The 111,706-nt window shown below is 70.9% G+C and carries 108 protein-coding genes and 1 riboswitch (1 of these 109 running past the window's edge); of the genes, 40 read left to right on the forward strand and 68 right to left on the reverse strand.

Annotated features, from left to right (window positions below; all coding sequences use genetic code 11):
• The 3 genes from ACZ5U5_RS06275 to ACZ5U5_RS06285 form a co-directional block, all read right to left on the reverse strand.
• Window positions 1-131, reverse strand: partial view of an HGxxPAAW family protein gene (locus ACZ5U5_RS06275; RefSeq protein WP_469017124.1) — the 5' portion only. It extends 106 nt beyond the left edge of the window; only the first 131 of its 237 coding nucleotides appear in the window; the start codon lies at window positions 129-131; its stop codon lies beyond the left edge, outside the window.
• 102 nt (window positions 132-233) lie between these two features.
• On the reverse strand, window positions 234-902 hold the full coding sequence (locus ACZ5U5_RS06280; protein ID WP_469017126.1) for a TIGR02234 family membrane protein: 669 nt from the start codon (window positions 900-902) through the stop codon (window positions 234-236).
• A 7-nt stretch (window positions 903-909) separates the two neighbouring features.
• Entirely contained in the window at window positions 910-2,412 is a 1,503-nt protein-coding gene (locus ACZ5U5_RS06285; RefSeq protein ID WP_469017129.1) for an anthranilate synthase component I, read from the reverse strand.
• Window positions 2,413-2,490: 78 nt separating this feature from the next.
• Here ACZ5U5_RS06285 and ACZ5U5_RS06290 point away from each other — a divergent pair, with 78 nt between their 5' ends.
• Complete coding sequence (locus ACZ5U5_RS06290) at window positions 2,491-2,961, forward strand: hypothetical protein (RefSeq protein WP_469017131.1); 471 nt, start codon at window positions 2,491-2,493, stop codon at window positions 2,959-2,961.
• On the opposite strand, the gene hisI is transcribed toward ACZ5U5_RS06290, so the two are convergent.
• Window positions 2,942-3,322: a phosphoribosyl-AMP cyclohydrolase gene (gene hisI / locus ACZ5U5_RS06295; RefSeq protein WP_469017133.1), complete on the reverse strand. Its 381-nt coding sequence runs from the start codon at window positions 3,320-3,322 to the stop codon at window positions 2,942-2,944. The two genes, ACZ5U5_RS06290 and hisI, sit on opposite strands and share 20 nt — an antisense overlap.
• 82 nt (window positions 3,323-3,404) lie before the next feature.
• Here hisI and ACZ5U5_RS06300 point away from each other — a divergent pair, with 82 nt between their 5' ends.
• A complete protein-coding gene (locus ACZ5U5_RS06300) occupies window positions 3,405-4,040 on the forward strand; it encodes a TIGR03085 family metal-binding protein (protein ID WP_469017136.1) in 636 nt (211 codons plus the stop codon).
• Complete coding sequence (locus ACZ5U5_RS06305; RefSeq protein WP_469017138.1) at window positions 4,040-4,435, forward strand: VOC family protein; 396 nt, start codon at window positions 4,040-4,042, stop codon at window positions 4,433-4,435. Before ACZ5U5_RS06300 ends, ACZ5U5_RS06305 begins: the two co-directional genes overlap by 1 nt.
• A gap of 358 nt (window positions 4,436-4,793) precedes the next feature.
• Here ACZ5U5_RS06305 and ACZ5U5_RS06310 read toward each other — a convergent pair whose 3' ends face one another.
• From ACZ5U5_RS06310 to hisD, 10 genes are all read right to left on the reverse strand, one after another.
• Window positions 4,794-6,038, reverse strand: a complete 1,245-nt coding sequence (locus tag ACZ5U5_RS06310; protein ID WP_469017141.1) for an MFS transporter — start codon at window positions 6,036-6,038, stop codon at window positions 4,794-4,796.
• Window positions 6,039-6,051: 13 nt separating this feature from the next.
• Window positions 6,052-6,657 (reverse strand): ArsR/SmtB family transcription factor, encoded by a 606-nt coding sequence (locus tag ACZ5U5_RS06315; protein ID WP_469017143.1) that lies wholly within the window; start codon window positions 6,655-6,657, stop codon window positions 6,052-6,054.
• A 122-nt stretch (window positions 6,658-6,779) separates the two neighbouring features.
• Window positions 6,780-7,535: an imidazole glycerol phosphate synthase subunit HisF gene (hisF, locus tag ACZ5U5_RS06320; RefSeq protein ID WP_469017146.1), complete on the reverse strand. Its 756-nt coding sequence runs from the start codon at window positions 7,533-7,535 to the stop codon at window positions 6,780-6,782.
• Window positions 7,532-7,936: a RidA family protein gene (locus tag ACZ5U5_RS06325; protein ID WP_469017148.1), complete on the reverse strand. Its 405-nt coding sequence runs from the start codon at window positions 7,934-7,936 to the stop codon at window positions 7,532-7,534. Before ACZ5U5_RS06325 ends, hisF begins: the two co-directional genes overlap by 4 nt.
• A complete protein-coding gene (gene priA / locus ACZ5U5_RS06330; protein ID WP_469019295.1) occupies window positions 7,933-8,661 on the reverse strand; it encodes a bifunctional 1-(5-phosphoribosyl)-5-((5-phosphoribosylamino)methylideneamino)imidazole-4-carboxamide isomerase/phosphoribosylanthranilate isomerase PriA in 729 nt (242 codons plus the stop codon). Before priA ends, ACZ5U5_RS06325 begins: the two co-directional genes overlap by 4 nt.
• 17 nt (window positions 8,662-8,678) lie before the next feature.
• Complete coding sequence (hisH, locus tag ACZ5U5_RS06335) at window positions 8,679-9,323, reverse strand: imidazole glycerol phosphate synthase subunit HisH (protein ID WP_469017151.1); 645 nt, start codon at window positions 9,321-9,323, stop codon at window positions 8,679-8,681.
• A 14-nt stretch (window positions 9,324-9,337) separates the two neighbouring features.
• A complete protein-coding gene (locus ACZ5U5_RS06340) occupies window positions 9,338-9,502 on the reverse strand; it encodes a hypothetical protein (RefSeq protein WP_469017153.1) in 165 nt (54 codons plus the stop codon).
• 4 nt (window positions 9,503-9,506) lie between these two features.
• A complete protein-coding gene (gene hisB / locus ACZ5U5_RS06345; protein ID WP_135330188.1) occupies window positions 9,507-10,100 on the reverse strand; it encodes an imidazoleglycerol-phosphate dehydratase HisB in 594 nt (197 codons plus the stop codon).
• Complete coding sequence (locus ACZ5U5_RS06350) at window positions 10,097-11,215, reverse strand: histidinol-phosphate transaminase (protein ID WP_469017156.1); 1,119 nt, start codon at window positions 11,213-11,215, stop codon at window positions 10,097-10,099. The genes hisB and ACZ5U5_RS06350 overlap by 4 nt, the downstream gene beginning before the upstream one ends.
• Entirely contained in the window at window positions 11,212-12,534 is a 1,323-nt protein-coding gene (hisD, locus tag ACZ5U5_RS06355) for a histidinol dehydrogenase (protein ID WP_469017158.1), read from the reverse strand. The genes ACZ5U5_RS06350 and hisD overlap by 4 nt, the downstream gene beginning before the upstream one ends.
• Before the next feature lie 270 nt (window positions 12,535-12,804).
• On the opposite strand from hisD, the gene ACZ5U5_RS06360 reads away from it, so the two are divergent.
• The 5 genes from ACZ5U5_RS06360 to ACZ5U5_RS06380 all read left to right on the forward strand — a co-directional run bounded on the left by ACZ5U5_RS06360 (window position 12,805) and on the right by ACZ5U5_RS06380 (window position 16,876).
• Complete coding sequence (locus ACZ5U5_RS06360; RefSeq protein ID WP_469019298.1) at window positions 12,805-14,319, forward strand: oxidoreductase; 1,515 nt, start codon at window positions 12,805-12,807, stop codon at window positions 14,317-14,319.
• Window positions 14,320-14,455: 136 nt separating this feature from the next.
• Window positions 14,456-15,463, forward strand: a complete 1,008-nt coding sequence (locus ACZ5U5_RS06365; protein WP_469017160.1) for a hypothetical protein — start codon at window positions 14,456-14,458, stop codon at window positions 15,461-15,463.
• Between the two features lie 11 nt (window positions 15,464-15,474).
• A complete protein-coding gene (locus ACZ5U5_RS06370) occupies window positions 15,475-16,215 on the forward strand; it encodes an LON peptidase substrate-binding domain-containing protein (protein WP_365822666.1) in 741 nt (246 codons plus the stop codon).
• A gap of 33 nt (window positions 16,216-16,248) precedes the next feature.
• Window positions 16,249-16,761, forward strand: coding sequence for a Cys-tRNA(Pro) deacylase (ybaK, locus tag ACZ5U5_RS06375; RefSeq protein WP_469017163.1), 513 nt, complete (start codon window positions 16,249-16,251; stop codon window positions 16,759-16,761).
• Window positions 16,762-16,801: 40 nt separating this feature from the next.
• Window positions 16,802-16,876 (forward strand): hypothetical protein, encoded by a 75-nt coding sequence (locus tag ACZ5U5_RS06380; protein WP_467690357.1) that lies wholly within the window; start codon window positions 16,802-16,804, stop codon window positions 16,874-16,876.
• A 6-nt stretch (window positions 16,877-16,882) separates the two neighbouring features.
• Here ACZ5U5_RS06380 and ACZ5U5_RS06385 read toward each other — a convergent pair whose 3' ends face one another.
• The 4 genes from ACZ5U5_RS06385 to ACZ5U5_RS06400 form a co-directional block, all read right to left on the reverse strand.
• A complete protein-coding gene (locus tag ACZ5U5_RS06385; RefSeq protein WP_469017166.1) occupies window positions 16,883-17,548 on the reverse strand; it encodes a DUF2567 domain-containing protein in 666 nt (221 codons plus the stop codon).
• Window positions 17,549-17,626: 78 nt separating this feature from the next.
• Window positions 17,627-18,445, reverse strand: a complete 819-nt coding sequence (locus tag ACZ5U5_RS06390) for an ABC transporter permease (RefSeq protein WP_469017169.1) — start codon at window positions 18,443-18,445, stop codon at window positions 17,627-17,629.
• 43 nt (window positions 18,446-18,488) lie between these two features.
• Complete coding sequence (locus ACZ5U5_RS06395; protein ID WP_469017172.1) at window positions 18,489-19,523, reverse strand: ABC transporter ATP-binding protein; 1,035 nt, start codon at window positions 19,521-19,523, stop codon at window positions 18,489-18,491.
• Window positions 19,524-19,634: 111 nt separating this feature from the next.
• On the reverse strand, window positions 19,635-20,897 hold the full coding sequence (locus ACZ5U5_RS06400; protein ID WP_469017175.1) for an NYN domain-containing protein: 1,263 nt from the start codon (window positions 20,895-20,897) through the stop codon (window positions 19,635-19,637).
• 248 nt (window positions 20,898-21,145) lie between these two features.
• Here ACZ5U5_RS06400 and ACZ5U5_RS06405 point away from each other — a divergent pair, with 248 nt between their 5' ends.
• Window positions 21,146-21,331, forward strand: coding sequence for a hypothetical protein (locus ACZ5U5_RS06405; protein WP_365822676.1), 186 nt, complete (start codon window positions 21,146-21,148; stop codon window positions 21,329-21,331).
• A gap of 85 nt (window positions 21,332-21,416) precedes the next feature.
• Here ACZ5U5_RS06405 and dnaE read toward each other — a convergent pair whose 3' ends face one another.
• Window positions 21,417-24,953 carry a DNA polymerase III subunit alpha gene (dnaE, locus tag ACZ5U5_RS06410; RefSeq protein ID WP_469017178.1) on the reverse strand — a complete coding sequence of 1,179 codons (3,537 nt, stop codon included), beginning with the start codon at window positions 24,951-24,953 and terminating at the stop codon, window positions 21,417-21,419.
• 203 nt (window positions 24,954-25,156) lie between these two features.
• Between dnaE and ACZ5U5_RS06415 the strand changes: the two genes are divergently transcribed.
• The 5 genes from ACZ5U5_RS06415 to ACZ5U5_RS06435 all read left to right on the forward strand — a co-directional run bounded on the left by ACZ5U5_RS06415 (window position 25,157) and on the right by ACZ5U5_RS06435 (window position 31,486).
• Window positions 25,157-26,485: a DUF2252 domain-containing protein gene (locus ACZ5U5_RS06415; protein WP_469017181.1), complete on the forward strand. Its 1,329-nt coding sequence runs from the start codon at window positions 25,157-25,159 to the stop codon at window positions 26,483-26,485.
• Between the two features lie 79 nt (window positions 26,486-26,564).
• Window positions 26,565-27,251 carry a hypothetical protein gene (locus tag ACZ5U5_RS06420; RefSeq protein WP_469017183.1) on the forward strand — a complete coding sequence of 229 codons (687 nt, stop codon included), beginning with the start codon at window positions 26,565-26,567 and terminating at the stop codon, window positions 27,249-27,251.
• Window positions 27,252-27,295: 44 nt separating this feature from the next.
• Complete coding sequence (locus ACZ5U5_RS06425) at window positions 27,296-28,114, forward strand: thioredoxin domain-containing protein (RefSeq protein ID WP_469017186.1); 819 nt, start codon at window positions 27,296-27,298, stop codon at window positions 28,112-28,114.
• A 104-nt stretch (window positions 28,115-28,218) separates the two neighbouring features.
• A complete protein-coding gene (locus tag ACZ5U5_RS06430; protein WP_469017189.1) occupies window positions 28,219-29,898 on the forward strand; it encodes an alkaline phosphatase D family protein in 1,680 nt (559 codons plus the stop codon).
• Between the two features lie 40 nt (window positions 29,899-29,938).
• Window positions 29,939-31,486, forward strand: a complete 1,548-nt coding sequence (locus ACZ5U5_RS06435; protein ID WP_469017191.1) for a serine/threonine-protein kinase — start codon at window positions 29,939-29,941, stop codon at window positions 31,484-31,486.
• A 35-nt stretch (window positions 31,487-31,521) separates the two neighbouring features.
• Here the strand turns inward: ACZ5U5_RS06435 and ACZ5U5_RS06440 are convergent, their stop codons facing one another.
• Window positions 31,522-32,091: a dienelactone hydrolase family protein gene (locus tag ACZ5U5_RS06440; protein WP_469017194.1), complete on the reverse strand. Its 570-nt coding sequence runs from the start codon at window positions 32,089-32,091 to the stop codon at window positions 31,522-31,524.
• A gap of 30 nt (window positions 32,092-32,121) precedes the next feature.
• On the opposite strand from ACZ5U5_RS06440, the gene ACZ5U5_RS06445 reads away from it, so the two are divergent.
• Window positions 32,122-33,213, forward strand: coding sequence for a mechanosensitive ion channel family protein (locus ACZ5U5_RS06445; RefSeq protein ID WP_469017196.1), 1,092 nt, complete (start codon window positions 32,122-32,124; stop codon window positions 33,211-33,213).
• A gap of 25 nt (window positions 33,214-33,238) precedes the next feature.
• On the opposite strand, the gene ACZ5U5_RS06450 is transcribed toward ACZ5U5_RS06445, so the two are convergent.
• From ACZ5U5_RS06450 to ACZ5U5_RS06470, 5 genes are all read right to left on the reverse strand, one after another.
• Complete coding sequence (locus tag ACZ5U5_RS06450) at window positions 33,239-34,828, reverse strand: Na+/H+ antiporter (RefSeq protein ID WP_469017199.1); 1,590 nt, start codon at window positions 34,826-34,828, stop codon at window positions 33,239-33,241.
• A 160-nt stretch (window positions 34,829-34,988) separates the two neighbouring features.
• Window positions 34,989-35,456: a GNAT family N-acetyltransferase gene (locus tag ACZ5U5_RS06455; protein WP_469017201.1), complete on the reverse strand. Its 468-nt coding sequence runs from the start codon at window positions 35,454-35,456 to the stop codon at window positions 34,989-34,991.
• Complete coding sequence (locus tag ACZ5U5_RS06460) at window positions 35,453-36,394, reverse strand: RluA family pseudouridine synthase (protein WP_469017204.1); 942 nt, start codon at window positions 36,392-36,394, stop codon at window positions 35,453-35,455. The genes ACZ5U5_RS06455 and ACZ5U5_RS06460 overlap by 4 nt, the downstream gene beginning before the upstream one ends.
• 60 nt (window positions 36,395-36,454) lie before the next feature.
• Window positions 36,455-37,075, reverse strand: coding sequence for a signal peptidase II (gene lspA, locus ACZ5U5_RS06465; protein WP_469017207.1), 621 nt, complete (start codon window positions 37,073-37,075; stop codon window positions 36,455-36,457).
• Window positions 37,076-37,153: 78 nt separating this feature from the next.
• Window positions 37,154-38,029 carry a TraR/DksA family transcriptional regulator gene (locus ACZ5U5_RS06470; protein WP_469017210.1) on the reverse strand — a complete coding sequence of 292 codons (876 nt, stop codon included), beginning with the start codon at window positions 38,027-38,029 and terminating at the stop codon, window positions 37,154-37,156.
• 305 nt (window positions 38,030-38,334) lie between these two features.
• Between ACZ5U5_RS06470 and ACZ5U5_RS06475 the strand changes: the two genes are divergently transcribed.
• Both ACZ5U5_RS06475 and ileS read left to right on the forward strand, forming a co-directional pair.
• On the forward strand, window positions 38,335-38,526 hold the full coding sequence (locus tag ACZ5U5_RS06475; protein WP_363208222.1) for a DUF1059 domain-containing protein: 192 nt from the start codon (window positions 38,335-38,337) through the stop codon (window positions 38,524-38,526).
• A 359-nt stretch (window positions 38,527-38,885) separates the two neighbouring features.
• Window positions 38,886-42,026 carry an isoleucine--tRNA ligase gene (gene ileS / locus ACZ5U5_RS06480; protein ID WP_469019301.1) on the forward strand — a complete coding sequence of 1,047 codons (3,141 nt, stop codon included), beginning with the start codon at window positions 38,886-38,888 and terminating at the stop codon, window positions 42,024-42,026.
• Between the two features lie 166 nt (window positions 42,027-42,192).
• On the opposite strand, the gene ACZ5U5_RS06485 is transcribed toward ileS, so the two are convergent.
• From ACZ5U5_RS06485 to rsmH, 16 genes are all read right to left on the reverse strand, one after another.
• Window positions 42,193-43,287, reverse strand: coding sequence for a DivIVA domain-containing protein (locus ACZ5U5_RS06485; RefSeq protein WP_451215946.1), 1,095 nt, complete (start codon window positions 43,285-43,287; stop codon window positions 42,193-42,195).
• Window positions 43,288-43,333: 46 nt separating this feature from the next.
• Window positions 43,334-43,624 carry a YggT family protein gene (locus tag ACZ5U5_RS06490; protein WP_160504525.1) on the reverse strand — a complete coding sequence of 97 codons (291 nt, stop codon included), beginning with the start codon at window positions 43,622-43,624 and terminating at the stop codon, window positions 43,334-43,336.
• Window positions 43,625-43,694: 70 nt separating this feature from the next.
• Window positions 43,695-44,339 carry a cell division protein SepF gene (locus ACZ5U5_RS06495; protein ID WP_469017214.1) on the reverse strand — a complete coding sequence of 215 codons (645 nt, stop codon included), beginning with the start codon at window positions 44,337-44,339 and terminating at the stop codon, window positions 43,695-43,697.
• Window positions 44,340-44,463: 124 nt separating this feature from the next.
• Window positions 44,464-45,183 carry a YggS family pyridoxal phosphate-dependent enzyme gene (locus ACZ5U5_RS06500; RefSeq protein WP_469017217.1) on the reverse strand — a complete coding sequence of 240 codons (720 nt, stop codon included), beginning with the start codon at window positions 45,181-45,183 and terminating at the stop codon, window positions 44,464-44,466.
• Between the two features lie 6 nt (window positions 45,184-45,189).
• Window positions 45,190-45,921 carry a peptidoglycan editing factor PgeF gene (pgeF, locus tag ACZ5U5_RS06505; RefSeq protein ID WP_469017219.1) on the reverse strand — a complete coding sequence of 244 codons (732 nt, stop codon included), beginning with the start codon at window positions 45,919-45,921 and terminating at the stop codon, window positions 45,190-45,192.
• Window positions 45,918-47,144, reverse strand: coding sequence for a cell division protein FtsZ (gene ftsZ / locus ACZ5U5_RS06510; protein WP_469017222.1), 1,227 nt, complete (start codon window positions 47,142-47,144; stop codon window positions 45,918-45,920). Before ftsZ ends, pgeF begins: the two co-directional genes overlap by 4 nt.
• Window positions 47,145-47,418: 274 nt before the next feature.
• On the reverse strand, window positions 47,419-48,225 hold the full coding sequence (locus tag ACZ5U5_RS06515) for a cell division protein FtsQ/DivIB (protein ID WP_469017224.1): 807 nt from the start codon (window positions 48,223-48,225) through the stop codon (window positions 47,419-47,421).
• Between the two features lie 33 nt (window positions 48,226-48,258).
• The gene (murG, locus tag ACZ5U5_RS06520) at window positions 48,259-49,353 is read right to left on the reverse strand and encodes an undecaprenyldiphospho-muramoylpentapeptide beta-N-acetylglucosaminyltransferase (RefSeq protein WP_160504531.1); all 1,095 of its coding nucleotides are present in this window, start codon (window positions 49,351-49,353) and stop codon (window positions 48,259-48,261) included.
• Between the two features lie 6 nt (window positions 49,354-49,359).
• Entirely contained in the window at window positions 49,360-50,682 is a 1,323-nt protein-coding gene (ftsW, locus tag ACZ5U5_RS06525; RefSeq protein WP_469017226.1) for a putative lipid II flippase FtsW, read from the reverse strand.
• A 79-nt stretch (window positions 50,683-50,761) separates the two neighbouring features.
• Entirely contained in the window at window positions 50,762-52,186 is a 1,425-nt protein-coding gene (gene murD / locus ACZ5U5_RS06530) for a UDP-N-acetylmuramoyl-L-alanine--D-glutamate ligase (RefSeq protein ID WP_469017229.1), read from the reverse strand.
• Entirely contained in the window at window positions 52,168-53,238 is a 1,071-nt protein-coding gene (gene mraY / locus ACZ5U5_RS06535; protein ID WP_160504534.1) for a phospho-N-acetylmuramoyl-pentapeptide-transferase, read from the reverse strand. Before mraY ends, murD begins: the two co-directional genes overlap by 19 nt.
• Complete coding sequence (locus ACZ5U5_RS06540) at window positions 53,235-54,647, reverse strand: UDP-N-acetylmuramoyl-tripeptide--D-alanyl-D-alanine ligase (RefSeq protein ID WP_469017232.1); 1,413 nt, start codon at window positions 54,645-54,647, stop codon at window positions 53,235-53,237. Before ACZ5U5_RS06540 ends, mraY begins: the two co-directional genes overlap by 4 nt.
• A gap of 4 nt (window positions 54,648-54,651) precedes the next feature.
• Complete coding sequence (locus ACZ5U5_RS06545; RefSeq protein ID WP_469017235.1) at window positions 54,652-56,304, reverse strand: UDP-N-acetylmuramoyl-L-alanyl-D-glutamate--2,6-diaminopimelate ligase; 1,653 nt, start codon at window positions 56,302-56,304, stop codon at window positions 54,652-54,654.
• Between the two features lie 21 nt (window positions 56,305-56,325).
• Window positions 56,326-58,293 carry a peptidoglycan D,D-transpeptidase FtsI family protein gene (locus ACZ5U5_RS06550; protein ID WP_469017237.1) on the reverse strand — a complete coding sequence of 656 codons (1,968 nt, stop codon included), beginning with the start codon at window positions 58,291-58,293 and terminating at the stop codon, window positions 56,326-56,328.
• Window positions 58,294-58,298: 5 nt separating this feature from the next.
• Window positions 58,299-58,850, reverse strand: a complete 552-nt coding sequence (ftsL, locus tag ACZ5U5_RS06555) for a cell division protein FtsL (protein WP_469017239.1) — start codon at window positions 58,848-58,850, stop codon at window positions 58,299-58,301.
• Between the two features lie 48 nt (window positions 58,851-58,898).
• Window positions 58,899-59,855: a 16S rRNA (cytosine(1402)-N(4))-methyltransferase RsmH gene (rsmH, locus tag ACZ5U5_RS06560; protein WP_469017241.1), complete on the reverse strand. Its 957-nt coding sequence runs from the start codon at window positions 59,853-59,855 to the stop codon at window positions 58,899-58,901.
• Between the two features lie 357 nt (window positions 59,856-60,212).
• Between rsmH and ACZ5U5_RS06565 the strand changes: the two genes are divergently transcribed.
• The 4 genes from ACZ5U5_RS06565 to ACZ5U5_RS06580 all read left to right on the forward strand — a co-directional run bounded on the left by ACZ5U5_RS06565 (window position 60,213) and on the right by ACZ5U5_RS06580 (window position 65,925).
• Entirely contained in the window at window positions 60,213-60,830 is a 618-nt protein-coding gene (locus ACZ5U5_RS06565) for a beta-class carbonic anhydrase (RefSeq protein ID WP_469017243.1), read from the forward strand.
• Window positions 60,831-61,056: 226 nt separating this feature from the next.
• Window positions 61,057-62,076 carry an AAA family ATPase gene (locus tag ACZ5U5_RS06570; RefSeq protein ID WP_469017246.1) on the forward strand — a complete coding sequence of 340 codons (1,020 nt, stop codon included), beginning with the start codon at window positions 61,057-61,059 and terminating at the stop codon, window positions 62,074-62,076.
• Window positions 62,076-63,443, forward strand: coding sequence for a DUF58 domain-containing protein (locus ACZ5U5_RS06575; protein WP_469017248.1), 1,368 nt, complete (start codon window positions 62,076-62,078; stop codon window positions 63,441-63,443). The genes ACZ5U5_RS06570 and ACZ5U5_RS06575 overlap by 1 nt, the downstream gene beginning before the upstream one ends.
• A gap of 67 nt (window positions 63,444-63,510) precedes the next feature.
• Window positions 63,511-65,925 (forward strand): transglutaminase TgpA family protein, encoded by a 2,415-nt coding sequence (locus ACZ5U5_RS06580; RefSeq protein WP_469017250.1) that lies wholly within the window; start codon window positions 63,511-63,513, stop codon window positions 65,923-65,925.
• A gap of 66 nt (window positions 65,926-65,991) precedes the next feature.
• Here ACZ5U5_RS06580 and ACZ5U5_RS06585 read toward each other — a convergent pair whose 3' ends face one another.
• The 3 genes from ACZ5U5_RS06585 to ACZ5U5_RS06595 form a co-directional block, all read right to left on the reverse strand.
• Entirely contained in the window at window positions 65,992-66,402 is a 411-nt protein-coding gene (locus ACZ5U5_RS06585; RefSeq protein ID WP_469017252.1) for a DUF3040 domain-containing protein, read from the reverse strand.
• Window positions 66,403-66,676: 274 nt separating this feature from the next.
• Window positions 66,677-67,453: a class I SAM-dependent methyltransferase gene (locus tag ACZ5U5_RS06590; protein ID WP_469017255.1), complete on the reverse strand. Its 777-nt coding sequence runs from the start codon at window positions 67,451-67,453 to the stop codon at window positions 66,677-66,679.
• A gap of 127 nt (window positions 67,454-67,580) precedes the next feature.
• Complete coding sequence (locus ACZ5U5_RS06595) at window positions 67,581-68,117, reverse strand: SAV_6107 family HEPN domain-containing protein (RefSeq protein ID WP_453683636.1); 537 nt, start codon at window positions 68,115-68,117, stop codon at window positions 67,581-67,583.
• Window positions 68,118-68,280: 163 nt separating this feature from the next.
• Between ACZ5U5_RS06595 and ACZ5U5_RS06600 the strand changes: the two genes are divergently transcribed.
• The 5 genes from ACZ5U5_RS06600 to ACZ5U5_RS06620 all read left to right on the forward strand — a co-directional run bounded on the left by ACZ5U5_RS06600 (window position 68,281) and on the right by ACZ5U5_RS06620 (window position 74,357).
• Entirely contained in the window at window positions 68,281-69,069 is a 789-nt protein-coding gene (locus tag ACZ5U5_RS06600) for an ATP-binding cassette domain-containing protein (RefSeq protein WP_469017259.1), read from the forward strand.
• Window positions 69,041-71,125 (forward strand): YhgE/Pip family protein, encoded by a 2,085-nt coding sequence (locus ACZ5U5_RS06605; RefSeq protein ID WP_469017262.1) that lies wholly within the window; start codon window positions 69,041-69,043, stop codon window positions 71,123-71,125. The genes ACZ5U5_RS06600 and ACZ5U5_RS06605 overlap by 29 nt, the downstream gene beginning before the upstream one ends.
• Before the next feature lie 50 nt (window positions 71,126-71,175).
• Window positions 71,176-71,793, forward strand: a complete 618-nt coding sequence (locus ACZ5U5_RS06610; RefSeq protein WP_469017264.1) for a TetR/AcrR family transcriptional regulator — start codon at window positions 71,176-71,178, stop codon at window positions 71,791-71,793.
• Between the two features lie 377 nt (window positions 71,794-72,170).
• Entirely contained in the window at window positions 72,171-72,785 is a 615-nt protein-coding gene (locus ACZ5U5_RS06615) for a DUF4126 domain-containing protein (protein ID WP_469017267.1), read from the forward strand.
• Between the two features lie 45 nt (window positions 72,786-72,830).
• Window positions 72,831-74,357 (forward strand): phytoene desaturase family protein, encoded by a 1,527-nt coding sequence (locus ACZ5U5_RS06620; RefSeq protein ID WP_469017269.1) that lies wholly within the window; start codon window positions 72,831-72,833, stop codon window positions 74,355-74,357.
• A 34-nt stretch (window positions 74,358-74,391) separates the two neighbouring features.
• On the opposite strand, the gene ACZ5U5_RS06625 is transcribed toward ACZ5U5_RS06620, so the two are convergent.
• The 5 genes from ACZ5U5_RS06625 to ACZ5U5_RS06645 form a co-directional block, all read right to left on the reverse strand.
• On the reverse strand, window positions 74,392-75,273 hold the full coding sequence (locus tag ACZ5U5_RS06625) for a hypothetical protein (RefSeq protein ID WP_469017272.1): 882 nt from the start codon (window positions 75,271-75,273) through the stop codon (window positions 74,392-74,394).
• A 44-nt stretch (window positions 75,274-75,317) separates the two neighbouring features.
• Window positions 75,318-76,238: a methylenetetrahydrofolate reductase [NAD(P)H] gene (metF, locus tag ACZ5U5_RS06630; protein ID WP_469017275.1), complete on the reverse strand. Its 921-nt coding sequence runs from the start codon at window positions 76,236-76,238 to the stop codon at window positions 75,318-75,320.
• A gap of 89 nt (window positions 76,239-76,327) precedes the next feature.
• Entirely contained in the window at window positions 76,328-76,978 is a 651-nt protein-coding gene (gene thiE / locus ACZ5U5_RS06635; RefSeq protein ID WP_469017278.1) for a thiamine phosphate synthase, read from the reverse strand.
• 86 nt (window positions 76,979-77,064) lie between these two features.
• Entirely contained in the window at window positions 77,065-77,430 is a 366-nt protein-coding gene (locus tag ACZ5U5_RS06640) for an Rv2175c family DNA-binding protein (protein WP_160504555.1), read from the reverse strand.
• Window positions 77,431-77,494: 64 nt separating this feature from the next.
• Window positions 77,495-78,715 carry an NAD(P)/FAD-dependent oxidoreductase gene (locus ACZ5U5_RS06645; RefSeq protein ID WP_469017280.1) on the reverse strand — a complete coding sequence of 407 codons (1,221 nt, stop codon included), beginning with the start codon at window positions 78,713-78,715 and terminating at the stop codon, window positions 77,495-77,497.
• A gap of 130 nt (window positions 78,716-78,845) precedes the next feature.
• Window positions 78,846-78,958: riboswitch (TPP riboswitch) on the forward strand.
• Between ACZ5U5_RS06645 and thiO the strand changes: the two genes are divergently transcribed.
• From thiO to ACZ5U5_RS06675, 6 genes are all read left to right on the forward strand, one after another.
• Complete coding sequence (thiO, locus tag ACZ5U5_RS06650; RefSeq protein ID WP_469017283.1) at window positions 78,956-80,158, forward strand: glycine oxidase ThiO; 1,203 nt, start codon at window positions 78,956-78,958, stop codon at window positions 80,156-80,158. It overlaps the preceding riboswitch by 3 nt.
• The gene (gene thiS / locus ACZ5U5_RS06655) at window positions 80,155-80,382 is read left to right on the forward strand and encodes a sulfur carrier protein ThiS (protein ID WP_469017285.1); all 228 of its coding nucleotides are present in this window, start codon (window positions 80,155-80,157) and stop codon (window positions 80,380-80,382) included. The genes thiO and thiS overlap by 4 nt, the downstream gene beginning before the upstream one ends.
• A 6-nt stretch (window positions 80,383-80,388) precedes the next feature.
• Entirely contained in the window at window positions 80,389-81,183 is a 795-nt protein-coding gene (locus ACZ5U5_RS06660) for a thiazole synthase (RefSeq protein WP_160504559.1), read from the forward strand.
• 91 nt (window positions 81,184-81,274) lie between these two features.
• A complete protein-coding gene (pknB, locus tag ACZ5U5_RS06665) occupies window positions 81,275-83,254 on the forward strand; it encodes a Stk1 family PASTA domain-containing Ser/Thr kinase (RefSeq protein ID WP_469017289.1) in 1,980 nt (659 codons plus the stop codon).
• A gap of 189 nt (window positions 83,255-83,443) precedes the next feature.
• Window positions 83,444-84,343: a deoxyribonuclease IV gene (locus ACZ5U5_RS06670; RefSeq protein ID WP_469017292.1), complete on the forward strand. Its 900-nt coding sequence runs from the start codon at window positions 83,444-83,446 to the stop codon at window positions 84,341-84,343.
• A 99-nt stretch (window positions 84,344-84,442) separates the two neighbouring features.
• The gene (locus ACZ5U5_RS06675; protein WP_469017294.1) at window positions 84,443-84,979 is read left to right on the forward strand and encodes a DUF4396 domain-containing protein; all 537 of its coding nucleotides are present in this window, start codon (window positions 84,443-84,445) and stop codon (window positions 84,977-84,979) included.
• Between the two features lie 12 nt (window positions 84,980-84,991).
• Here ACZ5U5_RS06675 and ACZ5U5_RS06680 read toward each other — a convergent pair whose 3' ends face one another.
• Window positions 84,992-85,624, reverse strand: coding sequence for a sulfite oxidase-like oxidoreductase (locus tag ACZ5U5_RS06680; protein ID WP_453450509.1), 633 nt, complete (start codon window positions 85,622-85,624; stop codon window positions 84,992-84,994).
• Between the two features lie 174 nt (window positions 85,625-85,798).
• Between ACZ5U5_RS06680 and bfr the strand changes: the two genes are divergently transcribed.
• Window positions 85,799-86,278: a bacterioferritin gene (gene bfr / locus ACZ5U5_RS06685; RefSeq protein WP_363208257.1), complete on the forward strand. Its 480-nt coding sequence runs from the start codon at window positions 85,799-85,801 to the stop codon at window positions 86,276-86,278.
• Window positions 86,279-86,284: 6 nt separating this feature from the next.
• Here bfr and ACZ5U5_RS06690 read toward each other — a convergent pair whose 3' ends face one another.
• The 3 genes from ACZ5U5_RS06690 to ACZ5U5_RS06700 all read right to left on the reverse strand — a co-directional run bounded on the left by ACZ5U5_RS06690 (window position 86,285) and on the right by ACZ5U5_RS06700 (window position 89,029).
• Window positions 86,285-86,572 carry a (2Fe-2S)-binding protein gene (locus ACZ5U5_RS06690; protein WP_469017299.1) on the reverse strand — a complete coding sequence of 96 codons (288 nt, stop codon included), beginning with the start codon at window positions 86,570-86,572 and terminating at the stop codon, window positions 86,285-86,287.
• Window positions 86,573-86,717: 145 nt separating this feature from the next.
• Window positions 86,718-88,070, reverse strand: a complete 1,353-nt coding sequence (locus ACZ5U5_RS06695) for a class II 3-deoxy-7-phosphoheptulonate synthase (RefSeq protein WP_469017302.1) — start codon at window positions 88,068-88,070, stop codon at window positions 86,718-86,720.
• Between the two features lie 35 nt (window positions 88,071-88,105).
• A complete protein-coding gene (locus ACZ5U5_RS06700) occupies window positions 88,106-89,029 on the reverse strand; it encodes a DUF2867 domain-containing protein (RefSeq protein WP_469017305.1) in 924 nt (307 codons plus the stop codon).
• A gap of 51 nt (window positions 89,030-89,080) precedes the next feature.
• Here ACZ5U5_RS06700 and ACZ5U5_RS06705 point away from each other — a divergent pair, with 51 nt between their 5' ends.
• From ACZ5U5_RS06705 to ACZ5U5_RS06715, 3 genes are all read left to right on the forward strand, one after another.
• The gene (locus ACZ5U5_RS06705) at window positions 89,081-89,674 is read left to right on the forward strand and encodes a TetR/AcrR family transcriptional regulator (RefSeq protein WP_469017308.1); all 594 of its coding nucleotides are present in this window, start codon (window positions 89,081-89,083) and stop codon (window positions 89,672-89,674) included.
• 10 nt (window positions 89,675-89,684) lie between these two features.
• On the forward strand, window positions 89,685-89,741 hold the full coding sequence (locus ACZ5U5_RS06710; protein WP_160510207.1) for a trp operon leader peptide: 57 nt from the start codon (window positions 89,685-89,687) through the stop codon (window positions 89,739-89,741).
• A gap of 123 nt (window positions 89,742-89,864) precedes the next feature.
• Window positions 89,865-91,727: an anthranilate synthase family protein gene (locus ACZ5U5_RS06715; protein WP_469017311.1), complete on the forward strand. Its 1,863-nt coding sequence runs from the start codon at window positions 89,865-89,867 to the stop codon at window positions 91,725-91,727.
• On the opposite strand, the gene ACZ5U5_RS06720 is transcribed toward ACZ5U5_RS06715, so the two are convergent.
• The 5 genes from ACZ5U5_RS06720 to ACZ5U5_RS06740 form a co-directional block, all read right to left on the reverse strand.
• Complete coding sequence (locus tag ACZ5U5_RS06720; RefSeq protein ID WP_469017313.1) at window positions 91,724-92,728, reverse strand: 2-hydroxyacid dehydrogenase; 1,005 nt, start codon at window positions 92,726-92,728, stop codon at window positions 91,724-91,726. The two genes, ACZ5U5_RS06715 and ACZ5U5_RS06720, sit on opposite strands and share 4 nt — an antisense overlap.
• A 118-nt stretch (window positions 92,729-92,846) precedes the next feature.
• On the reverse strand, window positions 92,847-93,884 hold the full coding sequence (locus ACZ5U5_RS06725; RefSeq protein ID WP_469017315.1) for a 6-phosphofructokinase: 1,038 nt from the start codon (window positions 93,882-93,884) through the stop codon (window positions 92,847-92,849).
• Window positions 93,885-94,030: 146 nt separating this feature from the next.
• Window positions 94,031-94,714 (reverse strand): response regulator, encoded by a 684-nt coding sequence (locus tag ACZ5U5_RS06730; RefSeq protein WP_469017318.1) that lies wholly within the window; start codon window positions 94,712-94,714, stop codon window positions 94,031-94,033.
• On the reverse strand, window positions 94,711-95,940 hold the full coding sequence (gene macS, locus ACZ5U5_RS06735) for a MacS family sensor histidine kinase (protein ID WP_469017320.1): 1,230 nt from the start codon (window positions 95,938-95,940) through the stop codon (window positions 94,711-94,713). Before macS ends, ACZ5U5_RS06730 begins: the two co-directional genes overlap by 4 nt.
• Window positions 95,941-96,003: 63 nt before the next feature.
• The gene (locus tag ACZ5U5_RS06740; protein WP_469019305.1) at window positions 96,004-96,750 is read right to left on the reverse strand and encodes a lysophospholipid acyltransferase family protein; all 747 of its coding nucleotides are present in this window, start codon (window positions 96,748-96,750) and stop codon (window positions 96,004-96,006) included.
• A gap of 156 nt (window positions 96,751-96,906) precedes the next feature.
• Between ACZ5U5_RS06740 and ACZ5U5_RS06745 the strand changes: the two genes are divergently transcribed.
• Both ACZ5U5_RS06745 and ACZ5U5_RS06750 read left to right on the forward strand, forming a co-directional pair.
• A complete protein-coding gene (locus ACZ5U5_RS06745; protein ID WP_469017322.1) occupies window positions 96,907-97,686 on the forward strand; it encodes an alpha/beta hydrolase in 780 nt (259 codons plus the stop codon).
• Window positions 97,679-98,338: a hypothetical protein gene (locus ACZ5U5_RS06750; protein WP_469017325.1), complete on the forward strand. Its 660-nt coding sequence runs from the start codon at window positions 97,679-97,681 to the stop codon at window positions 98,336-98,338. Before ACZ5U5_RS06745 ends, ACZ5U5_RS06750 begins: the two co-directional genes overlap by 8 nt.
• Before the next feature lie 5 nt (window positions 98,339-98,343).
• On the opposite strand, the gene ACZ5U5_RS06755 is transcribed toward ACZ5U5_RS06750, so the two are convergent.
• The 6 genes from ACZ5U5_RS06755 to ACZ5U5_RS06780 form a co-directional block, all read right to left on the reverse strand.
• On the reverse strand, window positions 98,344-99,099 hold the full coding sequence (locus ACZ5U5_RS06755) for an endonuclease/exonuclease/phosphatase family protein (RefSeq protein ID WP_469017327.1): 756 nt from the start codon (window positions 99,097-99,099) through the stop codon (window positions 98,344-98,346).
• Window positions 99,100-99,191: 92 nt separating this feature from the next.
• The gene (locus ACZ5U5_RS06760; RefSeq protein ID WP_363208268.1) at window positions 99,192-100,133 is read right to left on the reverse strand and encodes an ROK family glucokinase; all 942 of its coding nucleotides are present in this window, start codon (window positions 100,131-100,133) and stop codon (window positions 99,192-99,194) included.
• Window positions 100,134-100,187: 54 nt separating this feature from the next.
• Window positions 100,188-100,658 carry a DUF5304 domain-containing protein gene (locus ACZ5U5_RS06765; protein WP_469017331.1) on the reverse strand — a complete coding sequence of 157 codons (471 nt, stop codon included), beginning with the start codon at window positions 100,656-100,658 and terminating at the stop codon, window positions 100,188-100,190.
• Window positions 100,659-100,738: 80 nt separating this feature from the next.
• Window positions 100,739-101,875 carry an ArsA family ATPase gene (locus ACZ5U5_RS06770; RefSeq protein ID WP_469017333.1) on the reverse strand — a complete coding sequence of 379 codons (1,137 nt, stop codon included), beginning with the start codon at window positions 101,873-101,875 and terminating at the stop codon, window positions 100,739-100,741.
• A gap of 60 nt (window positions 101,876-101,935) precedes the next feature.
• On the reverse strand, window positions 101,936-102,376 hold the full coding sequence (locus ACZ5U5_RS06775; RefSeq protein WP_469017336.1) for an SRPBCC family protein: 441 nt from the start codon (window positions 102,374-102,376) through the stop codon (window positions 101,936-101,938).
• Window positions 102,377-102,465: 89 nt separating this feature from the next.
• Window positions 102,466-103,236 (reverse strand): metallophosphoesterase family protein, encoded by a 771-nt coding sequence (locus ACZ5U5_RS06780; RefSeq protein WP_469017339.1) that lies wholly within the window; start codon window positions 103,234-103,236, stop codon window positions 102,466-102,468.
• Window positions 103,237-103,555: 319 nt separating this feature from the next.
• Between ACZ5U5_RS06780 and ACZ5U5_RS06785 the strand changes: the two genes are divergently transcribed.
• Window positions 103,556-105,352, forward strand: coding sequence for an AMP-dependent synthetase/ligase (locus ACZ5U5_RS06785; protein WP_469017341.1), 1,797 nt, complete (start codon window positions 103,556-103,558; stop codon window positions 105,350-105,352).
• A 336-nt stretch (window positions 105,353-105,688) separates the two neighbouring features.
• On the opposite strand, the gene ACZ5U5_RS06790 is transcribed toward ACZ5U5_RS06785, so the two are convergent.
• Entirely contained in the window at window positions 105,689-106,831 is a 1,143-nt protein-coding gene (locus tag ACZ5U5_RS06790) for a glycosyltransferase family 4 protein (RefSeq protein WP_469017343.1), read from the reverse strand.
• A gap of 116 nt (window positions 106,832-106,947) precedes the next feature.
• On the opposite strand from ACZ5U5_RS06790, the gene ACZ5U5_RS06795 reads away from it, so the two are divergent.
• Complete coding sequence (locus tag ACZ5U5_RS06795; protein WP_469017346.1) at window positions 106,948-108,186, forward strand: glycosyltransferase 87 family protein; 1,239 nt, start codon at window positions 106,948-106,950, stop codon at window positions 108,184-108,186.
• Here the strand turns inward: ACZ5U5_RS06795 and ACZ5U5_RS06800 are convergent.
• The 3 genes from ACZ5U5_RS06800 to ACZ5U5_RS06810 form a co-directional block, all read right to left on the reverse strand.
• The gene (locus tag ACZ5U5_RS06800; protein ID WP_469017348.1) at window positions 108,143-109,336 is read right to left on the reverse strand and encodes a hypothetical protein; all 1,194 of its coding nucleotides are present in this window, start codon (window positions 109,334-109,336) and stop codon (window positions 108,143-108,145) included. The two genes, ACZ5U5_RS06795 and ACZ5U5_RS06800, sit on opposite strands and share 44 nt — an antisense overlap.
• Before the next feature lie 38 nt (window positions 109,337-109,374).
• Complete coding sequence (locus ACZ5U5_RS06805) at window positions 109,375-110,400, reverse strand: C40 family peptidase (protein WP_469017350.1); 1,026 nt, start codon at window positions 110,398-110,400, stop codon at window positions 109,375-109,377.
• A gap of 224 nt (window positions 110,401-110,624) precedes the next feature.
• Window positions 110,625-111,656: a C40 family peptidase gene (locus tag ACZ5U5_RS06810; RefSeq protein WP_469017353.1), complete on the reverse strand. Its 1,032-nt coding sequence runs from the start codon at window positions 111,654-111,656 to the stop codon at window positions 110,625-110,627.
• Window positions 111,657-111,706 lie beyond the last annotated feature (50 nt).

Genomic DNA, 111,706 nt, shown 5'->3' on the forward strand with positions numbered 1-111,706 from the left:
ATGACCATGCCGGCCCAGAAGCCCAGCGGGTTGGCCATCACCATGAAGGCACCCGATACGCAGAAACCGATGAAGGCGATGGTGACACCGGTCCAGGCGGCCGGGGTGTGTCCGTGGCTGCTGCCCGCCATGACTTGCTCCTCGTTGCTGTATGCGTGGTGGTGATGCGTGGGGTGAGCCGAACGCTCACCGCTCCATTGTCCCGTACGCGGGCGGGTGCCCTGAGCGCGGGGTCATGCCTCGCGCGTCGGGTCCTCGCCGCGGTCGAGGGCCTTCCACAGGTCCTCGGGACGGTCCGGGTCCACCTTGGGCGCCGTGCGCGGGCGCGGCGCCCCGTCGCGTTCGTAGCGCCCCGACATCGCGGGCCAGTTGCGGCCGTACGTCAGGGCGAGCAGCCCGGCAATCATGATCAGCGCGCCCGCGGCGGCCGCTGCGTACGGCCAGGCCGTGTGGCTGAGATCACCGATCGTGGCGGCGGCGTCGCCGGAGGTCTCGGCGGCCTTCTCGTCGAGCGCGCCGCTGTCGTCGGCGGCGAGGAGGGCGGCGGCCACCATGCCCGCGCCGCTCAGCGCGAGCAGCAGCGAGACGAGCATCCGCCCGGCCCTGCGGACGGCGAAGACGGCGACGAGCGCGGCGAGGCCCACTATCGCGAGGGCCGCGGGCACGCCCGTGACGTCGCTGCCCGTGGCGCTCAGCGGCAGGTCGCCGCCCGCCACCGAAGCGGTGCCCTTCGCCCAGGTCTGGCGGGACGCGAGCAATGCGAGGGCCGCGCCGACCGCGCCGGACAGCAGGGCGACGGCGATGCTGCGGCGGCCGCTGCGCTGGGCCCGGGTCTCGGGCTGAGCGTCGGCATCGGCGGCGTCGGCGGCCTGGGTGCGGGGCGGAGGTACGGCAGAAGTCACCCGTCCACTATCCCTCACGTCCATCGGGACGACGCAGCCGGTTCGCCGTGTGGATGGCCCGCAGGACCGCCGCCGCCTTGTTGCGGCACTCGGTGTCCTCGGCCACCGGGTCCGAGTCGGCGACGACCCCGGCTCCGGCCTGCACGTATGCCGTGCCGTCGCGCAGCAGCGCGGTCCGGATGGCGATGGCCGTGTCGGAGTCGCCCGCGAAGTCGAGATATCCGACACAGCCGCCGTACAGACCACGCCGGGAAGGCTCCAGCTCGTCGATGATCTGCATCGCGCGGGGCTTTGGGGCGCCGGAGAGGGTGCCGGCGGGGAAGCAGGCGGTGAGGACGTCGAAGGCGGTGCGGCCCTCGGCGACCTGGCCGGTGACCGTCGACACGATGTGCATGACGTGGGAGTACTTCTCGATGGACATGAAGTCGACGACCTCGACCGAGCCGGGCTCGCAGACGCGCCCCAGGTCGTTGCGGCCCAGGTCGACGAGCATCAGGTGCTCGGCCCGCTCCTTGGGGTCGGCGAGCAGCTCGTCGGCGAGGGCCTGGTCCTGCTGCGGGGTGGCGCCGCGCGGCCGGGTGCCCGCGATGGGGTGCACCATGGCGCGGCCGTCCTCGACCTTGACGAGGGCCTCGGGCGACGACCCGACCACGTCGAAGCCGTCGAGGCGGAAGAGGTACATGTACGGCGACGGGTTGGTGGCCCGCAGCACGCGATAGACGTCCAGCGCGCTGGCGTCACAAGGGGTTTCGAAGCGCTGCGAGGGGACGACCTGGAAGGCCTCGCCCGCGCGGATGCGCTCCTTGATGTCCTCGACGGCCTCCTGGTACTGCTCGCCGCCCCAGAGCGCGGTGTACTCCGGGAGCTCGGACGGCGGCAGGGCGGCGGGCGGCTGGGAGACGGCCCGCGACAGGTCGGCCTCCATGGCGTCGAGGCGGGCCACGGCGTCGGCGTACGCCTCGTCGACGCCCGTCTCCAAGTCGTTGTGGTTGATCGCGTTGGCGATCAGGAGCACGGAACCGTCCCAGTGATCCAGGACGGCGAGGTCGCTGGTGAGCAGCATGGTCAGCTCGGGCAGCTTGAGGTCGTCCCGCTCGCCGGGGCCGATCTTCTCCAGGCGCCGCACGATGTCGTAGCCGAGGTATCCGACCATTCCGCCGGTGAAGGGCGGCATCCCGGACGCCAGGTCGCGCGGGGTGTGCAGGGCCTCGACGGTGGCGCGCAGGGCGTCGAGCGGGTCGCCGGAGGTGGGGACGCCGACGGGCGGGGTGCCCAGCCAGTGGGCCTCGCCGTCACGGCTGGTGAGGGTGGCGGCGCTGCGGACTCCGACGAAGGAGTAGCGAGACCAGGACCGGCCGTTCTCCGCGGACTCCAGGAGGAACGTGCCGGGCCGTTCTGCGGCGAGCTTGCGGTAGAGCCCGACGGGAGTGTCGCCGTCCGCGAGAAGCCTGCGGCTGACGGGGATCACTCGGCGGTCGCTCGCGAGCTTGCGGAAGGTCTCGAGATCCATGGGAGGAGCTTACGGCCGTGCGGGTGGCCGACGGTGTCGCGGACCGGCAGGCGGAACGCGGGCCACTAGAACAGGACGATGATCAACCGCCGTATGCTGCCCGCCTTCGCCCTCCTCCTCGCCTCGACCGCGTTCGCGGCCGCCGCCGCTCCCGAGCCCGTGGTGTGGCCCGCCCCCAAGAACGTGCCCGAGCGGGTCCGCGCCGCGGGCCTGGAGATGCTGGACTCCGAGGCGATGGACATGCACATCCACACGACCCTGAAGGTGTACTCCGGCGCCAGCCCCGTCACGGTCCCCGCGGACATCGGCATCGACCGCTCGGGCCCGAAGCCCCGCTACAGCCCGCTGCACACGCACGACACCACCGGCACCCTGCACGTGGAGTCGGAGGAGTGGCGCGACTTCACCCTGGGTCAGTTCATGACCCAGTGGGGCGTGAGCGGCGTGCGCGAGAAGTGCCGCGCGGATGTCGCCGGGCGCTCCTGGGCCGGCGACCCATCCCGCATCGTGCTGCGGGACGGCGAGACGATCACGCTTCGGTGCCGGTGAAGGTGACCGGGAGGGAGTCGGCGTCGAAGCACGTGCGGGTGCCGGTGTGACAGGCGGCGCCGATCTGGTCGACCTGGACCAGGACGGTGTCCGCGTCGCAGTCCAGGGCCACGGACTTCACGTACTGGAAGTGGCCGGACGTGTCGCCCTTGACCCAGTACTCCTGACGGCTGCGGGACCAGTACGTGCAGCGCCCCGTGGTGAGCGTGCGGTGCAGCGCCTCGTCGTCCATCCAGCCCAGCATCAGCACCTCGCCGGTGTCGTACTGCTGGGCGATGGCGGGGACGAGGCCGTCGGCGCCGCGCTTGAGGCGGGCGGCGATCTCGGGGGCAAGGCTGCTGGGCGGGGGCGTGGCGGTCATGGGGCCATTGTGCCGCTCCCGCGGGCACCGGCCTGGCCGCGTCCACTGGGCGGGCCGGATGCCGAGTCGTAGGCTGGACGGTATGTCGACCCATGCCAAGCGTGAACGACTTCTCCTCGCCGATCTGTTGGAGGCGGAGGGCCCTGACGCCCCCACGCTCTGCGACGGCTGGAACACCCGTGATCTCGCGGCCCATGTGGTGGTCCGCGAGCGCCGCGCGGACGCCGCGGGCGGGCTTCTCATCAAGCAGCTGGCCTCGCGCCTCGAACGCGTGCAGGCCGAGTTCGCCGCGAAGCCGTACGAGGAACTGATCCAGCTGATCAGGACGGGACCGCCGCGCTTCTCCCCCTTCTCCCTCAAGCAGATCGACGAGGCGTCGAACGCCGTCGAGTTCTATGTCCACACCGAGGACGTGCGGCGCGCCCGGCCCGACTGGACGCCGCGCGAGATCGACCCGGTCTTCTCGGACGCCCTGTGGTCCCGCCTGGAGCGGATGGCCCGCCTGGTGGGCCGCAAGGCGCCGGTGGGCGTGGTCCTGCGGCGCCCTGACGGCCAGACCGCGGTGGCGCACCGCGGCACTCCCGTGGTGACGGTGACCGGCGAGCCGTCCGAGCTGCTGATGTTCGTGCACGGCCGGCAGAACGCGGCCAATGTCGAGCTGGACGGCGACAAGGACGCGATCGCCAGGCTGCACGAGACGAAGCAACTGGGCCTCTGATGATCCGGGTCGCGATGACCGGGGTGTACGTGGACGACGTGGTCAGGGCCCACGCGTTCTACACGGACGTCCTGGGCTTCGAGACCCGGAATCACGTGGTGCCGACCGGCGGGACGCCCTTCGTCACGGTCGGGGCGGCGGGCGGTCACCACGACGTGGAGCTGCTCCTGGAGCCGGGCGAGGGGCCCATCGCCGAGCCCTACCGCAAGGCGCTGCACGCGGCGGGAATCCCGTGCATCGTCCTCGGGGTCGATGACGTACGAGCCGAGCACGAGCGGCTCGTCGGCCTGGGCGTGCGGTTCGCCCACGGCCCCGAGAAGCAGGGCCCGGTGATCACCGCGGTGCTCGACGACACGGTGGGGAACCTGGTGCAGCTGATGCAGCCGAGCCGGTAGCTTCCCCCGCCTCACCCCAGCGAGGGCTGGGGCCCGGGGCCCGTCAGCCGGGCTCGCCTGCACTCGCAGCAGCGCCCCGGCCCGACGCCCGCCGAGCACGGGGGTACTGGAGGCACGGCGAGGAATCGGGGTCAGCCCTGCAGGCGAGCCCTGCCCCACCCCTTCTCGAACACCCGCCCGCAGCGGGCGACGGGGCAGCGCCGACCGCCGGCCGGCGCGGGGCGCGGGAGCTGGGGCCCGAAAGCCCGCCAGCCACACTCGCGGTTGCACTGGCCGCGAACGACGGGCAGTGGCGTTCGGGGGCCGCGCGGATCGCGGGCGTCGGCATCAAGGCCCCCGTCAGCCGCGCGCAAGCGGCTCAGTGAGGTAGTTCCGCTGCTCGGAGGCCGCGGGAGCAGAGGCCGTAGGCGCCGGCCAGGGCGCATGCTGTCGCGCTCGCGGTGAATACCGGGGCCGTCCCCCACGCCCCCACCGCCACGCCCGTCAGCGGATACGTCAGCGGGGCCACACCCAGGCTGAAGACGCTGAGCACCGAGGTCACCCGGCCCACGTACGCCGGGGCGGCCTCCGTCTGCGCAAGCGCCGCAGTCACCGCTCCTGTCAGGCCGATCAGCAGCCCCACCAGTAGCGCCACCCCTATGGCCGCCCAGAGGCCGGGCACGTACGCGATGGCGCCCACTCCCACCGCTCCGGTCAGGCACGTCAGCGACAGCACGAGACCGGCCCTCGGCACGCGCCCCCGCACCGTCAGGAACAGCGCCGACACCCCGGCGCCCGTCCCGAACCCGGCAAGTACCAGGCCCACCCCCGACGCGCCCCACCCGCGCTCGTCGGCCAGCATGGTGAGCCCGATGTTCAACGGCCCGACGAACCCCAGGTCGGCCAGGGCGACGACCAGCGTCAGGGGTGCGAGCACGCGGTGCCCGCGGATGTACCGCAGCCCGTCGCCGAGGTCGCCCCACGCGGTCCGTCCGCCCGCGGTGTCGTCGGCCGGCAACTCCCTCACCCGCAGGGAGATCAGCAGCGGCAGCGACACCGCGAACAGCGCCCCCGCGATGCCGAACGCGGCCGCGGAGCCGCCGAGCGCGACCCCAAGACCCCCCAGCGGGGCGCCCACGACGTGGGCGAGGCGGACCACCAGACCCCGCATCCCCTGCACCCTCGCCAGCTGGCCGCGGCCCGTGATGCGGGCGGGCAGCGCGCCGACGGCAGGCATGAACAACGCGTCGACCGTCCCGAAGACCAGCCCCAGCGCGCCGAGCAGCCACACCCCGGGGCTCGCCACGACCAGCAGCCCCGCCACCGCGAACACCGCAGCGCACCGAACCGCGTCGCTGCCGATGACCACCCTGCGCGGGCCGAATCGGTCGGCGATGACTCCCCCGCCCAGCATCAGGAGCGCCCGCGGCACGGCGCTCACGGCCATCACCAGGCCTGCCTGCGCGGGGCCCCCGGACTGGACGGCGGCCCAGGACAGGGCGAGGAAGTAGACGTTGTCGCCGACCGCGGAGGCGCTGTACGCACCGAGCCAGCGCAGGACGTTGCCGTCCCGGTGCGCGGGCCTCAGCGGGGCGGGAGCCGTACATATACCGGTGGTGGTCATGTGGGCAGGCCTCTCAGAGCCGGAAGGGGAAGCTGGCCAGGTGTACGGCGACGTTCTCGCGCCCCTCGGTGTCGCCCGCGGCCTCGGCGGCCTTGCCCTGCTCCTCGTACGTCTTGACCAGGGCATGGATCTCGGCGTTGAGGCGGGTGAGCTCGGCGGGGTTCAGACGAGCGAGGAAGTCCGACTGGTCGGCCGCGACGCGCCACTCGGCACCCCATGCCTCCTGCTGGTCGAGGTAGGTCTCGTACTGCTCCCGGCGATACGAGATCAGGCTGCGCAGGACGGCCGCGTGCGTGGCTGCCCCCTCGGGTGAGTCCCTGAAGTCCTCGTGACGGAAGCTCAGGGTGTCCTGAGCCGCCTGCCACCACCTCTCCCGCGCGTCCTCGCTCTGCACCTCGGCCTCCTCGATGAGGCCGTGCTCGGCGAGCTTGCGCAAGTGGTAGCTGACGAGGGACACCGCCTCGTCGACCTGCGAGGCGAGCTGGGACGCCGTCGACGGGCCGGACACCCGCAGCGCGCCGTACACCCTCAGACGCAACGGATGCCCCAGCGCCTTGAGCGTGCCGAGGTCGGTGATGCGGCGGGACTCGCCTGAGTTCTGCTGGTCGTCGTGGTCCATGTCCCGACCGTAGATACGAAAGAAAACTTGCGCAATACAAATTGCGCAAGTTTTCTTGTGCATCTGGGCAGCGATAAGCCCTGGCCACCCGGTGACCAGGGCTCAACGCACAGCGCTACGCCTCAGCGCACGGGATGTCCGGCCCCCCGCAGCGTTTCCTTCACCTCGCCGATCCGCAGATCCCCGAAGTGGAAGACCGAAGCGGCGAGCACCGCGTCCGCTCCCGCCGCGATCGCGGGCGGGAAGTGGTCCAGGCGGCCCGCGCCGCCGGACGCGATGACGGGGACGGTGACGTGACGGCGTACCGCCGCGATCATCTCGATGTCGTAGCCGTCCTTGGTGCCGTCCGCGTCCATCGAGTTGAGCAGGATCTCCCCCGCGCCGAGCTCGGCGGCCTGGTGCGCCCACTCGACGGCGTCGATCCCGGCGGACTTGCGGCCGCCGTGGGTCGTCACCTCGAAACTGCCGGATGCGGTGCGCCGGGCGTCCACCGAGAGGACGAGCACCTGGCGGCCGAACCGCTCCGCGATCTCGCGGATCAGCTCCGGGCGGGCGATGGCGGCCGTGTTCACGCCCACCTTGTCCGCGCCGGCCCGCAGGAGCTTGTCGACATCCTCGGCCGTGCGGACACCGCCGCCCACCGTGAGCGGGATGAAGACCTGCTCGGCGGTGCGCCGGACCACGTCGTACGTCGTCTCGCGGTTGCCCGACGACGCCGTGATGTCCAGGAACGTCAGCTCGTCGGCGCCCTCGGCGTCGTACACCTTGGCCATCTCGACGGGGTCGCCCGCGTCGCGCAGGTTCTGGAAGTTGACGCCCTTCACGACCCGGCCGTTGTCCACGTCCAGGCAAGGGATGACTCGCACGGAGAGCGTCATCGCGCACCTGCCCCGGGCCGGTACGCCTCCACCTCGACCTCGACGACCAGACTCGGGTCGACGAAGCCGGAGACGATGACCATCGAAGCGGCGGGGCGGACGTCGTCGAAGAGCTCCTTGTGGGCCCGGCCGACCTCCTCCACGTCCCGCGCGTGGGTCAGATACATGCGGGTGCGTACGACGTGCTCCCGGCCGAGGCCCAGCTGCTTCAACGACTCGACGGCGACGTGGAAGGCGTTGGCCGCCTGCTCGTAGGGGGTGCCGGCCTCTATGGCGCCGTCCACCACCGACGTGCAGCCCGACACCAGGACGAGGCCGTTGGGCAGCTCGACGGCGCGGGAGTAGCCGATGGCCTCTTCCCACGGCCCGCCCGAGCTCACCCGGCGGACGATGTCGCTCATGACGACGCCACCGCGGCGAGGGCCTCTTCGAGGGTGAAGGCCTTCGCGTAGAGCGCCTTGCCGACGATGGAGCCCTCGACGCCCTGCGGGACGAGCTCGGCGATCGCGCGCAGGTCGTCGAGCGAGGAGACGCCGCCGGAGGCGACGACCGGGCGGTCCGTGGCCGCGCAGACGTTCTTCAGGAGCTCCAGGTTCGGACCCTGCAGCGTGCCGTCCTTGGCGATGTCGGTGACGACGTAGCGGGCGCAGCCCTCGGAGTTGAGGCGCTCCAGGGTCTCGTAGAGGTCGCCGCCGTCGCGGGTCCAGCCGCGGCCACGAAGGGTCGTGCCCCGCACGTCGAGGCCGACCGCGATCTTGTCGCCGTGCGACGCGATGACCTTGGCGACCCACTCCGGGGTCTCCAGGGCGGCCGTACCGAGGTTCACGCGCGTGCAGCCGGTGGCGAGCGCGGCCTCCAGGGACGCGTCGTCGCGGATGCCGCCGGACAGCTCGACCTTGATGTCCATGGCGCCCGCGACCTCGGCGATCAGCGCGCGGTTGTCGCCGGTGCCGAACGCGGCGTCCAGGTCGACCAGGTGCAGCCACTCGGCGCCCGACCGCTGCCAGGAGAGGGCGGCCTCCAGCGGGGAGCCGTAGGAGGTCTCAGAGCCGGACTCGCCGTGGACGAGGCGTACGGCCTGGCCGTCGCGGACGTCGACGGCGGGAAGGAGTTCGAGCTTGCTCACAGAGGTCCCTGACATTCCTAGAGGGTTCCGATCCAGTTGGTGAGGAGCTGGGCGCCGGCGTCGCCGGACTTCTCGGGGTGGAACTGCGTGGCCCACAGCGCGCCGTTCTCGACGGCGGCCACGAAGGGCTCGCCGTGCGTGGTCCAGGCGACCTTGGGCGCGCGGAAGGCGGGGTTGCCGGCCTCGAAGTCCCAGTGGTGCACGGCGTACGAGTGCACGAAGTAGAAGCGGGCTTCGTCGTCGAGGCCCGCGAACAGCTGGGAGTCGTCCGGCGCCTGGACCGTGTTCCAGCCCATGTGCGGGACGATCTCGGCCTTCAGCGGCTCGACGGTGCCGGGCCACTCGTCGAGGCCCTCGGCCTCCACGTCGTGCTCGATGCCGCGCGCGAAGAGGATCTGCATGCCGACACAGATGCCCATCACCGGGCGGCCGCCCGCGAGCCTGCGGCCCACGATCCAGTCGCCGCGCGCCTCCTTGAGCCCCTGCATGCAGGCGGCGAAGGCGCCGACGCCGGGAACGAGGAGGCCGTCGGCGTTCATGGCAGTGTCGTAGTCACGGGTGATCTCGACGTCCGCGCCCGCGCGCGCGAGGGCGCGCTCGGCGGAACGGACGTTCCCGAAGCCGTAGTCGAAGACGACGACCTTCTTCTGGGGAGTGCTCATCTCGCGTACGCCCCTCAGTTCCAGTAGTCGAGCCGCATGATCCCCGCCGTCAGACACATCACCGCGGCGATGGAGAGCAGCGTGATCAGGCCCTTGGGCATGCCCTGCTTGACGAAGGAGATGATGCCGCCGATCAGGAAGAGACCGACGACGATCAGGATGGTGGTCAGACCGGTCATGGCTTTACAGCGCGCCCTTCGTGGAGGGAAGGATCCCGGCGGCGCGCGGGTCACGCTCGGAGGCGTAGCGCAGCGCGCGGGCCAGGGCCTTGAACTGGCACTCCACGATGTGGTGCGCGTTGCGGCCGTAGGGCACGTGGACGTGCAGGGCGATCTGGGCCTGCGCGACGAACGACTCCAGGATGTGCCGGGTCATCGTCGTGTCGTACGTGCCGATCATCGGCGCCATCGTCTCGGGCTCGGTGTGCACGAGGTACGGACGGCCGCTCAGGTCGACGGTCACCTGGGCGAGCGACTCGTCGAGCGGCACCGTGCAGTTGCCGAAGCGGTAGATGCCCACCTTGTCGCCGAGCGCCTGCTTGAAGGCGGCGCCCAGGGCGAGGGCGGTGTCCTCGATGGTGTGGTGGGTGTCGATGTGCAGGTCGCCCTCGGTCTTGACCGTGAGGTCGAAGAGGCCGTGGCGGCCGAGCTGGTCGAGCATGTGGTCGTAGAAACCGACACCCGTCGACACCTCGACCTTGCCGGTGCCGTCGAGATCGATCTCGACGAGGACCGACGTCTCCTTGGTGGTCCGTTCGACCCGTCCAACGCGGCTCATGCCTGCTGCTCCTTCTTCAGTTCGCGTACCGCATCGAGGAACGCGTCGTTCTCTTCGGGGGTTCCCGCGCTGACCCGCAGCCAGCCCGGCACCCCGTTGTCCCGGACCAGGACGCCCCGGTCGAGGATCCGCTGCCAGACCGCGTGGGCGGCCCCTTCGCCGTCGAACCGCCCGAACTGGACGAAGTTGGCGTCGGAGTCGGTCACCTCAAAGCCGATCGCGCGCAGCTCGCTCACCAGGCGGTCGCGCTCCTGCTTGAGCTGCTCGACGTACTTCAGGAGCGTGTCGGTGTGCTCCAGGGCGGCGAGCGCGGTGGCCTGCGTGACGGCCGACAGGTGGTACGGCAGCCGTACGAGCTGTACGGCGTCGACGACCGCGGGGTCGGCGGCGAGGTAGCCAAGGCGCAGCCCGGCGGCGCCGAATGCCTTCGACATCGTGCGGGAGACGACCAGGTTCGGGCGCCCCGCTAGCAGCGGGAGCAGCGAGTCGCCGTGGCTGAACTCCACGTACGCCTCGTCGATCACCACCATCGACGGCTTCGCGGCCTGCGCGGCTTCGTACAGCGCGAGGACCGTGTCGGCCGAGACGGCGTTGCCCGTGGGGTTGTTGGGGGTGGTGATGAAGACGACGTCGGGCTGGTTCTCGGCGATGGCCTTCGTCGCCGCCTCGACGTCGATCGTGAAGTCGTCGCCGCGGGGTCCCGAGATCCAGCCCGTGCCGGTGCCGCGCGCGATGAGGCCGTGCATCGAGTACGAGGGCTCGAAGCCGATGGCGGTGCGGCCTGGCCCGCCGAAGGTCTGCAGGAGCTGCTGGATGACTTCGTTCGAGCCGTTGGCCGCCCACACGTTGGCGAGGGTGACCTCGTGGCCGCCGGTCTTCGTGAGGTAGCGGGCGAGCTCGGTGCGCAGCTCGACCGCGTCGCGGTCGGGGTAGCGGTTGAGGTCGCGGGCCGCCTCGCGGACCCGCTCGGCGATGCGCTCGACGAGCGGCTCGGGGAGCGGGTACGGGTTCTCGTTCGTGTTCAGGCGTACGGGGACGTCGAGCTGGGGGGCGCCGTAAGGGGACTTGCCGCGCAGCTCGTCGCGTACGGGGAGGTCGTCGATCCGGATCGTCACTTGCTGGGCACCTTCCATCCGAACCGTGCCTTGATCGCCGCACCGTGCGCGGGCAGGTCCTCTGCCTCGGCGAGCGTCACCACGTGCCGGGCGACATCGGCGAGGGCGTCGCGCGTGTAGTCGACGATGTGGATGCCGCGCAGGAACGACTGGACGGACAGGCCCGAGGAGTGGCAGGCGCAGCCGCCGGTGGGCAGGACGTGGTTGGAGCCCGCGCAGTAGTCGCCCAGGGAGACGGGGGCCCAGGGGCCGACGAAGATCGCACCCGCGTTCTTGACGCGGTCCGCGACGGCCGCGGCGTCCGCGGTCTGGATCTCCAGGTGCTCGGCGCCGTACGCGTCGACGACGCGCAGGCCCTCGACCAGGCCGTCGACCAGGACGATCGCGGACTGCCTGCCCGCCAGGGCGGGGACGATCCGGTCCTCGACGTGCTTGGTCGCCGCGACCTGCGGCTCCAGCTCCTTGGCGACGGCGTCGGCCAGGGCGATGGAGTCGGTGACCAGGACGGCGGCGGCGAGCGGGTCGTGCTCGGCCTGGCTGATCAGGTCGGACGCGACGTGCACGGCGTCGGCCGTGTCGTCGGCGAGGACCGCGATCTCGGTCGGTCCGGCCTCGGTGTCGATGCCGATGCGGCCGGTGAAATAGCGCTTGGCGGCCGCGACCCAGATGTTGCCGGGCCCGGTGACCATGTTGGCCGGGGCGCAGGTCTCGGTGCCGTACGCGAACATCGCGACGGCCTGGGCGCCGCCGACCGCGTAGACCTCGTCGATGCCGAGGAGGGCGCAGGCGGCGAGGATCGTCGGGTGCGGAAGTCCGTCGAAGTCGCTCTGCGGCGGAGACGCGAGGGCCATCGACTCGACGCCCGCCTCCTGCGCCGGCACCGCGTTCATGATCACGGACGACGGGTAGACGGAGCGGCCACCGGGCGCGTACAGCCCGACGCGCTCGACCGGCACCCACTTCTCGGTGACCGATCCGCCGGGCACGACCTGGGTGGTGTGCGGGGCGCGGCGCTGCTCGCGGTGAACGATGCGGGCGCGGCGGATCGACTCCTCCAGTGCCTCGCGCACGACCGGGTCGAGGCCGGCCAGGGCCTCGGCGATGGCGGTCGCGGGGACACGGACGTGCGTCAGCCGTACTCCGTCGAACTTCTCCGCGTATTCGATCAGCGCCGCGTCGCCACGATGATGCACGTCCTCGCAGATGGGCCGCACCTTCTCCAGGGCGGCCGCGACGTCGAAGTCGGCACGGGGCAGCAGGGCGCGCAGGGCGGGACCCTCGGGGAGGGCGTCGCCGCGCAGATCGATTCGGGAGATCACATGGCCAATTCTCTCAGACCCTGATTCCCGGCCGAACGCCGTATCACTGGCTGATATAGAACCCGGAAGGCAACGTTCACCACTAGCGTTCAGCCCGTCACGGAGCGGGCATGAAACAGGTGTACGAGACCAGGACGCATCGCAGGACGGAACGCGGCACGGGGATCGCGGCACATCGCGGTACATCGCAGTACGGGGAGGACAACAGCAGTGGTCGACGACACCGGCATCGGTGATCCGCCGGACGGCCTGACCGCCGCCGAGATCGGCATGTGGCAGGCCTTCCGCAACGGCAGCGTCTATGACCTCCGCTCCGGGGACGCGATGGCGGACGATCCGCACGGCGGCCACCCCTGGGGACCTGAACGCAGTGTGCGCGCGCGCATCGTGTGCTGGCTGCTCCTCGACGGGCCGCCCGCGCTCGCGGGCCGGGTCTCGTCGCTGAAGCTCTCGGGGCTCCAGATCACGGACGTACTCGATCTGGCGGGCGGCGAGATCCTTCCCTACGCCGAGCTGAAGCACTGCCGCTTCGAGAAGGAAGTGCTCGTCCCCGAGGCCAAGTTCACCACCCTGCGGCTCGTCAACTGCTCGATCCCGCGCGTGGAGGCGGCCCGCCTGCACACGGAGGGCGACCTGCATCTGCCGCGCTGCCGGATCCACAACGGCATGCGGCTCACGGACGCCCAGATCGGCACCGACCTGCTGATCAACCAGGCCGTGATCTACCGCGACCGGCGCGGCAACTCGATCATGGGCGACGGGCTCTCGGTCGGGCAGGACCTGCAGGCCGAGATGATGGAGTCGCACGGCCAGCTGAGCCTGCGCGGCGCGAAGATCGGCGTCTCCTTCAGCCTGCGCGGCAGCAAGCTCGCCAATCCGTACGGCCAGCGGGCGCTCAACGCCCCGCAGATGACCGTGGAACGCACGCTGTACATGACGCCCGCCGCCCTCGGCGATCCGCCCATGTCCAGCGGCACCACTCCCCCGCGCGGCACCCGCGTCCAGCGCTTCGACTGCCAGGGCGGCATCCGGCTCGACGACGGGCGCTTCGGGGACGCCGTCGACCTGGCGCAGGCGCGCTTCACCCTGGAGAACGACCAGGAGGTGTCGCTGCGCCGCGTCCAGACCCCCGAGCTGCGCTTCCTCGGCGAGGCCCCGCAACGCGGCAAGATCATCCTGTCCGGCGCCAAAGTCGTCAACCTCATCGACAAGTCGACCAGCTGGCCGGGCCCCGGCGGCCTCCAGATGGGCGGCTTCAGCTACGAGAACCTCGTGCCGCTGGGCAGCTTCCCGCTCGCCCGCCGCCTGGCCTGGGTGGCGGCCGCGACCGCCGAGTACAACCCCGAGCCGTACGAGAAGCTGGCCACCGTCCTGCGCAACGGCGGCGAGGACGCCGACGCCCGCGAGGTCCTGCTCGCCAAGCAGCGCCGACGCCGCGAGACCCTGCCGCTCGCGGCGAAGCTCTGGGGCTTCGCCCAGGACTGGACCGTGGCCTACGGCTACCGGCCCGGCCGTGCCGCCCTGTGGATGGCGGTGCTCTGGGCGGTGAGCGCGGTGGCCTTCACCCGCGCCGACCACCCGGCGATCAAACCGGGCGAGCACCCGAACTGGAACCCCGCGCTCTTCTCCCTCGACCTGCTGCTCCCGGTCATCAACCTCGGCCAGGACAGCTACTGGCAGCTGCGCGGCGGCTGGCAGTGGTTCGCGGCCATCCTGATCCTGCTCGGCTGGGTGCTCGCGACGACGGTCGCGGCGGGAGCGACCAGGCTGCTGCGGAGGAACTGAGGAGCCTGCGGGGCCGCCCGGGAGCAGAGATTTTGCCAGCCCTTGACCATGTGTCAGGCAACCTCACGACTGATGCCAAAGCTTCACCGGCCACCCTCTGGTACTGCCCCGACCTGCGGATTTCAATACCCACACGATGGCATTCCTGCGCGCCCTGATCCGCACCGCACGCATGGTCAGGAACACACCACTCCTCGCCTCCGGTCTGACCCCCGACGACGAGGTGCTCCTCGACGCGCCCGACGACCGGCTCGGCCCCGCGCTCGTGGCCGCGGGCCGGGGGGATTACGGCCCCGCCGCGAAACTGCTCGCCATGACCCGCGAGGGCAACGAATGGGAGAACCGCGACCGCTACACGACGCGTCTCGCCGCCTTCGCCCGCTCCCGCCCCGAGTGGTTCGACCACTGGCAGGCCGCCTCACCGCACGACCCGGACGCGCTGCTCGTCAAGGCCGAGCTCGCGGTCGTCCGCGGCTGGGAGTCGCCCGCCCGCGCCGAGCTGCTTCGCGAGACGGCGCCCCTGATCACCGCCGCCGCCGAAGCGGACCCGCGCGACCCCGTGCCGTGGCGGATCGCCCTGGACCACGCGCGCGGAACCCATGCCCCGCACTCGGTCTTCGACGAGCTCCGGGCCGAGGCGGTGCACCGCTCCTCGCACCACTACGGCTGCCATGCCTCGGCGCTCCAGTACCTCTCCGCGTCCTGGTACGGCTCGCACCGCCAGTGCTTCGACTTCGCCGAGCGGGCCGCCCGCGACGCACTGCCCGGCTCGCTGATCCAGGCGCTGCCCGCGCGGGCCGCCTTCGCGTATCTCACCAGCGCCTCGGGGAGCGTGCCGCGCGAGCGCCTGGATGCCGCGGCCGACCTGGGGATCGCGGTGTCCCGGGAGTACGAGGCCGGGGACCCCTGGCCCGCGGAGGTCCGCAACGTCCTCGCGTTCGTCCTCGTACGCCTGGAGCGGTGGAGCGACGCCCTGGAACAGATGCGCCTCATCGGCCCCTACGCGACGTCCTTCCCCTGGGACCGCATGTCCGACGATCCGCTCGGCGAGTTCCTGGAACTGCGCGACGGCATACGCATCGAGGTGGCCTCCGGGACCCCGCTGCGCACCGGCGGCGGACGAGCGGGCTCCGGCGACCATTAGGCTTGCAGCTCGTGACCACCGTCCGGCTTCCGCTCTTCCCGCTCAACTCGGTGCTGTTCCCGGGACTCGTGCTCCCGCTGAACGTGTTCGAGGAGCGTTATCGCGCCATGATGCGCGATCTGCTCAAGACTCCCGACGAGGAACAGCGCCTCTTCGCGGTCGTCGCCATCCGTGACGGCCTCGAGGTCGCCCCGAGCGCCCCGGGTCTCCCGGACCCCACCGCACAGCCCGAGCAGGGCCCGACCGCCGGCTTCGGCGAGGACCCGCTCAAGGCCTTCCACGCGGTGGGCTGCATCGCGGACGCGGCGACGATCAGGGAGCGCGCCGACGGCGGCTTCGAGGTCCTCGCCACCGGCACCACCCGCGTACGCCTGCACTCGGTGGACGCGTCCGGCGCCTTCCTGACCGCGGAGGTCGAGGAGCTGCCCGAGGATCCCGGCGAGGAGGCGGGCGCCCTTGCCGAGGGCGTCCTGCGGGCGTTCCGCGCCTACCAGAAGCGTCTGGCCGGGGCCCGCGAGCGGTCCCTGTCCACGGGCGCCGAACTGCCGGACGACCCGTCCGTGGTGTCGTATCTGGTCGCGGCGGCCGCCGTCCTCGACACCCCCACGAAGCAGCGGCTCCTGGAGGCACCGGACACGGCGTCACGTCTGCACGAGGAGCTGAAAGTCCTTCGCGCCGAGACCGCCATCATCCGTAATCTGCCGTCGTTGCCCGCGACGGACCTCACGCGCGGCACCACGAGCCTCAACTGACCCGAGCCTCAACCGACGTAAGGCGCGAGCGCTTTGGCGAAGAAGCAGAAGAAGCAGCAGAAGCAGTCGGGCACGGGCGGCACCCCGGCGACCGTGGCCCTCACCGCGGCGGGCGCCGACTACACGCTCCACGCCTACGAGCACGATCCCGCGCACCCCTCGTACGGCGAGGAGGCGGCCCAGGCGATGGGCGTCTCCCCCGACCGGGTCTTCAAGACCCTGGTCGCGGAGGTCGACGGCGAGCTGACGGTGGCCGTGGTCCCGGTGGCGGGCACCCTGAACCTCAAGGCCCTGGCCACGGCGGTCTCCGGCAAGCGCGCGGTGATGGCGGACCCCGCCGCCGCCGAACGCACCACGGGGTACGTACGGGGCGGCATCTCGCCGCTCGGCCAGCGCAAGAAGCTCCGCACGGTCCTGGACGACTCGGCCCCCTCGCACGCCACGATCTGCGTGTCGGCGGGCCGCCGGGGCCTGGAAGTGGAACTGGCCCCCGGCGACCTGGCGCGCCTCACGGGCGCGGTACTTGCCCCGATCGGGCGTGAATAGGCCCTCGACGGGGGCCGCGGGCTCGACTAGTACCACCCTCATGTCGAAGAAGACGCGCAAGAGGAAGTGGCGGGTACGCAAGGGCAAGGCGAACCACGGAAGGCGCCCCGCCTGAGATCTGTCAGGCCGGGTTGCCGTCCGTCCGCCCTGGGTCGTCGCCGTACGCCATGGGGTACGGCTCAGGGTCCCGCGGCCCGAAGAGCCCGGTAAGGCCCAGATGTACGAGCAGCGCGGCCACGGGCCAGGCAAGGAGCGCGCCCTTGGCCTTGAGCTCCATGGGGGCGTCGAACGCCACGCCCTTGCCCACGGACTTCGCATGAGCGACGACGTCCGTCTCGGGCCCGAGGAAGATGCCAAGACGCCAGGCGAGCACGGCCCCCAGCAGGCTTCCGGCCGTCAGGCCGACGACCAGCGGAATGCCGCCCCGCTTGTGCAGCAGGAACACCACGGCGCCGCTCACCGCGCCGAACGCGAGCGCGAGCAGGGTGAACGTTCCGTCGACGCCGATCGCCTGCTCCCCCTCGGTGTCCTTGAGGTACACCGTCTCGCTGTCGGCGATCAACGGCACACGGGGCGCGAGCCACAGCCACAGCAGGCCGAGCGCCACGCCGCAGACAGCCACCACGACCGCGATCACCGCGGCCTGCCGCACTTCGGTCTTCATGCCAGGACCGTCCTCCTCGTCCGCCGACAGGGGAACGGCTCCGGACGGCTGAGCGGCTTGCTGCCAGGGGTCGTGCGGGGGCCGGTCGTGGGGCGGCTGGGAGGGCGTCAGCGGTGCAGTCACCCACACATGGTGCCAGTACTCCCTGAGGACCGCTTCACCACTGCCTGAGGACCGCCGCACCGCACGGCGAGGACCGTGTCACCGCACGGCCGCACGGCGGTACGCCCAGGTGGCGATCGCGAGCGAGGCAACGCCGACCCCCGCGCAGACGGCGAGGTCGAGGACGACGGTCGCCCAGTCCGGATGCGGCCCGAAGGTGTGGGCGAACGCCTCGACCCCGTACGTCGAGGGCAGCAGGTCACGCGCGTACTGCAGGAAGCCGGGCATCCGCTCGGCCGGGAGCACACCGAGGAGCAGCGCCGCCGACATGCCCAACTGGCCGAGCAGCGTGGCAAGTTCGGGGCGGGGCGCAAGCAGCCCGAGGGCGGCGCCCAGCCCGGCGAGCGCGGCACCGGCCAGCGGGATCACCGCGGCGAGGACCCAGAGGTTCGCCATCGGGAGCCCGAAGAGACCGCACCCGACGACCGCGGTGACGAGGGTGCCCGGCACGGTGAACGAGGCGTAGGCGGCCGCGGCGCCGAGGACCACCGCGGCGGGCGGCACGGGCAGCGTGGCGTAGTGGTCGAGGCCGCCGTCGGACCGCAGCTGCCCGAAGTACTGCGCGAGCAGGTTGAGCGCGACGAACGCGACGACGAGCACGGAGGACCCGGCGACGACGGCACGCGCCTCATCGCCCCCGTCCACGACGCCCCGCATCAGGATCATGATCCCGACGGACTGGAAGGTGGCCACGAAGAGCAGCGGGATGCGTGCGACGCGGGCCCGGGACAGCTGCGCCCGGTAGACGGCCGCGAGCGCGGGGAACAGCCGCGCACGGGGCCCCAGGGGCTCGGCGGCCTCGGCCTGCCACTCTCGGTCGTCGGCCCGTACGGCCGCTTCCAGGGGAACGGCACTCACCGAACGGTCCTCCTGCTGTCGCTGTTCATCCGTCCGGTGAAGGTCACGCCTTCACCAGCCCTTCCCCGTTCCCGCCCAGGGCGAGATACACGTCCTCCAGACTCGGTGTGGCCAAGGTGAAGTCGTCGAGCGCGGCGAAGGCGGCCCCGCCGGTGACCGCCGCGACGGCGGCCCGCGCCTCGTCGGGGGCCAGCCGCAGCGACCAGCGCCGGCCGGACTCCACCGCGGACGAGCGCAGGGCGGCGACCTCGGGGACGTCGAGCGGCGCCCGCTCCCGCCAGACGAGCTCGACCCGCACCTCGCCTGCGACCTGCTCCTTCAGCCCCACGGGGCTGTCGCAGGCGATGACCTTGCCGTGATCGAGGACGGCGACGCGGTCGAGGACCGTCTCGGCCTCGATGACGTTGTGGGTGACGAGCAGCACCGTGGCGCCGTGCTCGGCCCTGCGCCGGTCGACCGCGCCCCAGACGGCGCGCCGCGCGATGGGGTCCATGCCGGTCGTCGGCTCGTCGAGGACGAGCAGCGGCCGCTGTCCCACCAGGGCGGTGGCGAAGCAGGCGAGCCTGCGCTGCCCGCCGGAAAGCTTCTTCAGCGGCCGCGAGGCGAGCGGGGTGAGCGAGAGTTCTTCGAGTACGCCGTCCCGCTCGGCGCGCGCGGCTCGGAGGTCGAGGCCGCGCAGCCGCGCGGTCGTCTCGACGGCGAGCGAGACGGTCAGCTCGTCGAGCGCGGTGGACTCCTGCCCCAGGTACGCGAGGATCCGCGCGGCCCGCTCGGGGTGGCGCAGGATGTCGTGCCCGAGGATCTCGACGCTCCCGCTGTCGGGCCGCATCAGGCCGGTCAGCTGTCGTACGAGGGTGGACTTGCCCGCGCCGTTGGGCCCGAGCAGGCCGAAGATCTCGCCGCGCCTGACCTCGAGGCTGATGCCGTCGGTGGCGCGCACCTCGGGCGTCGCGGGTGTGCCGCGCCTGCCGCGGGTGGGGGGATACGTCTTGACGAGGTCGCGCACCGCGCAGACGGCATCACTGCCGTGACCCTGTCGGAGCCCCTGTCGGACTGCCTGTGCCGAGCGCGTACTCACGAAGGACGAGGGTACGGGGTCCCGTGCCCGGTACGTCGCCCGGGGCGCCCAGTACGCCCCGTATCAGTCATCTGCGGACGTGTTCCGTCACTCGTTCGCGTGCCTGTTCGGTCACTCGCCGGAGCGGTCGCCCACCGGTGCGTGCTCCACCGCCGTGTGCACGTCGATCTCGCGCCAGAAGCCGGCCCGGATCGCGTACCGGTCGTGTTCGTCGATCTGGTCGTCCTTGTGGGCGAGCAGGCCGAAGCGGGCCGCGTACCGCAGGAGCTCGCCGTCCACGCGATGCGGGATGCGCGGGTACATCGTCGAGAGCTTCTGCAGGTTGTGCTGTTCCGGCAGGCGCGCCATCCAACGGCGCGCGAACACCTGCCCGACCTCGAAGGGGTCACCGCCGACGGTGGTGATGTCCTCCTCGCGGTCCGCCCACCGCTGCTCGGCCGTCGTCAGCTGCGCGAGCGTCGGCAGGGCCGCGGCCTCCGGGCTCTCCGCGGCGCCGCCGGGGCGCTCGACCCAGCCCTTGTCGGAGGACCAGCGCAGCGTGGCGTTGGTGGGGTGCGGGGCGGCCTGGGTGCCGGGGCCGCGCAGGGCGGCCAGGTCCTTGGGGGTGGGCACGCCCTTGCCCGGCGGGATGTGGTGGGCGCCGCCGCTGTCGCCGTTGGCCCCGGCTTCGGCGTGCCGGCGGTGCTGCTCGCCGTGCTGGGCCCCGGCGGCCTCGTCGGCGGCCCGCTGGGCGCTTGCCGCGAGCGCGGACTCCGGCAGGGGCGCGGAGAGGATGGCGGCGATCTCGGGGCGCGGGACGGGAGGGGGCGCGCAGACGCCGGTGAGCTCCTTGGGGCGTACGGCCTTGGTGATCCAGGCCCGGTCCAGGACTCGCCGCTCGTCGGCCTCGGCCACGAGGTCCTCGGACTGGTTGTAGTCGCCGTCGGCGGCCTGGACGGCCCACAGGTGGACGGCGACGCCGTGCTCCTTGGCGGCCATCATGCCGGGCAGCAGGTCCCCGTCGCCGGTGACGAGCACGATGTCCGAGCAGGCGCGGTTGCGGGCCAGCTCCGTCAGCTCGGCGTGCATGGCGGCGTCGACGCCCTTCTGGGCCCACCGTCCGTCGCTACGGGTCAGGGCGCCGAGCCGGACCGTCACGCGGGGCATGACGCGCAGCCTGCGGTGCTCGGGCTGCGGCACGCGGTCGGGGGCGCCGTCGAACCAGTAGATCCGGAGCAGGGGGCGCTCGGTGTCGGATTCGGCGCGCTCACGGATGCCCTGGATCAGGGCGGTGTGATCGACGGTGATCCGGGACCGGGACGGCTCGCCCGCGAGGAGACTCGCGGCGGCACCCAGCAGATACCCGGCGTCCACCAGGACGATGCAGCGGTCCACGCGATCCACCCTCTTTCCCTGGAGCTTTCCCTGGAGATTCCCTGGAAGTAATGGTTCGGGTTTCCTTCGAGTCTGCCCGACCCGGCGGAGGTTAACGGCCGGAACTCGATCTTCGGCGTGGCGTATCGCGACTTCACTCTCCGACAGGGCTTATTACGCACGGTAATTCTCTGAAATGCGCAGCTTGTCGCCGTATGTGAATCTGGTCGCATCCTGGCCCCCAGATCCCCCTCAGGAGGAAGATCACCATGGCCAAGAACAAGAACCGCAAGCAGGGTGGCGACCAGAACCGCGCCTCGGCCGCCGAGCAGGCCCAGGAGCAGGCCAAGTCGTCCGCGGAGCAGGCCGAGCAGCGCGTGCAGTCCAACGTGCAGGCACAGGGCAGCCCGTCCGAGGTCGCGCGCAAGCACCAGCGCCGCTTCGGCCACAACTGACGCCTGACTGACGCCCACACGGGCGGATAAGCGTGAAGGGGCGCACCCAGAATTCTGGGTGCGCCCCTTCACATGAATCTGGCCTCTATCCGGCCAGACAGGACGGGCCGAGCAGTACCTTCAGGTCGCCGAAAAGGGCGGGATCAGGCTGCACCCGGTGGCGGTCGAGCCGCAGCACCGTCGTCTTCTGGGCCCCCTGGAGCTTGATCCGCACCTCGCTGTTGCCGCGGTGGTGGCTGAGGATCTCGCCGAGACGGCTGACCATCGGCGGGGTCACCTTCACCGTCGGGATGGTGATCAGGACGGGCGCGTTGGTGCCCGCGTTCGACAGGTCGGGGACCTGCATCTCCATTGCGACCAGGCGCGGCACGTCCTCGCGCTTGTCGAGGCGGCCCTTGACGAACACCACGGCGTCCTCGACGAGTTGGGTCGACACCAGCTGATAGGTCGCCGGGAAGAACATGCACTCGATGGAGCCCGCGAGGTCCTCGACGGTCGCGATGGCCCAGGCGTTGCCCTGCTTGGTCATCTTGCGCTGAAGGCCGGAGATGATGCCGCCGATGGTGACGATCGAGCCGTCCGAGTAGTCACCGCCGGTGAGTTGGCCGATGCCCGCGTCCGCCTTGTCGGAAAGGACGTGCTCCAGGCCGAACAGCGGGTGGTCGGAGACGTACAGACCGAGCATCTCCCGCTCCTGGGCGAGCAGATACGTCTTCTCCCACTCGTCGGTGGAGAACTCCACGTCGAGCCCGAAGCCCGGCTCGCCGCCGGTCTCCTCGCCCCCTCCGAAGAGGTCGAACTGCCCTTCCGCCTCCTTGCGCTTGACCTGCACCACGTTGTCGATCATCGGCTCGTACTGCGCGGTGAGGCCCTTGCGGGTGTGCCCCATGGTGTCGAAGGCGCCCGCCTTGATCAGTGACTCCGTGGTGCGCTTGTTGCAGGCGGCGGCCTCGACCTTGTCGAGGTAGTCGGGGAAGGAGGCGAACTTCCCCTTGGCCTTGCGCGAGCGGACGATCGACTCGACCACGTTCGTGCCGACGTTACGGACGGCCTCCAGGCCGAAGAGGATCACGTCGTCGCCCTGGGCGGCGAAGTTGTGCACGGACTCGTTCACGTTGGGCGGCAGGACCTTGATGCCCATGCGCCGGCACTCGTTCAGGTAGATGGCCGACTTGTCCTTGTCGTCCTTCACCGAGGTGAGCAGCGCGGCCATGTACTCGGCGGGGTAGTTCGCCTTGAGGTAGGCGGTCCAGTACGTGACGAGGCCGTACGCGGAGGAGTGCGCCTTGTTGAACGCGTATCCGGCGAAGGGGACCAGGACGTCCCACAGAGCCTGGATCGCGGCGTCGGAGTAGCCGTTCTTCTTCGCGCCCTCTTGGAACAGGACGAAGTTCTTCGCCAGCTCGTCGGGCTTCTTCTTGCCCATCACGCGGCGCAGGATGTCGGCTTCGCCGAGGGAGTAGCCGGCGATGATCTGCGCGGCCTTCTGCACCTGCTCCTGGTACACGATGAGGCCGTAGGTCAGGCCGAGCGTCTCCTTCAGGGGCTCTTCGAGCTCCGGGTGGATCGGCGTGATCTCCTGGCGGCCGTTCTTGCGCTCCGCGTAGTTGATGTGCGAGTTCATGCCCATCGGGCCCGGACGGTACAGGGCCGAGACGGCGGAAATGTCCTCGAAGTTGTCGGGCTGCATCTGGCGGAGCAGGGAACGCATCGGGCCGCCGTCGAACTGGAAGACGCCGAGCGTGTCACCGCGGCAGAGCAGTTCGAAGGTCTTCGGGTCGTCGAGCGGGAGCGAGAGCATCTCCAGGTCGATGCCCTTGTCGTTGCGCACCATCTTGACGGCGTCGTCCATGATGGTGAGGTTTCGCAGGCCCAGGAAGTCCATCTTGAGCAGGCCGAGCGACTCGCACTGGGGGTAGTCCCACTGCGTGATCGTCACGCCGTCCGTGTGCCTGACCCAGATCGGCGCGTGGTCCACGATCGGCTCGCTGGACATGATCACGCCGGCCGCGTGGACGCCCATCTGCCGGACCAGGCCCTCCACACCCTTGGCGGTGTCGATGACCTTCTTGACGTCCGGTTCGTTCTCGTACATCCCCCGGATCTCGCCCGCCTCGCTGTAGCGCGGGTGCTTGGGGTCGGTGATGCCGGAGAGGTCGATGCCCTTGCCGAGGACGTCGGCGGGCATCGCCTTGGTGAGGCGGTCGCCCATCGCGTACGGATATCCGAGCACGCGCGCGGAGTCCTTGATGGCGTTCTTCGCCTTGATCTTTCCGTACGTACCGATCATGGCGACCTTGTCGGCGCCGTACTTCTCGGTCACGTACCGGATCACCTCGACGCGCCTGCGCTCGTCGAAGTCGATGTCGACATCGGGCATGGACACACGCTCGGGGTTGAGGAACCGCTCGAAGATCAGGCCGTGCGTGATGGGGTCGAGGTCGGTGATGCCCATGGCGTACGCGACGATCGAGCCGGCCGCGGAGCCTCGGCCGGGGCCCACCGCGATGCCGTTGTTCTTGGCCCACATGATGAAGTCGGCGACCACCAGGAAGTACCCCGGGAACCCCATCTGGATGATGATGTCCATCTCGTACTCGGCCTGCTGCTGCCGGTCCTCGGGGACACCTCCGGGGTAGCGGCGGCCCATGCCGACCCGGACCTCCTCCTGGAACCAGGTGACCTCGGTGAAGCCCTCCGGGATGTCGAACTTCGGCATGAGGTCGCGCTTCTCGAACATGCCGGTGGTGTCGATCTGCTCGGCCACCAGGAGCGTGTTGCGGCAGCCCTCCTGCCAGGCGTCCGAGGAGTCGATGGCGTACATCTCGTCCGTGGACTTCAGGTAGTAGCCGGTGCCGTCGAAGCGGAAGCGGTCCGGGTCCGAGAGGTTCTTGCCGGTCTGGATGCAGAGCAGGGCGTCGTGCGCGACGGACTCGTGCGCGTACGTGTAGTGCGAGTCGTTCGTCACCAGGGGCGGGATGCCGAGCTTCTTGCCGACCCGGAGCAGGTCGTCACGGACGCGGCGCTCGATGTCGATGCCGTGGTCCATCAGCTCCAGGAAGTACCGGTCCTTGCCGAAGATGTCCTGGTACTCGGCGGCGGCCTTCACGGCCTCGTCGAACTGGCCGAGGCGCAGCCGGGTCTGGAGCTCTCCGGAGGGGCAGCCGGTGGAGGCGATCAGGCCCTCCGACCACTGGGAGATCGTCTCCTTGTCCATGCGCGGCCACTTCTGCAGCCAGCCCTCGGCGTACGCGTCCGACGACAGCCGGAAGAGGTTGTGCAGGCCGGTGCTGTTCGCCGCCCAGATCGTCTTGTGGGTGTAACCACCCGAACCGGACACGTCGTCGCGCTTCTGGTGCGGCTGGCCCCACTTGATCTTCCGCTTGTTCCGGCGGGACTCGGGCGCCACGTACGCCTCGATGCCGATGATCGGCGTCACGCCCGCCTTCTGCGCCGAGTGGAAGAAGTCGTACGCCCCGTGGAGGTTGCCGTGGTCGGACATGGCGACGTGCGTCATGCCCATCTCATTACAGGCGTCGAACATGTCCTTGAGCCGCGCGGCACCGTCCAGCAGCGAGTACTGGGTGTGGACGTGGAGGTGCGTAAAGGGCGGCTTGGTCACGGCGGGAGGCCTCCGGAGAACGATCGATGACGGACTGCGGGCAGTCTGGGGGGACAGCGTGGAAGTCTAATCCGGAGCACTGACAAGCGGCGGGCACTCGGGGGTACCGTCGTGCGTTGGACAGGTCGGAGCACCTGTCCCAAATGTTCAAGAACACCCGTCCCACAGGCCACGCACGACCCTGTACCAGGAGGCACCCCGCGATGTCGGAACCGCAGCCCACCGCTGAGCAGCGCGGCGAGCAGATCCTCTCCGTCTTCGACACCGCGTTCGGCGAGCTGCTCGCCGCGGACCCCGCCGCGTTCCGGGTGAAGTTCCGGAGGATGGCCGGTTCCGCCTTCGCGTTCTACCGCGGCACGGCCTGCCTCTTCTACGGGGACCTGGAGCGCGAGCAGCACGGCGGTCCCTACCTGGACGAGCGCACGGGGCGGGTGTGGATCCACGGTGACCTGCACGCGGAGAACTTCGGCACGTACATGGACGCCCAGGGCCGCCTGATCTTCAACGTGAACGACTTCGACGAGGCCTACGTCGGCCCCTTCACCTGGGACCTGAAGCGCTTCGCCGCCTCAGTGGCTCTCATCGGGTACACGAAGGCGCTCAGCGACGAGCAGATCACCGACCTGGTCCGGATCTACGCGGCGGCGTACCGCGAGCGGATCCACGACCTGGCGACCGGCGCCAAGAGCGACGAGGTGCCGCCCTTCACCCTGGACACCGCCCAGGGCCCGCTCCTGGACGCGCTGCGCGACGCGCGTTCGCTGACCCGCTTCGGCCTCCTGGACTCCATGACGGAGATCCGCGACTTCGAGCGCCGCTTCGCCCCGGGCGGCGGCTCCATCGAGCTCGACGCGGCCACGCGGTACAAGGTGCTCGCCGCCTTCGACGGCTATCTGGAGACGCTCCCCGAGTCCTCGCTCACCCGCCCCGACTCTTACCGGGTCAAGGACGTCGTCGGCCGGCGCGGCATCGGCATCGGCTCCGCGGGACTGCCCTCGTACAACATCCTTCTGGAGGGCAACAGCGACGCGTTGGAGAACGACGTCGTGATCTACCTCAAGCAGGCGCAGACCCCGGCCGTCTCGCGGCACATCACCGACGGCGCGGTCCGTGACTACTTCCAGCACGAGGGCCACCGCACGGTCATCTCGCAGCGCGCGCTGCAGGCGCACGCCGACCCGTGGCTGGGCTGGACCGAGCTGGACGGCTCCGGACAGCTGGTCGCCGAGGTCTCTCCGTACGCGGTGGACCTGGACTGGTCGGACATCGACGACTGGGAGGAGATCGCCGCGGTCATCGCCGACCTGGGCCGCGCCACCGCCACGATGCACTCCGCGGCGGACGACGAGAGCGGGCACTCGGACCTGGTGCCGTTCTCCACGGAGCGCGCGATCGACGCCGCCATCGCGGCGGACGAGGAGGGCTTCGGTGACCTGCTCGTGGACTTCGCGCACGAGTACGGCGCGCGGGCCCGCAGGGACCACCAGATCTTCGTCGACCTGTTCCGCAACGGCCGGATCCCGGGTCTGTAGGCACGAAGAGGACGCCGTGCAACTCATAGGCACCCTTTAGGGCTGCCTTACGGGAGCACATGGCACACTCTGCTGCGCGATGGACATATCCGGGACCCAGCTCAGAGCCGTGCGCGCGGCGCTCTTCACGACGCTCGTCGTGACGCTCTCCGCCGCGTCGCATGTCCTGCTGTCCCGCGCCCCGCTGCCGCTGACCACCGTCGCGGTGATCTCCGTCGCGGTCTTCGTCATCGCGTACGCACTGGCGGGGCGCGAGCGTGGCTACGGCCGCATCGCCGCCCTCCTGATCCCCCTCGAGCTGGCCGCCGACACGGTGTTCACCGCGGGGCAGCACGTCTGTTACGGCCAGGCGGGCGGCCCCGTCGCGGGCCCGCTGCGCTCCGTCGGCTTCGACGTGCTGTGCGGCGGCGCCGACGTCGGCACCCCGCTGGCCCAGATGACCGGCGGCGACGGACACCGCGCCGCCGTGCTGCTCGCCGACGCCGATCCCGGCGCCGCCTGGCTGCTGCTCGGCGCGCACGTCGCGGTCGGTCTGCTCGCGGCGGCCTGGCTGCGGCGCGGGGAACGCGCCCTGGCCCAAGTGCTGCGCGCGGTGGCCGCCTCCACCTTCCGGCCGCTGCTCGTCGCGGTCGCAGCGGCGGGCATCCGCCCGCGGCCCGTCCTGCGGGCCCCGCGTCCCGCGCGCCGGGTGCGCACCGCGCGTACGCGGCCTCTCGTGCACTTCGTGGGACGGCGTGGACCGCCGTGCTCGGCCGTCTTCGCCTGAGCACCACCGTCCCCACGCACGTCACCCCAACGGAGAACAACATCATGAGCAAGCGCAACAGCCAGGCGGCCAAGTCGGCGGCCCGCGAGCGGATCCGCGCCCAGCAGGAAGCCGAGCGCAAGCGGCAGAAGCGGAAGCGGTCGATGGTCGTCGGCGTCTCCGTCGTCGCGGTCCTGGCGATCGCGGGCGGCGTCGGCTACGCCGTCATGCAGGCCAACAAGCCCGACCACTGGGAAGCCGCCAAGGACGAGAAGCTGGTCAAGCCGGCCAACTCCGCGGGCACGGACGGCACGACCGTCGTCATCGGCAAGGACAGCGCCAAGAAGACCCTCAAGGTCTACGAGGACCCGCGCTGCCCGGTCTGCGCCAGCTTCGAGCAGGCCGTGGGCCCGACGGTCGAGAAGGACCTGAAGGACGGCAAGTACAAGATCCAGTTCATCGGCGCCTCGTTCCTCGACCGCAACCTCACGGGTGAGGGCTCCAAGAACGCGCTCAGTGCGATGGGTGCCGCCCTGAACGTGAGCGACCAGGCCTTCCTCGACTACAAGAAGGCGCTGTTCTCCAAGGAGAACCACCCCTCCGAGACGGAGGACAAGTTCAAGGACGACGCGTACCTGACCAAGATCGCCAACCAGGTCCCCGAGCTCAAGAAGAGCAAGACCTTCGCGAAGGACGTCAAGGACGGCACGTACGACCGCTGGGCCCTGGAGATGTCGAAGAAGTTCGACGACAACAAGGACGGCGTCGACGGCACGCCCTCCTTCGTCATGGACGGCAAGAAGCTGACCGGGCCCGACAAGAAGAACGCTCCCTCGACGGTCGAGGACTACAAGAAGGCCGTCGACGCGGCGCTCAAGGCCTGAACCGGCACTAGAGCCGTGCGCTGAGCGGCACTTGGCAAAAGAGCGGGCGAACGTTTCACAATTCGCCCGCTCTTGGCGATTACCGATCAGTAAGGTAATCGCTCGTGACCAGTCGAAACAGCGCACACAGACCGCTCAACTCCCCTGCCCCGAGCCGCCGTACGGTCGTCAAGGCAGCCGCCGCCACCGCGGCCCTCGCGCCGCTCGCCGCGGCTCCCCTCGCCCACGCCGCCGCGGGACCCGCGTTCCACCACGGCGTCGCGTCGGGAGACCCGCTGCCCGACGGCGTCCTGCTGTGGACCCGCGTGACTCCGACACCCGAGGCCACGCCGGGCTCCGGCAAGGGCCCCGACACCGAAGTGCGCTGGGAGATGGCCAAGGACAAGGGCTTCACCCAGGTCGTCGGCCGCGGCAGCACGACCGCACAGGCCACGGCCGACCACACGGTCAAGGCCGACGTAAGGGGCTTGAGCCCTGCCATCACCTATTACTTCCGCTTCTCCGTGGGCGGCTCCGGGTCTGACGGAACCCCGGTGCACTCCCCCGTGGGCCGCACCCGCACCACCGCCGCGCACGAGTCGGCGGCCCCCGGCGTCCGGTTCGGGGTGGTGTCCTGCGCCAACTGGGAGGCGGGCTACTTCTCCGCGTACCGCCATCTCGCGGCCCGCACGGAGCTCGACGCGGTCCTGCACCTCGGCGACTACGTCTACGAGTACCCCAGCGGCGAGTACCCGGCCGCCGAGTACGGCGTACGTCAGCACGAGCCGCGGCACGAGATCGTCAGCCTCGCCGACTACCGCATACGCCACGGCGTCCACAAGACCGACCCGGACGCGCAGGCGATGCACGCCACGCACCCCCTGATCGCGATCTGGGACGACCACGAGTTCGCCGACAACACCTGGTCGGGCGGCGCGGTGAACCACTCCCCGGAGTCCGAGGGCGACTGGGCACAGCGCATGGCGGCCGCCAAGCAGGCGTACTTCGAGTGGATGCCCGTACGCCCTTCCACTGAAGGCACCGTCTACCGTCGCCTGCGCTTCGGCAAGCTGGCCGATCTGCACCTGCTCGACCTGCGCTCCTTCCGCTCCGAGCAGGCGGGCTTCGGCAGCGGAGATGTGGACGACCCGGACCGTACGATCACGGGCCGCGCCCAGCTCGACTGGCTGAAGGCGGGCCTCGCCTCGTCCGACGCCTCCTGGAAGCTGGTCGGCACCTCGGTGATGATCTCGCCGGTGGCCTTCGGCTCCGTGCCGGCCCATCTCCTGGAGCCCATCGCGGAGTTGCTCGGCCTGCCCAAGGAAGGCCTCGCCGTCAACGGCGACCAGTGGGACGGCTACACCGACGACCGCAAGGAACTCATCTCCCACCTGGTCGACAAGTCGATCCGGAACACGGTCTTCCTTACCGGGGACATCCACATGGCGTGGGCCAACGACGTACCGGTGAGGGCCGCCACGTACCCCGGATCGCCCTCCGCCGCCACGGAGTTCGTGGTCACGTCCGTGACCTCCGACAACGTGGACGACATGCTGCACGTCGCCCCGCACACCCTCTCGCTGGTCGCGGTCGGCGCGGTGAAGGCGGCCAACCGCCATGTGAAGTGGCTGGACATGGACTCGCACGGCTACGGCGTCCTCGACGTCACCGCCGAGCGCTCGCAGATGGACTACTACGTCCTCTCCGACCGCAAGAACCCCGAGGCGACGTCCAAATGGGCCCGTTCATACCGCACCCTCAGCGGCACCCAGAAGGTCGAGCGGGTGTCGTCGCCGGTGCGCTGACCGGGTCACGCCTGTCGGCGGCGCCCTCTACGCTGGTGACATGAGCGGCCAGGGGGACATGGTGGACGGGCGCTTCGAGCTGCTCGAGCGGCTCGGCAGCGGGGGCATGGGCACGGTGTGGCGGGCGCGCGACACCGTGCTGCACCGCGAGGTGGCCGTCAAGGAGGTGCGCCCCGCGCGGCACGAGCTGACGGACGAGCAGTCACGCGTCCTGCGGGAGCGGGTGCTGCGCGAGGCCAGGGCGCTGGCCCGGCTCAATCACCCGCATGTGGTGACGATCCATCACATCGTGGACACGGGCCCGCACCCCTGGATCGTGATGGAGCTGCTGCCGGGCCGCACGCTCCAGGACCTTCTGGAACAGGGCACGTTGCCGCCGCACGAGGCGGCACGCATCGGCCGCGAGCTGCTCTCGGCGCTGCGCGTCGCCCACGCGGCGGGCATCCTGCACCGGGACGTGAAGCCCGCCAACGTACTGCTGCGGGCAGAGACCCCCGGTGGTCCGGGCATCTCCGTGGTCCTCACGGACTTCGGCATCGCCTCGCTGCGGGGCTCCACGCAGCTCACCGCCACGGGCGACCTGATCGGTTCGCCGGAGTACATCGCGCCCGAGCGCATCCGCGGCACGGACGAGGGCCCGGCGGCCGACCTCTGGTCGCTCGGCCTCGTCCTGTACGTCGCGGTGGAGGGCGTCAGCCCGCTGCGCCGCGCCTCGACGCTCGCCACGCTCGCTGCCGTGCTCGACGAACCGGTCCCACCGCCCGTGCGCTCCGGGCCGCTCGCCCCGGTCCTCGGCGCCCTCCTCGTGCGGGACCCGGCGCTGCGCCCGGACGCGGAGCGCCTGGACGCGATGCTCGCCGCGGTGGCGAACGGCATCGCCTGGCAGCCGACGGAGACCGCGGAGCGGCCTCCGGTCCCGGCGGAGCAGCCCGCCGTCACGGTGGGGCAGCCGTCTCCGGCCGCCGGTCCCCGCAGTCGTACGCCGGTGATCGTCGCGGTGATCGCCGTGGCGCTCGCCCTGGTGGCCGGTGCCGCGCTGGTCCTCGCGCTGCGGGACGGGGACGGCACGGGCGGGGACGAGGGCAAGGGCGGCGGGAGCACCGCCGCTGGGACGCCGTCCAAGGAGTCGCCCGAGCCCACGAAGGAACCTACGAAGAAACCCACGAAAGAGCCCACGAAGGCGACCAAGAGCCCCACGCGGAGCGAGAGCCCCGACCCGGCCACACCCCCGGCGTCCTCCCCCGGTGTCCCGCCTGCATCGGGCAGCTGGATCGCCCAGCTCTTCTCCGAGCCCGTCGGCTCGGGGGCGGACACCCGCGACCGCAGGCTCACGGCAGTGCGCAAGGACGTGCCCGAAGCGGAGTACCTGCGCAGCGACGAGTACGCGTCGCTGCGGCCCGGCTTCTGGGTGATCTACGCTCCCGGGCCCTTCGCGGACGGCCGGGCGGCCCTGCGGTTCTGCGCCGAGCGCGGCAGGACGACCGGCAACGAATGCGTCGGGCGGTATCTCAGCTCCAGCGGCGGCGACTACGGCCTGCAGTGCAAGCCGCCCGCGAGCGCCCCGGTGGGACGCTGCACGCGCGCGTGAGGGCCCGCCGGACGACGGGCTATCCGGGCAACGGGCTACAGGGTCTCCAGGAAGCCGATCGCCGTCCGCCACGTCGCCTCCGCCGCCTCGGCGTCGTAGTCGTCCAGGTCGGGGTCGGTGAAGATGTGGCCCGCTCCCGCGTAGCGGTAGACCTCGACGTCGGCGCCCGTGCGGCCCATCTGGAGGTACCACGCGCTCAGCCAGTCGTCCGTCTCGAACGGGTCGGGCTCGGCGACGTGCAGCTGCACCGGCAGCTCGTCCACCGTCGTGTTCTCCGCGATGTCGGACGTGCCGTGCAGGAGCAGAAGACCGCGCGCCTTGTCGTCGCCGAGGGCCAGGGTCTGCGCGGTGGCGGCGCCGAAGGAGAACCCGGCGTAGACGAGACCCCGCTCGGAGTAGGGCGCGGCGGCCAGGATCGCCCTCTTCAGGAGCTCGTCCTTGCCGAGCTCGTCCTTGAAGGCCATGCCTTCCTCGACCGTGTCGAAGGTGCGCCCGTCGAACAGATCGGGCGTATACACCTCGTGGCCTTCCGCGCGCAGCCGGTCGGCCGCCGCGTGCACCGCGGGCCGCAGCCCGTACGTCGAGTGGAAAAGCATGATGTTCATGAGGCCATCGTGCCACTTACCCTCGGGGGCATGGAGAACGTACTGCGTCCGTTGATCGTGGTCGGCGGCTCGGTCGTGCTCACGCTGGCCGTGGTTTGGCTGGCCGACGTGCTGCTGCGCCGGGCCGACGACCGTCACCCCGACAACCCACTGTGGGGTCTGCTGCGCCGCTGCCGACTGCCCTCACAACTGTCCCTGTGTGCCGCCCTGTTGCGCGGTTCATTCGAACAAGCGGAGATCGGAAAGAACCATTCCGCGGGGATCGCGCAGATCCTGACCCTGGTGCTCATCGGGTCGGTGGCCTGGCTCCTCGTCCGTATCGCGACCGCCATCGTGGAGGCGACCTACGCCCAGTACGCCAACGCGCACCGCGACCCGGCCCGCGTCCGGCGTGTGCGTACGCAGGTCACACTCATCCAGCGGGTGGTCACCGCGATCGTCGGTGTCGTGGCCGTCGGAGCGATGCTCCTCACCTTCCCCGCCATGCAGGCGGCCGGGACATCGCTGCTCGCGTCGGCCGGTGTGCTCGGCATCGTCGCGGGCGTCGCCGCCCAGTCCACCCTCGCCAATCTCTTCGCGGGGCTGCAGATCGCCTTCGGCGACATGGTGCGGATCGGCGACACGGTCGTCGTGGACGGCGAGTGGGGCACGATCGACGAGATCACCCTGACCTTCCTGGCCGTACGGACCTGGGACGAGCGCCGGATCACGATGCCGGTGTCCTACTTCGTTTCGAAGCCCTTCGAGAACTGGTCGCGCGGCGGCTCCCAGATGACCGGCACGGTCTTCTTCCAGCTGGACCACACCGCACCCATCACCGAGATGCGCGAGAAGCTCCAGGACATCCTGCGCGAGTGCGCCGCCTGGGACGGCAGGGACTGGGGCCTCGCGGTCACGGACACCACGCCGAACACGATCCAGGTGCGCGCCCTGGTCACCGCCAAGGACGCGGACGACATCTGGACGGTACGGGTCACCGTGCGCGAGCACCTGGTCCGCTGGCTGACCGAACACCACGCGTACGCGCTGCCCAAGGTCAGCACGGCCTGGGCCGAACTGCCGCCGGAAGACGACGGTCCGCATGCGCCGCCGCCGATCGTGCCGCGCACGGGCCGGGGCTGAGCCCGCGGGCCTGGCGGGGCCTCTCTCAGGACCGCAGGCTGCGTACGTCCAACTGGTGCAGGACCCGGTCGACGATCTCCGGATCGGCGCCGGGTTCACTGCGCGCGGCGAGGATCTCGTGGCGCGCGGCCGACATCATGTCGCGCTGGATGCGCTGGACCGCCTTGAGACGGTCGGCGCGCTTGGAGTACCGCTCGCGCCGCTCGTCGTCGACGATGTCGGGGCTGATCCTGGCCCCGATGTCGAAGGCGCCGCGCAGCAGCCGCTCCGAGAGGTCCTCCGGCAGCTCCTCGACCTCCTCGATCTCCTTCAGGCGGCGCTTGGCCGCCTTGGCCGCCCGCACGGCGAGATCCCGCTCGACGGCCCGCTCGGCGTCCGTGTCCGCGCGCACCCCGAGCTTCTTCACCAGCCAGGGCAGGGTGAGCCCCTGCACGACCAGCGTGGCCATGATCACACAGAAGGCGATGAAGATGATCTCGTCGCGGGCCGGGAAGGGGTCGCCGTTCTCCGTCTTGAGCGGAATGGCCAGGGCGAGGGCCACGGACGCCACGCCGCGCATCCCGGACCACCACATGACGACGGTCTCGCGCCAGGTCGTGGGGATGTCCTCGTCGTAGTCCCGCAGCTTGTGCAGCCGCTTGGCCAGCCAGGTCGCGGGCAGCAGCCACAGCAGCCGTACGCCGATGACGACGGCGACGACCGCCGCGCCCCAACCGATCATCTGCAGCTCACGGCCGTTCGCCGTGCCGAAGACGTTGTGCAGTTCGAGCCCGATGAGCCCGAAGGCGACGCCGGTGACCAAGGTGTCGACGATCTGCCAGAACGTCTGCCCGGTGATCCGGCCGAGCACGTCGTCCGCGTCGGCGCCGTGCTCCGCCAGATAGAGCGCGGTGGTCAGCACGGCGAGCACGCCCGAGCCGAGGAGTTCCTCCGCGAGCACGTAGCTCACGAAGGGCACGAGCAGCGTCAGGCCGGTCTGCAGGGTGGCCTCGCCGAGCACCCCCATGAGTTTGTTGGTCAGCCAGCCGAGCGCGACGCCCACGGCGACGGCGACCACCCCGGAGAGCACCAACTGCCCCACCGCCGACGGCCAGGAGAAGGTCCCGCTGATCGCCGCCGCGATCGCCACGTGGTAGAGCACGATCGCCGTGACGTCGTTGAAGAGGCCCTCGCCCTCCAGGATCGACACGAGCCGCCGCGGCAGCCCGAGCGACCCGGCGACGGCGGTCGCGGCGACCGGATCGGGCGGCGCCACGAGCGCGCCGAGGGCCACGGCCGCGGCGATCGGAAGCCCGGGGACCACCGAATTGGCGATGGCGGCGACCGCGGCGGTCGTCACGAAGACGAGGGCCACGGCGAGCAGGAAGATGGGGCGTCTGTTGGCCGCGAACTGTCGCCAGGAGGTGCGCTGGACGGCCGCGTACAACAGGGGCGGAAGGACCAGCGGCAGGATGTAGTCGGGCGGGATCTCGACGTTCGGGACCCAGCTGACGAAGGCGAGCGCGATCCCGGCCAGCGTCATGAGGACGGGCGCGGGCAGCCCCAGCCGCTCCCCCAACGGCACCGTCACGACGGCACCGAGCAACAGAATGAGCAGCAGCGCCAGTTGGTCCACGGTGCGCCCTCCGGCGGTTCGAGACGGTTCGAGGCAGCTCGCCGGCCCGGGGCTGTCCGGGACTGTCCGGGACTGTCCAGGGCTCAGACGATCAAGACCTCAACCCTGCCACGCGCTCCCCGCGAACCGGCCATGCCCCTCCGGGCGCCCGCCCGGCTCGCTAGTCCAGCGCCTTGCGCATCGCCCGGTGCGGGATCCCCGCGTCCGGGAACTCGGGGCCGTAGACCTCGTACCCCAGGCGCTCGTAGAACCCGAGGGCGTGCGTCTGCGCGTGCAGGTCGACGGCGGTGAGGTCACGCGCGCGTGCCGCGTCCTCTATCGCCCGCACCAGGGCCGCGCCCACGCCGAGGCCGCGCGCCGCCTTGGTCACCGCGAGCCGGCCGAGCGCGCCCACCCGGGCGTCCCCGCCGTTCTTCGCGGCGGCCGCCGCACCGGTGAGCAGGCGGCCCGTGCCCAGCGGAAGACCGTCCTCGCGGACCGCGATGACGTGCACCGCGTCGGCGTCGTACGCGTCGTACTCCAGGTCCTCGGGGACCTGCTGCTCCACGACGAAGACTTCCTTGCGGACCGCGAAGCAGGCCTCCAGGTCGTCGGTCCCGACCGCGACCCGGCAGGTGACGGCGCTCATGCGCTCTCCGCCCGGACTCGGTCCAGCGCCTGCTGGAGGTCGTCCGGATAGGTGCTCTCGAACTCCACCCACTGCCCGTCCCCGGGGTGCTCGAAGCCGAGGCGCACCGCGTGCAGCCACTGGCGGGTGAGCCCGAGCCGCTTGGAGAGGGTCGGGTCGGCGCCGTACGTCAGGTCGCCCACGCACGGGTGGCGGTGGGCCGCCATGTGCACGCGGATCTGGTGCGTGCGGCCCGTCTCCAGCTTGATGTCGAGCAGCGAGGCCGCGCGGAACGCCTCGATGAGGTCGTAGTGCGTGACGGAGGGCTTGCCCTCGGCCGTGACCGCCCACTTGTAGTCGTGGTTCGGGTGGCGGCCGATGGGGGCGTCGATCGTGCCGCTCATCGGGTCGGGGTGGCCCTGCACGAGCGCGTTGTACCGCTTGTCGACCGTGCGCTCCTTGAACTGCCGCTTCAGGGAGGTGTACGCGCGCTCCGACTTGGCGACCGCCATCAGCCCGGAGGTGCCCACATCGAGGCGGTGCACGATGCCCTGGCGCTCGGCGGCACCGGAGGTCGAGATGCGGTACCCGGCGGCCGCGAGGCCGCCGATCACCGTGGTGCCGGTCCAGCCGGGGCTGGGGTGGGCGGCCACGCCCACCGGCTTGACGATCACGAGGATGTCGTCGTCGTCATGGATGATCTCCATGCCCTCGACGGGCTCGGCGACGACCTGCACCGGAGCGGGCGCCTGCGGCATCTCCACCTCCAGCCAGGCGCCGCCGTGCACACGCTCGGACTTGCCGACCACGCTGCCGTCGACCATCACCTTGCCTGCCGCCGCCAGCTCGGCGGCCTTCGTGCGGGAAAAACCGAACATGCGGGAGATGGCGGCGTCGACGCGCTCGCCCTCCAGGCCGTCCGGCACGGGCAGGGTACGGATCTCGGGAATCGTGCTCACCCATTGAGTATGCAGGAGGCCGCTGACACTCCCGCACCGCGAGCCCCTCGCCCCGAGCGCTCAGTCCTTGTGGACGGTGCCGTCCGGGTCCAGGCCGCGGAAGGAAAGGATCACGATCAGGAAGCCGCCGCACACGATCGCGGAGTCCGCGAGGTTGAACACCGCGAAGCCCTTGGGCGCGATGAAGTCGACCACCGCTCCCTCGAACACACCGGGGGAACGGAAGATCCGGTCGGTGAGGTTGCCCAGGGCGCCGCCGAGCAGCATGCCGAGCGCGATCGCCCACGGCAGGCTGTAGAGCTTGCGGGCCAGGCGGGCGATGACCACGATCACCGCCGCGGCGATGAAGGTGAAGATCACGGTGAACGCCTCGCCCATACCGAAGGCCGCGCCCGCGTTCCGGATGGCGTTGAACTGGAGCCAGTCCCCGATGATCTCGATCGGCTCGTGATGCTCGAGCTTCGCGACGACGATCATCTTGCTGACGAGATCCAGGGCGTACGCGACCACGGCCACCGCGAACAGGGCCAGGAGCTTGCGCTTCCCCTTGCTCTGGGCGCCCTGCTCGTCCGGCTCGTCCTGCCCCGTCGCGTCGCCGGAGCCCGAGGCGGACTGCTCCGGCTCGGCCCCGTCGGCCTCAGGGATATCCGGCGTACCGATGATGCGCTCCGCCTCTGCCACGTGAGTCCCTCAACCTAGGTACCTGACTGGGGACGAGGGTACGGCACACACGTACGGCACCAGGTGGTCAGGCCGTGTTCAGTAGCGCCGTTCCTGCTTCTGCTTGCAGTCCATGCACAGGGTCGCGCGGGGGAAGGCCTGCATCCGCGCCTTGCCGATGGGACTACCGCAGTTCTCGCAGATGCCGTACGTCCCCGCGTCAAGACGCTCCAGGGCGCGCTCCGTCTGTTCGAGCATCTCGCGCGCGTTGGCGGCCAGCGACATCTCGTGTTCCCGGGTGATGTTCTTCGTGCCGGTGTCCGCGTCGTCGTCGCCCGCGCCGTCCCCGGAGTCGCGCATCAGACCCGCCAGGGCGTCCTCGGAGGAGGTGATCTCGCTGCCGAGCCGCAGTGCCTCGCTCTGCAGCTCCGCGCGGGCCTCCTCGACCTCCTCCGGCGTCCAGGGGTCCTCGCCGGGGCGGACCGCGAGCTCACCGGGCTCCGCGGCGGCGACGCGCGCCTTGGGCACCGCCGTCGGCTTCTTGGCTGCCGTCGCCGTGCCCGGAGTCTTCTTCGTGACCACTGTCGTGGCTCCCGTCGTCTCCGCGGCCTGAGCCGCGCCCTCGGCCGCTGTCGCGGCCGTCTTCTTGGCCGAGCTCTTCTTGGCAGCTGTCTTCTTGGCAGCTGCCTTCTTGGCCGCGGGGGCCTTCTTCGCCGCGGCGGCCTTCTGCGAAGCGGGCTCCTTGGCCGCGCCCTCATCGGCGGCCGTCTTCTTGCCGATGCCGGCGACCTTGGCGACCGCCTTCTTGGCGACGGCCTTCTTGACGGCCGCCTTCTTCGCCACGGCTTCCTTGGCGGCGGTCTTCTTGGTTGCCGTTTTCTCGGCGGCGGTCTTCTTGGCGGCGGTCTTCTTCGTGGCCGCGCCCGTCGATCTGCCCGACGCCGGATGCTGTACGGCGGTCTTTTTCGCCACCATGGCCGCGGCCCCTTCACATATTGTGATCTTGCTCGCGATTCGTGCTGGGACGATAAATCGACTCAGAGCCCGCGGCAACGGGGCACGCCGCCTGATGCGCCCGCCCCACGGGTGTCGCGCGGCGAGCATGCATGCGTTGTGCCCAGCTCCCAGCCCGGTAATCCGCCCGGTGGGACGGGCCAGGATCCGGACTTCCCGCATGTCGGCATTCGGGTCAGTCCCGGCTGCCCCGAGGGCACCGGGCCCGCACCCGTTCCGAGGCCGCAAACAGGAATAAACTGGTGCACGAACGAAGAAGGTGCGCCATGCGTAAGACAGCCGACTGCAGAGAGTTCCCGAGCGAGACCAACTGCACCCTCGCCATCTCAGGCGAGGAGGAGGAAGTGGTCCGTGCGGCCAGTGAGCACGCCGTGTCGGTCCACGGCCACACCGACAGCGCGGAGCTGCGCAAGATGGTCCGCGAATCCCTCAGGGACGAAGTCCCCCAGCACGCCTGAGGCCCCCGCCGCCCCGCGAAAACCGGTCGGCCGCGTCCACCCTTGGCCCGTACACTGGGCGGAGCGAGAAGCGTGGATGGGGACGAGTAGCGGCGTAAGCGGCCAGGAGCGACCCGGGGACGGTGTGAGCCCGGGGGCAGGCGCGACGTGAAGATCACCCCGGAGCCGCCGGAAGAAAGCCGAAGCCCTTGGCAGAGGCCAGTAGACCCGGCATCGCGACCCCAATGAGGGGGCTTTTCCGTGCGCCACACGCGCAGGGAAGGCCAAGGAGGGTGGTACCGCGGGAGCACGACAAGGGCTCTCGTCCCTCCGACGGAACGGAATCGTCCGCCGGAGGAAGCGCGTTGAACACGCAGCCGTTGCATACGCAGCCGCAGTACCGTCAGGTGCCCGCCCAGGTCGACCTGCCCGCCCTTGAGCACGCCGTGCTCGACTTCTGGCGCGAGCAGAAGATCTTCGCCAAGAGCCTGGAGCAGTCCGAGGGCCGCCCCGAGTGGGTGTTCTACGAAGGTCCGCCCACCGCCAACGGCATGCCGGGCGCCCACCACATCGAGGCCCGCGTCTTCAAGGACGTCTTCCCGCGCTTCCGCACCATGCGGGGCTACCACGTCGCCCGCAAGGCCGGCTGGGACTGCCACGGCCTCCCGGTCGAGCTCGCGGTCGAGAAGGAGCTCGGGTTCAACGGCAAGAAGGACATCGAGGCGTACGGCATCGCCGAGTTCAACGCCAAGTGCCGCGAGTCCGTGACCCGGCACACCGACGCCTTCGCCGACCTCACGACCCGCATGGGCTACTGGGTCGACCTCGACGACGCGTACCGCACGATGAACCCCGAGTACGTCGACTCGGTCTGGTGGTCCCTGAAGGAGATCTTCAACAAGGACCTCCTGGTCCAGGACCACCGCGTCGCGCCCTGGTGCCCGCGCTGCGGCACCGGCCTCTCCGACCACGAGCTCGCGCAGGGGTACGAGACGGTCGTCGACCCCTCCGTCTTCGTCCGCTTCCCGCTCACCGGCGGCCCGCTGGCGGGCGAGGCGGCCCTCCTGGTGTGGACGACCACTCCGTGGACCCTCGTCTCCAACACCGCGGTCGCCGCGCACCCGGACGTCACGTACGTCGTCGCGACGAACGGTGAGGAGAAGCTCGTCGTCGCCGAGCCGCTCGTCGAGAAGGCCCTCGGCGAGGGCTGGGAGGTCACCGGCCAGACCTTCACCGGCGCCGAGATGGAGCGCTGGACCTATCAACGCCCCTTCGAGCTCGTCGAGTTCCCCGCGCCCGCGCATTACGTGGTCAACGCCGACTACGTGACCACCGAGGACGGCACCGGTCTGGTCCACCAGTCCCCCGCCTTCGGCGAGGACGACCTCAAGGTCTGCCGCGCGTACGGCCTCCCGGTCGTGAACCCGGTGCGCCCCGACGGCACCTTCGAGGAGGACGTCCCGCTCGTGGGCGGCGTCTTCTTCAAGAAGGCCGACGAAAAGCTCACCGAGGACCTCCAGGACCGCGGTCTGCTCTTCCGGCACATCCCGTACGAGCACAGCTATCCGCACTGCTGGCGCTGCCACACCGCGCTTCTCTACTACGCGCAGCCGTCCTGGTACATCCGCACCACGGCCATCAAGGACCGTCTCCTCCAGGAGAACGAGAAGACCAACTGGTTCCCCGACTCGGTCAAGCACGGCCGCTTCGGTGACTGGCTGAACAACAACGTCGACTGGGCGCTGTCCCGCAACCGCTACTGGGGCACCCCGCTGCCCATCTGGCGCTGCGAGGAAGGCCACTTGACGTGCGTGGGCTCGCGCGCCGAGCTCTCCGACCTGACGGGCACCGACCAGTCGGAGCTCGACCCGCACCGCCCGTACATCGACGCGGTCACCTTCCCCTGCCCGACCTGCCAGGAGCCGGCGACGCGCGTCCCCGAGGTCATCGACGCCTGGTACGACTCCGGTTCGATGCCCTTCGCGCAGTGGGGATACCCGTACAAGAACAAGGAGCTCTTCGAGAGCCGGTACCCGGCGCAGTTCATCTCGGAGGCCATCGACCAGACGCGCGGCTGGTTCTACACGCTGATGGCGGTGGGCACGCTCGTCTTCGACAAGTCCTCGTACGAGAACGTGGTCTGCCTCGGCCACATCCTCGCCGAGGACGGCCGCAAGATGTCCAAGCACCTGGGCAACATCCTCCAGCCGATCCCGCTCATGGACCAGCACGGCGCCGACGCGGTGCGCTGGTTCATGGCGGCCGGCGGCTCCCCGTGGGCGGCACGCCGCGTGGGCCACGGCACCATCCAGGAGGTCGTCCGCAAGACGCTCCTCACGTACTGGAACACGGTCGCCTTCCAGGCCCTGTACGCCCGTACGTCGAAGTGGGCCCCCAGCGACGCCGACCCGGCGCCCGCGGAGCGCCCGCTCCTGGACCGCTGGCTGCTCAGCGAGCTGCACGCGCTGACCGACCAGGTCACGCAGGCCCTCGAGGGCTACGACACCCAGCGCGCGGGCAAGCTCCTGTCCACGTTCGTCGACAACCTCTCGAACTGGTACGTACGCCGTTCCCGCCGCCGCTTCTGGCAGGGCGACAAGGCGGCCCTGCGCACCCTGCACGAGGTCCTGGAGACGGTCACGCGCCTGATGGCCCCGCTGACGCCGTTCATCACCGAGCGCGTCTGGCAGGACCTGGTGGTGCCGGTCACCGCGGACGCCCCGGAGTCGGTCCACCTGACGTCCTGGCCCGAGGCCGACCTGTCGGCGATCGACCCGGAGCTGTCGAAGCAGATGGTCCTCGTGCGCCGCCTGGTGGAGCTGGGCCGCGCCACGCGCGCGGAGTCGGGCGTCAAGACCCGTCAGCCGCTGTCCCGCGCCCTGGTCGCCGCCACGGGCTTCGAGTCGCTCAACCCGGAGCTGCACGCCCAGATCACCGAGGAGCTCAATGTCTCCTCCCTCGCGTCGCTCTCCGAGGTCGGCGGCTCACTGGTCGACACGACCGCGAAGGCCAACTTCCGCGCGCTCGGCAAGCGCTTCGGCAAGGGCGTCCAGGCGGTCGCCAAGGCCGTCGCCGACGCCGACGCGGCTGCGCTGTCCCTGGCCCTGCGCGAGGGCACGGCGTCGGTCGAGGTGGACGGCGAGACGGTGACGCTGGCCCCGGACGAGGTCATCATCACGGAGACCCCGCGCGAGGGCTGGTCGGTGGCGTCGGACTCCGGTGCCACGGTCGCCCTGGACCTGGAGATCACGGAGGAGCTGCGCCGGGCCGGCCTGGCGCGTGACGCGATCCGCCTGATCCAAGAGGCTCGCAAGAACAGCGGCCTGGACGTCGCGGACCGGATCGCCCTGCGCTGGACCTCCACGGACCCGGTCGTGCTCACGGCTCTGTCCGACCATGCCGAGCTCATCGCGGACGAGGTCCTCGCCACGGACTTCGAGCAGGGCGAGGCGGACGACGCGTACGGCGAGACGTTCACGGACGAGTCACTGGCGCTCACGTTCCGCCTCCGCAAGGCGTAGCCGGCCCGGGAAGCCGCGAAGGCCCGGTACCGCCAGAGATCCTGGCGGGACCGGGCCTTGTGCGTTGCGTTGTGTACGCACACTGCCACACAAAAGGGCGAGGCCCCCAGAAGAACTGGGGGCCTCGCCCTGAACGCTGCCGACGCCTAAGGCGTGGAAACGGCCGTCAGTTGTCGTCCTCGTCGATGAGGAAGCCACGCATCGGCGACGGAGCCTGCTGCATGGGCTGCGGGGCCTGCGGCCGCACCGGCGCCATCGGCTGGGTCATCGCCGGCGACATCTGCTGCTGGCCGCCGTAGGACGGACCGGCGTTCTGCTGGTTGCCGCCCATGGACTGCTGACCGCCGTACGACGGGGCGCCCGCGCCGGCCGGTGCCATGGAAGGCGCCGGGGACGGCGGAAGGGAAGCCGTCGCCGGGGTCCGCGGCGGGGCCAGCGAGTCGTCGGCCTGGGTCTCCAGCTGACGGAGCTGCGACTCCAGGTAGGACTTCAGACGCGTGCGGTACTCGCGCTCGAAGCCGCGCAGGTCCTCGACCTTGCGCTCCAGCGTGGCGCGGGCGGACTCCAGGGAGCCCATCGCGACGCGGTGCTTCTCCTGCGCGTCCCGCTCCAGGGCGTCAGCCTTGGCTCGGGCGTCCCGCTCAAGGCCCTCGGCGCGCGAACGAGCCTCGCCGACGATCTTGTTGGCCTCGGAACGGGCCTCCGCGATCGCCTGGTCAGCGGTCTGCTGGGCGAGGGAGAGCACGCGCGCGGCACTGTCGCCGCCGGGGCCCTGGCCGGGCTGGGGCATCTGCGGACCGTGGCCGCCCATGGGACCACCCATGGGGCCGCCCATCGGACCCTGACCCATCGGGCCCGGTCCCTGCGGACCGCCCTGCGGGCCGTGCCCACTGGGGCCTGCGGGCAGCTGCGGCGCACCACCGGGCAGCTGCGGCGGACCGCCCATCTGCTGGTGCTGCGGGTGCTGCTGCTGCGGCGGCACCGGCTGCGGACCTGATATTGCGGCGGGCACCGGGGCGCCCGGACCGCGCTGGTCCTGCGGTTCCGGAGGCTTGCGCATGCCGCCCTGCTGCTGGTTCTGCGCAGCGGCGCGGGTGGCAGCGGCCAGTTTGGCGCGCAAGTCCTCGTTCTCGCGGAGCAAGCGAGTCAGTTCGGCTTCGACCTCATCGAGGAAGGCATCGACCTCGTCCTCGTCATAGCCTTCTCGGAGGCGGACGGTCGTGAACTGCTTGTTCCGCACGTCCTCGGGGGTCAACGGCATCTCTTCACCTCAACGTAGTCGTCGGCATTCGGCAAGACCGTATCGTTCACACAGACACCGACCTGACGACGGTGATCAGGATGTAGACGATGATCATCAGTACGAAGAAGGACAGGTCGAGCGCCACGCCCCCGAGACGCAGCGGCGGAATGAACCGCCGCAGAAGCTTGAGCGGTGGATCAGTGACAGTGTAGGTGGCCTCCAAAATGACCACCATCGCCTTGCCGGGTTGCCATGAGCGGGCGAACTGGAAGACGTAGTCCATGACCAACCGGAAGATCAGCACGATGAGGAAGCACATCAGCGCGATGTAAAGCACCTGCCAGACCACGCTCATGTTCGCGGTTCCCTCTCCCCTGTTACCCGTGCTGCGTTTGCCGGTTCTGCGTTACTGCTTCACTTACGTCTCAGCTCTGGTTGAAGAACCCGCCCTCTGCGATGCGAGCCTTGTCCTCCGCCGTTACATCGACGTTAGCAGGCGACAACAGGAACACCTTCTGCGTCACTCGCTCAATGCTGCCATGGAGACCGAACACCAGACCGGCGGCAAAGTCGACAAGTCGCTTCGCATCCGTGTCGTCCATCTCGGTCAGATTCATGATCACCGGAGTGCCCTCGCGGAAGTGTTCCCCGATGGTACGGGCCTCGTTGTACGTCCGCGGGTGCAGCGTGGTGATGCGGTACGGCTCCCGCTCGGACACGACCTTGGGCATGATCACCGGTGCGTTCTTCTCCAGGCTCTGACGTTCAGGTGTGATGGATGCCACGGGGGCGATACGTGCCGGACGTCCGGATTCCGCGGCTAGCGAAGCGGAATGGGCGACGGGCTCACGCTGTGCGGGGGGCTGCACCACTCGTACCGGTTCGTCCCTTTCGGGCACGTGTGCCTGGCGAGACTGATGGGACTGGTGCGGCGGCTCGTGCCGCCTGCGGTCCCGCTCGGGCTCCGGCTCGGGTTCGAACTCGTCATCGGGGTCGAACCCCGGACCGTCGTACCCATCGTCCTCCACGAGGCCGAGGTAGACCGCCATCTTGCGCATCGCGCCGGCCATGCTCTGAGTCCTCCGCTCTGTGGTGGATCGGCTGTCGTCACCAACTGCCCGCGATCCACGAGGCCTCCCCGCCCAACAGCGAGAATGACCATATTTTCTGCTGTGGTCCGACTTCTTGGCGACGTTACCCGAGCCCGGGTCGGACTCCGAGTACCGCCGTACCGACGCGCACATGTGTCGCTCCGGCCGCCACGGCCTGTTCGAGGTCCGCACTCATCCCTGCCGACACCATGTTCGCAGCCGGATGAGTCGCGCGCATGAGGGTTGAGAATTCCATCAGCCGCTCGAACGCCGCCTGTTGCCGTCCCGCGTACGGACCGGTGAGCGGCGCCACGGTCATCAGACCGTCGAGCCGCAGCCCCGGAGCTTCGGCCACACGTCCGGCCAACTCTTCGATTCCGCCGGGGCCCACGCCCCCGCGCTCGCCCCGGCCGTTCTCCTCGGCGTCGAGGGCGACCTGGATCAGGCAGCCGAGTTCCCGCTCCGCGCGCACGGCACCGGCCGACAAGGCGGTGACGAGCTTGGGGCGGTCCACAGACTGGACCACATCGGCATAACTGACCACAGAACGGACCTTGTTGGTCTGCAATTGACCGACAAAGTGCCAGTCGAGGGGCAGATCCGAGCAGTCGGCTGCCTTGGGGGCCGCGTCCTGGTCGCGGTTCTCGGCGACATGACGCACGCCGAGTTCGGAGAGGATGCGCACATCGCTCGCGGGATAGGTCTTGGTGACCACGATCAGGGTCACCTCCTCCCGCTTGCGCCCCGCCGCCGCGCACGCCGCGGCGATGCGCTCTTCGACCTGCGCCAGATTCGCGGCGAGTTGAGACTTACGGTCCGTCATGCCCTATCAGTCCAGCCAGACATAGCCCGCGAGACGACCGGTGGTCCGGTCGCGGCGGTACGAGAAGTGGTCACCGGATTCCAGGGTGCACACCGGCGACTGCTCCCGGTCGCGCACCCCGAGCCGCTCCAGCTGTGCGTGCACCCCCGCGGTCACGTCGACCGCCGGAGTGCCCCAGCTCGTCTCGGCGTACGCCACGGGCTCGATCGCGGCGACGTCGGCGCGCATCGCCTCCGGCACCTCGTAGCAGCGGCCGCAGACGGCAGGGCCGGTGCGGGCGACCATGCGGGCCGGGTCCGCGCCGAGCTTCGTCATCGCCTCGACGGCCGCGGGCACGACCCCGGCGATCATGCCGGGCCTGCCCGCGTGCGCCGCGGCGGCCACCTTGGCCACCGGGTCGGCGAGCAGGACAGGCGTGCAGTCCGCGGTGAGGACCGCCAGGGCGAGGCCGCGGCGGGCGGTCACCACGGCGTCGACCGCCGGGATCTCGGCGTCGGAGCCCCAGGGCCCGTCGACCACGACGACGTCGGGGCCGTGGACCTGGTTCATCCAGACCACGCGCCCCGGCTCGATGCCCAGCGACGTGGCGGCCAGCGCACGGTTCGTGCGCACGGCCTCGGGGTCGTCGCCGACCGCGCCGCCGAGATTGAGCTCTTCGTACGGAACGGCGCTCACCCCGCCCCACCTGTCGGTGAAGGCGAAGTGCGCGCCGCTCACGGTGCTGTGCCCGCCTATCACTTCAGGAAGTCCGGCACGTCCAGCTCTTCGGCCTGGCTGTCCGAGTAGGGACGGGCCGGCGGCACCTGCGGCGGGGCCACGGGCGCGGACGGGGTCTCGTTGACCGGGGTCGTCTCGACGGGCTCCGGGGCCGAGGGCTCCTCGTGCGACGTGACGCTGCCGAGGCCGCCGTAAGGCGAACGGGACTCGGCCGGACGGCTCGGGGCCGCCGGCTGCTCGTCACGCTGCTTGCCCGACGACGCCGAACTGAGGACGGTGTCGCGCTTGGACGGCGGCTGCCCGCCGTCGAAGCCCGCCGCGATGACGGTGACCCGGACCTCGTCGCCCAGGGCGTCGTCGATGACGGCGCCGAAGATGATGTTGGCCTCGGGGTGGGCCGCCTCGCTGACCAGTTGGGCCGCTTCGTTGATCTCGAAGAGGCCGAGGTCGGAGCCGCCGGAGATGGAGAGCAGGACTCCCCGCGCTCCGTCGATGGACGCCTCCAGGAGTGGCGAGGAGATCGCCATCTCGGCGGCGGCCACCGCGCGGTCGTCGCCGCGGGCCGAGCCGATGCCCATGAGTGCCGAACCGGCCTCGGACATGACCGACTTGACGTCGGCGAAGTCGAGGTTGATCAGACCCGGGGTCGTGATGAGGTCGGTGATGCCCTGGACACCGGAGAGCAGGACCTGGTCCGCCGACTTGAAGGCGTCCAGAACGCTGACCTGGCGGTCCGAGATGGACAGGAGCCGGTCGTTGGGGATGACGATGAGGGTGTCGACCTCTTCGCGCAGCTCCGCGATCCCGTCCTCGGCCTGGTTGGCGCGACGACGGCCCTCGAAGGTGAACGGCCGGGTGACGACGCCGATGGTCAGGGCGCCCAGGGAGCGAGCGATGTTGGCGACGACAGGTGCGCCGCCGGTGCCGGTGCCACCGCCTTCGCCGGCGGTGACGAAGACCATGTCGGCCCCCTTGAGGACCTCCTCGATCTCCTCGCGGTGGTCTTCTGCCGCCTTGCGGCCGACTGCCGGGTTGGCTCCGGCGCCGAGGCCACGGGTGAGTTCACGGCCGACGTCGAGCTTGACGTCGGCGTCGCTCATCAACAGGGCTTGCGCGTCGGTGTTGATGGCGATGAACTCGACGCCCTTGAGACCGACCTCGATCATCCGGTTGATGGCATTGACACCACCGCCGCCGACACCGATGACTTTGATGACTGCGAGGTAGTTCTGCGGTGCTGCCACGTCGAAGGCCTCTCGCCTCGAGTTACGTGTCGCCGCCTCGCGGTCAAGCGCCGCGACGACTGATGCCGAATGGGACGGTCCGAACGCCGACCCGAACCCTAACGTTGAAGTTTAGGGTTACCAGTGTGTCTGTTCCTTGGACTCTCCGAACAGGACACTAAGTCGACAAGTGGCGCACGTTCAACGAACACGCCGAACCTCCCGTTTTTCTTTTCACCCTATGTGATCAGCCGTAGCGCTGCCGAACCAGGGTGCTGGCCTGCGACGATATGCGTCAACTCGCCGACGACGCGGGGGCGGTGGGGACACTCACATCGAAGTGCCGTGCCTTGGGGGCGGCTTTCATCAGGGCGATGAGTGTGCTTGCCTTCGTTCGGCCCTTCTCGCTGCTGCCCCACTCCACGGTGCGTCCGCCGCTCAACTCCAGCGAGATGGAGTCGTACGAACGGACCTTGACGGCCCGAGTGTCGCGGGCCACCGCCGCGGGCAACGCGCCCGCGACCTGTACCGCCTCGCGCCGCAGCCGGTGCGAGTCGAAACGGCGCAGACTCGCCTCCGCCTTCTCCTGATCCGGCCTCAATTCCAGCAGCGGGACGCCCTTGGGCGCTTGACCGCTCGTGGCGAATCGCACTCCCTTGGCGTCGACTTCGACGAACTTTCCGCCCTTTTCCATCAGCAGGACCGGCTTGCGTTCGGTCACTTTCAGACCGATCGAGTGCGGCCATGACCGGTCGACCTCGACCGAGTCGATCCGCGGAAGTCTCTTGCGCAGCCGGTCCTCAAGGGCATCGGTGTCGACCGAGATCAGGGGTTCCCCGACCGGTGCCGCGGCCGCCTCACGCACGTCTTCGGGCGTCAGGATCCGGGTCCCCGACGTCGTCACGCGCTCCACGCGCAGCCACTGCGAGCCGTAGAACAGCCAGGTTCCTCCCGCGCCGACCAGCACGAGTGCGATCAGCGAGAGGATCAGGGTGCGCGGCCGCGGCATGCGTACGCGGGGCCCCCGGGGACGCCGAGGGCGGGGCGGGCGGGACCCACCAGAAGCGGGCTTCTGCCGTTCGGCGGTGGTCGGTCCGGCCACGGTCCCCTGCCTTCTCGTGCTTCTAGTGCCGTCTCACCCGTTGCGGCGTGAGGCGATCGCCTCGTACACCATGCCGACGAGGAGGTCGTCGGCGTCCCTGCGGCCGAACTCCGAGGCCGCACGGGACATCTCGTACAACCGGTGCGGGTCGGCGAGCACCGGGAGCACGTTGCCCTGCACCCACTCGGGCGTCAGTTCGGCGTCGTCCACGAGGAGTCCACCGCCGGCCTTGACCACCGGCTGGGCGTTCAGCCGCTGTTCGCCGTTGCCGATGGGCAGCGGAACGTACGCGGCCGGAAGCCCGACGGCGGAGAGTTCAGCGACGGTCATCGCGCCCGCACGGCAGAGCATCATGTCCGCCGCGGCGTACGCGAGGTCCATCCGGTCCACGTACGGTACCGGGATGTAGGGCGGCATACCGGGCATGTTCTCGACGTACGGCATTTCGTTCTTCGGGCCGACCGCGTGCAGGATCTGGATCCCGGCGCGCTGGAGGACCGGAGCGACCTGCTGGACGACCTCGTTGAGCCGCCGTGCGCCCTGCGAGCCACCGGAGACCAGGAGCGTCGGGAGGTTCGGGTCGAGGCCGAAGGCGGCGCGCGCCTCCGGGCGGACCCGGGCCCTGTCGAGCGTGGCGATGGTGTGGCGCAGCGGGATGCCGATGTAGCGGGAGTTGCGCAGCTTGCTGTCGGGCGTGGCGACGGCCACCCCGTGGGCGTACCGCGAACCGATCTTGTTGGCGAGCCCGGGGCGCGCGTTGGCCTCGTGCACGACGATCGGCGTGCCGGTCCGCTTGGCCGCGAGGTACCCCGGCAGCGCGACGTAGCCGCCGAAGCCGACCACGCAGTCCGCCTTCGTACGCTCCAGGATCTGCTCGGCCGCCTTGATCGTGCCGCGCAGCCGTCCCGGGACGGTGATCAGCTCAGGGGTGGGCTTGCGCGGCAGCGGAACGGCCGGGATCAGCGCGAGTTCGTAGCCCCGCTCGGGTACGAGTCGGGTCTCGAGTCCACGCTCCGTGCCCAGGGCCGTGATGCCCACGGTCGGGTCCTGCCTCCGCAGGGCGTCCGCGAGGGCGAGCGCGGGCTCGATGTGGCCGGCGGTCCCCCCACCGGCGAGTACGACATGCACCGAAATTCACCGCTCTCCGGACGAACGCGCCTTGACGCGCCGTCTCATCGTGTTCCATCTCACCCGAGGTTGCCGCATGGCCAGGGCCGCCTTTGCCGCCGGATCCTCCCGCGCGAAGGCGATGAGGAGTCCGATGGCGAACATGGTCGGCAGCAGGGCCGAACCCCCGTAGGAGAACAGCGGGAGCGGGACACCGGCGATCGGCAGCAGACCGAGCACCGCACCGACGTTGATCACGGCCTGCGCCGTGATCCAGGTGGTCACGCCTCCCGCGGCATACCGTACGAAGGGGTCCTCCGTGCGTCCGGCCACGCGGATACCCGCATAGCCTAGAGCCGCGAACAGGGCGAGCACCGACAGCGTCCCCGCAAGGCCGAGTTCCTCCCCGGTGATGGCGAAGATGAAGTCGGTGTGCGGTTCCGGCAGTTGACCCCATTTTTCCACACTCGCGCCGAGGCCGGAACCGAAGAATCCGCCGGAGGCCAGGGCGTAGATCCCGTGCACGGCCTGCCAGCACTGGTCGCCGGGGCCCGGATCGGTGGCGCCGATGCAGGCGAGCCTCGCCATGCGGTTGGGGCTGGTCTTGATGAGAATCACGCCGAGCAGGGCCGCGATCGAGAGCACTCCCGCGAAGAGCCGCGTGGGCGCCCCCGCGAGCCAGAGCAGGCCGAAAAGGATCGCCGTGAGGATGATCGCCGTGCCCATGTCGCCGCCCAGCATGATCAGACCGAGCAGCATGAAGGCGACCGGGACGAGCGGCACCAGCATGTGCTTCCACTGGGTGAGGAGGCGCTTGTCGTGCTTGCGGGCGAGCAGGTCGGCGCCCCACAGGACGAGGGCGAGCTTGGCGAACTCACTGGGCTGGAGCTGGAAGGGGCCGCCCAGATAGATCCAGTTCTGGTTTCCGTTGACGCTGCGCCCTATCCCGGGGACCTGCACGAGCACCATCAGGAAGACGGTCACGGCGAGGATGGGATAGGCGAGCGCCCGGTGCAGCTTGATGGGCATGCGCATGGCCACGAGCAGCAGGACCGAGCCGAGTACGGCGGCGACGAACTGCTTGCGGAAGAAGTACGCGGCGGGCAGGTCGAGCTGCAGCGCCTGGATCATCGACGCCGAGTAGACCATCACCAGGCCGAGCACGGTGATCAGCAGGCTGCTGCCGAAGATGAGGTAGTAGGCCGTCAGCGGCCGGTCCCAGGCGCGCTTGACCCGGGTGACGAATCGCCGCACCGCGTTCTCGCTCGGCGGGCGCGGGGCCCGCGGGGAGCGGACCGGCGCGGGCCGCTTGGCAAGGCGCGTGGGCGCGCGCCCGCTACTGCCGGCCATCAGGACCCCCGCCCAGCCGCCAAGACGCTGCCACGTGCCCTCCTAAGGGTGCCGGGCGCCCCGGACCACTGGGCCCGCGTCAGGCGCTCGCGCCGAGTTCGCGGACCGCGTCCGCGAACGCGTCACCACGCTTGTTGTAGTTGGTGAACATGTCCATCGACGCACAGGCCGGAGCCATCAGTACGGTGTCCCCCGGCTCGGCGAGCCGTGCCGCCTGCCGTACCGCCTCGGACATCGCCCCAGTGTCGGTCCGGTCGAGGTCGACGACCGGGACCTCGGGGGCGTGTCGCGCGAGGGCTTCGCGGATCAGCGCGCGGTCGGCGCCGATCAGGACAACACCCCGCAGCCGCTTGGCCGACTTGGTGACCAGCTCGTCGAAGGTGGCGCCCTTGGCGAGCCCGCCCGCGATCCAGACGATCGATTCGTACGCCGCCAACGAGGCTTCCGCGGCGTGGGTGTTGGTGGCCTTGGAGTCGTCGACGTACGCCACCTCGGCCACGTCGGCGACGTGTTCGATGCGGTGGGCGTCCGGACGGAAGGCGCGCAGCCCGTCGCGTACGGCCGTCGCGGGCACCCCGTAGGCGCGCGCGAGAGCGGCCGCGGCCAGCGCGTTGGCGATGTTGTGCGGCGCGGGCGGCTGCACGTCGGAGATCTCGGCGAGCTCCTGCGCCTGCTTCTGACGGTCCGGCACGAACGCACGGTCGACCAGAATGCCGTCCACGACGCCCAGTTGCGAGGGCGCGGGCGCGTTCAGCGTGAAACCGATGGCGCGGCAGCCTTCTTCGACGTCGGCCTCGCGGACGAGGTCCTCCGTCGCCTTGTCGGCGAGGTTGTAGACGCAGGCGACCTGATTGCCCTCGTACACACGGCCCTTGTCGGCGGCGTACGCCTCCATGGAGCCGTGCCAGTCCAGGTGGTCGGGCGCGAGGTTCAGGACGGTCGCGGAGTGGGCGCGCAGCGAGGGCGCCCAGTGCAGCTGGTACGAGGACAGCTCCACGGCGAGTACGTCGTATGGCTCGTCGCCGGTGACGACGTCGAGCAGCGAGACCCCGATGTTGCCGACGGCGGCGGTGCGCAGACCGGCCGCCTCCAGGATCGAGGCGAGCATGCGCACGGTCGTGGTCTTGCCGTTCGTGCCGGTGACCGCGAGCCAGGGCGCGGCGTCGGGGCCGCGCAGGCGCCAGGCGAGCTCGACGTCGCCCCACACCTCGACGCCGGCAGCGGCGGCTGCCGCGAAGAGCGGCTTGTCCGGCTGCCAGCCGGGTGTGGTGACGATGAGATCGGTGCCTTCGGGCAGGGTGGCCCCGTCGCCGAGGCGGACGCTGATGCCCTCCGACCTCAGCTCCTCGGCCTGCGTACGGGAGCGCTCGTCGTCGCCGTCGTTGACGACCGTGACGACGGCGCCCAGGCCGTGCAGCACGCGGGCCGCCGGGATCCCCGAGACGCCGAGCCCGGCGACGGTGACGTTCTTCCCCTGCCAGCTGGTCACTTCTTGGCTGCCCATCCTGCGTAGAAGAGGCCGAGTCCGACGATCACGCACATGCCCTGGATGATCCAGAAGCGGACCACCACAAGGACCTCGGACCACCCCTTGAGTTCGAAGTGGTGCTGCAGTGGCGCCATGCGGAAGACGCGCTTGCCGGTCATGCGGAAGGAGCCGACCTGGATGACGACCGACATCGTGATGAGGACGAAGAGGCCGCCGAGCAGGGCGAGGAGCATCTCGGTGCGCGAGCAGATCGCGAGTCCTGCGAGCGCGCCACCGAGGGCGAGCGAGCCGGTGTCACCCATGAAGATCTTGGCGGGCGAGGTGTTCCACCACAGGAAGCCGAAGCAGGCACCCATCAGCGCGGAGGCCACCACCGCGAGGTCGAGTGGGTCCCTGACCTCGAAACACGCCTGTGGGTTGGTCAGCGTGACCGCGTTGGCGCAGGACTCCTGGTACTGCCAGACACCGATGAAGGTGTACGCGCCGAAGACCATCACCGAGGCGCCGGTGGCGAGGCCGTCGAGGCCGTCGGTGAGGTTCACGCCGTTCGACATCGCGAGGATCATGAACAGCGCCCAGACCACGAAGAGCACCGGGCCGATCGACCAGCCGAAGTCCGTGACGAACGACAGCTTGGTGGATGCCGGGGTCTGGTTGCGGTTGTCCGGCCAGTTCAGCGCGAGCACGGCGAAGCCGATGCCGACGATCAGCTGTCCGGCCATCTTCGCCTTGGCGCGCAGACCGAGCGAGCGCTGCTTCACGATCTTGATGTAGTCGTCGAGGAAGCCGACGAGGCCCATGCCCGCCATCAGGAAGAGCACGAGGAGACCGGAGAGCGTGGTCTCCGTCCCCGTGATGATCTTCGTGAGGAAGTACGCGATGAGCGTGGCGAGGATGAAGGCGATGCCACCCATGGTCGGCGTACCGCGCTTGCTGTGGTGCTCGCGCGGGCCGTCGTCCCGGATGAACTGCCCATAGCCCTTACGGGCAAGGAACTTGATAAGGAGCGGGGTTCCGACCAGGGTCAGGAAGAGCCCGATCACACCCGCGAAGAGGATCTGCCTCATCGGCCGGCGACCTGCCCCTCGGGAGACGCGGAGTCATCGAGCAGCGCCGTGGCGACCCGCTCGAGACCGACCGATCTGGAAGCCTTCACCAGCACGACGTCTCCCGGGCGCAGCTCGCTGCGCAGCAGGTCGATCGCCGCCTGTGCGTCGGACACGTGCACCGACTCCTCACCCCACGAACCCTCGTTGTATGCGCCCAGTTGGAGCCAGGACGCTTCCCTGCCCCCGACTGCCACGAGCTTGCTCACGTTCAGTCGGACAGCGAGCCGTCCGACCGCGTCGTGTTCGGCGAGCCCCTCGTCACCGAGCTCGGCCATATGACCGAGCACCGCCCACGTACGACGTCCCTTGGCCATGGACGCGAGCGCGCGCAGGGCGGCTCGCATGGACTCGGGGTTCGCGTTGTAGGCGTCGTTGACGACCGTCACACCGTCCGGGCGCTCGGTGACCTCCATCCGCCAGCGGGACAGCGTGCCCGCCTCGGAGAGCGCGCGGGCGATCTCGTCTGCGGACATGCCCAGCTCATGGGCGACGGCGGCCGCGGCAAGCGCGTTCGACACGTGGTGCTCACCGTACAGCCGCAAGGTCACGTCGCTGCACCCGGAGGGTGTGTGCAGCGTAAAGGCAGGCTGTCCGACGTCTGTGAGCCGGACATTCTCGGCACGTACGTCGGCGTCGGCGGACTCTCCGAAGAGCAGGACGCGCGCCTTCGTGCGTGAAGCCATGGCGCGGACGAGGGGGTCGTCGGCGTTGAGGACGGCGGTGCCGTCGGCGGGCAGGCTCTCGACGAGTTCACCCTTCGCCACTGCGATCTGCTCGCGTCCGCCGAACTCGCCGATGTGGGCGGTGCCGACGTTGAGCACGAGGCCGATCTTCGGCGGGGTGAGGCCGGTGAGGTAGCGGATGTGGCCGATGCCGCGGGCGCCCATCTCCAGGACGAGGAACCGCGTCTCGTCGGTGGCGCTGAGGGCGGTGAGCGGCAGGCCGATCTCGTTGTTGAGCGAGCCCGGCGTGAAGACCGTGGGCGCCTTGCTCCGCAGCACCTGGGCGAGCAGGTCCTTGGAACTCGTCTTGCCGACGGAGCCGGTGAGCGCCACGAGCGTGGCGCCCAGCCGCTCCACGACGTGCCGCGCGAGGGCGCCGATCGCCACCTGCACGTCGTCGACGACGATGGCGGGTACGCCGACGGGGCGCGCGGCCAGGACGGCGGCGGCGCCCGCCTCGATCACCGCGGACGCGTAGTCGTGGCCGTCGACGCGTTCGCCGGCGAAGGCGACGAAGAGGCTGCCGGGCTCCACTTCACGGGAGTCCCTGACGACCGGTCCGGTGACCTGGACGGACGGATCCGGTATGTCGTACGTCTGCCCGCCGACGACATGTGCGATCTCGGCGAGGGAGAGGGCGATCACAGATTCATCCCTGGGTTTGCTGGATAGCTTCGCGAAGTACCTGGCGGTCGTCGAAGGGACGCACCACCCCGGCGATGTCCTGTCCCTGCTCGTGGCCCTTGCCCGCGACGAGCACCGTGTCGCCCGGCTCGGCCCGTGCGACGGCCGCGCGGATGGCAGCGGCACGGTCCTCGAAGACGGCGACGTCACCGCGCTCGTGGGACGGTACGTCGGCGGCGCCGGCGAGCATCGTGGCGAGGATCGCGAGGGGGTCCTCGCCACGGGGGTTGTCCGCGGTGAGTACGGCGGTGTCGGCGAGCCGGGCCGCCGCGGCGCCCATCGGCATCCGCTTGGTCTTGTCCCGGTCGCCGCCGCAGCCGAGGACGATGTGCAGCTTGTTCTCGGTGACCTTGCGCAGGGCGCGCAGGACCGATTCGACGGCGTCCGTCTTGTGGGCGTAGTCGACGACCGCGAGGTAGGGCTGGCCCTCGTCGATGCGCTCCAGGCGGCCGGGAACGCCCGGCACCGCCGCGACGCCGTCGGCGGCCTGCTGCGGGTCGATCCCGGCGACGGCCAGCGAGACGATCGCGGCGAGCGTGTTGGCGACGTTGAACGGACCGGCCAGCGGGGACTTCGCGGTGATCCGCTCCCCCTTCGGGCCGACCGCGACGAACGTGGAGTCGAAGAGCCGGACGTCCACGTCCTCCGCGCGCCAGTCGGCGTCGGGGTGGCCCTCGGCGGAGAACGTGGTGACGGGCACCTCGGACTCGTCGATGAGCCGGCGCCCGTACTCGTCGTCGAAGTTGACCACTCCGACCTTGGAGCGCTGTTTGCTGAACAGCTGCGCCTTGGCCTGGAAGTAGTCCTCCATGTCGGAGTGGAATTCCATGTGTTCCGGGCTCAGGTTGTTGAAGACGGCGACGTCGAAGACGCAGCCGTCCACCCGGCCGAGCACGAGGGCGTGCGATGAGACCTCCATGGCGACGGCCTCGACGCCGCGCTCGCGCATCACCGCGAACAGCGCCTGGAGGTCGGTCGCCTCAGGGGTCGTGCGTTCGGACTTGATCCGCTCGTCGCCGATGCGCATCTCGACCGTGCCGATGAGGCCGGTCGACTTCACGCCCTTGAGACCGCCCTCGACGAGGTACGCCGTGGTGGTCTTGCCGGACGTGCCGGTGATGCCGATCTGCAGCAGATCGCGGCCCGGATGGCCGTAGACCGTGGCCGCCAGCTCCCCCATGGAGCCGCGCGGATCGTCGACGACCAGGACCGGCAGGCCCGTGACGGCGCCGCGTTCGGCGCCCGTCGGGTCGGTGAGGATCGCGGCGGCGCCGAGGTCGGCCGCCTGGGCGACGAAGTCCGCGCCGTGCAGCCGGGCGCCGGGCAGCGCGGCGTAGATGTCGCCGGGGCGGACCGCGCGGGAGTCGTGCGTGATGCCGCTGACCTCCCCGGTGCCCGGGGCGGCGACGCCCAGCTGATCGGCGATCCTGGCGAGCGGCGTCGCGGAGACCTGGACCGGCCGCGGCGGTCCCGGATATGTCACGGGAACGCCCTTCTGGGTGGTTTGGGACTGATCAGCGTGTGGCACGGCGGTGAGCGTACCGGGCGCACCGGGCTCAGAGCCAAGCGGGCGGTGTGGCGAGGGCTGGTTCCCCGGCCCCGGAGTGATCGTTGTCACGGGAATGTCCTGGTAGGGGGCTCAGGGTTCGAAAGTGACGGGGAGCCGGGCCGCGCCCTTGCCGGTGGGCGGGACCTGGAGCGTCTTGAGGGCGAACTGCATGACTTCCTTGTAGATGGGACCGCAGATCTGGCCGCCGAAGTAGCTGCCCTTGGTGGCGTTCTGGATCGCGCAGTAGACGGTGACGCGCGGCTTGTCGGCGGGCGCGAACCCGGCGAACGACGAGGTGTAGCCCTTGTACTTGCCGGTCTCCGGGTCGACCCGGTTGGCCGTACCCGTCTTGCCCGCGACCCGGTAGCCGGGGATGCGGGCCTTGGTGCCCGTGCCCTCTTCGTCGTCGACGACGGATTCGAGCATCCGCGACACCGTCTTGGCGGTCTTCTCGCTCACCACCCGGGTCTTCTTGGGCTTGGGCGCGGGCGTGAAGCGGCCGTCGGGCCCCTTCGTGCCGCGCACCAGCGTGGGTTCGACGCGTACGCCGTCGTTGGCGATGGTCGAGTAGACGGAGGTCGCCTGCATCGCGTTGATGGAGAAGCCCTGGCCAAACGGGATCGTGTACTGCTGCGAGGTGGACCACTTGTCGGCGGGCGCGAAGATGCCGGACGTCTCGCCGGGGAAGCCGAGCCCGGTCTCCCTGCCGATGCCGAACTTGCGCAGGTACGAGTAGAGCGACCGGTTGGCTTCCTTCTGGGTCTTGCCCAGCTCGCCGGTGGCCAGGATCGTGCCGATGTTGCTGGACTTGGCGAGCACGCCGTTGAGCGTGAGGTGCCAGGTCGGGTGGTCGATGTCGTCCTGGAAGAGCCGGTCGCCGCGGTGCAGCCGGTTGGGGACCGTCACACGGGTGGCGGGCGTGGCCGCGTTCTCCTCCAGGACGGCGGCCATCGACATGACCTTGGCGGTGGAACCCGGCTCGAAGGCGTCCTGGAGCGACGCGTTGCCCATGGCCGCCCCGTCGGCCTGCGAGAGGTCGTTGGGGTCGAAGCCCGGGGAGTTGGCCATCGCGAGGATCTCGCCGGTCTTGTTGTCCTGCACTATCACGTAGCCGCGGTCGGCCGCGGACTTCTCCACCTGCCGGGTGATGGCGCTCTGCGCGGCCCACTGGATGTCGCGGTCGATGGTGAGCTCGACGTCCGAGCCGGGCACGGCGGGCGTCTCGGTGCTGCCCGCGGTGGGCACCTGGTGGCCGCCGGACTGGGCGTACCTGATCTTGCCGTCCTTGCCCGCGAGCTCCTTGTTGAGCTGCTGCTCCAGGCCGCCCGCGCCCTTGCCCTCGGCGTTGACCCAGCCCAGTATCCCGGCGCCCAGGTCGTCGTTCGGGTACACGCGCTTGCTGCTGGGGTCCTGGAAGACGCCCGCCAGGATGTTGGCGCTCTTCTTGTCGGTGCCTGCCTTGTCGGCGAGCGCGCTGCGCAGGTCCTTGATCTGCTTCCAGACCTGCGGGGTCTGCCTGCGGGCGAGCAGGACGTAGCGCGTCTTGGGGGTCTTCAGCTGTTCGGTGAGCCGGTCGGCGTCCTTGTCGAGGATCGGGGCGAGGAGCGCTGCGGCCTGCTCGGGCGCGTCCTTGATGCCCATCTCCTTGGCGGTGAACATCGTGGGGTCGGCCGTGATGTCGTACGCGTCCACGCTGGCGGCCAGTTCGACGCCGCGGCGGTCGGTGATGCCGCCGCGCTCGGCGGTCAGGACATGGCTGAAGTAGCGGTTCTTCTCGGCCTTGGCGGTGTAGACGCTCGCGTCGACCGCCTGCACCTGCAGGAGGCGTACGACGAAGGCCAGCATCACCAGGGTCAGTCCGAGGCTCACCATGCGAAGGCGGGGCCGCGGGCTGCCGAGGCGGATGGTGCGGGGCTGCTGCCTGGGGGTGGCGGGGCGCGGGCGGCGGGCGGCGGGGCGGGGCCCCGATCCCTGGCGGCGCTGTTCACCGGGGCGGGCGGGGCGCGAGGGCCGCGCGGGTCCCGGGACCCTGCGTCGCGGGGGTTGGCGGTCCGTCACTTACGTCACCTGCCGGAGGTCGTGGGGCCGGGCGTCGCGGAGGGGTGGGGCGTGGGCGAGGCGCCCGGGGCCGGGGCGGAGGGCGCCGGGGACGCCTGGAGGGGTGAGGGCGACGGTGCCACCGGGATCGAGACCGAGGGCGCCGGGGACGCCACCTCCTGCGGGCGCGGGTCCGGGCTCAGCGCGGAGGACTGCTCGGCGGCTCCGGGAACACCGCGCACGGAGCCGTCCGGGTTCAGGAAGGCCGGGTCCCCGCCCGGCACCATGCCGAGGTCACGGGCGCGGCGCTGGAGGGCCTCAGGGGCGGCGTAGGCGTCCACGTCCCGCTGGAGCTCCTGCTCCTGGTCGGTGAGCTCCGTCGTCTCCTTCTTGAGCTCGCTCAGCTGGAACGAGCCTTCGTTGAGCGAGGAGTTCAGGATCAGCAGCGTGATCAGACCGCCGCCGAGCAGCAGCACGACGAGCAGCACGAACGGCGTGCGCGCGGCCTGGCTCGGCCCCGAGGGCAGCAGCCGCGCGAGGCGGGCGGCCCTCCCCCGCAGCTCGGGCTTCTTGCTCATGGGGCCTCCTCAGGGGCGCCGTTCACGGGTCCTCCCGGCGGGCGCGCTTCACGGGGCCTCCTCGCGGATGCGCTGCGCACCCCGCAGCCGTGCCGGGGCCGCCCGGCGGTTCTCGGCGACCTCTTCCTCGGTGGGGAGTTCGGCGCCGCGCGTGAGCAGCTTTAGCCGGGGCTGGTAGCGCTCGGGGACGACGGGCAGCCCTGCCGGCGCGGTCGTCGCGGCGCCGGCCGCGAAGACCTGCTTGACCAGCCGGTCCTCCAGCGAGTGGTACGACAGGACGGCAATGCGGCCGCCGACTGCGAGCGCCTTCACGGCCGCCGGGATGGCCGCCTCCAGGACGCTCAGCTCGCCGTTGACCTCGATGCGCAGGGCCTGGAAGGTGCGCTTGGCGGGGTTGCCGCCGGTGCGCTTGGCGGCCTGCGGCAGGGAGTCGCGGATCAGCTCGACGAGCCGCGCGCTGTTGCTGAACGGCTCCTTCTCGCGCTCGCGGACGACCGCGCTCACGATCCGCTTGGCCTGCTTCTCCTCGCCGTACTGGCGCAGGATCCGCACCAGTTCGCCGGGTGCGTACGTGTTGAGGACCTCGGCGGCGCTCATGCCGGTCGTCTGGTCCATGCGCATGTCCAGGGGCGCGTCCTGGGCGTACGCGAAGCCCCGGTCGGCCTCGTCGAGTTGCATCGAGGAGACGCCGAGGTCGAACAGGACGCCCTGGACCTTCGCGATGCCGAGCCGGTCGAGCACCTCGGGCAGTTCGTCGTAGACCGCGTGCACGAGTTCGGCCCGGTCGCCGAAGGGGGCGAGCCGCTCTCCGGAGAGCCGCAGCGCTTCCTTGTCCCGGTCCAGGCCGATGAGGCGGGCCGACGGGAAGGTGGAAAGCAGCGCCTCGCTGTGGCCGCCGAGTCCGAGGGTGCAGTCGACGACGACCGCGCCCGGCTCGGCGAGCGCGGGGGCCAACAGGTCCAGGCATCGCTGGAGCATCACCGGGACGTGTCGGGTGTGGCTCAAAGGGCCCTCTCAGGTCCGGCGCGCAGCGCGGTGCGCACGACCGGGTCCCCGCCCGCTCCAGAAGGGGAATGGCCTGCTGGCGCCGGGGAAGTGGCGTCAGCCGACCGGGAGCGGGAGGAGGCCGAGCCGTACGTACGCGCGGCGCACGTGGGGGGATTCAGGGAATCTCCGGGTGAACAGTCCAGCGGGGAGCAGGGTCACGGCTCCCACTTCGCGTCACTTTAGTCCACCGTGTCGCCCGGTCAATCAACTGGCCTGCGCGTCGCGGACGGGTCGTCGACGGCGCGTGAAAGACGCCTCGTCACCCGTTCGGGCGTAGGCGCCGCACCCCTGTGGGTTAGCTCACAACAAGACTCATTGACGTTCTTTGTCCCTTCCCACAGCGGGCCCCGGCGATCAGCGCCGACTACCGTCTTAGTCATGTCGACTTCCGCATCGCCCACGGGCTTCCCCGCAGAGCCGACCGGCATAGCCGCCGGCGACACCGTCACGGACCGCCTCGTCGAGGCGAACAAGCGGTACGCGTCCGCCTTCACGGACCCGGGCATGGACGCGCGCCCCGTCCTCGGCGTGGCCGTCGTCTCCTGCATGGACGCCCGTATCGACCTGCACGCCGCGCTCGGCCTCGATCTGGGTGACTGCCACACCATCCGCAACGCGGGCGGCGTGGTCACCGACGACGTCATGCGTTCCCTGACGATCAGCCAGCGCGCGCTCGGCACGCGCAGCGTCGTGCTGATCCACCACACCAGCTGCGGCCTGGAGAGTCTGACCGAGGAATTCCGGCACGAGCTTGAGCTCGAGGTCGGCCAGCGGCCCGCCTGGGCGGTGGAGTCCTTCCGGGACGTCGATCAGGACGTACGCCAGTCGATGCAGCGGGTGCGGACCTCGCCGTTCCTTCTGCACACCGACGATGTGCGGGGATTCGTCTTCGATGTGACCACCGGTCTGCTGCGGGAGATCGACCCTGCGTGACCGGGTCCGGAGCGGATCTTTCCGGAGCACCTCGGCAGGCAAAAGGCCGTAAGAGCTGACATATCGCCGCCAGTTATCCGCGGGCGAGTGACACAACCCGGTATGCCCAACAAGAATGCGGGGTGGGCACCACGCTGAACGATTCGTGCGTGGTGTCCGTGATTCGGGGTGGGCCGGGCCGCACACACATGCGTCGGCCCGGGAGAACGTGTCCGAGGAGGGCCGGGTGACGACCTATGACGATCGAGCGAGCCTCACAGATCTGACCGCCACAGCGGAGCGTGTCCGCGGTTCGGTGGAGGGTGTGATCGAGGGCAAGCCGGAGGTCGTACGGCTTTCGCTGACCGTGCTCCTCGCCGAGGGGCATCTGCTGATCGAGGATGTGCCGGGCGTGGGCAAGACCATGCTCGCCAAGGCGCTGGCGCGGTCCATCGACTGCTCCGTGCGGCGCATCCAGTTCACGCCTGACCTGCTGCCGTCGGACATCACTGGTGTGTCCATCTTCGACCAGCACCGCCGGGACTTCGAGTTCAAGCCCGGTGCGATCTTCGCGCAGATCGTGATCGGCGACGAGATCAACCGTGCGTCGCCCAAGACGCAGTCGGCGCTCCTGGAGTCCATGGAGGAGCGCCAGGTCACCATCGACGGGCAGACCTACGAACTGCCGAGCCCCTTCATGGTGGTGGCGACGCAGAACCCCGTCGAGATGGAGGGGACCTATCCCCTCCCCGAGGCGCAGCGCGACCGCTTCATGGCGCGCGTCTCGATCGGCTATCCGAACGCGGAGGCCGAACTCCAGATGCTGGACGTGCACGGCGGTGTCTCGCCGCTCGACGACCTCCAGCCGGTGGCGCACGCGCACGACATCGTGAAGCTCATCGACGCGGTCCGCACGGTCCACGTCGCCGAGGCCGTACGGCGGTACGCGGTGGACCTGGTGGGGGCGACCCGCAACCACCCGGACCTGAGACTCGGGGCATCGCCGCGCGCGACGCTGCACCTGCTGCGGGCGGCCAAGGCCTCCGCGGCGCTCAGCGGCCGCGACTTCGCTCTGCCGGACGACGTCCAGGCCCTCGCCGTGGCGGTGCTCGCGCACCGGCTGCTGCCCACGGCCCAGGCCCAGTTGAACCGTCGTACGGCCGAATCCGTCGTCCTGGAGATCCTCCAGCGCACGCCCGTGCCCGCCGCCGTTCAGCCGAACAGCGGCTACTTCAACCAGCAGCCGCCCGGCACACGGAGGCTGTGATGGCGGCCGGGGGGCCGCAGCCGGCGCAGGACGAGGAGGGCAAGGGCGGACTGCGGACCGCGCTCGCGGGGCTAACCACGCGCGGGCGTTCGTTCCTCGCGGCCGGGGTCGCCGCGGCCATCTGCGCGTACGTCCTGGGGCAGAGCGATCTGCTCCGGGTCGGGCTGCTGCTCGCCGTGCTACCGCTGGTGTGCGCGACGGTGCTCTATCGCACCCGCTACCGCGTCGCGGGCAGCCGCAGGCTCTCCCCCGCGCGCGTGCCCGCCAGTTCGGAGGCGCGGGTCCACCTGCGGATGGACAACGTCTCGCGGCTGCCCACGGGGCTGCTCATGCTCCAGGACCGGGTGCCCTACGTCTTGGGGCCGCGGCCCCGGTTCGTGCTCGACCGGGTGGAGGCGGGGGGCCGCCGTGAGGTGTCCTACCGCGTCCGCTCGGACCTGCGGGGGCGCTACCCGCTGGGCCCGCTGCAGCTGCGTCTGACGGACCCCTTCGGGATGTGTGAACTGACCCGCTCCTTCTCCACGTACGACACCCTGACGGTCATCCCGCGGGTGGAGGCGCTGCCTCCGGTGCGGCTCACCGGCGAGGCCAAGGGGTACGGCGACGGGCGCCACCGCTCGCTGGCCCTCGCGGGCGAGGACGACGTGATCCCGCGGGGCTACCGCCACGGCGACGACCTGCGCCGGGTGCACTGGCGCTCCACGGCCCGCTATGGCGAGCTCATGGTGCGCCGCGAGGAGCAGCCGCAGCGGGCCCGCTGCACGGTGCTGCTCGACACCCGGGCGCGGGCCTTCCGGGGCGCGGGGCCCGACTCGGCCTTCGAGTGGGCGGTGTCGGGCACGGCGTCCACCCTGGTCCACATGCTCGAACGGGGCTTCTCCGTACGGCTGTTGACGGACACCGGGAATTCCGTGCCCGGCGAGGGCTCGGACGGTTTCGCGGGCGCGAGCCAGGAGTCGGCCGACGCGGCAGGCTTGATGATGGACACCCTCGCGGTGATCGACCACTCGGACGGCACAGGGCTCTCACCCGCGTACGACGTGCTGCGCGGGGGCAACGAAGGCCTTCTGATCGCCTTCTTCGGCGACCTCGACGAGGAACAGGCGACGGTGGCCGCCAAGATGCGCCAGCGCAGCGGCGCCGCGGTCGCCTTCGTCCTGGACGCCACGGTCTGGGCGCAGGGCTCCGGCGGCGCTCCCGTGGGACACGGCGACGAACGGGTCCGGATGCTGCGCGAGGCGGGCTGGACGGCTGTGGCGGTGCCTCCCGGGGCCGCCCTGGTGGACCTGTGGCGCCAGGCGGACCATCTGCGGGCGGGCGCGGGCCCGGCGCCCGCGGCGGGCACGACGACCGGGGGCTGGGGATGAGGCGGGGGCCGGGGACCGACGGCGGCCCGGCAGCCGGGACCAGGGGCACGACAACAGGGGGACGTTCATGAGTGGGCGCGCGCGACTCGCGCTCTGTGCCACGGCGGCCACGCTGATGGCCTCGGGGGCGCTGCTGCCGCTCGTCGATCCGGCGACGTGGTTCGTCCAGGCCGCGATCCTGCTCGCGCTGCAGAGCGGGGTGGGGGCGCTCACCCGGCGGGTCCCGCTGGCCCGGCCTGTCACGGTCGCGGTGCAGGCCCTGGTGACGCTGCTGATGCTGACGCTGGTGTTCGCCCGCGGCCAGGCGATCGGCGGGGTGATCCCGGGTCCCGACGTGTTCCGGGAGTTCGGGCTGCTCCTGGAGGCGGGCGGCAACGACGTCGGGCAGTACGCGATCCCGGCGCCGCTCAGTGACGGCATCCGGCTGATGCTGGTCGGCGGCGTCCTGGTGATCGGCCTGGCGGTGGACGCCCTCGCGGTGACGTTCCGTACGGCTGCGCCCGCGGGTCTTCCGCTGCTCGCGCTGTACTCGGTCGCGGCGGGGCTCTCCGGGGACGGGGCCGGGTGGCTGTGGTTCCTGCTCGCGGCCGCCGGATATCTGCTGCTGCTCCTGGCGGAGGGCCGGGACCGGCTCTCCCAGTGGGGGCGGGTCTTCGGGGGCGCGGCGCGCGCGCCGGGACGGATCTCCGGGGGCCTGGAGTCCGACAGCGGCGCGATCGCACCGGTCCGCACGGGCCGGCGCATCGGCGCGGTGGCTCTGGGCATCGCCCTGGTGGTGCCGCTCGCGCTGCCCGCCCTGGACGGCGGGCTCCTGGACGGTACCGGCGGCGGCGCGGGCTCCGGTTCCGGTGGTGGCGGCACGATCTCCGCGGTGAATCCGCTGGTCGCGCTCCAGGACAGCCTGAACGAACCCGACGACCGCGAGGTCATCTCGTACAAGACGAACGCCAAGGAGACGGAGAACCTCTACCTGCGAATCGTCTCCCTCGACCAGTTCGACGGCACGACCTGGAAGACCACCGTCCGCGGCATCGAGGACGTGCCCCCGCGCCTGGAGGACCCGCCGGGGCTCTATCCCGACGTCCGCAGGAGCGAGATCCAGACGAACATCTCGGCCGCCGACAGCTACGCGCAGAACTGGCTGCCGATGCCCTACCCGGCGAGCGAAGTGAAGATCAACGGCCGCTGGCGGTACGAGCCGGTGGGCCGCGCCCTGGTGGGTGACCGCGGGCAGACGACACGCGGCGCGCAGTACGAGGTCAAGAGCCTCATCGTGGAGCCCACGGCCGAGCAGCTGGCCAACGCCGCCGAGCCGCCGCGGCAGATCGCGCGGGAGTTCACCAAGGTGCCCGAGACCTTGCCGTCAGTGGTGGCGTCCGAGGCCCGCAAGATCACCAAGGGCTCGTCGAACGACTACGAGAAAGCGGTCAAGCTCCAGGACTACTTCGCCTCGGAGGGCGGCTTCACCTACAACACCCAGGTGCGCGCGGGCAGCGGTCCGGCGGCGATCGCCCGCTTCCTGGAGCAGAAGGAAGGCTTCTGCGTCCACTTCTCGTTCGCGATGGCCTCGATGGCGCGGACCCTGGACATCCCGGCGCGCGTGGCGGTGGGCTTCACGCCCGGCGCCGCGCAGGCGGACGGCTCGATGTCGGTCGGTCTGCGGGACGCGCACGCCTGGCCCGAGCTGTACTTCGAGGGCGTGGGCTGGACCCGCTTCGAGCCCACCCCGAACCGCGGCACGGTGCCGGAGTACACGCGCCCGGACACCCCGTCCGACGGTGCGAGCGACCCGGCGGCGCCGGAGCCGACCTCGTCCTCGGCGCCGTCCGACGAGCCCTCCGCCTCCGCGAGCTGCCCGCCCGACCAGCAGAAGCAGGGCGGCTGCGCGAGCACGGCCCCGGCGATCGCGGGCGGTTCGGGCGACGATGGACCGCCGGTCGACACGATCGTGGCGGTGACCCTGGGGGCCCTGGTGGTCCTCGGCCTGCCCTTGCTGCCGATGCTGTGGCGTCGGCGCATCCGTGCGGTGCGCCTGGGCTCTACGGGTCGTACGGAGGCGGACGCGGCCGCGCGGACCCTCGCCGCCTGGCTCGAGGTGACCGATACGGCCTGGGACCACGGGATCACGCCGGACGAGTCACAGACCCCGCGCAAGGCGGCAGCCCGGATCGTACGGATCGGTCAGCTCACCGCGGCACCCGCGGATTCCGTCCACCGGCTGGCCGCGGCGGTCGAGCAGGTGCTCTACGCGCCACGGCCGCAGCCGACGGCGGGTCTCGCCGATGACGTGCACCGCGTGTCGGACGGTCTGCGGGCCACGTCGAACCGCACGGCACGGCTGCGGGCGACATTCGCCCCGCGTTCGGCCGCACGGGTGGTGTGGGCGGTCTCGGACCGCTGGACGGCGGTCAAGACACGAGGGTCCGAGCGGATCGCCAAGCGGTGGACGGCCCTGCGGAAGCCGTCGCAGCAGGAGAGCTAGAGAGCATGCGTAAGGGGTGACCGCCTTGGCGGTCACCCCTTACGTACTGCTGAAAAAGCTAAGAATTCATTGGCCCTGTTCGTCGCGGCGGCGCTGCCAACGCTGCTCGATCCGGTCCATCATCGACTTTTTCTGCCGGGTCTGCCGACGGGCCGGTGTGCTGCCCGGGGCCGTGGGTGTGCCGGCGGCCGGCTGTTCACCTGGCTTGGGCGCTTTGCGCCATCCGGTGACGGCGAGCACCGCACAGCCCAGCATGACGAGGAAACCGACCACGCTCACCCAGATCTGCTGGGCGACCATTCCCGCCATGAGAAGGGCAATACCCACAAGGAAGCCCGCGACCGCTTGGTAGACCCGTCGCCGGGTGTACGTACGCAGCCCGCTTCCCTCGAGCGCTGTCGCGAACTTGGGATCTTCGGCGTACAGCGCTCGCTCCATCTGCTCGAGCATGCGCTGCTCGTGCTCCGAGAGCGGCACGGAGTCCTCCTCATCGTGCAGTCGCCGGGGCGACCGGGGGTCCCCTTCAGGATAGGCAGGGAATCGCCCCCGTGAAACCCGCCCCTCTGCGCCAACTTCGCCAAACCGGACCACCCTGCCGCTCCGGCTCGCTGAAGCGTTCATTCCCCAGCGGCCGATCCGGCATGCCGGACGGTCTGCCTCGATCATACGGCGCCCATAGCCCGTTCGGGGGGTGTGTGCCGTACTCCATGTGCGGCTGCGCCGCTGATCAGCGGGGCAGCCGTGCCGGACGTCAGGCCTCGTCGGCATCCCGGGTCTCACCGAGCACATGCAACTGGGTGGCCACGGAGTGGAAGGCGGCGAGCTCGGCGGCGGCCTCCTCCAGCTTGAGCAGGGCCTCGAGGGCGCCGGGTTCGGTGTCCACGAGGACGCCGGGAACCAGGTCGGCGAAGACCCGTACGCCGTGCACGGCGTCGACCCTGACGCCCGCACCCTCGACCAGATCGGTGAGCTGTTCGGCGGTGAATCGCCGCGGCACGGGGTCACCCTCGCCCCAGCGGCCCGCCGGGTCGTCGAGCGCCTGCCTGGCCTCGGTGAAGTGCCCGGCGAGCGCCCTGGCGAGCACGGCTCCGCCGAGACCGGCGGCGAGCAGGCTGAGGGTGCCGGAGGGCCGCAGCGCGCCGACCGCGTTGCGCACGCCCTCGGCGGGGTCGTCCACGTACTCCAGGACGCCGTGGCACAGGACGGCGTCGAACCCGGCCGGCTCCACGACGTCGAAGAGGCCGTGCACGTCGCCCTGGACTCCGCGCACGCGATCGGCGACACCCGCCTCGGCGGCCCGGCGCTCGAGCGCGAAGAGGGCGTTCGGGCTGGGGTCGACGACGGTGACACGGTGGCCGAGGCGGGCGACGGGCACGGCGAAGTTTCCGCTGCCGCCTCCGGTGTCGAGCACGTCGAGGGAGTGTGACTCCCGGCCCGTGGCCTTGACCCGGCGGTCGAGGGCGTCCTTGAGGACCTCCCAGACCACGGCGGTACGGAGAGAAGCGCGGGGGCGCATCGGGTCCGACACGGCAGTTGACTCCTCGGCGCGTCCACCGCACGTCCGCGGCGGAGCTAGGGGGTTCCCTCCGCCTGCTCTTGCGGCAGTCAGGAGGGTGCGGGCGCTCCCACCCTATTGCCTTCGGACGACTGCCCCGTCACCCGTCCCGGGTCGCGTCCGGAGGCTCCCGCCTGGGCTGGGGCAGCACGGGCTGCAGGCCGAGCATCCGCTCGACGAGGCGTAAGAACATCCCCACGTCACGCAGCAGATCGTCCGCGTCCCGGACGGTGGCCGCGCCCTGTATGCCGGCCTCCGCGCGGGCCCTGCGTGGCGCGCCGGAGGCGAACAGGGCGCTCCACTCGGTCAGTTCGGGGGCTATCTCGGGGAGCACTTCCCAGGCGCTCCGGATGCGCTGCCTGCGGCGCGGGGTCGCCTCGGGCCGGCCGCGGGCGGCGAGGACGGCGGCGGCGGTGCGCAGGGCCGCGAGGTGCGCCGTGGCATAGCGCTCGTTCGGAGGCTCCAGGTGCGCGGCCTCGTCGATGCCGGCGCGGGCCTGGGCGAGCAGTTCGAGTGCGGCGGGCGGGGCCGTGGCCCGGCGCAGGACGGGGTGCACGTCGCTCGCGGGGCCGGTCAGTGAGGGAGCAGGGCCGACGGGGCGGTGCCGACGTGCGGCTGCTGCGGAAGTGCTGGCCATGACGAACCTCCTGTCGTCGCGTAACGGCTATGTGGCCGTATGTGCACATCGTGTAGTACGCCACTGACAATCGGCCCTGACCTGCGCTTTTGCCACGATCGACGGTTCGCGTTAGTTTTTGCACTGACCAGTCAGTTCAAAAAAGAGGGCGCGAGGGGGAACTGTGGACGGGCCGAACGACGGCGAGCGGGGAGCCGCCGTCACAGCGCGGGAGTTCGGGCTCAAAGGGCCGCGGGGCTGGGCGTTCCGCGGGGTCGGCGTCGAGGCCGGACCGGGGTCGCTGATCGCGATCGAGGGGGCTTCGGGGTCGGGCCGCACCTGTCTGCTGCTCGCGCTCACCGGGCGGATGCGCCCCACCGAGGGTGAGGCCTCGGTGGGGGGCTTCCGGCTGCCCAAGCAGCTCGCGGCGGTCCGCCGGATCAGCGCGCTCGGGCCCGTGCCCGGCGTGACGGACCTGGATCCGGCACTGACCGTCGCCGAGCATCTGCACGAACGGGCGCTGCTGCAGCGGCGGTTCGGCGGCTCCCTGCGGGGCCTGCTGAGGCCGCGCGCCGAGCGGAAGGCCGAGGCGCGGCTGCGGGTCGACGCCGCGCTGACCGCCGCGGGGCTCGACATGGAGTCGCTGCCCAAGGGGCGGCGGACCTCCGTACGCGATCTGGAGCGCCTGGAGATCCTGCGGCTCTCCGTGGCCCTGGCGCTGATCGGGCGGCCCCGACTGCTTGGCGTCGACGACGTCGACCTCAAGCTTTCGGACGCCGAACGGCGCGAGGCCTGGGACCTGTTGAGGTCCCTCACGCAGAGCGGCACCACCGTCGTGGCCGTGTGCAACGAAGCCCCCGACGACGCGATCGCCGTTTCCACGGACCGCGCCGACGACAACGACGACAACGACGGCCGCGACAACGACGACAAGGAGACGGCGGATGCGCTCGCCGAAGCTGGCCTCGCTTGAGCTCAGGCGCTTCGGCAGGGGGAAACTGCCGCGCGCCGCGCTCGTCGCGCTCCTGCTGCTGCCCCTGCTGTACGGCGCGCTGTACCTCTGCTCGTTCTGGGACCCGTACGGCCGCCTCGACCGCATCCCCGTGGCGCTCGTCAACGACGACAAGGGCGCCACCGCCTCGGGCAAGAAGCTCGCGGTGGGCGACGGCATCGTCGACGGGCTCCGGGACAGCAAGACCTTCGACTGGCACGAGGTGAGTTCCGCCGAGGCGCGTGAAGGGGTCGAGGACGGGACGTACTACCTGTCGCTGACGATGCCCTCCGACTTCAGCAAGCGCGTCGCGTCGAGTTCGGGCGACGCCCCGGAGACGAGCGCCCTCCAGGTCCGCACGAACGACGCCAACAACTACATCGTCGGGCAGATCTCCCGGACGGTCTTCTCCGAGGTGCGCACGGCGGCCTCCACGAAGGCCTCGCGCTCCTTCCTCGACAAGATCTTCATCTCGTTCTCCGACATCCACGGGGCGACGGAGAAGGCCGCCAAGGGCGCCGACAAGCTCGACAGCGGCATCGGTGAGGCCAAGAAGGGCTCGAAGAAGCTCGCGACCGGCCTCAAGGACGCCAAGAAGGGCAGCGGGGACCTGGCCGGGGGCATCAAGAAGCTCGACAAGGGCGCCGGCGAACTGGAGACCGGGTCGAAGAAAGTCTCGGACGGCACCCAGAAGCTGGCCGACAAGGTGAACGGCACAGCGGACAAGGTGCGACCCTTCCTGAAGGACAACGGCAAGACCATCGGCGACACGGCCAAGCTCGTCGCCGACTCCTCCAAGGCCCTGCGGAACAACCTGGACACCTGGGTCAAGCTCGCGCCCGGGGCGGCCAAGGGCGCCAAGGAGGGGTCCGACATCATCGACGGCCTCTACACGGAGCGCTGCGAGAACCTCCCGGTACCCGACCCGGCGTGCCCGCAGATCAAGAAGGCCAAGACGGCCGCCGAGAACGTGTCGACCATCGCGGACGACATGAACACCGTGATCAAGGACCAGAACAGCGACGTCACGAAGCTCAAGAAGCACCTGGCCACGCTGGAGAAGAAGTCGAAGGCGCTCGCCGAGCGCGCGCCGCACCTGGACGAGGACCTGAACAAGGCCGTCACCCAGATCAACGACCTCAACACGGGCGCGGGCAAGGTCGCCAAGGGCGCCAAGAAACTGCACACGGGCCTCGGCACCGCCAAGACCGGAGCCACGGACCTCGACACGGGCATCGGCAAGCTGAAGACGGGCGCGACCGACCTCAAGGGCGGCCTGTTCAAACTGGCCGACGGCTCCGAGAAGCTGTCCGGCGGGCTGCACGACGGCGTCAAGAAGATCCCCGACTACGACAAGAAGGACCGCGACCAGCGCACCGACGTCATGGCCGACCCAGTGCAGCTCGCCTCCCAGTCGATGCACAAGGCGCCCAACTACGGCACGGGTTTCGCCCCGTACTTCATCCCGCTGTCCCTGTGGGTCGGCGCGATGGTGGCGTACATGCTGATCCAGCCGCTCAACCGGCGCGCGCTCGCCGCGGGCGCCTCCGCCTGGCGGATCGCGTTCGCGGGCTGGCTGCCGGTAGCCGCCCTCGGGGTGCTCCAGACGGCGGCCCTGATGTCGGTCCTGCACTGGGGGCTCGGCCTGCAGATGGCGCGGGCCGCCGGGACCGTGGGCTTCCTCTGCCTGGTGACATGCTGCTTCGCGGCGATCGTGCAGTGGCTGAACGCGCGCTTCGGGGCGGCCGGGCGCATCCTCGTCCTCGCGGTCCTGATGCTCCAGCTGACCTCGGCCGGCGGCACGTACCCCGTCCAGACGAGTCCGTCCTTCTTCGGCGCGATCCACCCCTTCCTGCCGATGAGTTACGTGGTCGACGCCCTGAGGAGGCTCATCACGGGCGGCGGGCTCGGCCCCGTCTGGCAGGCGTGCGTGGTCCTCACGGCCTTCACCGCGGGCGCCCTCGCGCTGACCGCGCTCTCCGCGCGCCAGAAGCAGGTGTGGACCCTGGACCGCCTGCACCCGGAGCTGACCCTGTGAGACCCGCAAGTGCGCCTGCCGGAGCGCCGAGACCTGTGAGAATCGGGCCCATGGACAGCAGCGCAACCAGCACCCGGCGTGAGGCCACCCGGCAGAAGCTCTACGAAGCGGCCGTCACCCTCATCGCGGAGCAGGGCTTCTCGGCCACGACGGTCGACGAGATCGCCGAGCGGGCCGGGGTCGCGAAGGGCACGGTCTACTACAACTTCGCGAGCAAGTCGGTCCTCTTCGAAGAGCTGCTGCGGCACGGCGTCGGCCTGCTCACCGCCTCCCTGAAGGAAGCGTCCGAGAAGGCGGCGGAGCGCGGCGGCAGCAAGGTCGACGCGCTGGACGCGATGATCCGGGCCGGCCTGGTCTTCATCGACCGCTACCCGGCCTTCACCCAGCTGTACGTCGCCGAGCTGTGGCGCACCAACCGGGCCTGGCAGTCCACCCTGATGGTGGTCAGGCAGCAGGCGGTCGCCGTCGTGGAGGACGTGCTGCGCGCGGGCGTGGAGAACGGCGAGCTCAGCGAGGAGATCGACATCCCCCTGACGGCCGCCGCGCTCGTCGGGATGGTCCTGGTGGCGGCCCTGGACTGGCAGGCCTTCCAGCCGGAGCGCTCCCTCGACGACGTGCACTCGGCGCTCTCGCGGCTGCTCCAGGGCCGGGTGAGCGGCGGCCGCTGAACCGCCCTCCGGACCCGCACGACAAGGCGCCGGTCCGGTGCCGCCTGTTCTCCAGGCGGCACCGGACCGGCGCTCTCGTGTTCCCCCGCAGTCCCCCGTTCGGCCTCTCGGGCGGTCATTCCCGAGCCGCCGTCCGTCTCCCCGCGTCTCACTCCCACCTTCGGTGGGGTGGGAGGAGCGGCCAAGGGCGCCGCGCCGTTCCGCCGCCCCGTGTCGGCGGTACGGACGCTGCGCCCTTCTCCGTGTCCCTCACTCTTCCGTCTGCGCAGGTCGGGACCCATCCGCGCTGATACTCATCTCCATCACTAGGTACGGATACTCAGACCTGGGCACTCATCCCCAGGCCGGGTCGTTCCCGACTGGTTACGATCGCGTCCGTGTCCGTACTCCCCCTGGTCTTCACCAGCGGCTGGGCAAGCGGGATCAACGCGTACGCCGTGGTCCTGCTGCTCGGTGTCTTCGGCGCGACCGGGATCACCGACGAGGTCCCGGAGTCGCTGCAACGTCCTGATGTGCTGATCGTCGCCGGGGTCCTCTTCGCCTGCGAGGCCGTCGCCGACAAGATCCCCTACCTCGACTCGGTGTGGGACACGGCGCACACCGTGATCCGGCCGGTGTCCGGCGCCGTGGTGGGCGCGCTGCTCGCCGGGCAGAGCGGTTCGCTCCCCGACCTGGCCGCGGGCGCGGTGGGCGGTTCGACGGCGCTGGCGAGCCACTGCGTGAAGGCCGGGACACGGATGGCCATCAACACCTCGCCGGAGCCGTTCAGCAACGTCATCGTGAGCACGGCGGAGGATCTCGGGGTGGCCGGGATCGTCACCTTCGCGATGTTCCATCCGGAGGCGGCGGCGATCATCGCGGCCGTCCTTCTGGTGCTCGGCCTGATCCTGCTGTACTTCCTGATCTCGCGTATCCGGCGGTTCCTACGGCGCAGGGCGCAGCGACGCGAGGAGAAGCTGCTGGCGGCGCACGCGGGCAGGCCGCCGGACTGAGGGCTCCCGGCGTGACTGTCAGTGGTGGCCGATAAAGTCCCTGGCATGGCACGGATTGTGGTGATCGGCGCCGGGATGGGCGCGATGACGGCGGCCGCCCGGCTGGCCGTCGCGGGCCACCGGGTGGTGGTCCACGAGCGGTCGGGGACGTACGGCGGCGCGCTCGGCAGCCTCGAGCGGGACGGCTTCGCCTTCGACACGGGCCCTGGCCTCCTGCAACTCCCCGCCGTCTACCGCGACCTGTTCGTCAAGACGGGCAAGGAACCGCTGGAGAAGTGCGTCGAGCTGTCCCAGGTGGAGCCCGCCGTGCGGCACGTCTTCGCGGACGGCACGACGGCCGATCTGCCGAACGCCTCGCGCGCGGGCGTCGGTGAGGCCCTCGACGCGGCCCTCGGCAGCGGCGCGGGCGCCCGCTGGTCGGCGTACATGAACCGCGCCCGTGAGGCGTGGGACCGCACCCGGCGCCCCCTCCTGGAAGAGCCCCTCTGGCCGAACTGGCAGGTGCTCGCCGAGCGCGAGCCCTACCCCTCGGTGCCGCAGAAGCGCCTCCTGCGGCGCGAGCGGCGCGCGAAGACCCTCACCGAGGTCGGTGAACTCGAACTGGGCGGCGACGAACGCCTCCTGGCGCTCCTCGAGCAGTACGCCCTCGCGTGCGGCCTCGACCCCCGCGTGACCCCGGCGAGCGCGGCCGTCCTGCCCTATCTGGAGCACACCTTCGGCGCGTGGTCCGTGGGCGGCGGGATGCGCGCGCTCGCACGGGCCGTGCACGAGCGGTGTCTCGCCCGGCGCGTCGAGTTCGTGTTCGACTCCCCCGTCACCCGGATCATCGAGAAGGACGGCCGCGCGGCGGGCGTCGAGCTCGCCGACGGGACGGCGCACGAGGCGGACTTCGTGGTCGCCGGTGTCGCGCCCGGCGCACTGGACGGCTTGTTGTCCGGTGTATCCGACATGCCCGGCGGTTCCGGTGTGAACATACGGGCGGAGGGTGAGATCCAGGCCCGCTCCGGTCTCCCCAGCCGCCTGATGATCTTCCTGGCGCTGACCGGCGCGCGGCCGGACGGCACGCCCCACCGCACGGTGCTGCACACCCCCGACCGCCGGGACGAGCTCAACCGGCTCTTCGGGGACCGCCCCGGACTGCCCGCCGCCCCCACCCTCACGGTGCTGCGCCCGGCCGACCCGGCGCTCACGCCCGACGCCGGACACGAGGCGGTCACCTTGACGGTCACGGTGCCCGCGCACACGGAGGTCACCGAAGCGGACGTGGAGGGGTTGCTCGACCGTGCCGAGGCCGTGCTGCCCGGACTCCGGGGCCGCCTGCTGTGGCACGAGGTCCGCACCCCCGCCGACATCGCGGAGGCCACCGGCGCCGACGGCGGCGCGGTCCCGCCCCCGTCCCTCGCGGCGGGTGAGGGCCGGCTGCTCCACCCGGCCAACAGCACGCGGCTGCCGGGGCTCTTCGTGGCCGGCGGCTGGGCCCATCCCGGCGGCGGTCTTCCGCACGCGGGCATGTCCGGCACGCTGGTCGCCGGACTGATCGTGGAGGGACCGGAGTTCCGGGGCTCGCAGTGACCAGGACAGTGAGCAGGACCGCGGGCCCGCGAACTCAGTAGCGGTACTGCTCGTCGTAGCCCGCGTCGTATCCGTTCCCCTGGGCCTGCTCGCCCTGGTAGGGGTAGGGCTGCTCGGGCGGGAGTTCGCCGCCGTACTGCCCGTAGGGGTCCTCGACGCTGCGCTGCTGGGGCACCCAGACCCCGCCGGGCGGCGTCTCGTTGTACGTCCCGGACCCACTGCCGTAGGGATCGGCGGTGGGATAGGGCGCGTACTGCTGCTGGTCGCCGTACGCGTCGTAGCTCTGCTGGCCGCCGTACGACTGCGTCCCGATGTACGGGTCGGAGTACGCGGCGTACTGCTGCTGCCCCGTCTCGCCGTACGCGTAGGGCTGCTGGGGGTCATAGCCCGCGGTGGCGTACGTGTCGTAGCCGTAGGCGCCGTCCTGCTGGGCGGACTGCTGGGCCTGCTGCTGTGCGTACGCGTCGTCGCTGTAGACGCCGTACTGCCCGGTGTCGTCGGGCAGCGGCTCCGGCGCGTAGACCCCGCCGCCGGGAGGGGCCTCGGGCGGCGGCCCCGCCGGGCCCGCCGCCTCGTACTCCAGGTCGGAGACCTGGAGCGTCGGTTCCTGATGGGCCTCCGCGCCCCGCGGCGTCGTCTTGCGGCGCTTGCTCAGGCCCGGCTGGCCGCCGAGCGCCCAGCCGGTGGAGAAGCCGCGCCGGAAGGACAGCGTCACGTACGTCTGTCCCGTGGCGAAGGCGATCGCGCCCGCACCGATGACGATCACCGACGGCAGCAGCACGCCGATGACCACGCCGAGGAAGCCACCGAAGGCCAGCAGCCGCCAGCGCAGCCGCGCCTTGTACTGCAGCAGCACTTCGCCGAGCAGCCACAGCGCGACGCATCCGAACGCGATGTAGAGGACCGTCCAGCCCATGTACGCCCCTCTCCCCGCGGCCGCCGCCCCAGGGGTACGACCGGTCAGGTCTGCGGGTGATGCAGACCCAGATTCTCGTAGATTTCCAGCGTCGCCGTGGAGTTGTTCAGCGTGATGAAGTGCAGCCCCGGCACACCCTCGGCAAGGAGCCGCGCGCAGAACTCCGTCGCGAACTCGATGCCAATGGAGCGTACAGCCGCCGGATCGTCTTTGGCTGTGAGGATGCGCTCTTTGAGCGCCGGGGGGAAGGAAGCGTTGCTGAGCTGGGGCAGCCGCTCCAGCATGCGCACGTTCGTCACCGGCATGATCTCCGGGATGATCGGCGTCGAACAGCCCGCTGCCTCGACCCGGTCGCGCAGGCGCAGATATTCCTCCGGGTAGAAGAACATCTGTGTGATCGCATAGTCCGCGCCGGCGCGGCACTTGTCGACGAAGTGCCGGACGTCGGTGTCCCATTCCGCCGAGCGCGGGTGCATCGCGGGGAAGGCCGCGACGCCCACGCAGAAGTCACCGGACTCCTTGATCAGCTGGACCAGTTCGGCGGCGTACGTCAGGCCCTCGGGGTGCTTGACCCAGTCCGCGAGAGGGTCGCCGGGCGGGTCGCCGCGGACCGCGAGCATGTTCCTGATGCCGGCGTCGGCGTACTGCCCGATGATGTTGCGCAGCTCCGCCACGGAGTGGTCGACCGCGGTGAGGTGGGCGACCGGCGTGAGCGTCGAGTCGGCGACGATCTGCTGCGTCTCCTTGACCGTGCCCGCGCGCGTGGACCCGCCCGCTCCGTACGTCACGGAGACGAAGCTGGGGGCCACCGCCTCGACCCGGCGCAGGGCGTTCCACAGGTTGCGCTCGCCCTTCGGGGTCTTCGGCGCCGAGAACTCGAAGGAGTACGTCGTCTTGCCGGTCGCGAGCATGTCGCGCACGGTGCGTGCGCGATCAGTTCTGGTGGAAGCAGTGCCTAGGGCCATACGGGCAGGTTAGCCAGGGGGCACGGCTACCGGCCAATCCCCGTCCACCCTGCGGACAGCGTCGCCGAAGGTTGGCCGAAGATCGCCGATCAGGCCGTACGCAGCCGCTTCGCGAAGTCGGCGGCCGCGGCGCCCGGATCGTCCGCCTCCGTGATCGCCCGTACGACGACGACACGGCGGGCGCCCGCTTCGAGCACCTCGTCGAGGTTGCCCGCGTCGATGCCGCCGATGGCGAACCACGGGCGGTCGGTGCCCAGCGAGGCGGTGTACCGGACGAGGTCGAGTCCGGGGGCGTGCCGGCCCGGCTTGGTGGGGGTCGGCCAGCAGGGGCCCGTGCAGAAGTAGTCCACGCCGTCCTGCGTCGCCGCGGCGGCGGCTTCCGTGCCGGCGTGCGTGGAGCGGCCGATGAGGACGTCCTGGCCGAGGACGGCGCGGGCGGCGGGGACGGGCAGGTCGCCCTGGCCCAGGTGCAGGACGTCGGCGCCGATGGCGTGCGCGACGTCCGCGCGGTCGTTCACCGCGAGGAGCTTGCCGTGCCGGCGGGCCGCGTCGGCGAAGACCTGGAGGTGGTCGAGCTCCTCGGCCGCCTCCATGCCCTTGTCGCGCAGCTGCACGATGTCGACGCCGCCGGCGAGGACGGCATCGAGGAACTCCGGGAGGTCTCCCTGGCGCTTGCGGGCGTCCACACACAGGTAGAGGCGGGCGTCGGCGAGCTGCTCGCGGGCAGGCTTGGTGGCCATGGAAAGGTCCCCCCGGTCGTCGGTGGCCTACGGGCCGCGTGTCCCCGAAGGATCCGCGGCCCGTACGCAACGGTTTTCCGTTTCGGTCAGACGGCGAGCGCCTGGGCGCGGCGCTTCACCTCCGTGCCGCGATTCTCGCTCAGGGCCTGCGCGGGGGTGCCGGGCAGGGTGGGGTCGGGAGTGAAGAGCCACTCCAGCATCTCTTCGTCGTTGAAGCCGTCGTCCCTCAGGAGCGTCAGGGTGCCGGTGAGGCCCTTGACGATCTTGTCGCCGTCGATGAAGGCGGCCGGCACCTGGAGCGCGCGGTTCTCACCACGGCGTACGGCGATCAGCTGGCCCTCCTTGACCAGCTGGCGCACACGCGTCACCTCGACGTCGAGCATTTCTGCGATGTCGGGAAGGTGCAGCCACTCGGGGACGAGAGCATCAGTCTTTGCGTCAATCTCGGTCACGGGAACAAGGGTATCTCCGGGCACCGACAGCGGCCGGTCAGAGGCCCCGGTCACGGCGGCAGCGCTACGCCAGCAGTGCCTTCTTCAGCGGAATCGCGGGATCCGAGGCCAGCTCGGCGGAGAGCCGGGCGCCCGCCTCGATCAGCTTGCGACCCTGGGCCAGGTCCCGGGGGCGGCCCACCGCGAGGAGGGCCACCAGTGCCCCCTGCCGCAGCCAGCACACGCTCCAGGCCGCGCCCGCCGGATCTCCGCGCCACACCAGCTCGTCGGCGGAGGCGTGATGGCCCGCGTACTGGACGAAGCGGCCGAACTGCTCCGACCAGAAGTACGGGACGGGGTCGTACGCCGAAGGGGTATCGCCGATGATGTTCGCGGCCACCGTGCGCGGGCCCTGGAGCGCGTTGTCCCAGTGGTGGACGAGAAGGCGCTCGCCATACCTTCCCGAAGGGAAGGAGGAGCAGTCGCCGACCGCGTACACATCGGGTTCCGACGTCCTCAGGTGGTCGTCGGCGAGGATCTCCCGGTAGGCGCCGAGGGTGATGCCGGAGTCCGCGAGCCATCCCGTGGCGGGGCGCGCGCCGATGCCGACGACGACCGCGTCCGCGGGCAGCCGGGTGCCGTCGGCCAGGTGGACGCTGCCGGGTTCGACGCGGTCCACGCGCGCGTGGGTGCGCAGGTCGGTCCCGGAGTCGGCGTACCAGGACGTCATCGGGGCGGCGACCTCCGCGGGCAGCGCCCCGGCGAGCGGTCGCTCCGCGGCCTCGACGACGGTGACCTGGCAGCCCGCCTCACGCGCCGCGGTCGCGAACTCGGCGCCGATCCAGCCCGCGCCGACGACGACGATGCGGTGCTGCTCGGCGAGCACGGGCCGAAGCCGCTCGGCGTCGTCCAGCGTGCGCAGCAGGTGGACGCCGGGGACCCCGAAGGCGCCGGGCAGCAGGATCGGCTCGGCGCCGGTGGCGATGACCAGGGCGTCGTACGGGACCGGGCCCCGCTCGGTGTCCAGGGCATGGTCCGCGGTGCGGACCCCCGTGACCTCGTGGCCCAGGCTCAGCTCGATGCCGAGCGCCTCGAAGTCGATGTCGAAGGCGGAGCCCTCCGCCTTGCCGAGCAGCACGGCCTTGGACAACGGCGGTCTGTCGTACGGCTGGTGGGGCTCCGCGCCGATCAGCGTGACCGCACCGGCGAATCCCTGCTCACGCAGGGCCACGGCGGTCTGCACCCCGGCCATCCCCGCGCCGACGATGACGACCCGGCGCTCTTCCTGCCTCCGCTGCTCACTCACCCGATCACTCTAGGACGGCGGACGAGGCGCGCCTCAGGGCGCGACGGCGAGATCTCTGACACACCGTCACCGCTCCTGACCGCAGAGCCGCCCTACCTACCCCGGGGCACCAAGGGCTAGGGTTGCCGTGCAGAGCACTCGCGGGAGCCCGGACGCACCGGGCTGAGAGGGAGGCTGGACGGCCTCCGACCGTACGAACCTGATCCGGGTCATGCCGGCGAAGGGAGGGGCTGGACACCCATGCATCCACGAACACCACTCCGCACGACGAGCACGACCACGACCGACGTCCTGGTCGTCGGGGGCGGCATCATCGGCCTGGTCACGGCCTGGCGGGCGGCACAGCGTGGCCTGACCGTCGCGGTCGTGGACCCCGAGCCCGGCGGCGGCGCGGCGCAGGTCGCGGCGGGCATGCTGGCCGCCGTCACCGAGCTGCACTACGGGGAGCAGACGCTGCTCGCCCTGAACGTGGCCTCCGCGCAGCGCTATCCCGACTTCGCGGCCGAGCTGACGGAGGCGAGCGGCCGCGATCTCGGCTACCGCGCGTGCGGCACGCTCGCCGTCGCGCTCGACTCCGACGACCGTGCCCACCTGCGTGAGCTGCACGCCCTTCAGCAGCGGTCGGGGCTCGCGTCGGAGTGGCTGAGCGGGCGCGAGTGCCGCCGTCTGGAGCCGATGCTCGCGCCGGGCGTCCGGGGCGGCCTTCGGGTCGACGGCGACCACCAGATCGATCCGCGCAGGCTCGCCGCGGCGCTCATGGTGGCCTGCGAGCGGGCCGGCGTGATCTTCCACCACGCGTGGGCGGAGCGCCTCTCGGTGGCGGGCGACCGGGCCGCCGGAGTCGTCCTGGCCGACGGCACCGCCCTGGAGGCCGGCCAGACCGTGCTCGCCGCCGGCAGCCTCAGCGGGCGCCTCGCCGGGGTTCCGGAGGGCGTCCTGCCGCCCGTGCGCCCGGTGAAGGGCCAGGTGCTGCGACTCACGGTGCCGCAGCGTCTCGCACCGTTCCTGAGCCGCACCGTGCGCGCCGTGGTGCGCGGCAGCCACGTCTACCTGGTGCCGCGCGAGAACGGCGAGCTGGTCGTCGGCGCCACCAGCGAGGAGCTCGGCTGGGACACGACGGTCACCGCCGGCGGCGTGTACGAGCTGCTTCGGGACGCCCACGAGCTCGTACCCGGCATCACGGAACTGCCGCTGACGGAGACCCGCGCGGGCCTGCGCCCCGGCTCCCCCGACAACGCGCCGCTGCTCGGCCCGACCGCGCTCCCCGGCCTCCAGCTGGCCACCGGGCACTACCGCAACGGCGTCCTCCTGACGCCCGTCACCGGTGACGTGATGGCGCACGCCCTGACCACCGGTGAACTGCCCGACGAGGCACGAGGGTTCACCCCCCTGCGTTTCGTCCGCGATTCCCTCACGCAGCGTTTCCTGGAGCAGCCCGCATGACTCTCCCGTCCGACTCAGCCGTCACCGCCGTCTCCGTCAACGGAGAAGCACGCGACGTGGCCGCGGGCACCACGCTCGAAACCCTCGTCGCCACCCTGACCGCGGCCCCGGCCGGGGTCGCCGCCGCGCTCAACGAAACCGTCGTCCCGCGCGCGCGGTGGTCCACGACGCCGCTCACCGACGGTGACCGCGTCGAGGTCCTCACCGCCGTCCAAGGAGGCTGAACCGACATGGCAGACGACCCCTTCGTCATCGGCGGGCTCACCCTTTCCTCCCGCCTGATCATGGGTACGGGCGGTGCGCCGAGCCTGGACGTGCTCGAACGCTCCCTCGTCGCCTCCGGTACGGAGCTGACGACGGTCGCGATGCGCCGCCTGGACCCCGGGGTGCAGGGCTCGGTGCTCTCCGTCCTCGACCGGCTCGGCATCCGCGTCCTGCCGAACACGGCGGGCTGCTTCACCGCGGGCGAGGCCGTCCTGACCGCCCGGCTCGCGCGGGAGGCGCTCGGCACCGACCTGGTCAAGCTGGAGGTCATCGCGGACGAGCGCACCCTGCTGCCCGACCCGATCGAGCTCATCGACGCCGCCGAGACCCTCGTCGACGACGGCTTCACGGTCCTCCCGTACACGAACGACGACCCGGTGCTCGCCCGGAAACTGGAGGACGTGGGCTGTGCGGCGATCATGCCGCTCGGCTCCCCCATCGGCTCCGGGCTCGGCATCCGCAACCCGCACAACTTCCAGCTGATCGTCGAGCGCGCGGGCGTGCCGGTGATCCTGGACGCGGGCGCGGGGACGGCGTCCGACGCGGCGCTCGCCATGGAACTCGGCTGCGCGGGTGTGATGCTCGCCTCGGCCGTGACGCGGGCCCAGGAGCCGGTCCTGATGGCCGAGGGCATGCGGCACGGGGTCGAGGCGGGGCGGCTCGCGTACCGGGCCGGGCGCATTCCCCGGCGGCACTTCGCCGAGGCGTCGTCGCCCGCGGAGGGGATGGCCCGGCTCGACCCGGAGCGGCCCGCCTTCTGAGCGTCGCGTGCCTGTCACAGCTCGGCTGCAGTCGGGGCCCGAGCCAACCCGGGCGGGCAACCCTGTCAGCCGTGGCTCGTAGACTCCCTGCGTGGACACGACCCTTCAGGACCCGCTCGTCGGGCAGGTGCTCGACGGCCGCTACCGCGTGGACGGGCGGATCGCGGTCGGCGGGATGGCCACGGTCTACCGGGCCGTGGACACCCGCCTCGACCGCGTGCTCGCGCTCAAGGTGATGCACCCGACACTGGCCGCCGACGTCTCGTTCGTCGAGCGCTTCATCCGTGAGGCCAAGTCGATCGCCCGGCTCTCGCACCCGAACGTGGTGGGGGTGTACGACCAGGGCGCCGACGGCGCGTACGTCTATCTCGCGATGGAGTACGTCGCCGGCTGCACCCTGCGTGACGTGCTCCGCGAGCGCGGCGCCCTGCAGCCGCGCGCGGCCCTGGACATCCTGGAGCCGGTCCTCGCCGCGCTCGGCGCCGCGCACCGCGCGGGCTTCGTGCACCGCGACATGAAACCGGAGAACGTCCTCATAGGGGACGACGGCCGGGTCAAGGTCGCCGACTTCGGGCTCGTGCGTGCGGTGGACACCGTCACGAACACGACCGGCACGGTCCTCGGCACCGTCTCCTATCTCGCCCCCGAGCAGATAGAGCACGGCACCGCCGACACCCGTGTGGACGTGTACGCGTGCGGGGTCGTGCTCTACGAGATGCTGACCGGCGCCAAGCCGCACTCCGGTGAGTCGCCCGCCCAGGTGCTCTACCAGCACCTCCACGAGGACGTACCGCCCCCGTCGGCTGTCGTCCCGGGGCTCGCCGTCGAGCTCGACGAGCTGGTGGCCTCCGCCACCGCCCGCACGCCCGACGTCCGCCCGTACGACGCGGTGGCGCTCCTCGGGCAGGCCAGGGCGGCGCGCGCCGCGCTCTCCGTCGAGCAGCTGGACGCGGTGCCGCCGCAGGCCCACGCGGCGGACCACGAGGACGCGCGGCACGACAACTCCGACGACCGTACGAACGTGATTCCGCGCGCGGTACGTCCCGTACAGATGCCGCTCCCCACGGACGGCGACCAGGACCGGCCGAGCCAGCAGGACCGGCAGGACCAGCTCAACCGCACGAGCATCCTGGCGTCGCCGCCGCCCGCTCCACCGGTCGCGCCCACCCGCAGGCGCCTCGACCCGCGCCGCCGCACGCTCACCGTGGTCGCCGCCGTCCTGCTCGCCCTCGGCCTCGGCGCGGGCGTCTGGTACATCAACTCCGGCCAGTTCACGAAGGTCCCGCCGCTCCTGGCGAAGACCGAGTCGGCGGCCAAGAAGCGCCTCGGCGAAGCGGGACTCGGGGTCAACGACGTCAAGCGGGCGTACAGCGACACCGACAAGCGCGGCACGGTGATGGCCACCGACCCCGAGGCGGGCGAGCGCATCCGTGACAACGACCGGGTGACGCTGACCATCTCGATGGGCCCCGAGATCGTGAAGGTCCCGAGCCTCAGGGGCACCCCCGTGGCCAAGGCGAAGGAAGAACTCAAGGACGCCGGGTTCGCTCCCGGGATGACGAACAAGGCCTTCAGCGAGGAGGTCCGCAAGGGCTCCGTGATCGGCACGGACCCGAAGGCGGGCGCCAAGCGCAAGGCGGGCTCGGCCATCGCGATCACCGTCAGCAAGGGACCCGAGGTCGATGTCCCCGACGTGACGGGCGACTCCCAGGCCGACGCGACCTCCGAGCTGGAGGACCTCGGCCTGAAGGTCGAGGTCGAGACGAAGCGGATCCACTCCGACGAGGACAAGGGCACAGTCGTCGACCAGTCCCCCAGGGAGGGCCAGAGGCGGCTCGCCGAGGGCGACACGGTCACGCTGACGCTGTCCAAGGGCCCGGAGATGATCGAGGTCCCGGACGTCGAGGGCATGAGCGTCGACGAGGCCACACAGGAGCTGGAGGCCGTCGGCTTCGACGTGGAGAAGGACCGCGGACTTCTGGGCCTCTTCGGGGACAAGGTGGAGGACCAGTCCGTGGACGGTGGCGACAAGGCGCCCAAGGGTTCCACGATCACCATCAAGATCCGCTGATCCTGGCCGGGGGCCCGTGGCATACGTCTGGGCACCCGGCGCAGGCCCGCGGACGTGCGCGGGCCGGCCTGCCTGTTCCGATCTGTGAGCCGTCTGTGGCTGGTCGCGCAGTTCCCCGCGGCCCTGCGGGGCCCGGCCGGCCGGGATCCGCTGGCGGACCCCCCTCACTCGCATGCCACCCTTTAGCGCGTGAGCAGCAATAAGTCCCCCAGCGCCAAGTCCAGCGGCCCCTTGTCCCGCAACCCCGTCGGCGGCCACGTCCCCGTCGCGGGTGGCCTCGCCTCCGTCGGTCTGTCGTACGCCCGTGACCTGGGCGCCGAGGCCGTCCAGGTGTTCGTGGCCAATCCGCGGGGGTGGGCCACGCCGCCCGGCAATCCGAGGCAGGACGAGGAGTTCCGCGCGGCCTGTGCCGCCGAGGGGATTCCCGCGTACGTCCACGCGCCCTACCTCATCAACTTCGGCTCGCACACCGAGGCGACCGTGGATAAATCCGTGGACTCCCTGCGCCACTCGCTGCGCAGGGCCCGCGCGATCGGCGCACTCGGGGTCGTCGTGCACACCGGTTCCGCGACCGGTGGCCGGGACCGCGCCGTCGCCCTGCGGCAGGTACGCGAGCGGATGCTGCCGCTGCTCGACGAGCTGACACACGACGACGACCCCTTCCTCCTCCTGGAGTCGACCGCGGGCCAGGGCTTCTCGCTCTGCTCACGCACCTGGGACTTCGGCCCGTACTTCGAGGCGCTGGACGCCCACCCGAAGCTGGGCGTCTGCCTGGACACCTGCCACATCTTCGCGGCGGGCCACGACCTGGCAGGTCCCGGCGGCATGAAGGAGACGCTGGACCTGTTGGTCGACACCGTCGGCGAGGGCCGCCTGAAGCTGGTGCACGCCAATGACTCCAAGGACGTGGTCGGCGCCCACAAGGACCGTCACGAGAACATCGGCACCGGCCACATCGGCGAGGAGCCCTTCCGCGAGCTGATGACCCACCCCGCGACCGAGAACGTGCCGTTGATCATCGAGACGCCCGGCGGCAAGGAGGGGCACGCGGCGGACGTGGCGCGCCTGAAGGAACTCAGGAGCATCTAGCGACCTCAGCACTCTCAGAGATCCCTTGAGGAATACCCCCTGGGGGTATACGGTTCTTGCCAGGCGGCAGGAACCGTTGTCCGACGTTGGGGGATTCGCATGCAGCACGATCACGACACGCACGCCGAGCACGCGCACCACGAGCACCAGCACGCGGGGCAGCACGGGCACCAGCACGAGGCGCAGCACGGCATGGGCAAGGTCAGCTGGCGCATGGCGGCGCAGGCCACCCTCCACTGCCTCACCGGGTGCGCCATCGGCGAGATCCTCGGCATGGTCATCGGCACCGCGCTGGGCTGGGGGAACGTGCAGACGATGATCCTCGCGATCACCCTGGCCTTCTTCTTCGGATACGCCCTGACCCTGCGCGGCATCCTCAAGGCGGGCGTCGATTTCAGGACGGCCTTCCGGGTCGCGCTCGCCGCGGACACCCTCTCCATCGCGGTGATGGAGCTCATCGACAACGGCGTGATCGCGCTCTGGCCCGGAGCGATGGACGCCCACCTGGCGGACCCGATGTTCTGGTACATCCTCGCGATCGCGCTGGCCGCCGCCTTCGTGATCACCGTCCCGGTCAACAAGTGGATGATCGGCCGCGGCAAGGGCCACGCGGTGGTGCACCAGTACCACCACTGACGGCAGCCAGGACTAGAGCTCGGGGCCGTCCCCGGGCTCTTCCTGGTACGAGTAGCGCTGCTCGGTCCAGGGGTCGCCGACGTTGTGATAGCCGCGCTCCTCCCAGAAGCCGCGGCGGTCGGCGGTCATGTACTCGACGCCACGGACCCACTTGGGCCCCTTCCAGGCGTACAGATGAGGCACCACGAGCCGCAGCGGGAACCCGTGCTCCGCGGTCAGCAGCTCGCCCCCTTTGTGGGTGGCGAAAATCGTGCGCTCGTCCATGAAGTCGGCCATCCGCAGGTTGGAGCTGAAGCCGTACTCGGCCCAGACCATCACATGCGTGGCGTCCGGCGCCGGCGGTGCGATCTCCAGCAGGGCCCGCGCGGGCACCCCGCCCCATTCGGCGCCGAGCATGCTGAACTTCGTGACGCAGTGCAGATCGCCGACCACGGTGGCGTACGGAAGAGCCGAGAACTCCTCATGCGTCCAGCAGTGTTTGTCCCCGTCGGCGGTGGCCCCGAAGACCCTGAACTCCCAGCGCTCCGGGCGGAACTTCGGCACCGGACCGTAGTGGGTGACCGGCCAGCCCCTCTGCAGTCGCTGCCCCGGTGGGAGCTCCGGCTCCACTGCTCCCCGAGATGCGCGATCCGCCGACTGACCCATGAGTCCATCCTGACAGACCCGGGTAGGTGGACGTGACCAGGAGGCCTCCGACAGGCGCCGGTCGGAGGCTGATTGGGGCAACTCCTACTAAGCATGCACTTACTGGACGGCCTCCCGTACCGGTGCAAGGATGCGCGGAACCTGCCCAGTTACCACGTGGAAGGAGCCTCTGCGATGCAGGGCGACCCCGAGGTCATCGAATTTCTCAACGAGCAGCTGACCGCCGAGCTCACGGCGATCAACCAGTACTTTCTCCACGCCAAGATGCAGGAGAACTTCGGCTGGCCCAAGCTCGCGAAGTACACCCGGTCCGAGTCGATCGACGAGATGAAGCACGCGGAGATCCTGACCGACCGGATCCTCTTCCTCGACGGCCTGCCCAACTACCAGCGGCTCTTCCACGTACGTGTGGGTCAGACCGTCACGGAGATGTTCCAGGCCGACCGGCAGATCGAGGCGGAGGCGATCGACCGCCTCAAGCGCGGGATCGAGGTGATGCGCGGCAAGGGGGACATCACTTCCGCGAACATCTTCGAGTCGATCCTGGAGGACGAGGAGCACCACATCGACTATCTCGACACCCAGCTCGAACTGGTCGAGAAGCTCGGCGAGCCGCTCTACATCGCGCAGCTCATCGAGCAGCCGGAGAGCTGACGCGGGCTAGGCGGCCTCGTCCAGGCCGGGGTCCAGGCTGGTGTCCATGCCTGCATCCACACCGGTGAGCACGGGCTGCCCCTGGTCGGCCAGCTCCCTGCGGGGGCACGTGCCCCGGCCCAGGATCGCCTGGATGCTCCGCACACAGGAACCGCAGTCGGTGCCCGCCTTGCTGGCGGACGCTATCTGGCGGGGTGTGCAGGCACCGTCCGCCGCGTGCTGCTTCACCTGCGCCTCGGTGACTCCGAAGCAGTTGCAGACGTACACGCGGTTCACCTCCCGGGCAGGATTCATCGGCGGCGCCGTCCCGATTAATCGGTGAGGCTAACCTAACCTTACCCACGCCCCGAGGTCCACAAAAGCCCCGATACGCCGGTGGGGCACGGATCACATGGATCCGTGCCCCACCGTCGCGTCGTGCGGGAATACCTGCTGATACCTACTGGTCGCGGTACATCTCCGCCACCAGGAACGCCAGGTCCAGGGACTGGCTGCGGTTCAGGCGCGGGTCGCAGGCCGTCTCGTAGCGCTGGTGCAGGTCGTCGACGAAGATCTCGTCGCCGCCGCCCACGCACTCGGTGACGTCGTCACCGGTGAGCTCGACGTGGATGCCGCCCGGGTGCGTGCCCAGGGCCTTGTGGACCTCGAAGAAGCCCTTGACCTCGTCGAGCACGTCGTCGAAGCGGCGGGTCTTGTGACCGGAGGCCGCCTCGTACGTGTTGCCGTGCATCGGGTCGGTGATCCAGGCGACGGTCGCGCCGGAGGCGGTGACCTTCTCGACCAGCTCCGGGAGCCTGTCGCGGACCTTGTCGGCGCCCATGCGGACGATGAAGGTCAGACGGCCGGGCTCGCGGTCCGGGTCGAGGCGCTCGATGTACTGCAGCGCCTCCTCCGGGGTCGTCGTCGGGCCGAGCTTGATGCCGATCGGGTTGCGCACCTTGGAGGCGAACTCGATGTGCGCGCCGTCCAGTTGCCGGGTGCGCTCACCGATCCAGACCATGTGGCCCGAGGTGTCGTACAGCCGGCCGGTGCGCGAGTCCACGCGGGTGAGGGCCGACTCGTAGTCGAGGAGCAGCGCCTCGTGCGAGGCGTAGAACTCGACGGTCTTGAACTCCTCCGGGTCCGTCCCGCAGGCGCGCATGAAGTTGAGCGCGTTGTCGATCTCGCGCGCCAGCTGCTCGTACCGCTGACCGGAGGGGGACGACTTGACGAAGTCCTGGTTCCAGGCGTGCACCTGGCGCAGGTCGGCGTAACCGCCGGTGGTGAAGGCGCGCACCAGGTTGAGCGTGGAGGCGGATGCGTTGTACATCCGCTTCAGGCGCTCGGGGTCCGGGACGCGTGACTTCTCGTCGAAGTCGAAGCCGTTGACCGAGTCGCCGCGGTACGTCGGCAGGGTCACGCCGTCGCGGGTCTCGGTGCCCTTGGAGCGCGGCTTCGAGTACTGCCCGGCGATGCGGCCGACCTTCACGACGGGCACGGAGGCCGCGTACGTCAGGACGGCGCCCATCTGGAGCAGCGTCTTCAGCTTGTTGCGGATGTGGTCGGCCGACACGGCGTCGAAGGCCTCGGCGCAGTCGCCGCCCTGAAGCAGGAACGCCTCTCCCTTGGCGACGGAGGCCAGTCGGGCGCGCAGCTGGTCGCACTCGCCCGCGAAGACGAGCGGCGGATACGACTCGAGGTCCGCGATCACATCGCGCAGAGCCTCGGCATCGGGGTACTCAGGCTGCTGCGCCGCGGGAAGGTCTCGCCAGGTGTTGCCACCGGTAGTGGTGGTCTTAGCGTTCACGGTCACCCCCACAACATTACGGGGTGATGTCCGCCGTCCATTCACCCGCTCACCAAGTGAGACGGACCCGACACAGCCGAGCGCCGGCGCTCCAGCTCCCGCTCGCCCGCGCTCGGCGCCGCCAGGGCGAGCCTGCGGTGCGTGCGGCGCAGCATGGTGCGGGCCATGAACGGGTGGACGCGCCTGACCACGCCCCAGTAGATCTTGCCGCGCAGGGTGTCGGCCCGGACGGCGGTGCTGAGCGTGACGTGCCGGCCGTCGACCAGGATCGAGGCGCGGGCGGTCAGACCCGCGATGTCCACCTCCAGGAGCAGTTCCCCGTTCTCGCGGGCGAGGACGGGGAAGGCGTCGCGCAGGATGCCGGTCCAGGCCTCCGGGTCGCGCGGCTGCCCGGGGAGCAGCCTCATTCGGTACGCGTCCTCGTAGCCGGGGCGGTCGACGGCGGTGTGGATCAAGCGGGCGGACTCGGGTGTACCGACCGTCTTCGGGCGGTCCCACAGGAGCCGGTTGTAGAGCCGCACCTGGGGCGACCACCGGACGGGGCGGGCGCAGCCGCCGGTCGTCACCCGCTCGATGTTGTCGAAGACCTCTTCGATGACCGTGTCGTGCAGGGGCCGGACGACGGCGGGCCACAGCAGGCGGTTCCTGCCGAGCAGGTCGGTCTCCAGGACGTGGCGGACGCGGCAGCGTCCCTCCCCCGCCGGTTCGACGGACATCTCGTGGAAGCCGTTGTCCGGCGGGGTGAAGGCGAAGCGCACGCGCCTCCCCGGCTCGTACTCCGCGACGCTGTAGCGGACCGGGCCGTGGCCGCCGGTCGCGCCCACGCCGAGCGGACGGTCGAAGATCATCGCCACCCAGGCCGGCGTCGGGAAGACCGGGTCGTCCTCGGCGGAGAGCCGGTCGAGCAGGGCTCCGACCTCCCCTGCCGGGGCCTCGATCACACGCTCGTGTTCATTGCGCACCATGCCCATCACGTACCTCCATACGCTGGCGTATGGACGACCATACGGTACCGTATGGCCATGGCGCAACGGCAGCAGAAGAACCCCACGGCCAAGCCCCGGCTCACCGCTCAGGACTGGGCGGACGCCGCCCTCACCGCGATCGGCGAGGGCGGTCTCGCTGCCGTCGCCGTGGAACCCCTGGCCGTCCGCCTGGGCACCACGAAGGGGAGCTTCTACTGGCACTTCGCCAACCGTGACGCGCTGATCGAGGCCGCCCTGAACCGCTGGGCCGAGATCCACACCGAAGCGACGATCCAGGAGGTCGAGGCCGAGCCCGACCCCCGGCGGCGCATCCGCCTGCTCTTCGGCGAGGCCATCGCGTCGACCATCTCCGACCCCCTGGAGGTGGCCCTCCTCGCGACCGCCTCGCACCCCCAGGTCGCCGAGGTCATGCGCCGCGTGACCGAGCGCCGGGTGGCGTACGTCGCCGAGCTCTTCACCGGGCTCGGTTTCCCCGAGCCGGAGGCGCGGCGTCGCGGACTGCTGGCGTACACGGTCTTTCTGGGGCACGCGCAGCTCTGGCACGCGGTGCCGTCGGCGCTGCCCGGCCCCGACGAGTTCGGCGCGTATCTGGACGAAGCTCTGGACGTCCTGATGATGCGCTAGGGTGCGTGGCATGCACGCGCAGACGATCCGAAACTGGTGGTGGCCCGCTCATCCGGCGGCCCACTGACTCTGCGCGTTTCGAGACTCGCGAAGGCCGCCCGAGGGGCGGCCTTCAGTGTTTTCCGGACCAGGATCTCCAGGATCCCCGGACCGCGGCCGTTCCTCTCCGAGTGAGAAGGAACAAGACCCGATGGACATCCCGAACCAGCTCGCGGGACTGCTGACGGACGACCGCCCGTTCGCCGTGCTCCGCCGCCGCACACCCGGCCACGACCACGACACGGTCGAGGTCCTGATCGGCGCGGTCGGCACGTACGACCGCCTCGCCGACATCCCCGACGAGGGCCTCGCCCTCATCCCCTTCCGGCAGATCAGGGAGCGCGGATTCGACGTACGCGACGACGGCACGCCGCTCACGGTCCTGACCCCCGACGAGACGTACGAACTCCCGCTCTCCGAAGCCCTGTCGACGCTGCCCACCCATGACGTGCGCGTCGAGGACGGGTCCTTCGACGTCGACGACGCCGCCTACGGGGAGATCGTCGGGCGGGTCCTGCGCGAGGAGATCGGGCGGGGCGAGGGCGCGAACTTCGTCATCCGGCGTACGTACGAGGGCGAGATCCCCGGCTTCTCCAGGGCGGACGCCCTGGCCCTCTTCCGCAGGCTGCTCGTGGGCGAGCGGGGCGCCTACTGGACGTACGTCGTGCACACCGGGGACCGGACGCTGGTCGGGGCGAGCCCCGAGGTGCATGTGCGGATGTCCGGCGGGACGGTCGTCATGAATCCGATCAGCGGGACCTACCGCTACCCGGCCGAAGGTCCCACGGCGGACGATCTGCTCGGCTTCCTCGCGGACGGCAAGGAGACCGAGGAGCTGTCGATGGTCGTCGACGAGGAACTCAAGATGATGTGCACCGTCGGCGACATGGGCGGTGTCGTCGTCGGGCCGCGGCTCAAGGAGATGGCTCACCTCGCGCACACCGAGTACGAGCTGCGCGGCAGGTCGTCCCTGGACGTGCGCGAGGTCCTGAAGGAGACGATGTTCGCGGCGACCGTCACCGGCTCGCCCGTGCAGAACGCCTGCCGCGTCATCGAGCGCCACGAGACGGGCGGGCGCGGCTACTACGCGGGTGCCCTCGCCCTCATCGGCCGTGACGCGGGCGGCGCGCAGACCCTGGACTCCCCCATCCTGATCCGCACCGCCGACATCTCCACGGACGGAAAGCTGCGGGTCCCGGTCGGCGCGACGCTGGTGCGGGGCTCCGACCCCGCGAGCGAGGTGGCCGAGACGCACGCCAAGGCGGCCGGCGTGCTCACCGCGCTCGGGGTGCGTCCCGGGCGGCCCCGCGACGAGCGCGTACGCCCAGCCCTGACCGACGACCCGCGGGTGCGGGCGGCCCTCGACAGCCGCCGGGCCGGGCTCGCGCCGTTCTGGCTGCGGATGCAGGAGCAGACAGCGGAGCTGACCGGGCACGCCCTGGTCATCGACGGCGAGGACACGTTCACGGCGATGCTGGCGCATCTGCTCCGCTCCTCGGGCCTCACGGTGTCCGTACGCCGCTACGACGAGCCGGGGCTGCGGGAGATGGTCCGCGCGCACGAGGGCCCGCTGGTCCTCGGCCCCGGTCCGGGCAACCCCTCGGACCCCGACGACCCGAAGATGACCTTCCTGCGCTCACTGGCCGCCGAGGTGATCCGGGAGCACCGCCACGGCATCCTCGGCGTCTGCCTCGGCCATGAGCTCCTGGCCGCGGAACTGGGCCTGGAGATCGTCCGCAAGGTGATCCCCTACCAGGGCGCCCAGACGCGGATCGACCTGTTCGGGCGGCCGGAGACGGTCGGCTTCTACAACAGCTTCGCGGCCCACTGCGACGAGGAGACGGCGCAGGAACTGGCCGCGCACGGCATCGAGGTCAGCAGGGACACGGCCACCGGGGAGGTGCACGCGCTGCGGGGGCCCGGCTTTGCCGGCGTCCAGTTCCACCCGGAGTCGGTGCTCTCGCTGCGCGGGACGGCGATCGTGCGGGAGCTGCTCTCGGGGGTCCTTGTCTAGGGCTTGGGGGCCGCCGGGACCAGCACGTTCTCGCTGCGGCGGCCCTCCTTGTAGTCCAGGACGTTCTGCACCGTGGTCTCGATGATCTGGCCGACCGCGTCCACGGTGTAGTACGCTTGGTGCGAGGTGACCACGACGTTCGGGAACGTCACCAGGCGGGCCAGGGTGTCGTCCTCGATGGCTTCGAGGGACTTGTCGAGGAAGAAGAGCCCCGCCTCCGCCTCGTACACGTCGAGTCCGACTCCCGCAAAGCGCCCCATCCGCAGCTCCGAAACAAGAGCGTCCGTGTCGATCAGGCCGCCGCGGCTGGAGTTCACGAGGATCGCGTCGTCCTTCATCATCCGCAGCGCGTCGGCGCCGATGATGTGCTGCGTCGCGGGGAGCAGCGGGACGTGCAGGCTGATCAGGTCGGCCTGCGCGAAGAGTTCCTCCTTCGCGACGTACTTTATGCCGAGCTCGACGCACGCGGGGTTCTCGGCGACGTCCCAGCCGAGCAGCTTCATCCCGAAGCCGTGCGCGATCCGCGTGAACGCCTCGCCGATCTTCCCGGTGCCGAGCACGCCGACCGTGCGGCCCCGCAGGTCCCTGCCCATCAGACCGTCGAGCCTGAAGTCGAAGTCGCGGGTGCGGTTGCTGGCGCGGACGATGCGGCGGTTGACGGCCATCGCCAGGGTCCAGGCGAACTCGGCGACGGAGTACGGCGAGTAGTACGAGACGCGGGCGATGGTGAGTCCGAGGCGCTCGGCGACCAGGAGATCGATGTTGTTGAAGCCGGTCGAACGCTGGGCGATCATCTGCGTCCCGCCCGCCGCGAGGGTCTGCAGGACACGGTTGCCGAGATCGGCGTTGACGCTGGTCGAGACGATCTCGTAGCCGGCGGCGATGGGGGCGGTGTCCTCGGTGAGGAAGACGTCGAGACAGCGCACGTCGTGGTGCGCGGCGAAGGCCTTCTCGATCAGCGGCTTCTCGTCGGCCTGCACGCCGAAGGCGAGGATCTCCATGGGCCGAGTGTAGGTATTCCGGGGCGTGACGGCACTGCGGGGAAACGGGTGGGCGGGTGGGGGAAATCCGCCGCGAAGCGGCGCACAGGGGCACCCGCCCACCGGGATCAGCCGAAGATCAACCGAAGAAGACCCCCACCTCGGAGTAGAGCTCCGGGTCAACAGTCTTCAGCTTCGACGTGGCGTCAGCGATAGGCACCCGCACGATGTCCGTCCCCTGCAACGCGACCATCTTCCCGAAGTCGCCGTCCCGCACGGCCTCGATCGCGTGCAGCCCGAAGCGCGTGGCCAGCCACCGGTCGAAGGCGCTGGGCGTACCGCCGCGCTGGACGTGCCCGAGGACGGTCGTCCGCGCCTCCTTGCCCGTCCGTCCCTCGATCTCCTTGGCCAGCCACTCCCCCACGCCCGAGAGCCGCACATGCCCGAAGGAGTCCTGCGTGCCGTCCTTGAGGACCATCTCGCCGTCCTTGGGCATGGCCCCTTCCGCGACGACGACGATCGGCGCGTACGACGCCTTGAACCGCGACGTCACCCAGGCGCACACCTGGTCGACGTCGAAGCGCTGCTCGGGGATGAGGATGACGTTCGCGCCGCCCGCGAGCCCGGAGTGCAGCGCGATCCAGCCCGCGTGCCGCCCCATGACCTCGACCACGAGGACCCGCATGTGCGACTCGGCGGTCGTGTGCAGCCGGTCGATCGCCTCGGTGGCGATGCCCACCGCGGTGTCGAAGCCGAAGGTGTAGTCCGTGGCGGAGAGGTCGTTGTCGATGGTCTTCGGTACGCCGACGACATTGATGCCGTACTCGTCGGTGAGCCGCGCGGCGACGCCGAGGGTGTCCTCGCCGCCGATCGCGATGAGGGAGTCGACCTCGTACTTGGCGAGGTTCTCCTTGATCCGGCGGATGCCGTTCTCCGCCTTGAGCGGGTTGGTGCGCGAGGAGCCGAGGATGGTGCCGCCCCGGGGCAGGATGCCCCGCACGGCCGGGATGTCGAGCGGGACGGTGTCGCCCTCCAGCGGACCGCGCCAGCCGTCCCGGAAGCCGACGAAGTCGTAGCCGTACTCCTGCACGCCCTTGCGGACGACGCCCCGGATGACGGCGTTGAGCCCGGGGCAGTCGCCGCCTCCGGTCAGTACTCCGATTTTCTTGGCCGCCATGGAAACGTCCCTTCGCCTCAGTGACCTGATGCGAGTCACGCTAATGGTGATCCAGGTCACCCGGGGACGGTCCGGATGGTCAATTCCTGGCCTTTCAAGGGGAGTTGATCACGCGAGTTCACCCTTATGAGGGGTCTCCCGATGCGTCACGCGTCGTCGAGACCTCGCTCGATCGCGTACCGCACGAGCTCCACGCGGTTGTGCAGCTGGAGCTTGCCCAGGGTGTTCTGCACGTGGTTCTGCACGGTGCGGTGCGAGATGACCAGGCGCTCGGCGATCTGCTTGTAGCTCAGGCCCTTGGCGACGAGCCGCAGCACCTCGGTCTCACGGTCGGTCAGCTGCGGGGCCTTCGGCTCGTCCGGGGCGCCGGGCACCGGGTCGGACGCCAGGCGGCGGTACTCGCCGAGGACGAGGCCCGCGAGCCCCGGGGTGAAGACCGTGTCGCCGACGGCCGTGCGGCGCACCGCGTCGGTCAGCTCGGCGGTGGAGGCCGACTTCAGGAGATAGCCCGTGGCGCCGGACTTGACCGCCTCCAGGACGTCGGCGTGTTCGCCGCTCGCCGAGAGGACGAGCACGCGCAGGGCCGGGTTGGCGGCGACGAGTTCCTTGCAGACCTGGACGCCCGGCTTCAGGGGCAGGTTCAGGTCGAGCACGAGTACATCGGGCGCCGCGGCCTGTGCGCGGCGTACGGCCTGCTCGCCGTCGCCCGCCGTGGCGACCACGTCGAACCCGGCCTCCGCGAGGTCGCGGGCGACCGCGTCCCGCCACATCGGGTGGTCGTCGACCACCATGACCCTGACGGTGGCGTCCTGCTGTTGCTGCTCGCTCATCGTTCCTTGCCTGCCTTCCCCCGTGGGACTCTCAGTTCGACTTCCGTGCCCTGGCCCGGCACCGAGATCAGCTCGGCCGTGCCTCCGATGTCCCGCAACCGGCCCCGGATCGACAGGGCGACACCGAGCCGCCCCTCTCCCTCGGCCTCCGCGAGCCGCCCCTCGGGGATGCCGGGGCCGTCGTCCCGCACCGTCACGATCACGGCGTCCGGCTCGTCCTCGACCAGGATCCAGGCCCCGGCGTCCGCTCCCGCGTGCCGGTGGACATTGTCCAGGGCGGCGCCCACCGCGGCGGCCAGCTCGCGAGCAGCCTTCGGCGCGAGGGCGACCGGAGCGCCCGGCTCCGAGACGGTGACCTTCGCGCCCGCGTACGGGAAGAGCAGCGACCGCAGGTCACAGCTGTCTCCGTCAGCGGTGTCGGCAGTGTCGGCGTCCGGCTCGTCCACCGCGCGGACCACGGCCCCGAGCGAGGCGTCCTCCGACTCGTGCGACGTCCGGACAAGGCCGCCCGCCACCAGCGTACGGAGCGCCACCTCCTGCTCCCCCGCCATCCTGCCGAGCTCCGCCGCCTCGCCGCCGAGCGCGGTGCCGCGCCGCTGCACCATCGCGAGGACCTGCAGCACGCTGTCGTGGATGTCGCGGGCCAGACGCTCCCGCTCGCGGGTCGCGGCCTCGATCTCCAGGGCGCGGGCGAGGGTGCGCTCGGAGGCGCGGGCCACCTCGACGACGTAACCGATGGCGATGGAGGCGATGCAGACGAGCAGGACGTTGTGGAGCGTGTCCTGGGTGGGCCTGCCGCGCTGGGCGATGTTCGCGACACCGACGAGCGCCGACGCGAACGCCGCCCAGCGCCAGCCGCCCTTGATCGCGAAGGCGAGCACCGCGCCCGCCGTCCATATCGACGGCAGCGTCGGACCGTCGTGGACGATCCGCTGGTGCGAGTCGGCGACCGGCGTGAGCAGGATGCCGACGAGCGCGATGGTCAGGTCGGTGATCAGGAACCGCTTGGTGCAGCTCGCCGCGTTCGCGACCTTCGGCAGCGTGCCGATGGTCCAGCCGGCGAGCACCACGTAGAACGCGACGGCCACCCAGGGGCGGTCGAATTTCTCGTGCGCCGCCACGAACAGGCCGATCGCGTACAGCATCGTCAGCACGCGGTAGCCGGTCAGCGCGCGCCACAGCGGCTGCTCGACCGACATCCTCATGACGCGTACGCGCTTGGTCATGTCCCCCACCCCATGGGAACCCGGTCGGCTCCCCTTGCACCACTCACCCCTGAAGCGACGCGATTACGCGCCGGACCGTTCCTTCTCGGCCGCCGCGGCCGCTTTCTCCGCCTTCTTCTCGGCTTCCCTCTCGGCCTTCGCCTCGTCCGAGAGGCGGCGCTTGGCCGCCGTCGCGTACTCGTCGACGTACTCCTGGCCGGACAGCTTCATGATCTCGTACATGACCTCGTCGGTCACCGCCCGCAGGACGAACCGGTCGTGCTCCATGCCGTGGTAGCGGCTGAAGTCGAGCGGCTCGCCGATCTTGATGCCGGGCCGCATCAGCTTCGGCATCACCTTGCCCGGCGGCTGGATCTTCTCCGTGTCGATCATCGCCACGGGGAGCACCGGCGCCCCGGTGGCGAGGGCCACGCGCGCGAGGCCGCCGGGCTTGCCACGGTAGAGCCTGCCGTCGGGCGAACGGGTGCCTTCCGGGTAGATGCCGAAGAGCTCACCGCGCTCCAGGACCTCGATGCCGCTCTTGATGGCCGCCTCGCCCGCGCCCCGGCCGCCGGAGCGGTCCACCGGCAGCTGGCCCACGCCCTTGAAGAAGGCCGCCGTGAGCTTGCCCTTCACGCCCGGGGACGTGAAGTACTCCGCCTTCGCGATGAAGGTGACCTTGCGGTCGATGACCGCGGGCAGGAAGAAGGAGTCCGAGAAGGACAGATGGTTGCTCGCCAGGATGGCCGGTCCATCGGCGGGTACGTGCTCAAGGCCCTCCACCCAGGGCCTGAAGCCGAGCTTCAGCGGCCCTCCGATGGCGACCTTCATTGCGCCGTAGATCAAACCGAGTGCCTCCTGTTAAGTGTGGATCAGACCTTAACCCGCAGTAAGGCCAAAGGGCCCGACGGCCCTGGTCGGTGTCAGTCCGGTCGCGTACGGTGAAGTACTCCCACCCCGCAGCCACATCTCACGAAGGAGACCGAAGTGCCGGTCCTCCCCGGAGCCGAGCCGTACCGCCACGAGGGCGGCGAGGTCGGCGTCCTCCTCTGTCACGGCTTCACCGGAACCCCGCAGTCCCTGCGCCCATGGGCGGAGTTCCTCGCGGACCGCGGCCTGACCGTCTCGCTCCCGCTGCTGCCGGGGCACGGCACACGCTGGGAAGACCTCCAGGTCACCGGCTGGCAGGACTGGTACGCGGAGGTGGAGCGTGAGCTGCGCGCCCTCCTCGAGCGGTGCACGGAGGTCTTCGTCTTCGGCCTGTCCATGGGAGGTGCGCTGGCCCTGCGGCTCGCATCGAGGCACGGCGACGAGGTGCGGGGGCTCGTCCTGGTGAACCCGGCGAACAAGGTGCACGGCCTGGCGGCGTACGCCCTGCCGGTCGCCCGGCATCTGGTGCCCACGACGCCGGGCATCGCCAGCGACATCGCCCTGGAGGGCTCGAAGGAACTCGCATACACCCGCGTGCCCCTGCATGCCGCCCACTCGTTGCGCCGGTTCTTCCAGCGGCTCGACCGGGAACTGCCGCAGGTGACGCAGCCGTTGCTGCTGCTGCACAGCCCGCAGGACCATGTGGTGCCGCCGGCCGACTCGGCCAGGATCCTCGGCCGCGTCTCGTCCACGGACGTCACCGAGACCATCCTGGAACAGAGCTACCACGTCGCGACGTTGGACCATGATGCGGACCGGATCTTCGAGGAGAGCTACGCGTTCATCGGCCGGCTCGCCCCCAGTGTCGGTAAGGAAGGGACGGCCACCGGTGGCTGAGCAGGACCGAATCGAACCCGACGGCGAGAGCCGCGAGCCCGAGAAGCGGCAGGAGCCCTCCGAGGGGCTGCCGCTCGACGAGGACGCAGCCTGGCAGGCGATCGTCGCGGGGTACGGCCAGGAGCCGGCGGACCCGCCGGGCGCCAAGCCGTTCAAGTCCATCGAGGACCTGGCCCTGCTGGAGCCGGAGACGAACGACACCCCGGCCGGCGACAAGAGCGACGACAGCGACAAGGGCGGCAAGAGCACCAAGAACCCCACGGCTCCCGAGGACCCGGACGACTCCGGGTCCAAGAAGACGCTGGGCGGCTCCGTCGCCTTCGCCCCCGGCGTGGGCGGCGGCGGCCCGCGTGACTATGACGCGCCCGAGGCGTCGGACGACGACCTCGGCGCGGACGGCGAGGGCCACTTCGTCCCGCCGGAGCCGCCGCCGCTGCCCGCCGCGGACGTGACGGCGAAGTTCGCCTGGCTCGCGGTGCTCGGCGGCCCGCTGCTGCTCCTGCTCACCGTGCTGCTCGGCTGGCAGATGACGTGGTGGCTCGCGACCCTCAGCATCGGCGGCTTCCTCGGCGGCTTCGCCACGCTGGTGTCGCGGATGAAGGGCGACGACGACGAGGAGAACGAGGACCCGGGCCGCGGCGCGGTGGTCTGAGGGGCCTATGAGCCTTTCGCGGCGGGAATCCTGAGGGCGGCAAGCACCGGCAGATGGTCGGTGGCCGCCCGCAGATCCGCCTCGCTCACCCCGTCGAGGTCCAACGGCACGCCACAGCCGAGGACTTCGACGCCCGACGTGGCGAAGATCGCGTCGATGCGCTGATGCGGGTCCGTGGGCGTCGAGGTGTTCTCGCCGCCCCAGGGCGCGGTCGCCCAGCAGTCCCGCAGCTCCGAGGCGAGCCTGCGGAACGTACGCCCCTTGGGCCGGTCGTTGAGGTCACCGCCCGCGACGGCGTGTTCCACGCCCATCCCGGCGAGCCGGTCGAGCAGCATCCCGCCCTGCTCGTACCGCTCGTCGGTCTGCAGGCTCAGATGGCAGCTCAGCACGCCGAGCCGGGCCCTGCCGAAGCGCACGACGGCGGTGGCGAAGCCGCGCCGGTGCAGTCCCGGCGTCAGCGGGAGCAGCACGTCCTCGGTCCGCTCGACGGTGGCCCGCAGCGAGCAGAGCAGCGCGGGCCCCGACGCGGTGGCGCCGCCCGAGAGCACCACCAGATCGGCGGCGCGCGCCAGCCGCGCCAGCTTCTTGCGCCACCGGAAGAACCGGGGCGCCTCCTGGACGAGCACGAGGTCGGGCGCGCAGGCGGCGATCACCCGGGCCAGCGCGTCGGTGTCGTCCCGCATGGACCGGATGTTGTAGCTGAGCACCCGGATCACGGCTGAACCGTCGTCTTCGGTGCGGGAGTTGGGCAGCGTCACCATGGGGATCAAGATACGCGCCGCGTGGTGCCGCCACGACGAGGCCCGCCGTCCCCGGAAGGGAACAGCGGGCCTCGTTCGGCGTCAGCCGGAGGTCACCCCTGGCGCGCCAGGTCGGCGGCGCCCACGAGCCCCGCCTTGTTGCCCAGCTGCGCGGCGAGCACCTGCGCGTGCGGACGCCACTGCCCGCCGATGAGCCACCGGCGGAACGACTTGCGGATCGGGTCGAGCACCAGCTCGCCCTCGTCGGAGAGGCCGCCGCCCACGATGAACGCGGAGGGGTCGAAGAGCGAGGCCAGGTCGGCGAGGCCCGCGCCGACCCAGCGGGCCAGCTCGCGGTACGAGTCGACGGCGACGGGGTCGCCGTGCCTGGCCGCCTCGCTGATGTGCTTGCCCTCGATGCCTTCCACGGTGCCGTCGCCGAGACCGAGCAGGATCTCCGCGTTCTCCGGCGTCGCGTTGGCTCGCTGCCGTCCGTACCGCAGGAGGGCGCGCCCGGATGCGTACTGCTCCCAGCAGCCCTGACTCCCGCAGCCGCACAGCAGCCCGTCGGGAACCACCCGGATGTGTCCGAACTCGGCGGCCACGCCGAAGCGCCCACGCCGCAGCTTGTTGCCGATGATGATGCCGCCGCCCAGGCCCGTGCCGAGGGTGATGACGATGACGTCCTCGTGGCCCTGTCCCGCGCCGAAGCGGTACTCGCCCCAGGCCGCGGCGTTCGCGTCGTTCTCCACGACGACCGGCAGGCCGACCCGCTGCTCGACCTTGTCCTTGAGCGGCTCGTGGCGCCAGTCGATGTTCGGTGCGAAGAGAACGGTGGCGCGCTTGTCGTCGACGTATCCGGCGGCGCCGATGCCGACGGCCTCCACGTCGTTCCCCTTGCCGGCCCCGGACACGGCGGCACAGATCGCGTCCACGATGCCTTCGGCGGTCGGCGGCGTGGGCACCTTGTGGGTGTCGAGAATGGTGCCCTCTTCGTCGACCACTCCGGCCGCGATCTTGGTGCCGCCGATATCGACGCCGATGGTGAGTCCCATGTGTCCCTCAGTTTCGGTCGAGCCCCGCTATGGGCAACCGTACCCGAGGGGTAGTCAGTCCAGGTCGATGTGTTCGGCGGGACCGGGGCCCTCGTCGCGCGGGTCGGGGCCCTTCGCGGCGTCGCCGCCACGGGTCCAGCGGCCCTCCTGGCCCTCGACCGCGGAGCGGTAGGCGGCGAGCAGTTCGCTGCCGGCGGATGCGAGGTGGTCGAAGACGTCGGGGTTGCGCTCGATGACGGGCTCGACGGCTGCCTTCGCCTGCTGGACGACCTGCCGCACGGTCTGCTCGACGGCGCCCTGCGCGACCGCGCCGAACAGCGGACCCTGGAGTCCGGACAGCTTCTCCGAGACGGCGTCGACGAGCTTGCGCAGCTCCTCGCCGGCCGAGGCGGGCGGCGTCCCGTACTGGGCGCGGCGCCGGGCCTTCTCCGCCGCGAGATCCTCGGCGCACGCCTTCGCCCACGCGTCGGCGTCGGCGCTGGCCGCTTCGGGTTCGGGCACTTCGCGCTCGTTGGCATCACTCATGACGGAAGACTCCTGCGGAGGGCGGAGGGCGATCCGGGCGGATTCGTACTCTCGACGTTACCCGAACGGCGGTTGTGCGTTCACGTTGTCCGCGGCCACAGATCGGGGTCCGGCGCGAACCTGACCCGCAGCTCGCCGTCGCGCAGTCCGGCGCCGGCGACGGAGCAGCGGCGCAGGGCGGACGGCAGGGACACGATGCGCCGGAAGGTGCCGGCGGTGATGACCAGTTCGTCCCCGCGCCGGATGAGGCCGAGTTCTTCGCGTACGGCGCCGGGGAGCGGGATGTGCCAGATCAGTACGCCGTCGTCGGCGAGGGCGTCCACGACGTGCCACGCGACGGGGGCCGGGGGCGCGGCGGGGGCGGGCACCCCCAGGGCGGCCAGGTCGTCGGCGCCTCGCGGGTCGCGGCCCAGGTGCGGGAGCGTGCCGAGGATGTCGCCGTACGTCTGTGCCCACTCGACCAGCGTCTTGCGCTGCTGGGCGACGAGCCCGGAGAGCCAGATGTCGGCGGTGTCGTCCGGGAGGACCCGGTTGGCGTGCAGGGCGTCGGTGCGCAGGCCCTGCAGGGCGAGGCCGGTGGCGGCGGCGCGCACGGCGTCGGCGCCCGCGGGGCCGGGCTCGGCGACCAGGCGGACCGTCGTGCCGGGGTGCTCGATCACGGCTTGCGCGGCGGCGAGTTCGCTGTCCCAGCGGGCCGCGGTCTCGTACAGCCAGGAGGCGGGCATCGGGACGCCCGCGAGGCGGCCGAGCATGGGCCGCAGGGCGCGGGCCGCCTGCCGCTCGGGTGGGAGCAGCCTGCGGAGATAGCGGCGCAGCTGCTCGGGGAGGGCGAGGACCGCGAGGGCGCGGGGCACCGGGGGCAGGTCCACCACCACGGTGTCGTACGCGCTCTGTCCGGCGTCGCGCAGGGCGCGCAGCAGGGCCAGTTCGTCGCTGCCGGGCAGCGGGGTGAGCTCCTCGCCGTCGAGGCGTCCGGCGCCGAGCAGGTCGAGCGCGGAGCCCGCGCGGTTCTGCAGGGCCAGGAGGTCGTCCCGGAACTCGTCGCCGGGGGTCAGTGCGCGCAGGGTGAGGTTCGCGTGGTCCGCGCCGAGGGTGCCGAGGGGGTCGGCGGAGACCAGAAGGGTCCGGTGCCCCTCGCGGGCCGCGGACAGCGCGGTGGCCGCGGCGACAGTGGTCCGGCCCGAGCCGCCGGGGCCGGTGACGAGGAGGGTGCGCATAGGAGTGAACGGTACGTGAGGTGAGTCCCGCCGCCGCGCGGCGGATCTCCCCCTCCGGTGCTACTTCGCGCCGGACTCCACGCGCTTCTTCAGGCCCGCGAGCGCCCGGTCCGTGATGACCTTCTCCGCCTTGCGCTTGATCATCCCGAGCATGGGGATCTTGACGTCGACGGTCAGCTTGTACGTGACCTCCGTGCCGGTCCCCACGGGCTTCAGGAGGTACGAGCCGTCGAGCGAGCGCAGCATCTGCGACTTGACGAGGGTCCAGCTGACCTCGTTCGCGCCGGTCCAGGTGTACCCGAGCGTCTGGTCGTCCTTGATCGCGCCCGCGTCCATGACGAGGCGGACCTGCTTGGCGCGGCCCTGGTCGTCGGTGTCGAGCACCTCCGCCTCCTTCACCTCACCCGTCCAGTCCGGGTAACGAGCGAAGTCGGCGATCACCCCCATCACCTCGGCCGGTGCCGCCTCGATCGTGATGCTCGAGCTGGTGTGTTCCGCCATCGCTGTGGCTCCTCCAGATGCGGTCCGGTACGGGGGTGGTGTGTACGTGTGTGACGCGTGAAGGCTACCGCGCACGAAGTGGCCCACCATCACCACTCCAGGGCCCACGGCCTGCCCGAGCTCGCGAAGTGCCCCACGTTCACACACTCCGTCGCCCCGATCCGCATCCGCCGGGTCAACGGCTGGTGAACGTGGCCGAAAAGTGCGTACCGCGGGCGGGTCTTGTGAATGGCCGCGAGAAGGGCTCGGCTGCCGCGCTCGAAGCGGCGCGCGACGGTGTCGTACACCAGCTCGGGGACGTCCGGCGGGATGTGCGTGCAGAGCACGTCGACCTCGCCGACGGCCTCGATCTTGGCCGCGTACTCCTCGTCGCTGATCTCGTACGGCGTGCGCATGGGTGTGCGCAGGCCGCCGCCGACGAAGCCGAAGACCCGGCCGCCGATCTCGGCCCGGCCACCGTCGATGACGGTGGTGCCGGGGCCCGCGTACTCCGCCCAGAGGGTCGGTATGTCGACATTGCCGTAGGTGGCGTACGTCGGTGCGGGAAGGGCGGCGAACATCTCGGCGTACTGCTTGCGCACCGCTTTCTCGATGGCGGACCCCCGGTCTATCCCCGCCCACAGCCGGGATCCGAACTCCCTGGCCTCCTCGAAGCGGCGGGCGGTGCGCAGTTCGACGAGGCGGTCGGCGTTCTCCTTGCCGAAGAGGTCGGGGAAGATACCGCGCGAGTGGTCGGCGTAGTCGAGGAAGAGGACCAGGTCACCGAGACAGACGAGCGCGTCGGCTCCGTCGCCCGCGCGGGCGAGGTCCTTCGTGTTGCCGTGCACGTCACTGACCACATTGACCCGGAAAGCTGGCATGTCGATCACCCTAGAACGAGCGGGCAACCGTGGGTAGAGGACCGGAGAAGGGGTGAGAAGGGGGCGGACCTGCGGTTACTTCCGAGTCAGGAATGGCGTGGCGTACTGTGCGGTTCAGACCACAACGTCGTGTGACGCACCGAACATCTGGCCCGGACCCCCTACCGAACAAGCCATACCCATGGGTAACGTCCGGGCAGTCCAGTAGTGCTCCAGCTGTCTTTCCCCCCATTCCCCCCGGAGCACCTGCCCGATCTTGGACCGCACCGTCGCATCGCACAACGTCGTGGCGCCGGCGCCCTATGTAGGAGCAGCAGTCTTGCGCGAGTTCAGCCTTCCGGCCCTGTACGAGGTCCCTGCGGACGGCAATCTGACCGACATCGTCCGCAGAAATGCCGCACAGCACCCGGATGTCGCCGTCATCGGCCGCAAGGTGGACGGCACCTGGCAGGACGTCAACGCCAAGACCTTCCTCGCCGAGGTGCGCGCCGCCGCCAAGGGGCTCATCGCCTCCGGGGTGCGCCCCGGCGACCGCGTCGCCCTGATGTCCCGCACCCGTTACGAGTGGACGCTCCTCGACTTCGCCATCTGGAGCGCGGGCGCGGTCACCGTGCCCGTGTACGAGACGAGCTCGGCCGAGCAGATCCAGTGGATCCTGGGCGACTCCGGCGCCGTGGGCATCATCATCGAGCTCGACGCCCACAGCGCCGCCGTCGAGTCGGTGCGCGACCGGCTCCCCGATCTGGTCAACGTCTGGCAGATCGACCGCGGTGGCGTCGACGAGCTGAACCGCGCGGGCGCCGACGTCCCTGAGGAGACCGTCGACGAGCGCGGCGCGGTCGCGGGCGCCGACGACCCGGCCACCATCGTCTACACCTCGGGCACCACGGGCCGTCCCAAGGGCTGTGTGCTCACCCACCGCAGCTTCTTCGCGGAGTGCGGCAACGTGGTGGAGCGCCTCAAACCCCTCTTCCGCACCGGCGAGTGCTCGGTGCTCCTCTTCCTGCCCGTCGCGCACGTCTTCGGCCGCCTGGTCGAGGTCGCCGCGCTGATGGCGCCGATCAAGCTGGGCCACGCGCCCGACGTCAAGAACCTCACGGACGAGCTGGCCTCGTTCCGGCCGACCATGATCCTGGGCGTCCCGCGCGTCTTCGAGAAGGTCTACAACTCGGCGCGCGCCAAGGCGCAGGCCGACGGCAAGGGCAAGATCTTCGACAAGGCCGCGGACACGGCGATCGCGTACAGCCGCGCGCTCGACACCCCGAGCGGTCCCTCCCTCGGCCTGAAGATCAAGTACAAGACGTTCGACAAGCTGGTCTACAGCAAGCTGCGGGCCGTACTCGGCGGACGCGGCGAGTACGCGATCTCGGGCGGCGCGCCGCTCGGCGAGCGCCTGGGCCACTTCTTCCGCGGCATCGGCTTCACGGTCCTCGAGGGCTACGGCCTGACGGAGTCGTGCGCGGCCACCGCCTTCAACCCGTGGGACCGCCAGAAGATCGGTACGGTCGGCCAGCCGCTGCCCGGCTCGGTCGTCCGGATCGCCGACGACGGCGAGGTGCTGCTGCACGGCGAGCACCTGTTCACGGGGTACTGGAACAACGAGGGCGCGACCGAAGAGGCGCTGGCCGACGGCTGGTTCCACACCGGTGACATCGGCACCCTCGACGAGGACGGCTACCTCCGGATCACCGGCCGCAAGAAGGAGATCATCGTGACGGCGGGCGGCAAGAATGTCGCTCCCGCGGTGATCGAGGACCGTATCCGCGCGCACGCGCTCGTCGCGGAGTGCATGGTCGTGGGCGACGGGCGGCCCTTCGTGGGCGCGCTGGTCACGGTGGACGACGAGTTCGTGGGCCGCTGGGCCGCGGACCACGGGAAGCCCGCGGACTCCACGGCCGCGTCGCTCCGGGAGGACCCGGACCTTCTCGCCGCGATCCAGACCGCGGTGGACGACGGCAACGCGGCGGTCTCCAAGGCGGAGTCCGTGCGCAAGTTCCGTGTCCTCGCCTCGCAGTTCACGGAGGAGTCGGGCCATCTGACGCCGTCGCTGAAGCTGAAGCGGAATGTGGTGGCGAAGGATTACGCGGACGAAATCGAGGCGCTTTACCGCGGGTAGCGTTGCCGGTTCCGCCCACTCGCCGTGGGGGGCCCGCTTCCTTGGCGACTCGCGGTCGTGCGTGGTTGCTCGCGCCATTCCCCGCGCCCCTGAAGGGGCGCGGGGAACTGCGCGACAAGCCCACGACGACGGTCAGCCGCGCAACACCCCCCGGCGGCACCCCATCAGGCGGACTTGAAGGGCGCGGGGAACTGCGCGAGCAACCCACGACGGCGGTCAGACGCGCATCAACAGCCAGCGGCACCCCAGTAGGCGCTCAAGGGGCGCGGGGAACTGCGCGGCCAGCCCCGGGCGGCCGTCAGTCGCGCGACAGCCCCCGGCGGCAGCCGGCAGGCGCTAGAGCAGCTCCCTGAGCCTCTCCGCCAGGAGATCCCAGCGCCACCGCTCCTCCACCCACTCCCGGCCCCGCTCCCCCATGCGCCGCCGCAACTCCCCGTCGCCGAGCAGGGCGACGATCCGGTCCGCGGCCGCCTCCGGGGAGCCGCCCCGGACGACCCAGCCGGTCTCACCGTCAAGCACCGCGTCCGGCGCCCCGCCGGAGTCCCCGGCCACGACCGGGAGGCCCGTCGCCGAAGCCTCCAGGTAGACGATGCCGAGGCCCTCCACGTCGAGCCCGCCCCGCCGGGTCCTGCACGGCATCGCGAAGACATCGCCCGCGCCGTAGTGCGCGGGAAGTTCCCCCCAGGGCACGGCCCCCGTGAACCGCACGGAGTCCGAGACCCCGGTCTCGGCGACCAGCTTCCGCAGGTCGTCCTCGTAAGGGCCGCCCCCCACGATCAGCAGCACCGCCTCAGGCTCCCGAGCCAGAATCCGCGGCATGGCCAGGATCAGCGTGTCCTGCCCCTTGCGCGGCACAAGACGCGAGACGCACACCACGACCGGCCGGTCCGTCAGGCCGAGCCGCGCCCGCACCGCGTCCCCGCCCGAGCCCGGGTGGAACGTCTTCTCGTCGACGCCCGGCGGCAGTTGCACCATCCGCCCCGCCGCCGCAGGCGTAAGCGCGGCGGCGATGCGCGAGCGCGTGTACTCGCCCAGATAAGTGATCGTGTCCGTCGAGTCGCCGATACGGCGAAGCAGTTGGCGTGACGCGGGCAGCTGCGCCCACCCCGCCTCGTGCCCGTGCGTCGTGGCGACGAGCCGCCGCGCACCCGCCTTGCGCAGCGCCGGCGCCATCAGCCCCAGCGGCGCCGCGGCCCCGAACCACACCGACTCGCAGCCGTGTTCCCGCAGCAGCGAGACCGCGCGCCGCGTGACGCGCGGGGTCGGGAGCAGCATCGTCGTGGGGTCGCGTACGACCTTGAAGGGCTGCTCCGCGTCGAAGGCGGCCGTCGCCTCGGCGCCCTCGCGCCCCCGCTTCCACGTGGAGGCGTAGACGACGAGCTGATCGGGGTCCAGGCGCAGCGCCATGTTGTGCAGGAACGCCTGGATGCCGCCGGGCCTGGGCGGGAAATCGTTCGTGACGATCAGGGTCTTGTGCATCGTCGCCGACAGTACCGAAAGCCCGGCAGAGCGTGCCTCTCGGCCCATCCACGGCCGCGCCCGGCATCATGGCTCCACGAACCACAATGAAGTAGCCGAAAAGGGGCGTGGTGTGCGTGGCGCGGATCCTGACCGTCTGGGTCCTGACCAGGACAGTGCTGCTGCTCTGCGTCTTCAAGGTGCTCACCGCCCCCGGCCCCGACGTGACCAGCGACGTCGCCGTCATCTACCAGGGCTGGTACGAGGTCCTGCGCACCGGCACCTTCCCCCTCGACGACGTGACCTGGCAGTACCCGCCCGCCGCCGCCCTCGCGGTCCTCTCCCCCGCCCTGCTGCCCTTCGTGGACTACACGTCGGCGTTCTTCGTGCTCGCCTTCCTCGCCGACGCGCTCGTCTGCGGACTGCTCCTGTACGCGGGCCGGCGGCCCGGCAAGTCCCTCCGCGGAGCCTGGGTGTGGGTCCTCGGCGTGGCGCTGCTCGGGCCGACCGTCTACGCCCGTTACGACGTGATGGTGACGGCCGTCGCGGTCGCCGCCCTGCTCGCCGGGGCACGGCACCCCCGCACGATGGGGGCCCTTGCGGGGTTCGGCGCACTGCTCAAGGTGTGGCCCGCCCTGCTGCTCGTCGGCATGCCACGCGCGCGTGCCACCCGGAGTTCCTGGGGCGCGGCGGCCGCCACCGCCCTCGGCCTGACCCTCGCCTTCCTGGTGACGATGCCCGGCGCGCTCGCTTTCCTGACCTTCCAGCGCGATCGCGGCACCGAGGTCGAGTCGCTCGGCGCACTCGTCTTCCACGTCGCGCGCCACCTCGGCTGGCAGGGCGAAGTGCAGCTCAACTACGGCTCGGTGGAGTTCCTCGGCCCCTACGTCACGCTGGTCAGCACGGTGGCGCAGGGGCTCTCCGTGGCCGCCTTCTGCTGGCTCCTGGCGTGGCGGCTGCGGGCCCGTGCGTGGTCGGCGAGCACGGTCGCGGACGCGGCCTTCGTCGCCGTACTGCTGTTCACGACGACGAGCCGGGTGATCAGCCCGCAGTACCTGCTGTGGCTGGTCGGGGTCGCCGCCGTGTGCATGGCGTTTCGCGCGAGCCGGATGGCGCTGCCCGCGTGTCTGGTCCTCGCGGCCACGTTCGTCACGTTCCTGGAGTTCCCCGTCTGGTTCTCGCACGTGGTGGCGAGCGACCCGCTGGGCATCACCCTGCTCCTCGTGCGCAACGGCCTGCTCGTCACGGCGGCGCTGCTCGCCTGCCGGAACCTGTGGCGGCAGACGGTGTCCGAACCGCGGGCCCGTGCGCGGGCGTCGACGACCGGGGAGGTCAGCCGAGCTCGGCCCGCAGATACGTACGCCACTGCGCCGTGAACTCCTCCAGGGAGAGGTCCAGGACGTCCCGCAGCGCGTCCTCCACCGCGCCGGGCCTCTTCTTGTGCTCGCCGACGGCTTCGTAGAAGTCCGTCAGGCGTTCCTCGCCCCATTCGTCCGCGATCATCCGGCAGGCCAGCCACGACCCCTCGTACGCCTGCGCGAGCTTGCCCGCGTCCCCGCTGAAGCCGAAGTCGTCGTCCTCGGCGAGCGCGCCGGGCAGTCGCTCCCCCTGGACGGCGCGGCGCAGTTCGGGGGCGGCCTGTGCGGCGGTGCGGCCCGTGCCGCGGTAGCCCACCCAGTCGGCGAAGCCCTCGGAGAGCCACAAGGGTGTCGCCTGCGAGGTGTGCGCGCGGGTCGCGACATGGGTCGTCTCGTGGGTGAGCACGACCTGCTTGCCGAAGTCGCCGAGCATGCCGTACGCCTCGGGGTTGACAATGATCCGGTCCGCGGGCGCCTCGCCGGAGCCGCCCGTCTCCCCCGTGGTCACCGCCGCGATCCCCTGGTAGCCGGAAGCGGGCGCGCCGAGAAGGCCCGCCATGCCGTCGAGGGACCTGGGCACCATGACGACGACCCGCCGCGGCCACTTGTCCTGCCAGGCGTCCGTCACAAGGGGAACCGCCCGGTCGGCGAGGGCCGCGTACTCGCGCAGCGTCGTCTTCTCCCGCTCGCCGCGCCCCACGCCGAGCACGAGGCTGTGAGCGCCCCGTACGGACGTCACGGGCCCCTGGTCCCAGAGTTGCTGCGTGGCCTTCTTCGCGGGCCGCTCAGCGACGACGTACCACCGCCCGTCGCGCTCCTGGAGCGTGAGCGAGCGCGAGGTGGTGAGCGGCTCGCTGTCGTAGCCCTTGATGCGGTAGCGCAGGTCGGCGGTGGCCGTGGCGCGCGCGCCGCTGCGCCGGAACGCGGTCAGGTGGTACTGCCAGGACTCCAGCGGGACCTCGCGGAGGTTGTCGTAGGCGGCGGTCCCGGCCTCGCGGCTCGTCGCGCGGTACGCCTTCGCGTCCCGGTCGAGCACCGCGTCCGCCCGCCGGTCGAGCAGCCTGCGCACGTCGCCGGGCGCGGCATCGGACGCCGAGGGACCGCCGCACCCGACGAGCAGGGCGACACACATCCCAAGGACCCACGACCCACGCCCGCGACCAGCCACGTTTCAGATCGTACGGGCAGCGGGCCGCGGGCGGCCGGTCAGATCCGCGTCACCGATGACACCGGCATCATGCCGACCGGGTCGTAGCGCACGGGAGCGCCGGGGTAGGGCGCGTGCACGACCTGGCCGTTGCCCATGTACATCCCGATGTGGCTGGCGTCGTCGCGGTAGGCGACCAGGTCACCGGGCTGCGCCTGGGCCAGGGGCACCTGCCGCCCCGCGTACCGCTGGGCCTGCGAGGTGCGCGGCAGGCCGACGCCCGCCTGTGCGTACGACCACTGGGTGAGGCCCGAGCAGTCGAAGCCGGAGGGGCCGTTGGCGCCCCACACGTAGGGCTTGCCGATGGCCGACCTGGCCGCCGCGATCGCTGCCGCGGCCCGCGACGAGGCCGGCCCCGCGCTCCCGAGGTCCGGCATCTCGTCACGTCCCGAGCGCGACGACCTGTCGTACTCCTCACGGTCCTGCGAGGACAGCGAGTTCAGGAGCCGGCGGGCCTTGGCGAGCTTGTGTTCGACGGCCCGCTTCTGGCGGGCGACGGCGGTGCGGCTCTCCTCCAGCTCGGCGAGCTTGTGTCCGGCCTCCGTACGCTCCTGGGCGAGGCTGCGCTGGGCCTGCTGCAGATCGGTCAGCTCACCGGCCTGCCGGGCGCTGATGCGGTCGAGCGTGGCCGCCCTGTCCAGGTAGCCGTCCGGGTCGGAGGAGAGCATCAGGGCCAGGGAGGGGTCGATGCCGCCCGAGCGGTACTGCGCCCCGGCGAGCGAACCGAGCGCGCCGCGCATCGTGTTGATGCGCTCCTGGCCGCGGGCGACGCTGTCCTTGGCCCGCTCGACCTGCTCGCGCAGGGTGTCCGCGCGCTCGTCGGCCTTGTTGTACGCCTCGGTGGCCTTCTCGGCCTGCTCGAAGAGGCGGTCCACCTTGGCCTTGGTGGTCGCCGGGGTGTCCTGCGGTGCGGCGCCCGCCGGTGCGGCGAAGGCGGCCGCGGCGGTCGCCGCGGCGGCTGACAGGACGGTTACGCGCGTGCTCCGGTCCAGACCGGACAGCGCGGGACGACGATGGGACCCCACGGGAAGCCGCTCTCCCTCCGCATGACGGACCCCCGGGCGAACCGGGGGAAAGTCCCCCGATGCGTCGGGGGAATGGGCGCGAGAGTAGCCGTGGGATCACGTCACGGCCAAAGACCCTGCCGTGCACACAACGTGACGCCCCGCCGGAGACGCAGGTCACCGACGGGGCGTGGGGTCAGCGTGAGTTGCCGGAATTCGCCCGTTTGGGCGGCACTCCGGTCGTTTCAGATGCGGACGCCGAACTGGAAGGAGCCGATGGTCGACATCGACTCGTAGCGCACCACGGCGCCCGGCTTCGGGGCGTGCAGCACCTGGCCGTTGCCCGCGTACAGACCGACGTGCGCGAGGCTGTTGAAGAACACCAGGTCGCCGGGCTTCAGCTCGCCACGGCCGATCTTCGGGCCGTCGTTCTGCTGGGTGTAGGTGGTCCGGGTGATCTGCACACCGGCCTGGTTGTACGCCCACTGCGTGAGGCCGGAGCAGTCGTAGGAGTTGGGGCCGCTGCCGCCGGAGACGTACGGCTTGCCGATCTGGGTCGCGGCGGCGCTCAGGGCGGCCTGGCCGCGCTGCGAGGCCGGGGCCTCCTTGCCGAGGTCCACGCGGTCGCCGGCGTCGCGGCTCGCGCGCTGCTCCTTGGCGGCGAGCTCCTGCTTCTCCTTGGCGGTCAGCGTGTTGAGCAGCTTCTGGGCGGCGCCGAGCTTGCTCTGGACTTCCTTCTTCTTCTTGCCCAGTTCCTTGCGCGTGTCGGCGAGGTCCTTGAGCTTGTCGGAAGCCTCCTTGCGCTCCTGCGCGAGGGTCCGCTGCTTCTCCTGGACCTTCTTGAGCGCCTCGACCTGCTTACCGCTCAACTGGTCCATGGCGGACGCCTTGTCGAGGTAGTCGTCGGGGTCCGAGGAGAGGAACAGCTGGACGGAGGGGTCGATGCCACCGGAGCGGTACTGCGCGCTGGCCATCGAACCGAGGCCGCCGCGGAGGTCGTTGAGGTCCTCCTGGCCGCGGGCCACCTTGTCCTGAAGCTCGCCGATCTCCTTCTCGAGCTTCTCCTGCTTCTCCTTGGCGCCGTTGTAGCGGTCGGTTGAAAGGGCCGCGTCCTCGTAGAGCTTGTCGACCTTGGACTTGACCTCGTCCTTGCTCGGCTTCTCGCTCGGCGTCGCGTTGGCCGCCTGGGAGGTGAGTGCGACGGCAGCGGCGGCAGTGGCGGTGAGCACGGTCACGCGCGCGCGGCTCGGCTGCTTGGGTCGACGGTGGGACGCCACGAAGGCGGCTCCTTCTTCCTCCAGCCGCCTACCGAGACCCGGTCGGCGGG

The organism is Streptomyces sp. NPDC033177, assembly GCF_055577715.1.

Excerpts from the sequence above, each read along its gene's own strand:
- ACZ5U5_RS06285 (WP_469017129.1), bottom strand. The coding sequence starts at position 2,412 with ATGGATCTCGAGACCTTCCGCAAGCTCGCGAGCGACCGCCGAGTGATC.
- ACZ5U5_RS06290 (WP_469017131.1), top strand. The coding sequence starts at position 2,491 with ATGATCAACCGCCGTATGCTGCCCGCCTTCGCCCTCCTCCTCGCCTCG.
- hisI (WP_469017133.1), bottom strand. The coding sequence starts at position 3,322 with ATGACCGCCACGCCCCCGCCCAGCAGCCTTGCCCCCGAGATCGCCGCC.
- ACZ5U5_RS06300 (WP_469017136.1), top strand. The coding sequence starts at position 3,405 with ATGTCGACCCATGCCAAGCGTGAACGACTTCTCCTCGCCGATCTGTTG.
- ACZ5U5_RS06305 (WP_469017138.1), top strand. The coding sequence starts at position 4,040 with ATGATCCGGGTCGCGATGACCGGGGTGTACGTGGACGACGTGGTCAGG.
- ACZ5U5_RS06310 (WP_469017141.1), bottom strand. The coding sequence starts at position 6,038 with ATGACCACCACCGGTATATGTACGGCTCCCGCCCCGCTGAGGCCCGCG.
- ACZ5U5_RS06315 (WP_469017143.1), bottom strand. The coding sequence starts at position 6,657 with ATGGACCACGACGACCAGCAGAACTCAGGCGAGTCCCGCCGCATCACC.
- hisF (WP_469017146.1), bottom strand. The coding sequence starts at position 7,535 with ATGACGCTCTCCGTGCGAGTCATCCCTTGCCTGGACGTGGACAACGGC.
- ACZ5U5_RS06325 (WP_469017148.1), bottom strand. The coding sequence starts at position 7,936 with ATGAGCGACATCGTCCGCCGGGTGAGCTCGGGCGGGCCGTGGGAAGAG.
- hisH (WP_469017151.1), bottom strand. The coding sequence starts at position 9,323 with ATGAGCACTCCCCAGAAGAAGGTCGTCGTCTTCGACTACGGCTTCGGG.
- ACZ5U5_RS06340 (WP_469017153.1), bottom strand. The coding sequence starts at position 9,502 with ATGACCGGTCTGACCACCATCCTGATCGTCGTCGGTCTCTTCCTGATC.
- hisB (WP_135330188.1), bottom strand. The coding sequence starts at position 10,100 with ATGAGCCGCGTTGGACGGGTCGAACGGACCACCAAGGAGACGTCGGTC.
- ACZ5U5_RS06360 (WP_469019298.1), top strand. The coding sequence starts at position 12,805 with ATGTGGCAGGCCTTCCGCAACGGCAGCGTCTATGACCTCCGCTCCGGG.
- ACZ5U5_RS06365 (WP_469017160.1), top strand. The coding sequence starts at position 14,456 with ATGGCATTCCTGCGCGCCCTGATCCGCACCGCACGCATGGTCAGGAAC.
- ACZ5U5_RS06405 (WP_365822676.1), top strand. The coding sequence starts at position 21,146 with ATGGCCAAGAACAAGAACCGCAAGCAGGGTGGCGACCAGAACCGCGCC.
- ACZ5U5_RS06415 (WP_469017181.1), top strand. The coding sequence starts at position 25,157 with ATGTCGGAACCGCAGCCCACCGCTGAGCAGCGCGGCGAGCAGATCCTC.
- ACZ5U5_RS06420 (WP_469017183.1), top strand. The coding sequence starts at position 26,565 with ATGGACATATCCGGGACCCAGCTCAGAGCCGTGCGCGCGGCGCTCTTC.
- ACZ5U5_RS06425 (WP_469017186.1), top strand. The coding sequence starts at position 27,296 with ATGAGCAAGCGCAACAGCCAGGCGGCCAAGTCGGCGGCCCGCGAGCGG.
- ACZ5U5_RS06435 (WP_469017191.1), top strand. The coding sequence starts at position 29,939 with ATGAGCGGCCAGGGGGACATGGTGGACGGGCGCTTCGAGCTGCTCGAG.
- ACZ5U5_RS06440 (WP_469017194.1), bottom strand. The coding sequence starts at position 32,091 with ATGAACATCATGCTTTTCCACTCGACGTACGGGCTGCGGCCCGCGGTG.
- ACZ5U5_RS06445 (WP_469017196.1), top strand. The coding sequence starts at position 32,122 with ATGGAGAACGTACTGCGTCCGTTGATCGTGGTCGGCGGCTCGGTCGTG.
- ACZ5U5_RS06455 (WP_469017201.1), bottom strand. The coding sequence starts at position 35,456 with ATGAGCGCCGTCACCTGCCGGGTCGCGGTCGGGACCGACGACCTGGAG.
- ACZ5U5_RS06470 (WP_469017210.1), bottom strand. The coding sequence starts at position 38,029 with ATGGTGGCGAAAAAGACCGCCGTACAGCATCCGGCGTCGGGCAGATCG.
- ACZ5U5_RS06475 (WP_363208222.1), top strand. The coding sequence starts at position 38,335 with ATGCGTAAGACAGCCGACTGCAGAGAGTTCCCGAGCGAGACCAACTGC.
- ACZ5U5_RS06485 (WP_451215946.1), bottom strand. The coding sequence starts at position 43,287 with ATGCCGTTGACCCCCGAGGACGTGCGGAACAAGCAGTTCACGACCGTC.
- ACZ5U5_RS06490 (WP_160504525.1), bottom strand. The coding sequence starts at position 43,624 with ATGAGCGTGGTCTGGCAGGTGCTTTACATCGCGCTGATGTGCTTCCTC.
- ACZ5U5_RS06495 (WP_469017214.1), bottom strand. The coding sequence starts at position 44,339 with ATGGCCGGCGCGATGCGCAAGATGGCGGTCTACCTCGGCCTCGTGGAG.
- ACZ5U5_RS06500 (WP_469017217.1), bottom strand. The coding sequence starts at position 45,183 with ATGACGGACCGTAAGTCTCAACTCGCCGCGAATCTGGCGCAGGTCGAA.
- ftsW (WP_469017226.1), bottom strand. The coding sequence starts at position 50,682 with ATGGCCGGCAGTAGCGGGCGCGCGCCCACGCGCCTTGCCAAGCGGCCC.
- murD (WP_469017229.1), bottom strand. The coding sequence starts at position 52,186 with ATGGGCAGCCAAGAAGTGACCAGCTGGCAGGGGAAGAACGTCACCGTC.
- mraY (WP_160504534.1), bottom strand. The coding sequence starts at position 53,238 with ATGAGGCAGATCCTCTTCGCGGGTGTGATCGGGCTCTTCCTGACCCTG.
- ftsL (WP_469017239.1), bottom strand. The coding sequence starts at position 58,850 with ATGAGCAAGAAGCCCGAGCTGCGGGGGAGGGCCGCCCGCCTCGCGCGG.
- ACZ5U5_RS06575 (WP_469017248.1), top strand. The coding sequence starts at position 62,076 with ATGGCGGCCGGGGGGCCGCAGCCGGCGCAGGACGAGGAGGGCAAGGGC.
- ACZ5U5_RS06580 (WP_469017250.1), top strand. The coding sequence starts at position 63,511 with ATGAGTGGGCGCGCGCGACTCGCGCTCTGTGCCACGGCGGCCACGCTG.
- ACZ5U5_RS06595 (WP_453683636.1), bottom strand. The coding sequence starts at position 68,117 with ATGGCCAGCACTTCCGCAGCAGCCGCACGTCGGCACCGCCCCGTCGGC.
- ACZ5U5_RS06605 (WP_469017262.1), top strand. The coding sequence starts at position 69,041 with ATGCGCTCGCCGAAGCTGGCCTCGCTTGAGCTCAGGCGCTTCGGCAGG.
- ACZ5U5_RS06610 (WP_469017264.1), top strand. The coding sequence starts at position 71,176 with ATGGACAGCAGCGCAACCAGCACCCGGCGTGAGGCCACCCGGCAGAAG.
- ACZ5U5_RS06620 (WP_469017269.1), top strand. The coding sequence starts at position 72,831 with ATGGCACGGATTGTGGTGATCGGCGCCGGGATGGGCGCGATGACGGCG.
- ACZ5U5_RS06625 (WP_469017272.1), bottom strand. The coding sequence starts at position 75,273 with ATGGGCTGGACGGTCCTCTACATCGCGTTCGGATGCGTCGCGCTGTGG.
- metF (WP_469017275.1), bottom strand. The coding sequence starts at position 76,238 with ATGGCCCTAGGCACTGCTTCCACCAGAACTGATCGCGCACGCACCGTG.
- thiE (WP_469017278.1), bottom strand. The coding sequence starts at position 76,978 with ATGGCCACCAAGCCTGCCCGCGAGCAGCTCGCCGACGCCCGCCTCTAC.
- thiO (WP_469017283.1), top strand. The coding sequence starts at position 78,956 with ATGCATCCACGAACACCACTCCGCACGACGAGCACGACCACGACCGAC.
- thiS (WP_469017285.1), top strand. The coding sequence starts at position 80,155 with ATGACTCTCCCGTCCGACTCAGCCGTCACCGCCGTCTCCGTCAACGGA.
- ACZ5U5_RS06660 (WP_160504559.1), top strand. The coding sequence starts at position 80,389 with ATGGCAGACGACCCCTTCGTCATCGGCGGGCTCACCCTTTCCTCCCGC.
- ACZ5U5_RS06675 (WP_469017294.1), top strand. The coding sequence starts at position 84,443 with ATGCAGCACGATCACGACACGCACGCCGAGCACGCGCACCACGAGCAC.
- ACZ5U5_RS06680 (WP_453450509.1), bottom strand. The coding sequence starts at position 85,624 with ATGGGTCAGTCGGCGGATCGCGCATCTCGGGGAGCAGTGGAGCCGGAG.
- bfr (WP_363208257.1), top strand. The coding sequence starts at position 85,799 with ATGCAGGGCGACCCCGAGGTCATCGAATTTCTCAACGAGCAGCTGACC.
- ACZ5U5_RS06690 (WP_469017299.1), bottom strand. The coding sequence starts at position 86,572 with ATGAATCCTGCCCGGGAGGTGAACCGCGTGTACGTCTGCAACTGCTTC.
- ACZ5U5_RS06700 (WP_469017305.1), bottom strand. The coding sequence starts at position 89,029 with ATGGTGCGCAATGAACACGAGCGTGTGATCGAGGCCCCGGCAGGGGAG.
- ACZ5U5_RS06705 (WP_469017308.1), top strand. The coding sequence starts at position 89,081 with ATGGCCATGGCGCAACGGCAGCAGAAGAACCCCACGGCCAAGCCCCGG.
- ACZ5U5_RS06715 (WP_469017311.1), top strand. The coding sequence starts at position 89,865 with ATGGACATCCCGAACCAGCTCGCGGGACTGCTGACGGACGACCGCCCG.
- ACZ5U5_RS06720 (WP_469017313.1), bottom strand. The coding sequence starts at position 92,728 with ATGGAGATCCTCGCCTTCGGCGTGCAGGCCGACGAGAAGCCGCTGATC.
- ACZ5U5_RS06725 (WP_469017315.1), bottom strand. The coding sequence starts at position 93,884 with ATGGCGGCCAAGAAAATCGGAGTACTGACCGGAGGCGGCGACTGCCCC.
- ACZ5U5_RS06730 (WP_469017318.1), bottom strand. The coding sequence starts at position 94,714 with ATGAGCGAGCAGCAACAGCAGGACGCCACCGTCAGGGTCATGGTGGTC.
- macS (WP_469017320.1), bottom strand. The coding sequence starts at position 95,940 with ATGACCAAGCGCGTACGCGTCATGAGGATGTCGGTCGAGCAGCCGCTG.
- ACZ5U5_RS06740 (WP_469019305.1), bottom strand. The coding sequence starts at position 96,750 with ATGAAGGTCGCCATCGGAGGGCCGCTGAAGCTCGGCTTCAGGCCCTGG.
- ACZ5U5_RS06755 (WP_469017327.1), bottom strand. The coding sequence starts at position 99,099 with ATGGTGACGCTGCCCAACTCCCGCACCGAAGACGACGGTTCAGCCGTG.
- ACZ5U5_RS06760 (WP_363208268.1), bottom strand. The coding sequence starts at position 100,133 with ATGGGACTCACCATCGGCGTCGATATCGGCGGCACCAAGATCGCGGCC.
- ACZ5U5_RS06765 (WP_469017331.1), bottom strand. The coding sequence starts at position 100,658 with ATGAGTGATGCCAACGAGCGCGAAGTGCCCGAACCCGAAGCGGCCAGC.
- ACZ5U5_RS06770 (WP_469017333.1), bottom strand. The coding sequence starts at position 101,875 with ATGCGCACCCTCCTCGTCACCGGCCCCGGCGGCTCGGGCCGGACCACT.
- ACZ5U5_RS06775 (WP_469017336.1), bottom strand. The coding sequence starts at position 102,376 with ATGGCGGAACACACCAGCTCGAGCATCACGATCGAGGCGGCACCGGCC.
- ACZ5U5_RS06780 (WP_469017339.1), bottom strand. The coding sequence starts at position 103,236 with ATGCCAGCTTTCCGGGTCAATGTGGTCAGTGACGTGCACGGCAACACG.
- ACZ5U5_RS06790 (WP_469017343.1), bottom strand. The coding sequence starts at position 106,831 with ATGCACAAGACCCTGATCGTCACGAACGATTTCCCGCCCAGGCCCGGC.